This is a genomic window from Gemmatimonadota bacterium, from assembly GCA_041390125.1.
Taxonomy (GTDB): domain Bacteria; phylum Gemmatimonadota; class Gemmatimonadetes; order Longimicrobiales; family Gaopeijiaceae; genus JAGQIF01.
This window is the reverse complement of the sequence record JAWKQN010000004.1, coordinates 288,357-383,682: the sequence shown is the minus strand read 5'-3', so window position 1 is coordinate 383,682 and position 95,326 is coordinate 288,357. Positions and strand designations below refer to the sequence as shown.

Sequence of the window (95,326 nt, the reverse complement as noted above, 5' to 3'; positions counted from 1 at the left end):
GGGGCAGCCCACCATCGGCGTGGGCGCGGACCAGTTCGGCAACTATGTCTCCGGTGGCGCGGCGGCGTTCTTCAGCGACATGCTCGGCAACCGCCGCATGGGGATCGCCTTCCAGGCCAACGGCACCTTCAAGGACCTCGGCGGCCAGTTCACCTACCAGGACCTGGGGAACCGCTGGAACTGGGGCACGTTCGGGGGGCGCATCCCCTACCAGTACATCGGCGCCAGCTTCGGCTTCACGCCGGATGGCTTCCAGCAGGTGCAGCTGCAGCGCTACCGCATCTTCCAGGACGCCGTCAACGGCGTGATCGCCTACCCCTTCACCACCACACGGCGGGTGGAAGGCTCGGTGGGCTTCAACCGCTACTCGTGGGACCTGGAGTTGGAGACGCAGGTCTACGACGCGTTCGGCAATCTCATCGACATCACGCGCGAGACGCGCAACGATCTCGTGCCCGACCCGCTCAACCTGTTCCAGGGATACCTGGCCCTGGTGAACGACTACTCGTTCTTCGGCTTCACCTCCCCCGTGCGCGGAGGGCGGTCCCGGCTCCAGGTCGGAGGGACCACCGGCACGGTGGACTACGCGACGGTGATCGCCGACTACCGTCGCTACTTCAATCCGATGCGCAACCTGACGCTCGGGTTCCGCGGATACCACCTCGGCAACTACGGCCGCTCGCTCGAGAACAGCGAGCTGCAGCCGATTCCCCTGGGCTTCGAGACGTTCATCCGCGGCTACGCGCCCGAGAGCTACGATGTGGCCCGCGAGTGCACGGCGAGCGCCGATTCGAACTGCATCGAATTCGACCGGACGCTCGGGCACCGCATCGCGGTGGTCAACGCCGAGATCCGGGTGCCGTTCCTGGGCACGGAGCAGTTCGGGCTGCTCAACTTCCCGTACCTGCCCACCGAGCTGGTGGCGTTCGCCGACGGCGGCGTGGCGTGGGACGGCCAGCACCCCGCCGACCTGCGCTGGGATCCGACCACGTCCGACCGGGTGCCGGTCTTCTCGGCAGGCTTCTCCGCCCGGACGAACATCCTGGGCTTCCTGGTGCTGGAGAGCTACTACGCGTACCCCTTCCAGCGGCCCGACAAGGGGTGGCACTGGGGCTTCTCGGTCGCACCGGGCTGGTAGGCGGGCGCACCCGCCGGCTTGCCGCCGGTCGGGTGCCGCAGACGAGACGCACGAGGGGGGCGGACCGGGTCGGTCCGCCCCCCTCGGTCCATCCGCAGACCGGCAGGTGTCGGTCGCCCCACCCGCACGGTGCGGTCTGGGATCGGACGGCCGGACCCGCAGCCCCGCGCCGACGGACCCGGCTGCTAGAACACCGAGATCTTCAGATACCGTCCGGGATTCTCGCGCAGGTCGGTCAGCAGTGCCTCGAGCGCGGTGGAGGCCCGATTGAGGTTCTCGTAGAGCGCATCCTCGGTGGTCAGCCGGCCGAGCGTGCCTTCCCCACGGGCCATGCGTCCCAGCACCGTGTCGAGCGACGTGCTGGCGCTCTCGAGCACCTGGGCCGTGGCGTTCAGACGGCGCATGGCGCTGTCCGCCTGGACCAACGTGGAGCGCAGCTCCGGGGTCGCGCCCTCGACGCCCTGGGCCGCGTCGTTCAGGGTGGCGGTGAGGCGCGCGATCTCGTCCCCCTGCGTGCGGGCCACCTGCGAGAGCGTTCCGAGCAGCTGCTCCAGCTCACGCGCGCTCGCCTCCACGGAGGAGACCGTTTCGTCCGACAGCGCCTCCCGCAGCTGGGACAGCACCTCCTGCGCCTCCCCTCCCAGCTCCTCCGCGGTCTGCATCAGGTTGCCGCCGCTGGACGTTCCGGGCAGGACGGCCCCGTCCTCCAGCCGTGCATCCGACGTGCCCCGTACCACCTCGACCGTGAGGCCGCCCAGCAGGCCGGTGCTGCTCAACTGCGTGCGGGAGTCCGCGGGGATGTCCCACTCGCCTTCGATCTCCAGCGTGATGGCAACGGCGTCGTCCTGGATCTCGAAGGCGTGCACCCGTCCGATGTTCACGCCGCGCATCTGGACGGGGTCGCCCCGGCGGATCCCTCCGGCATCCTCCACCAGCGTGGTCACCATGTAGCGGCCCCGGAACGAAGCCGGATCCGTCATGAGGAACAGCACCAGCATGAAGGAGATGAGCCCGATGAGCACGAACACGCCTACCCTGAGCTCGTGCGCGCCCGCGGCCGGCGGGACCGCCGACCTCAGCTCGGCGTCCGAAGGTCCACTCGCATTCTGGTCTGTGGCCACGCTCACTCCGCGGATTCGCAGTTCAACTGACTTCGAGGGCGTCGAGCGCTCGCTCGGCCGCGCTCCGATCGATGAAGGCCTGCACCACCGGGTCGGGAGAGGCCCGGAACTCGGCCGGCGTCCCCAGGAAGCGGACCCGGCGCCCTTCGAGCATCGCCACCCGTCCGCACATGTCGAGCCCGCCTTCGATGTCGTGGGTGACGATCACCGACGTCACGCGCAGGTTCTGCGAGAGCTGGGTGATCAGTCGTTCGACGGCGGCGGTGTTGATGGGATCGAGGCCGGTGGTGGGCTCGTCCCACAGCAGGATCTCGGGTCGCCCCACGATGGCCCGCGCGATGCCCACGCGCTTGCGCATCCCGCCCGACAGCTCGGAGGGCAGCTTCGCCATCACCTCGGCAGGTTCGAGGTTGACGAGGTCGAGGGCGTCCCAACAGCGCCGTTGCTGCTCGCCGCGCGGGAGCTCCTTCAGCTGCTCCTCGGGAATGCCCATCAACACGTTCTCGTACACGTTGACCGAGTCGAACAGCGCGGCGTTCTGGAACACGTAGCCGACCTTGCGTCGCACCCAGCCGAGCGCGCCGGTATCGCCGAAATAGATGGAGCGCCCGTCGATGCGGACGTCCCCCCGGTCGGGCACGATCAGACCGATGGTGGTCTTGAGCAGCACGCTCTTGCCCGTGCCCGACGGACCGAAGATGCCGAACATCTCCCCCGTCTCGACCGTCAGGCTGACGCCGTCCAGCACGGGGATGTCGAAGGACTTGTGGATGGCCCGGTACTCGATCATCGCGCCCCCTCCCCACCCCGATGCGTCATTGGAGGAACAGCGGGGGGAACAGGGCGTCGAGGATCAGCACGGTCAGCGTCATGAACATCACGGACGCCGTGGTGACACGGCCCACGCCGGAAGCGCCCCCTCCGGTCCGCAGCCCCATGTGCACCGCGATCAGCGGGATGGCGAAGCCGAACGTGACCGCCTTCATGAACGAGTAGAACAGGTCCCACGAGTGCCAGAACAGGCGGGCGCCGTACAGGAAGCCGTCATAGCTCAGTCCCGCCGTCAGATCGGCGGCCACCATCCCCGAGGCGATCCCCACCACGTCGGCGATCCCCACCAGCGCCGGCACCACGATCAGGCCGGCGATCAGGCGGGGGGCCGCCAGGATGGCGACGGGGTCCCGCCCGAGGGAGTGGAGGGCATCGATCTGCTCCGTGACCACCATGGTGCCCAGCTCGGCCGTGATGCGGGCACCCACGCGCCCGACCAGCACGATGGCCGTCAAGACCGGTCCCAGCTCGAGCACGACGCTCGCGGCCACGACGGACCCGAGCACGTACAGCGGGATGGATCCAGTGAACTGGTAGCCGCCCTGCTGGCTGGTCACGATGCCGGACAGCACCGCGGTCACGAGAACGATGGGGATGCTCTGCACCCCCATCACGTAGATCTGCCGCACGACAGAGCGCAGGGACACCTTGAGCGTGACCACGCACCGCACGATGGCCACGAGCAGGAGCGCCAGCTGGCCCGCGTGCTCCGCCACCTGTTGCGACGTGCGCCCGAACGCCTCGAGCGGCCGGGAGAACGTGCGCTGGAGGAGCGGCTCGGCGCGTGTGCTCACGTGGGTGGGTGACCTGGGAAAGCGGTGCCGTGACGGCGAACGGACGGACGGGGCGAGCCCATGGAGCGGGCTCCGGGGCCCCTGGCCCGACGCCCGGACTCAGGTTCAACAATCGACGCGACGCCTGGTGAAATCAACCCGGGGCGGCTTGATTGATCTGTCCTGCGGGAGCCGCTACCCTCCCGTCTCGTCGCCACGTCATCCCCCTCGCACACCCGGATCATGGCCAGGAACCACCTGCTTTCGCTCGCGGCCGGGCTGCTCGCTCTCGCCGCTCCCACAGTCGCCCACGGTCAGACCGCGGACTACGACGCCGAGATCCGCGGCCTGATGGCCAATCCCGCCGTGCGGCGGGCGCTCGACCACGTCGAGGCCACGGACGCCCGCACCATGGAAGACCTCGTCACCCTGACCGAGATCCCCGCCCCGCCCTTCATGGAGGAGGAGCGTGGACGCGCATTCCTCGGCATGCTGCGCGAGATCGGCGTGGACACCAGCTGGGTGGACGAGGTGGGCAACGTCATCGGCGTGCGCCGCGGGAGCGGTTCGGGGCGGACGATCGTCTTCGCCGGGCACCTGGACACCGTCTTCCCCGAGGGCACGGACGTCCGGGTCCAGGTCAAGGGAGATACCCTGGCCGCGCCGGGCATCGCCGACGACACCCGCGGCCTGGCCACCCTGCTGGCGGTGCTCCGCGCGATGAACGAGTCCAACCTGCGCACCGACGCGGACATCTGGTTCGTGGGCAACGTGGGGGAGGAGGGGCTGGGCGACCTGCGCGGCGTCAAGCATCTCTTCCGGCCGGGCATCCCGCACGCCGACGCCTTCATCTCCGTGGACGGGACCGGCGCGCAGGGCATCACGCACGAAGGGCTGGGCTCCCACCGCTACCGGATCACCTTCAAGGGGCCGGGCGGCCACTCCTGGGGAGCCTTCGGTCTGGCCAACCCGGCCCACGCGCTCGGCCGTGCCATCCGTCACTTCCAGGACGGCGCGGATCCCTACACCCGTAATGCGCCCCGACGGACGAGCTACAACGTCGGCGTCCTGGGCGGAGGCACCTCGGTGAACTCGGTCCCCTTCGAGGCGTGGATGGAGGTGGACATGCGCTCCGAGGGGCAGGAGACGCTGGCGCACGTGGACTCCATCCTCCAGGCCGCCGTCCAGCGGGCGCTGCGCGAGGAGAACGAGCTGCTCCGGCGCGGTGAGCCGCTCACCGTGGACGTGGAGATGGTGGGGGATCGGCCGTCGGGCACGGTCGCCGCGGACCATCCGTTCGTGCAGCGGGCCATCGCCGTGACGCGCGCCATGGGGCTGGAGCCGCGCCTGGGCATGTCGTCCACCGACTCCAACGTGCCCATCTCGCTCGGGATCCCCGCCATCACCATCGGCGGCGGCGGCAACGGCCAGAACGCCCACTCCCTCCACGAGTTCTTCATCAACGAGGACGGGGCCTTGGGCGTCCAGCGGGCGCTCCTCATCCTGGTGGCGCAGGCCGGCATCGCCAATGTGTCCTAGGCGTCCCCGACGCCCCCGGGCGGTGGCCCTGGGGGCGTCGCCCCGGTCGCGGGGGAAGCACGCTCCGGGGACGGAGCGCCCGGTCCGTGCCGGGCACCCCTAACCGGGGTCCGCTGGCGGGCCGCGTCGCGATCGTGACGGGGGCCTCCAGCGGGATCGGCCGCGCCACGGCGCTGCGGCTGGCCGCGGCAGGCGCGCGTGTGGTGGCGGCCGCGCGCCGCAGCGACCGCCTGGAGGCCCTGCAGGCGCGCGCGCCGAACGAGGACGCCATCCTGGTCATGCCCACGGACGTCACGTCCCGCCGGGCGATGGAGGCGCTGGCCGCGGTGACCGTCGACCGGTTCGGCACCATCGACATCCTGGTCAACAATGCGGGTGTGATGCACCTGTCGGAGGTGCGCGCCCTGGACGTGGCCGATTGGGAATGGATGATCGACGTGAACGTGAAGGGCGTGCTCTACGGCGTCGCGGCCGTGCTCCCCCACATGCTCTCCGAGGGGCGTGGCCACATCGTCAACGTGGGCTCCCTGGCGGGCCGCCGTCCCTTCCCCGGCGGAACCGTCTATGCCGCCACCAAGCACGCGGTCCGGGCGCTGTCCCGTGGCCTCCAGCTGGAGCTCTCCGCGGCCACGAAGATCCGCGTGACTGACCTCGAGCCCGGCGTGGTCCGGACCGAGCTGGCGGAGCACATCCGCGATCCCGAGATCCGCGAGGCCTTCCTGGCCCGTTGGCGCACCCGCCGCCCTCTCGAGCCGGCGGACGTGGCCGAGGCCGTCCTCTTCGCGGTCTCGGCCCCCGACCGGGTCAACGTCTCCGAGATCCTGGTCCGCCCCACCGATCAGGATACCTAGGCGGCCGACGCCTACCTGGGTCGTCCCGGAAAAGCAGAGCGGGTCGGGGCCACCGGCCCCGACCCGCTTCCTGACTCCCCACCCCGCGCGGGTCAGCGCAGCGTGGTCTCCTCCGCCGACGGGTAGTAGATCCCGTTGAAGAGCAAGGGGAAGGTTCCGTGCGTCTGCCCCCGGAAGGCGATCTCCGGACCGAAGACGAAGAGCGTGCCGCGGCCGACGTCCGCCTCGATGATCGCGGCGCCGCCGTCCAGGTGTTCCTGGCCCCAGGCCCAGCCGCTCCGGAGCGGCTGCGGACCATAGCGGCCGACCACCTTCACGTTCTGCGCGCTGCCGACGCGGTACACCGGACTACGGTTGAACATCACGTCGATCTGTTCGGCGAGCCCGCGCGTCACCGGCGAGGACCGGTCGAGCTGGACCTCCAGGATCGAGCCCGGGATGAAGTACTCGTCCTCCGGCAGGTGCTCGTCGGTACCGGGTTGCACCAGGTGGTCTCCCACCGGCAGACCCAACTGCGCGGCCAGCGCACCGGACGAGCCGATCGTGATGATGGTGCCCCCCCGCTCCAGGAAGTCGCGGAGGGCAGGGAGCGTCCGCTCCTCGCTCAAGGCCCCGAGACGATCGCGATACTCCGCCGGAATGGAGGCGGGGTCGGGGCCGCCCCGACCCCCGAAGCCACGGTCGCCGATGGCCCCGTCGGGGAAGATCAGCACGTCGAAGCTGCGATCCAGACGTCCCGCATCCAGCTCCTGCGGGTAGACCACCCGGAAGGGGAACTCGAACCGCTCGAGCACGAAGCGCGTCCACCCCGAGGGCATGGATCCGCCGTACTGGTCCCACAGTCCCACACGCACCCGGCTCAACTCCAGGGCCGCGCCGGCGGGACGCTCGGCGACGCCGGTGAAATCGACCCCGAGCTCGCGCGCCGCCGTCTCGACGATCTGGCGGACGCCGCCGCCCGTGGGAATGAAGAAGGCGCCGCGCTGGTGGTTGGGTCCGGTGGACTCCATCCAGTAGACGCGCTTGTTCTGCGCCTTCAGGCGGTTCACGACCACGAAGGCGTCCTTCATCTCGTGACTGAGCACCCAGCCGGCGCGCGGATCGCCGCTGATGGTGCCTGCGGGCGGCGTGAGCAACTCGGCATCGACGACCTCGAACGGCCCGTCGAACCCGTCCAGGATCCGGTCGTAGCCCACGTCCATCGTGTAGGCGAGCGTCCAGCCCGTCAGGTCGTAGGGAGGCACGGGCGGCCCACCCGGATAGGCGAAGTCGTTGGGGTGGTCCTGAGGCTCGAACATGTCGATGACGTGCGCCCGGAAGGCCTGGTCGGCGCGCACCACGTAGGACCCGGCCGGATAGCGCTTGCCGTTCACCGTGAAGTCGGCCGTGGCCCGCTGCACCTCGACGCCGTTCTTGAGCAGCGTGTTGAGGAACTTCACCGCGGTGGGCAGGTCCGCCTGATCCGCGGGCAGGATGTAGCCACGCGGATCCCGGTCCTCGGGACGGCGCAGCATGCGCTGGTAGTCGTCGGCGTCACCGCGCGGCCGTCCCCCGGAGAGCTCCGATTCCGCCCGGGCGATCCACTTGGGCCGCACCGTCCACGTGTCCGTGCTCCCCTTCTCGATGGCGTTGTTGCCCATCTTCCAGAAGTTGAACAGCAACTGGTCCTTGTTGCGGGACGCATAGTCCAGCACCGCGCGGTTGGCCGTGAGCGAGTACTCGATGGACTGGCGGAAATGCCACGTCTGCGTCGGCTCGACCGGAAGCGGCAGGTCCCCATGGGAGAGCTGACGATCCGGGAGGAACGGGATCTGGATCGGCGTCGGATGGCCGACGGTCTCGGTCAGGAGTCCGACCATGTTCTTGAAGTAGGGCGTCGTGCGCAGCCCGCCGTTCCACCACGTGGAGTAGCTGGCACCGGAGCGCATCGTGGTTCCACCCTTCCCTTCGAGCACCATGCGACCGTGCAGCGCGGCGCCAACGGCGTCGAGCGTGGTCAGCACGATGGGATCGAAGTGGTAGTTCGGCGGATCCCGGAAGGGCGGCGCGAACATGATCGTCCCCACGGGACCGGTCTGGTGGTGGTTGTAGACGATCTGCGGATACCACTCCCGGTACATCGCCCGGTTCATGTTGGTGGTCTCCGCCAGGTTCGACATGAAGAAGTCGCGGTTGTTGTCGTGACCGGCGTACTTCTCGTACAGCACCGGGATGTTGCCGGTGCTGCGCTGCATGGGATCGCTCTCCCGGTTGTACCAGTTGGACACCAGCTCCATGCCGTCCGGGTTCGCATGCACGGCCAGGATGACGATGTCGTCCAGGAAGCGCTGCGTCTCGGCGTCGTCCCTGGAGACGAGCTGATACACCGTCTCGATGAGCTGCTGGGCACCGAGCACCTCGGTCGCGTGGAGGCCGCCGTCGATCCAGACGATCGCCTTCCCCTCCGCCGCCAACTGGCGGGCCTCGTCCTCGGAGACGCCCTCGGCCCGCGCCAGGCGCTGGGCGATGGTGCGGTAGCGGTCGAGGTTCCGATGGTTCTCCGGCGACGTGATGATCGCCATCAGCTGCGGCCGGCCCTCCTCGGTCTCACCGATGGTATCGAGCACCATGCGATTCGACTCGCGGGCCAGCGTCTGCCAGTACTCGACCAACTGGGTGTAGTTGGTGAGGAAGTAGTCGGAGCCGATGGCCTGCCCGAAGGCCTGCTCGGGGCTCGTGACCCGCTGCTGCGCCGCAGCGGTCCGGGGGGCGAGCGAGGTCAGCAGGGCGGCCAGGACGACCGCACGGCGACCCGCGCGCGAAGCGCGAAGGGACATCTCGATCCTGGGTCTGGAGTGGGCACCACGGGCCCGGCGCGATCCATTCGTGGCGTGGCGACGCCGGCCGGAGCGCTCGAAGGCCCGCAGGCAAGCTCAGACCCGGCGACCCCGCATGTCAACCCGACGGAGCGTCACGCCGGCCACCCACCCACGCGCGCTGGGGGCGCCCCGCCCCCTACTCCACCCGCCCCAGCCGCTCGGCGCTGCGCCGCCAGCGACCCACCTTGGCCACGGATCGGCCCTCGTGCTGCACCACGTCGGCCGTATAGTCGTAGGACCCCTGCATGAGGGCCGATCCGACGCCGTACGAGTCCACGGGCACCCCGGCCGATTCGAAGCGCCGGATGCGCTCCGCGGTGAAGCCACCCGAGGCCACGATGCGGACCCGGCCGAAGCCCTCCGCATCCAGCGCATCTCGCACCTTGGCCACCAGCCGCGCATTGACGCCGCGCGGGTCGAAGTCCCCCATCTCGTCCAGGAGCGAGCGGTCGACCATGGACCGGGCCGTGTCCAGACGGACGGCATGGAGCCGTTCTCCCAGGGCACGGGCGACCGCCAGCGAGGTCCTTACGCAGTCGTTGTCGAAGTCCGCCAGCGCGACGATCTGGACGTGTTCGGGGACGTGCTCGGCCAGCGCCTGCGAGGCCCGCACCGTATCGCCGCCGTACGCGGCGATCAGCGCGTGCGGGACCGTCCCGATGCCCTCCGAGCCCCACCAGGAGGCCTGCGCGTCGGTCGAGACGCCGATGGCGCCCGCGATGTGGGCCGCCCAGCCGTCGCCGGTCTGGACCATCCAGTGGTCGTGGCGGGCGGGAAAGAACATGACGGGCTTGGGCCAGGCCGCCTCCACCACCTCCCGCGTGTTGGTGGCGATCTTCGTGCGCCGCGACAACACCCCCACGTAGAGCGTCTCCAGATGCGCGAAGGCCGCGTACGGACCCGTGATCTCCAGCACGGGCTCCCAGGGCTCGGCCGTGTCGCCGTCCCAGAGCGCCAGGACCTCGAGGTCGGAGAAGGCGTACCCCTCCGTGAGGCACAGCTTGAGGATGGCGATGGCCTCGTCCGTCCCTGCCACCCAGGCGTGGTGCTTCTGGAACACCTGGACCGTGACCGTGGGATCGGCCCCGTCGGCGCGCAGCACGTCGCGGGCCCGGACGAAGTATTTGTCGGAGTAGTAGCCGCTGCGCATCTTCTCGACCGGCAACTGGAAGATGCTCGGATCGAGGCGGCGGGCGAGACGGAGCGGCGGGGGCGGCCCTCCGGGTCGGTACGGATTGTAGTCGGTCTCGCGGTCGGGCATCGGGCTCCTCGTGGGGTTCGGGAGCATTCTCGCCTGCCGCCGCCGTGTGGAAAAGGGCACGCCGGTGGCTGGCGGGCTGGCGCCTTCGCCGCCATCTTCGGCTCGGTGCCGGGAGACCGGCCCCGGCCGCGCGGCGCAGGAGGCGCCGGCCGGCGTCCACCTCGACCGGGCCGATGACCAGGCTTCTCTGGGTTGTTGGGATCTCCCTCGCCATCTCCTTCCTCTGCTCCATCCTGGAAGCGGTGCTGCTGTCCATCACGCACCCCTACGTCCAGGTGCTCAAGGAGCGGAGTCCCCGGGCCGGTGCCTACCTCGAGGCGCTGCGCACCGAGATCGAGGAGCCCATCGCGGCCATCCTCACCCTCAACACCATCGCCCACACGGTGGGGGCAGCCCTGGCCGGGGCCATCGTGCAGGAGGTCTACGGCGACGAGTGGCTGACGCTCTTCTCGGCCGCCCTCACGCTCGCCGTCCTCATCCTGTCCGAGATCATCCCCAAGACGGTCGGGGCGTCCTTCTGGAAGGGCCTGGCGGTCCCGTCCGCCTTCGTCCTGCGCGGGCTCGTGTGGATCATGAAGCCCGTGGTCTGGTCGCTCTCGCTCGTCCAGTCGTTGCTCAAGCCGCGGACCGCGCATCCGACCATCAGCCGCGCCGAGATCGAGGTGCTCGCCGAGATCGGCCGCCGCGAGGGCACGCTCGACGAAGCGGAGTGGCAGGTCATGACCAACGTCATGAACCTCGACGAGATCTCGGCCGGACAGGTGATGACGCCGCGGACGGACATCGTGGCCATCCCCGTGGACGCGAGCGTGCAGGAGGCCAAGGACCTCATGCTGGACGAGGGGCACCTGCGCCTGCCCGTATACGAGAACAGCCTGGACCGGGTGGTGGGGCTGCTGCTGGCCCGTGACCTGTGGGAGGCCGACCGCGAGGGCGAGACGTCCATCCGCGGCATCATGCGTCCGGTGCAGTTCGCTCCCGCGTCCAAGCCCGTCGAGGAGCTGATCCCGGAGATGCGCCTCAAGCGCACCAAGATGATGATCGTGCTCGACGAGTTCGGGGGGACCGCCGGCCTGGTGACCCTGGAGGATCTCATCGAAGAGATCGTCGGCGAGATCCAGGACGAGCACGAAGTGGACGAGCCCGTCGATTTCGTCGAGGCGGACGACGGTTCCGTGCGCATCTGGGGCGGCGCGCTCCTGGAGGCCGTCGACGAGCGGCTGGGGCTTTCGCTGGAGGACCCGTTGAACGACACTTTGGCCGGTCATCTCTTCGGCCGGCTGGGCCGCGTGCCCCGGCTGGGAGATCAGATCGAGGTCCAGGGGGGGCGGTTCCGGGTGGTGGAGATGGTGGGGCGGCGCATCGAGACCGTGCTGTTCGAGCGCTCCCCGTGACGTCACCTGCAGCGAAGGACGGAGAAGGCCGGCCAGCATGCCCCAGCACCGCTACCTGATCGTCGGGGGCGGCATCACCGCCGATGCCGCGGCCCGCGGCATCCGCTCGGTGGATCCCGAAGGCAGCATCGGAATCCTCTCGCAGGAATCCGATCCCCCGTACGATCGGCCTCCGCTCTCGAAGGGCTTGTGGAAGGGATGGCCCGTCGAGCGCGTGCTCCGCGGCACCCGCGAGTTGCCCAACGTCCAGCTCCACCTGGGGCGCCGGGCCCAGCGCATCGACCGGGAGCCCCGGACCGTGCTCGATGAGCGCGGGACCATCTACAGCTACGACAAGCTGCTGATCGCCACCGGGTTGCAGCCCCGCACGCTCCCGGACGCCGTGCCCCAGGTCATCCACTTCCGGACCCTGGAGGACTATCGGCGCCTGCGCGCGGCCACGGCGGCCAGCTCCCGGGTGATCGTGATCGGCGGGGGCTACATCGCCACCGAGCTGGCTGCGGTGCTCTGCGAAGCGGGCAAGCAGGTCACGGTGCTGTTTCCCGAGGAGCGGGTGCTCGAACCGATCACCACACCCGGGATCGGGGAGGAGTTGGCCGCGCTGTACCGGACGCGCGGCGTGGACCTGCGGCCGGGGACCAAGGTCCTCGCCGTGCGGCGAAGCGGTCCCCGCTTCCTGGTCGCGGTGTCCGGCGCCTCCTCGGAGACCTTGCGCGCCGACGTGGTGGTGGCCGGAATCGGTGCGACGCCGAACGTGCTGCTCGCGCAGGGCGCACGTCTGGAGGTCGAGGACGGCATCGTGGTGGACGCCTCCTTCCGCACCTCCGACGCGAACGTCTTCGCCGCGGGGGACGTGGCCGCGTTCTGGAGTCCGATCCTGGGTCGCACGCTGCGCGTGGAGCACGAAGACCACGCCAACCAGTCCGGATTCCTGGCGGGTCAGGCGATGGCGGGCCTGTCCGTCAGCTACGAGCACATCCCCTTCCACTACTCCGATCTCTTCGATCAGCACTACGACGTGGTGGGGGAGGTCGGGCCCGGGATGGAGACGTTCGAGGAGTGGACCGACCCGTACCGGCGCGGGATCGTCTACTACCTGCGGGGCGGCCGCGTGCGCGGCCTGACGCTCTGGAACCTTCCGGGACGGATCGACGAGGCGCGGGCGCTCATCCGCGGGAACCGGCCTCATATCCACCTGGATCCGACGGCTCGGATCCGGGTCGGCTGAGGCCGCGCTCGACCCCTTCCAGGCCCCGCAGGTACAGGGTGCGGGAGGGGAACGCGAAGGAGATGTTCTCGCGCTCGAAGATCTGGTGCATGCGCAGGTTGATGGCCTGCTGCAGATCCATGTAGACGTTGTACTCGGGCGCCAGCACGTAGTAGACCGTCTCGAACTCGATGGCCGAGTCGCCGAACGAGCGCAGATGCGCGCGGTCGAAGCGCGCCTGCTCCAGTCCCTCCACCGTTTCCCGCAGCCACACCGGGATCTGCTCCAGCTTGGCCCGCGGCGTTCCGTATTCGACGCCCAGGACGAACACGATGCGCCGTTCGCGGAGCCGGCCGTAGTTCCGGATCGAGCTTCCCAGCAGCTTGGCGTTCCCGAAGACGAGCTGCTCGCCCGAGAGCGACCGGACCCGCGTGGTCTTCACCCCCACGTGTTCCACGGTGCCGTTCATGCCGTCGACCGCGATGAAATCGCCGACCACGAACGGCTTGTCGAGCACGATGGCGAGCGACGCGAAGAGGTCGCCCAGGACGTTCTGCACCGCCAGCGCGATCGCGATTCCGCCGATGCCCAGCCCGGTGATCAGCGCAGTGACGTCGAAGCCCAGGTTGTCGAACACCAGGAGGACGACGATCACCCAGACGGCCGTGCGCACCACGAAGCTGAGCGCGCCGAGCGCGGTGGCCGACGTGGGATCGACGGCCAGTTGTGCCCGCCGATACCGGTCCAGCAGGTGGTTCACGACGCCCGTGGCCCAGAGCCCGAACTGGAAGAACAGGCCCACCACGAGCAGGCCGTGGACGAACGACGAGATGGCGGGTGGCAGGTCCACCACCCGGGCGCCGGCCCAGACCGCGACGAGGAAGACGAACAGCCTGCGCGTGCTCTTGAGCAGATGCAGGATGAGATCGTCGACGTCCGTGGTGGTCAGGGCCGCGATCTTTTCGAAGCGGCGGATGAGCACGCGGAGCACGAACGCGAGCGCCAGAGCGGTCCCCACCCCGGTACCGAGCCCGATCAACCACGCCATGGGCGGGATGGAGGTGAGCTCCGACCAGAGGGAGGGACCGGCGGCGGCCGCCGCCCGGACGGAGTCCGAAGCCGAGAGCGTGTCCTGCAAGAAAGCCAGCGCGAGCGGAGGGATCGACGTCAAGGTTCTTCGAGGGGGGTCGCCGCAGCCGGTTCGGCGGGCGCAGCGGCCGCGAGCGCCTTGCGCTCCTCCAACCAGAAGGAGATCGCGAGGAGGACCGCGCCGCACGAGATGCCCATGTCGGCCACGTTGAAGATGGGGAAGTCGGCGAATCCGAGATTGGCCGGACCGATGAAGTCCACCACACCGCGCTCCCAGCGGACCCGATCGTAGAGGTTCCCGAGCGCACCGCCGATGACGAGCGCCAACGAGACCAGGCGCAGCCAATCCCCCCGCTCCGCCTTCACATAGAGGCTGGTCAGGAGGACCAGGGCCAGCAGCGTGATGGGGATGAAGACCAGGCGGGGGTCGTCACCGATCTCCAACCCGAAGGCCGCCCCCCGATTGAAGGCCAGCGTGAAGGGCAGGAACCCCGGAATGACCTGGATCTGGCGTCCGGACGCCAAGGCCTCCAGGGCCCAGCGCTTGGTCACCCAGTCGACGACGAGCAGGGCCGGCACGATCGCGAGGAACGTGTAGACCTTCTGCTTCACGGGCGGGACTCCCAGGAGGGCACCTCGGGTGCCGGTCGCACGGCGGGGCCCAGCCGGGCCCTCGTCGGATGGGGGGACAGTACCGCGAAGCGGCACGCAGGATCCCCCGGGCGGGCCGGCGACGGGCGGTCGCGCGGCTCGGGCCGTTCGAACCCGCTGGCGCGACGATTGCCCTCTCCCGATGACCCGGGAGCGGTCGTCCGGCCGCTCCCGTCGGGGTCTACCGCAACAGGTGGAGTATGCAGCAGCACTACGCGCGGCCCACGCTGACGATCGTCGGTTCCTTCCGGGACGTCACGCAGGTCGGGTTCTACGGCGCCGGAGATGGGTGCACCATCGTCGGGCCGGGGATCTCCGCGACTGGCAACAACTTCCAGTCGACCTGCGGCACGACCTCGTCACGGTCGTAGCCCAGGGGACGTGACGGCCGCGTCGGAAGGGGTGGGGTCGCCCCTTCCGGCGCGGTTCGCCCCGGTGGTGGGGCGCCCTGCCCCAGGCGCCGGCGCGCTCCCCGCTTCGGCGCGCGGGATCGGGCCCACGGGTGGCTTCGCCTCTGTGGGGCTCCGGAGAGCCACCCGGACCGGATCGTGCCCCGGCAGCGCGCGACGCCTACCGCGCCCGCATCCGGTTGTTGCGCGCGTTGTGCTCGACTTCGGCGAGCCCCAACGCTTCGAGCAGGGGCGGCACATACATGCCGAACCGCCCGCGATAGTTCTTCTTGAGCCCGTACCAGCCCCCGATCGGGTTGTCCGGGGAGCGGCCCCAGTGTTCGACCGTGCCCTCGCTCGTCGCAGCCTTCTCATCTTTTGCGCCGAGCGGCATCCAGTCCCCATGCTCGATGAGCATCTGGTGTAGATCCTCGATGGCGCGCGCATCGTAGTGCAGGACGGTCGAGCCGACCTTGCACACGATCACGTCGACCCCATCGATCGCTTCGACCCACATCTGATACTCGGAGGTACCGGGGGGCGTCTTGAGCTGCCAGGGGTCGTCCTTCGTTCGTCTTCGGATGGCGGTCATGGAAGGCCTCAGGTCCGTGCGGCGGTGGATTCCCTGGCGAGGTCAGCGACGAACTGCTCGAACGCCTGGTCGAACGGCGGGATCATTCGGGAGAAGAGGGGGAACAGGGGTCCTCCGATCTTCTCGCACATCGACAGGCGCGTGCCTGCCGCCGTTTTCTCGAGCGTGAAGACACGACGGCCCAGGGCGTCGCCCCAGACGAGCCGCCGAGGTGGCAGGAATTCCTGCACCCTCAACGTGAACGTCCGCTTCGGGGCAAGGGTCGACACGAGCTCCAATCGACCCTCCGGAGCGATCTCGCCGGACAGAGACACCACGGTGGAGTTCCAGCGGGCGAAGTCGCCGGCGTCGGTGAGCACCGACCACACCCGCTCGGGCGGAGCCGCGATGTCGGCGTCGATGGAGGTCTCGCGGCTGAACAGCTTCCGGGTCGTTTTGGCCTTGCCCATCGTTCACTCCTCCGCCCCGTGCCGGGTCACCGCGACCGGGTCGCACGCGTCCATTGCCGTCCCACGGCGGCGAGTCCGCGCGCGGTTCACGGCTCCACCTCCCTAGGGTTTGCGAACGCCTTCACGATCGCGTCCCATCCGGCCGTGAACCGAGCCTGGGCGCGTTCCCACTCCTCCCGGGCCAGTTCGCCAGGGGTGTGCGTGACGCGCACGCGGGTGCGGCCCGCAGCGATGGGGGTGAACTCGATGGTGACGCGGCTGCGTCGATCTCGCGGTCCGCCGGGCTGCCACGTGTGGACGATGCGCTCCGGAGGCTCCCAGACCTCGACGAGGCCCCAGTCGAACTCACGCCCGTCGGTGGCTCGTTCGAAGATCCGGCCTCCGGCGCAAGGCTCGAACACCATACGACTCGCTGGGTCTCCACTCAGCCGGTGGCTCGCAGGCCACCAGAGGTGGATGTGGCGGTGCCAGGCCCCGAACGCCTTCTCCCGAGCGAGGGACACCTCCACGCCGCGCACCACGGTCTCCCCGGTCATCCCGCCTCGAGGGACTCGGCGACGACTCGAAAGCGGGCGAGTGCGTCCGACCAGAAGGAGTCCGCGTAGTCACGGATGGCCTCGAAGCCGTCACTCCGTAGCGCGTAGAGGTGGTGACGCCCTCGGACGGAACATCGGACCAGGCCCGCGTCCTGGAGCCTGGCCAGGTGCTGGGACACGGCCGGCCTGCTGACGGGTAGCTCGGCGGCCAGATCGGTCACGGACGTGGGGCCGGATCGCAGCAGGTCGAGAATGCGGCGGCGGGTGGGTTCGCCCACTGCATCCAGCGCGGGGGAGGCGTTGAGGGCCATCGTGCGGCGACTCCGGTTCCTGACGCGTAAGTCTCTGCTTACGCATCAAGGTAGCTGCCGGTCGGCGCGAACTCAAGGTGCCCCGTCGAGGGAGGGACCGGCATACCGATCATCAGAACGACGAAGCCCCCGCGACCGCTGAGGTCACGAGGGCGTCCGTGCAGTGGAGGCGGCGGGAGTCTCGGCCTACGGCCGAGGGAGCGCGGGTAGCCGTCATGCTCCTTCGGACCGCGGCGTTGGCCGCTTGGACCGAACCCGCTGCGGCCCGCTGCGCGGTCCGCGCGGGTCCGCCTCCCGCGGGCCCCGAAACCAGAAGAGCCCCCGCAGCCGTTCGGGCTGCGAGAGCTCTTCTGCAGTGGAGGCGGCGGGAGTCGAACCCGCGTCCGCGAAAGGATCCTCCAGAGCCACTACGTGCGTAGCTCGCTGTTCAGTTCGCGCCGGGGAGGGTCAGCGAACCACCCTCTCCCGGGCTAGCCCCCCTGTGTCTTCAGCGTGCGCCGGAAGGCGGAACGCACGCAGCAGCCCGAATTGTCGACGTCTCAGGAACCGCCTCGGGCGGGCCGCTCAAGAGACGGACTGCAGCTAACCGAAGTTAGGCAGCCAGCGCCAGTTCAGAGTTGGCAACTAAAAGTTTCCCAGGTGTTTTACGAGGCCTCCCGGGCACCTCGGCACGCGACTCGAGACTCTCCAGACACGTCGAAGCCGTGACGCCCCCGAAAGTCCGACCGGCTCTGAACCTTCCGGCCGTCGTGTTTCCTGGTACCCGCAGGCAGGATGCGGGATCCGTGCCGGGGGGTCGCCGGTCCGGCTCCACCGAGCCGATCCCGCCGGTCGCAGGCATGCGAAGGGGGGCGCGCCCCGGCCCCCTGCCCCGTCCGCGTCAGGCGGTCGCCAGCGACGCCTCCACGTACTCCCGCAGCAGCGCCTGCACGTCGTCCAGGGTGGCGGCCTCGAAGAGCCGGACCCGGAGCGCACGCCCCTCCGGCAGGCCCTTCGTGTACCAGGCCAGGTGCTTGCGGAACTCCAGGAGGGCCCGCTCCCGGTCGCCCCCGAAGTCCAGCGCGTGGCGGGCATGGGCCAGGCAGATGCGGAAGCGCTCCCCCACGTCCGGAGCGGCGGGCACAGGACGCCCGTCCAGCGCGGCGCGCGCCTCCCGGAAGATCCAGGGGGCGCCATGCGACCCGCGGGCGATCATGATGCCATGGCAGCCGGTCTCGTCACGCATCCGGGCGGCATCGTCGCCGGTGCGGATGTCGCCGTTCCCGATGACCGGGATGGTCAGGGCCTCGGTGACGGAACGGATCTCGTCCCAACGGGCGTGCCCGGAGTACATGTCGGCGCGCGTGCGGGGGTGGAGCGTCAGCATGCGCGCACCCGCAGCTTCGCAGCGCACGGCGATCCCCACGGGATCGCGGGTGGCTTCGTCGAACCCGCTGCGGATCTTGACGGTCGTCGGCAGCGCGGTGGCCGCCACGACCGCACGCACGATGTCCTCGACGAGGTCCAGGTCGCGCAAGCACCCGGAGCCTCCATTGCGTCGCACCACCTTCTTGACCGGACATCCGAAGTTGATGTCGATGAAGTCCGGGCCGAACGTCTCCGCGACGTGCGCGGCCGCTCGCCCCATCATCTCCGGATCGGAGCCGAAGATCTGGACGCCGATCGGATGCTCCTCGACGTCGAAGCGGAGGTAGCGGGCGCTACGCTCGCTCTCCCGCACGATCCCGTCCGCCGAGACGAACTCGCTCACCACCACGTCCGCGCCGAAGGACCGGCATAGACGGCGGAAGGGGGACTCGCTCACGCCGGCCTGGGGGGCCAGGAAGAGCGGCGAGCGCATCCCGCGCAGGAGATCGATGAAGTCGTCGGCCATGGCAGGAACGTAGATCGGCAGTCGAACCGGTTGAAGGGCGCCCGCGGAACCCTTTACACCTCGGAGCCCTCCGGGTAACCTTCGCGCTTCCCCTGGAACCCCGGGCCCCTCGATCACCGAGGATGGCTGGACATGAGGCTACGCGATCTCTTCACGGCGGACTCCGTCGCACTCGACCTCAAGGCCGAGGCCAAGGACGACGCGCTCGAAGAGCTGATCCATCTTCTGCGCCTCGACGACAAGTCGGAGGCCACTCTCCTCAAGACCCTGCGCCGTCGGGAGAAGCTCGGCTCCACCGGGATCGGCAAGGGCATCGCCATCCCGCACTGCCGTTCCCTGGTGGTGAGCCGGCTCCGGCTCGCCTACGGACGCAAGCCGAGCGGCCTGGACTTCAAGGCCATCGACGGACAGCCGGTGCAGCACTTCTTCCTGATCGTGGCGCCGCCGCTCGAGGTGTCCAACCAGTATCTGCCGGTGCTGGGGAAGATCGCGCAGTTCGCGAAGGATCCGCAGGTGCCGGAGCTGCTGCTCAAGGCGCAAGGCGCGGACGACTTCCTCGAGCTGCTGGCGTCCCGGGCCCCCTGACGACGGGGCGAGTCGGAACGCGGCTCGCTACTTCGCCACCAGCATCCGCTTGATCTGCGTGCGCCCGTTCACCGTGAGCTGCACGAAATAGACACCGGATGCCACCTGTGCTCCGTTGCGGTCCCTCCCGTCCCAGTACGCCTCGTAGCGACCGGGCACCCCGTATTCGAGGTTGTCCACGGGCAAGCCTTCACCCCCACCCACACCGAGCGCGGTGGGGGCGGCGATGAACTGCTGCAGCATGTTGTAGATGCGGATCGTGACCCGAACCGGCCGCCCGTCCTGGAACAGTCCTTCACTGAGCACGAAGGGGATCCGTGTCTCAGGATTGAAGGGGTTGGGGTAGTTCTGTTCCAACTCGAACTGAGGCGTCGGTCGCCCCTGTTCCCCCGTCTGCTGGGCGGAAGCGGCCGATGCCGTCACGGCCAGAAGGAAGGCCACGATCGCGAGGGCGAAGAGTCGCCCGAGCGGAGCCTTCACGTCTGCCTCGAAGTCTGTAGCCGTCGGACCGATAAGCCTCCAGGAATCCAGCCGCTCACGCGGGACGTGCTGCAGCATACGGGGGCGCTGCGCGGGCGGTCAAGATGCCGGAGGGGCGAGGTCGGCCCGGGTCGATACCGTGCGTCCGGCCTGGTCACGTCGTGTCACCCCCTCTCGGTCGAGGTAACCCAGGATCGGGAGAAGGTGCCGGCGGGACAGCGGCAACGCCCCCTTGAAGTCCTGGGGCCCCAACCCCTCCCTGCCTCCAAGCTCCTCGACCACCCGGTCTGAAGCCTCCCGGAGCGCGCTCGACCACACGAACAACTCCGACTCCACCCGGGTCAGCACGCCCTCCCGTTCCAGGTGGCGCACCAGCGGCCAGGGATCGGGCTCCTCCACGGCGGCGGCCACGGCTTCCACGGTGGGGGCCTCCAACCCGGCGCTCCGGTATCCAGCCGCCATCCGGTCGAGTCGACGGCGCTCATCGGGTCCGGGATCCACCCGGTGCCCGACCGGCCGGAGCAGGCCCTCCGCCAGCTCCAGGACGCCTCCCTGGATCCGGGCGTCCAGGGCCATCTCCGCGACCGGCCCGCCGCCCGCCGCCTGTCGGGCCGCCTCGGGCGCCACGCCCGGGGCCAGGGGATCGGCTGTCAGCGCCTCGCGCACCCACCGCTCCAGGCCCCGGGCCGCCGTCTCCACCACGGACGCCGCCCAGGCGTTGCGTCCGCGCAGGCAGGCCCCCACCTCTCCCAACGCGGATCGGCAGGCCTCGGGAGGACATCCCGTCAGGACCGGCAGCTCCGACACGATGGCGCCCTCGGGCCCGGCCCGCTCCAGGACCACCGCCACGCGGTCGGCCACCGGACCCGAGGACAGGGTGGTGAGGGCCGTCTCGGGGAGGGGACGCTTCCGCGACCGCCGCGGGGGGTGAGGCTCCAGCACCTGGGCCCCACCCACCGTGCGGACCGGGTTCAGGCTGCGCAGGACGATGCGGTCGCCGGCCCGGGCCGGGAGGGGCTGAGCCGAGCGCAGTTCGGCGAAGCCGGCCGCGCCATCCTCGATGCGGTCGGCGCCGAGCGGAAGCACGCGCGCGAACGCTTCGGCGGTGCCCAGGTGGACGCGCACCCGCTCCCCCCGGCTCCATCCGCCCCCGCCGGGGAGGCTCTCCGCCCACACCGTGAGACGACGGTCCGCCGTCCATTCGGTCAGGTCCGTCAGGACCGCCCCCCGCTGCACGGCCTCGGCGTCGGCCCCCGTCACCGCCAGGGCGGTGCGCTCCCCCGCGCGCGCCTCCTCCACGGGCCGGCCGTGCACCTGGAGGCCGCGCACGCGGACCTCGGCCGCACCCGGGCGGACGTGCAGGCGATCGCCCACGCGGACGCGCCCGCTCCACAGGGTCCCGGTCACGACGGTGCCGGTGCCTCGGATGGTGAAGCAGCGGTCGACCGGAAGACGGACGAGGTCGTCGACGGCACGGGCGCGGGTGGCCTGGAGCCGCTCCCGCACCGCGAGCCGGAGCACGTCCAGCCCCGACCCGCTCCGGGCGGACGTGGGGACCTGAGGGGCGCCCGAATACGGTGTCCCCTCGAGCAGGGCGGTCACCTCTTCCTGCACCAGATCCAACCACTCCTCGTCGACGAGATCGACCTTGGTCAGGGCCACCACGAGCGCCTCCACACCGAGGAGCCGGAGCACCGCCAGGTGCTCGGTCGTCTGCGGCATGATGCCCTCGTCGGCCGCCACCACGAGCAGGCCGAGGTCGATCCCGCTGGCGCCGGCCACCATGGTGCGCACGAAGCCTTCGTGGCCGGGAACGTCCACCACGCCCGCGGCCAGGCCGTCGCCCAGGTCCATCTCGGCGAAGCCGAGCTCGATCGTGATGCCGCGCGCCTTCTCCTCGGCGAGCCGGTCGGTGTCCACCCCGGTCAGCGCGTGCACCAGCGTGGTCTTCCCGTGGTCGATGTGACCCGCCGTGCCGACCGTTCCGACGTGGCGGGTCATCCCAGCAGCCCCAGCAGGAGGTCCAGGGAACGCAGCGGTCGCCCCTCGGCCACGTGGTAGGTGATGAAGTCGCCCAGGAGGCGCAGGTGGGGCACGAGGTGGTCGGTCCCCACCTCACCCGCCGCACCGCCGTCCAGGAACGCCGCGAGCTCCGCTCGCGCACCCGGCCCCACGCGGGGCCCCGGCGCGGCGCTCCCGCAGGACGCGCACAGCACGCCGCCCCGGCCGAAGTCGAACCGCCCCACCTCGGCGTCGTCCAGCGGCCGGGCACACCGGACACAGGCGTCGAGGGCGGGCTCGTATCCGAGGGCGCCCACCGTCTGCCACAGCGCCGACAGGAGGATGCCCGGAACGGCGTCCGCGGGCACCCGCTCCAGTCGGTCCAGCGCCTCCTCCACGGTCCGGAGCAGGTCCATCTGCGGGCTCTCGGGTGCGGCCCGGAGCAGCAGCTCCGCCAGGACGGACGCGCCGGCGAACCGGGTGGCGGGCGCCACCAGGCCCAGACGTGCACGCTCCAGCGTGAAACCGTGGAGGGTCTGGAGGTCACGCCCGTCCCGGTACCGCAGCGCCAGCTCACCGGTCCCGAACGGCTCGAGCACCGCGCCCCCCTTCCCCCCGCTCTTCCGGGCCCCACGCGCCACGACCGCCACCATCCCCCAGCGCTCGGTCAGGAGGCGCACGATCTGGCTGGTCTCTCCGTAGGGCGTCGCGCGCAGCACGAGGGCGCGCGAGAGGACGGCGCTCACGTGTCCCGACCGGGCGGCTCCCCGAGCGCCCTGCGTAGCACGGCGCGGCGGTCGTGGTAGGCGCGCACGGCGGCCGGGTCGGGCGAAGCCTCCCGCGCGAACGCCGCGTCCAGTCGCGCGATCTCGAGGATCAGCTCCTCCCGGGTCGGGCCTGCACCCGCCGGCACGGGGCCCTGCCCGCCCCGGGCCCGCAGGGCCGCCCACAGCCCGACCAGCCCCAGGCCCAGACCGAGGCCCACCATCATGCCGGCCAGCGGGAGCGGCTCCTCCCCACCCCCCGGAAGCACGCGGACGGCGGGCACGGCGACGTCCTCCCCCACGAAGCGGCGGAAGGTGGTGCCCGGCTCCAGCTCCGCCGGCGGGGCCCCCTCCAGGCCGAGCACCGTGAGGTCCGGCGCCGGCTCGCGGATGAGCAGGTCCAGGTGGGCGGTCGGTGCGGCCACCGGCAGCGTGAAGGCCATGTCCGGCACGACGTACCGGAAGAGGTAGACCCGCGTCCCGGGCGGCACCGCCGCCGTGAGCTCGGCCCGCCCTTCCACGAAGCGGGCCGCGTCGGGGGGAAGGTCCGAGTCGCCGACCTGGTGGTCCGTGCTGCCGGGCGGAAAGGGCAGCGACCAGACGGGCTCCCCCGGCGTGGCGCTCACCCACGTGCGCGAGGAGTCGTTGCGGATCTCCACGAGGTCGGTGACCCGCCATCCTGAATCGGACGGCTCCAGCACGACGTTGCGGGCCTCGATGGCCAGCGGCGCCCCGCCGCTCGGCGCCGCGGCCGTGTCATAGACCTCGATGACGTAGAGGCTGTCCAGGTCGGCGGCGGTGGTGAGGGTCCCGCCGAAGTAGAGGATGCCCTGGTGGCGCACGGACCCGAAGAAGACCTCACGGAGACGCTGGGGGTCGGGCACGTACGGGAAGCGAAAGCGGAAGGCGCCGTCCGCGTCGCTCGTCAGGCGAGCCACCTCGCCGGCCGAATCGACCGCGACCCGGTGGAGCAGCACGTCCGCGCCCGCGACCGGCGCCCCGTCGACGCGCACCACGCGGCCCTCGAGGACCGGGAGGTCGGCCGGTACCTGGGCCCCGGCAGCGGTCGGCCCCACGACGAGGGCGGCCAGCAGCAGGCTACGGACGGGGGAAGGCCACACCGACGATGGGACCGGTCAGGGCCGGAAACGCCCGAAGTCCTCCGGGTCCAGGCGCCGGAGGTAGGCCTGGAGCTCGTCGGCATCCATGGGGCTGGGACGGGGCCCGGGAGAGCCGCCCGCGGGACCCGCAGCCTCGCCCTCTTCTTCCTCCTCCCCCGCACCGAGCACCTCGATGGTGCGATCCTCCAGCAGGGTGTCCTCGGCGAAGATGTGGGCGTCCGTCCGCAACGCGACGGCGATGGAGTCGGACGGTCGCGCGTCGATGGTGACGATGTCGGTCGCACGCCGCACGATGAGCTCGGCGTAGTACGTGTTCTCGTGCACGCGCGCGATGACCACCTTGGAGACGGTGCCCCCCATGCCCTTGAGGGCCGAGACGAGGAGGTCGTGCGTGAGGGGGCGCGGCGGGGTCAGGCCGGCGAGCTGCGTGGCGATCGCGTTCGCTTCGTTCGGGCCGATCCAGATCGGGAGCACGCGGCTGCCGCCGCGCTCCTGGAGGATCACCACCGGCTGGTTGGCGACCCGGTCCATCCCGAGACTGTGCACCCGAACCTCGACCAGCACCCGAAGACTCCCAGTGGCGGGTCCGCCGAACGCGTCGGCCTTCGACTTCGGGCTAGTACTCCGCACCCGGCCGGGGGTTCGGTCCCGGCCGGGTGCGATCCGGTCACAGCTTCAGGGCGGTCCGAAGGGCGTCCACGCGGTCCAGACGCTCCCAGGTGAACGTGCTCACGGTGCGGCCATCGGCGAGCGCCACGGACTGCGACTCCCGTCCGAAGTGCCCGTAGGCCGCCGTCGCCTTGAAGACGGGATTCCGCAGCCCCAGGGCCTCGATGATCCCCGCCGGGCTGAAGTCGAACACCTCACGCAGCGCGTCGACCATCTGGTCGTCCGGCACGACACCGGTACCGAAGGTGTCGACGAAGATGGACACCGGCTCCACGACACCGATCGCGTACGCGAGCTGGATCTCGCACCGCGCAGCAGCGCCGGCCGCAACGAGGTTGTGGGCCGCCCACCGCGCAGCATACGCGCCAGAACGGTCGACCTTCGTCGGATCCTTGCCGCTGAAGGCACCGCCTCCGTGGCGGCCCATGCCGCCGTACGTGTCGACGATGATCTTGCGGCCGGTCAACCCCGCGTCTCCGTGCGGTCCGCCGATCTCGAACTTCCCTGTGGGATTGATGTGGAGGACGCACGACCCGGGATCGTACAGCTCCTCCGGCAGCACGGGACGGATCACGTGCTCCACCAGGGCCGCCTTCAGCTCGGCCTGGGTCACCTCCGGCCCGTGCTGGGCGGAGACCACCACCGTGTGTACCCGCTGGGGCTTGCCGCCCTCGTACTCGATGGTCACCTGCGACTTGCCGTCCGGCCGCAGCCAGGGAAGCTGCCCGTTCTTGCGGACCTCGGCCAGGCGGTGGGTCAGCCGATGGGCGAACATGATCGGCGCGGGCATGCCCTCGGGCGTCTCGTTGGAGGCGTAGCCGAACATCATGCCCTGATCCCCCGCCCCACCCGTGTCGACACCCATGGAGATGTCGGGCGATTGCCGGTCGATGCTGGTCAGCACCGAGCACGTGCGCCCGTCGATGCCGTAGTCGGCATTGTCGTAGCCGATCCCGAGCAGCGTCGCACGGACGATCTCGGGAACGTCGACGTAGGTGGACGTGGTGATCTCGCCCGCGATCATGGCGACACCCGTGGTCACCAGGGTCTCGCACGCGACGCGCGCCTTCGAGTCGTCCGTGAGGATCGCGTCCAGGATCGCGTCGGAGATCTGGTCGGCGATCTTGTCGGGATGACCTTCCGTCACCGACTCGGACGTGTACAGTCGAGAACCCACGCGGGTCGTCTCCTTGTCTAGCTCGTGGAAAGGGCACAGCGGGTGGGACGCACCAACCTATCCAGCCCCCCCGGGAGCGCCAAGCGCAGGGGACGTCCCCCCGCGGTCTACGAGAACATCGAGAGGTCGACCGCCGGTCCGATGCTCCGGACCAGCTCCTCCACGACCCCCCGGCTGTCCGTGGCGGCCAGCGCGCGACGCGCCGACCGCGTGGCCTCGCCCACGTCGATGGCGCGGATCGCGGAGCGCAGCTCCGGGACCGCCGGCCAGGCCACCGACAACGCCGTGAATCCCAGCCCCAGCAACAGGAATGCCCCGACCGGATTGCCCGCGAACTCGCCGCAGACCGTGACGTCACGCCCCCCGCGGCGTCCCACCCGCGCCACGTGGTGTAGCTGCCGCACCACGGCCGGGTGGAACGGGTCGTAGAGCTGTTGGAGGCGGGCGTTGGTACGGTCCACGGCGAGCGTGTACTGGACCAGATCGTTGGTCCCCACCGAGAGGAACTCGGCGTGGCGGGCCAGGGCGGCGGCGTGCAGGGCGGCCGCCGGGGTCTCGATGAGCGCGCCGAGGGGACAGGGTCCGACCGGGACGCCGCGCGCCTCGAGCGCCTGGCGCTCCTCGTCGAAGAGACGTCGGACGGCCACCAGCTCGGCCGTCGTGTTCACCAGGGGTACCATGGCGCGCACGTCACCGAGCGCGGCGGCCCGCAGGATCGCACGGATCTGCGGGCGGAAGATGTCCGGCCGGTCCAGCACCACCCGGACGGAGCGCCACCCCAGGAAGGGGTTCTCCTCGGCCGGCATGCGGAGGAAGAGCGGAAACTTGTCCCCGCCCAGATCGAAGATGCGGAGCATCACCGACCGGCCTTCGAACGCCTCCACGACCTGGCGGTAGGCCTCGAACTGCTCTTCCTCGTCCGGCATGGCGCTGCGGCCCACCACCAGGAACTCCGTGCGGAACAGGCCCACGCCGTCCGCGCCCTGTCGTCGGGCGAGCACGGCCTCGCCCGGAAGATCGAGGTTGGCGCGCAGCGCGATGCGCGCTCCGTCGCGCGAGATCGTCTCCAGCCCGACATGGCTGGAGAGCTCGTGCTGCCAGGCCTGGAGTCGACCGCGGCGGTCGGCGAAGGCCCTCCGCTCGGGATCCGTGGGCGCCAGGACCACGCGCCCGGTGCGGCCGTCGATCAAGACCGGCGTCCCGGCCCGCGCCGCGGCCAGCACGCCGCGCGCTCCCACCACCGCCGGGATGCCCAGGGAGCGCGCCAGGATGGCCCAGTGGGAGGTCCGGGTCCCCTTCTCCGTCACGATGCCGACGACCTGGCGCGCATCCAGCCGCATGGTCAGGGACGGGGTGAGGTCGTCCGCGATGAGGATCGTGGGGCCGTCCAGCGGATCCGCGACGGCGGGCGCCGGCAGATCCAGCAGCAGATGCAGCAGGTGCACCTGGAGGTCCTGGAGGTCGTTCAACCGGTCGAGCACCATGGGATGCTCGGTGCGGTTCCACATGGCCAGCAGCTCGAGCGTCCGCAGGTCGAAGGCCCGGGCCGCGGAAAGCCGATTCTCCCGGACGTAGCGCACGGTGCCTTCGACCAGCAGCTCGTCCTGGAGCATGAGGAGCTGCGGCTCGAAGATGCGGGCCTCCACCGGTCCCAGCCGTTCCTCCGTGCTCTTCCGCAACGCCTCCAGGCGAACCCGCATCTCGTCGAGGGCGCGGTGGAATCGCGCCACCTCGGCCTCGAGCTGGTCCGGCGCGACCGTGTGGTGCGGGACGTCCGGCACCCGCCAGACCAGGGTGCGGGCGCACCCTTCGGCGATGCCTTCGGATGCCGGGGAGCCCTGGAGGGTGACGGTCACTCGTCCTCCCCGAGGTCGAACCCCCGTTCGACCAGGGCCACGAGCGCCTCGAGGGCCTCGGCGGCGTCGGGCCCGGCACCGCGGAAGCGCAGCTCGCTGCCCGCTTCGGCGGCCAGCATGAGGACGCCCATGATGCTCTTCGCGTTCACCTCCAGGTCGTCCTTGGCCACACGCAGGTCGGCCGCGTAGCGGCCGGCCAGGCTCACCAGCGCCGCCGCGGGTCGGGCGTGCAGGCCCAGCGGATTGACGATGCGGGTCCGGGCGGTCACGGGGGTCGTCATGTCAGCCATCCCAACGCAGACAACAGCAGGATCACCAGGGCGGCCAGGCGCGCGCCGGTGCGCGCCCCCCGCTCCCCGACGAGGACACCGAGCGCGAACATGGCCGCAACGGCCAGGGCGGGCAGCCAGAGCGTGACGGCGCCGCCCAGCGCCATGCCCAGGATCGCCCCACCCAGGGCGCCACAGGCTCCGGCGGTCGGGATCACGAGGCGCTCGGACCATCGACCCAGGTCCGCCTCCCGCAACCGGGCGCCCACGTCCCGGCCGGCCTGCCAGCCCACCCGCGCGCCCCAGAGCCGCAGGGCCAGATGACCTGCATTGTAGACGAGGAGGAAGCCTCCGGCGACCGCCCACCAGGGCGCCCCGGCCAGGGCGGCGGCACAGGCGAACAGCAGCGTGCAGGGCAGCCAGCGGGCCCATACGAGTCGGTCGCCCAGCGCGCCCAGGGGACCGCGCAGGGCGGTCTTGAAGCGGTCGATGGTCTCCGGGGAGGCGCCCTCCGCCTCCAGCCGCGCGACGGCGGAGAGGGCGAGCGGGGTGAGGTAGGGGTGCGCGTTGAAGGGGGCGGCATGGCGGGCCACCGCGCGCTCGAGGGCCTCCGGATCGGCGCCCCGGGCGCGTCGCAGGAAGGGCAGCAGAGCCCAGGCGAAGCCGGCGCCGATCTGGGTGCGGGTATTCCAGGAGGCCTGGACCAGGAGCGAGCGCAGCACGAGCCCGCGGGGCGGAGCGCCGGCCCGGCTCATCCGACGGCCACCGTGACGGCAAGCCCCAGCAGGGCGCCGACCAGCAGCGCGCCCATCGACCGGCGCGCCGCGCCCAGGTTGTGGAAGAACGCCCCCACCGAGAAGCTGGCGGCCGCCAGCAGCACGAGGTCGGTGTGCGGGGCGTCGAGCAGCCAGCCACCGGCCAACGTCTCGCCCAGGAAGACGGCGACCCCCAGGCCCACCCCGCCGACCACCGCCCCCCGCAGCGCGTCACGCGCCAGCCCACCCAGGTGGAAGCGACCGAGCGCGGCCGGCGTCAGGCGGCCGTCCGCGGGCTGCGGGACGGTGGCCGCCTGCCGGCGGTGCAGCCCGTCCACGGAGAACCCGCCGAGGTTCGCGACCACGAGCCCCAACAGCACGCCGAACGCCAGCCCGCCGGGGCCGGACGCCTCGGCCAGGACGGCGGCTCCCACCACGGCCCCCAGCCCGCCCTCCGATACCCGGGTGCCGCCGATCTGGAAGAACGGGAGCTGCAGGAGCTCCAGGACGAGGCCGATCATGACGCCGCCCTCGGGATCGCCGACGATCCACCCGGACAGCGTAGCCGCCACCAAGGGACGCGAGATCATGAACTGGCCCAGCGACGCACTGTCCAGCGCCACCAGGACGCACAGGAGCAGTAGCATCACCGGTTCCACGCGGCCGCTCCCTTCTTGAGGATCTGGTCGGCCTTGATGCGCGTCCCGCCGGGCACGTCCTGGGCGTAGACGTCGGCCTCGTGTTCGGCGAGCCAGGCCAGGTCGTCGAGGTCGGTCTCGCTCAGGTGCAGGTACGGCAGCACCGATCTGCGACCCGGGGCGGCGTGTTGGCCGCCCAGGTTGACCGGGCGGCCTCCCCACGCGTCCCGCTCCGCGGCCGCACGCGCGGTGGCCAGGTCGCGCACGAGCACGATGGCGGGAACATCCTCTCCGTCCCATTCCGCGACGAGCGCGGCGGCAGCCTGCACCGAGGCAAAGCGCAGCTCCGCACCCGCGGGCAGCGCCAGCTCGTAGAGCTCCTGTTCCCAGCGGCTGTGCACGAGCTCGTCGTCGACGACGGCGTAGTGCGCCGCGCCGAGCAGGCCTCCCCAGCCCACGACCACCTGCCCGTGGACCAGGCGCTCGTCAACCCGGATCAGCGCGATCGACATCGGGGGATGGTTGCAGGACGGCCAGCACGCCTTCGCGGCCGCGATCCACCAGGCGCGCAACCAACACGTCCAGCGGCAAGGTGCGGTTGAACACGAAGTCGAGCAGCATGGGCAGATTGGCACCGCAGACGACGGCCCAGCGCGTGTCGGGCTCGACCGCGCGGCGCGCGACCACGGAGCAGCTCGAGCTGCGCAGGTCGGTGAAGATGAGGGTGGGCCCGGCACCGGCGGCCTCGCGCAGGCGCTCGGCGAGGACCGTGGGCGCCACCTGCTCGTTGCTCAAGGGCACGAGGGCGTCCCGGACACCCGTGATCTGGGACACCGCATCGACGAGCGCGGCCGCGACGGCTCCGTGGGCGAACACGACGCCCTGCACGGCCGGGCCGGGCTCACTCATAGTCCTCCTCGAGGTACTCGCGCACGGGAGCCATGGCCGCGCGGAGGCGCCGGTCGAACGCCTGGGCCGAATCCACCCCCGAGTAGCGCAGCAGGTGGTCCATGGCCACGACCTCGGAGATCACGGTGACGTTCTTTCCCGGATTCAGAGGGATCGTGATCTCGGGAAGCGTGACGCCGAGGATGGTGCGGGAGCTCCGCTGCAGACCCGTGCGATCGTAGGTGGTCTCGGCGTTCCACAACGCCAGGTTCACGACGACCTCGATGCGCTTCTGCTGGCGGATGGCGCGGATCCCGAAGAGCGCCTGCACGTCGATGATGCCGACGCCGCGGATCTCCATGTGGTGGCCCTGGCGATCGTGCGCACGACCGATGAGCACCGTGCGTCCCCGACGAGCGGCGATGACCATGTCGTCGGCGACCAGGCGATGCCCACGCTCCACGAGATCGAGCACGCATTCGGACTTGCCGACGCCGGAGTCCCCGGTGAACAGCAAGCCCACGCCGTAGACGTCGGCGAGCGATCCGTGCAGGGCCTCGGACGGGGCCAGGCCACCCTCCACCCAGGGCGCCACGATCCGGAACACCTCCCGCGTCGGGAGCGGAGAGCGGAACAGGGGCACCCCCTGGGCCGTGGCCGCCTCCACGAACCAGTCCGCCACCTCCAGGCCTTTGCTGACGAAGGCCGCCGGCATGCCGTGCCCGAAGAGATCCCGGATGCGGGCTTCGGCGACGTCTGCCGAAAGCGTGGCCAGGTACTTCATCTCGGTCTCGCCGAACACCTGCACGCGATCGGCCGGGAAGCGCTCGAAGAACCCCGCCAACGCGAGGCCGGGACCCGAGACGTCCGGATCGCGGATGGGTCGGTCGAGTGCGACCCCCGGGTTGAGGGGCGTCAGATCGAGGACCTCCGAGCGCGCCCGGACGAGCTCCTCGACGGTCAGCGAAGGGGTCACACGCTCCCGTCCCCGGACCCGACGCGCCGCTCCTTGAGCGCCGCCCTCCGGCGTCGGAGGCGACGATTGAGGCGCTCGCACAGGCGATCGACCGCCTCCAGGAACTGGTCGCCCTCCCCCGTGGCCACCAGGGGCTCGGAACCGTCCAGCGAGAGGATGCCCTCGACCTTGCGCACGTGGCGCTCCTCCGAGAACACCACCTCGGCGGCGCTCAGGCGGGCGTCGTAGCGGACCATCTTCTGGATCCGCTGCTCGGCCCGCCGTTTGGCGGCCTCCGGGACCTCACATCTCCGGCTGCTGATCCGAACCTGCATCATTCCCCCATTCTATGGATGGTCCACCGCGGCGGCCATCTGCAGGGCGCGTTCCATCTCCTGCGCCGTCCGATCCCACGTGAAGCGGGCCGCGAACTCCAGGGCCGCCTGCCCACGGCGGGCCCGTTCAGGGCCGTCCTGGAGCGCCTTGGTGAGCGCCGCACCCAGCGCGGGCAGGTCGCCGTGCGGGACCCTCCACCCGGTGCGGCCGTCCAGGACCGACTCCCGGAGACCCGGCGAGTCGCTGACCACGCTCGGGGTGGCACAGGCCGCCGCTTCCAGGTTGGTCAGCCCCCACCCTTCCTTGGGGGACGTGAAGACGTGCACCCAGGCCCTCTGCAGCAGCTCGACCTTCCGCGGCTCGGAGACAAACCCGAGAAACTCGACGGCGTTCCCGAGCCCGAGCCCCTCTGCGTACGCCCGCAGCGCGGGCTCGTGGTCACCCGTACCGGCGACCAGCAGCCGCGCGTCCGGGATCGTCGCGCGGACCTGGACCAGGGCATCCAGGGTCAGCTCGATCCGTTTGTAGCGCTTGACCCGGCCCAGGCACAGGAGCGTGGGATCGGGGAAGCGATCCTGCGCAGGCCCCGGTCGATACAGGTCGTGGTCGAGCCCGTTGGGGATGACCGCGATCCGGGTGGCGCTCACGCCGCGCGCCACCAGGTCCGCACGCGTGCTCTCCGACACCGCCACCACGGGGACGTTCGCATACACGCGCGGGACGGGACGCTCCAGGAGCCAGGTGGTCGCAGCCAGAGGGAAGCCCGCTTCGGCGAACGCGGTCTCGCCGAACAGATGGTGCACGAGCAGCAGCACCGGCACCTCCGACCACAGCGGCGCGAAGAGCGGGATCTTGTTGAGGTCCTCGACGACGACGTCCGGACGTCGCTCGCGGATCAGCGCGCGGGCGCGCCCGCGCGCGCACAGCGCGTGGGTGTACCGGCCTCCGCAGCGGTGCACGTCGATGCCGTCCAGTCGCACATCCGACGGGGCCCCGTCCCAGCCCGAGCACACCAGGTCCACCTGGTGGCCCCGCTCGACGAGACGGCCGAAGGTCTCGTGCAGGTGCAGCTCGGCTCCGCCCGCCTGGGGATTGTCGCGATCGAGCCAGTTGAGGACGAGGATCCTCAAGGCGCGCGTAGGCTGCCCTCGGGCGCGAGCCTGCGGAGCGCTTCGAGCACGCCGTTCACGAACGGGGGGGAGTCGGGGCCGCCGTATCGCTCGGCCAGAAGCACCGCCTCGTGGATGGCGGCGTTCCCGGGCACGTCTTCCATGGCCAGCAGCTCCGTGGCCCCGACGCGCAGGATGGCCCGGTCGAGGGCGGCGAGCCGTTCCAGCCGCCAGTTCTTGAGCGCGCCCCGCAGGCGCTCGTCGATGGAGTCCGCCGAGGTGCCGTACGCTTCCACCAGGGCGCGCAGGTACGGCACGCGGGGAGGCGCGATGTGCCGCCGGCGCATCATGTCGGCCAGCGCCTCACGCGGCGTCCCCGCGCCCGTCATCTCCCACTGGTACAGCACCTGGACCGCCCAGGCGCGCGCGCGGCTGCGGTCCAGATGACTGCGGGCGCGACCGGCGCGGTTCACGCGTCACGCTCCAGGGCAGCATAGACGCCGATCATCTCGAGCGCCGAGACGGCTGCGTCCCACCCCTTGTTGCCCGCTTTGCTTCCCGCCCGCTCCAGCGCCTGCTCCAGCGTGTCCGTGGTCAACACGCCGAACGTGATGGGCACGGGCGCGGTCCGCGCCATCTCACCGATCCCCCGGGCCGCTTCCCCCGCCACGTAGTCGAAGTGCGGCGTGGCACCGCGGATCACGCACCCCAGGGTCACGACCGCATCATACCCGCCGCGCTCCAGCACCCGCGCCACCGCTCCAGGGAGCTCCCAGGCACCGGGCACCCGCACCACGTCCACCGCATCGTCGGCGGTGCCGTGTCGCCGCAGCGCGTCCAGCGCACCGGACAGCAGCGCATCGGTGATGAGGCTGTTGAAGCGGGACACCACCACGGCCACGCGGCGGCCGGTGCCGTCCAGTCGTCCTTCGAACTCCACGGGAACGCTTCCGGGTCAGAGGAGGTGGCCGAGCTTGGCGCGCTTGGCCTCGAGATAGCGCCGGTTGTGATCATCCGGCGAGATGTGCAGCGGCTCCCTGCCGGCGACCGTGAGGCCGTAGCCCTCCAGCCCCACGATCTTCTTGGGATTGTTGGTCAGGATCCGGATGGAGCTGAGCCCGAGATCCAGCAGGATCTGGGCCCCGATCCCGTAGTCGCGCAGGTCGGGCGCGAAGCCGAGCTCCTCGTTGGCCTCCACGGTGTCGCGGCCGCGGTCCTGCAGGTGATAGGCCCGGAGCTTGTTCCCGAGGCCGATCCCCCGCCCCTCCTGCCGCAGGTAGACGATGGCCCCCTGCCCTTCCGCGGCGATGCGCGCCATCGCCGCGTCCAGCTGTGCACCGCAGTCGCAGCGCAGCGAACCGAACACGTCTCCGGTCAGGCACTCGGAGTGCATCCGCACCAGGACGTCCGGCCTGCCCTCCACGTCCCCGCGCACGAGCGCCACGTGCTCGCGCTCGTCGATGACGTTGGCGTATCCGATGATCCGGAAGGAGCCGTGCGGGGTGGGCAGCTCCGCCTCGGCGATCCGGCGCACGAGGCGCTCCTTGCCGAGACGGTACGAGACCAGCTGCGCGACCGTGATGAACGGGAGGTCGTATTCCTGCGCGATGGTCTCGAGTTGGGGCCGCCGGGCCATGGTGCCGTCGGCGTTGAGGATCTCGCAGATCACCCCCACCGGTCGCAGCCCGGCCAGCCGGGCCAGGTCCACGGCGGCCTCCGTCTGCCCCACCCGACGCAGCACCCCACCCGGCTGGGCCCGCAGGGGAAAGACGTGGCCCGGCCGGCGCAGGTCGTCCGGACGGGTCGACGGCTCCGCGAGCAGGCGGATGGTGGTCGCCCGATCGTGCGCGCTGATGCCGGTGGTGACGCCGAAGCGCTGATGGGCGTCGACCGAGACGGTGAACGCCGTGCGCTGGGGATCGGAGTTGTTGTCGGTCATCAACGGGAGGGAAAGCTCGTCCGCCCGTTCCCGTGTGAGGGCCACGCAGATCAGGCCCCGCCCGTGTTGGGTCATGAAGTTGACCGTCTCGGGCGTGATCGACTCGGCCGCGGCGACCAGGTCGCCTTCGTTCTCGCGACTCTCATCGTCGGCGACGATGATCATGCGGCCTTCCGCGAAGGCGGCGACGGCCTCCTCCACGGAGCTGAAGCGGGTCACGTGCGTTCCTCCTCCGGATCGCCCGCGGGCCGGGCCGGGTCGGGTTCCGCCGCGGCCCCGGTGTGCGGGGCGAGCATCCTACCCACGTACTTCGCGATCAGGTCCCCCTCCACGTTGACGCGCGCCCCGGGCTCGAGGCGGCCCAGATTGGTGTGCTGCGCCGTGAAGGGGATGATGGCGATCTCGACCTCGTCGGGAGGCAGGAGCCGCTGCACCGTCAGGCTCACGCCGTTGATGGCGATCGAGCCCTGCGAGACCGTCTGGCGCCAGATCGCCGCGGGGATCCGGAAGCGCAGGACGCGCGAAGCCTCCCCCCCGCCCACCTCCTGCAGGGTGCCCACGCCGTCCACGTGGCCCTGCACCAGGTGACCGTCCATGCGATCGCCCAGGCGGGCCGCCCGCTCGAGGTTCACGCCGCTGCCTTCCCGGTACCCGCCCAGGATCGTCCGCGCGAGCGTAGCCTCGACGGCCGTCACGGTGAATCCGTCTTCGGAGAGCGTCTCCACGGTCAGGCAGGCGCCGTCGACGGCCACGGAGTCCCCGAGCGCGAGCGAGGCGACGAGGCCGGGCGCCCGCAGTGACATCCGCCGGCCCTCCCGGCCTCGCGGCTCCAGCCGCGTCACCTCGCCGACGGCCTCCACGATCCCGGTGAACATCAGCGCTCCGGTTCCAGGGTGAGCAGCAGGTCGCGCCCGAGCGTGCGGGGCTCCTCCACGGGGCGCCACCCGGAAGGGGTGAGGGCCTCCCCGAAGGCAGGCGTGCCGAGCGGGCCCAGGAAGCGGGGCGCGAGGAAGAGATGGAGGCGGTCCACGCGCCCCTCGGCCAGCAGCGACGTGCCCAGGCGCCCCCCACCCTCGAAGAAGACGGAGGTCAGCCCGAGCCGTGCACAGGTATCCAGCACGGCGCCCAGCTGCAGCGCCCCGGACGCACCGCGTGGGACGCGGTGCACCGACACACCCCGTTCCGTGAGCCGCGCCTCCGCCTCGGGCGCCGCGTCCGCCGCGGCGAAGACGTGCAATGGGAGCGTGGCGACGTCCGCGAGCAGCCGTGCCGTCGCGGGCACGCGCAGCGCCGAGTCCAGGACGACGCGAGCCGGCGGAACGCGCGGGTGGACCGGGCCCTCGCGCACGGTGAGGAGCGGGTCGTCGGCGAGGACCGTCCCGATCCCGACGGCCACGGCGTCGTAGCCGGCGCGCAGCCGGTGGGCCTCCGCCCGGGCTTCGGGACCGGTGACCCGTGACGGAGCACCCGACCGCTCGGAGAGACGGCCGTCCAGACCCATGGCGAGCTTGAGCGCGACGAAAGGCCCCCCGGCCTCTCGCGCGTGGAAGAACAGGGGGTTCTCCTGCCGTCCCCGGTCGGGGCCGAACACCGGTCCCACGACGTCCACCCCGGCCTCCGCGAGCCGGTGGGCGCCACCCGCGGCCACGCGGTCGGGGTCGGCCACGCCGTAGACGACGCGGGCCACGCCGGCGTCGATCAGGGCGTCCGTGCACGGGGGCGTCTTCCCATGGTGGGCGCAGGGCTCCAGGCTCACGTACGCCGTGCTGCCCCGTGCCGACGCACCGGCCCGCCCCAACGCGACGCGCTCGGCATGCGGCCCCCCGTACTGCTCATGCCAGCCCTCGCCGACGACCGCCCCGTCGCGGACCAGCACACACCCCACCATCGGATTCGGGTGCACGCGGCCCCATCCCCGCCGCGCCAGGCCGAACGCCCGCTCGAGGTGGAGCCGGTCGACGGGATGGACCGCGTTCACAGGTCAGAACACGAGGCGGACGGTCAGGCCTCCGAAGAGCCGGTCGCTGCCCGGATCGAGGGGAGCGCCCGCCAGTCCGGGATCCGACGCTCCGCCCATCCACCCTGCCTCGCCGGCCACCTGGACGACCAGGAAGTTGAGGCTCGCCCCCACGAAGAGGACATCGCGCGCCGGCTCGACGGTCCCCGACACGGGGGCGCCACCGGGTGCGTCCACGTCCAGATCGAGTCGCGTCCAGTCGCGTCCGGCGCCCGCGACCAGCCCGAGGCCGAACAGGTCCTTGCCGACGCTCACCCGGGCCGAGCGTGTGGAGGCCTCGACCGTTGCGATCGGTGCGGCGCCCGTGCCCAGGTCGAGCCGTCCCGCACGCTGCCAGGCCAGGTCGACGGACACGCCCGGGGCGGTGAAGGATTCACGCAGGAGCCCGATCCGGAGCCCGCCCCCGTACCCCCATGCCCCTTCGGCCACGGCGTCGGAGCCCAGGGCCAGGCGATCCAGGTGGGCGAACCCGTCGACGCTCAACACGCCTCCCACGCTGGGCACGGGGCGGAAGCCGTCGAACAGGCCCGCGGACAAGCCGGTGCGCAGACCCCAGCCCCACTGCTCGTGCGGCTGCTCCGGACCCGGGCCCAAGGTCTCCACCCGGGCCCCGAGCAGACGCGCCGAGAGGGCCACCCGCGGCCCCCCCTCCGCGAGTCGGCGGCCGAGGGTGTTGGGAGGCACCGGCGCGAGCGACCCACCGCTGCTCAGGAGCGCGCTCCCCAGACCGAGGCCCAGGGCCCCGGCCGCGGCCGCCCGACAGGCCTCGACCGCCGCGGGAGCCCCCGCCGCGCAGGCCTGGGCCAGCGCCCCGGCCGACGACTGCGCCCCGAGCGGAGCGGTCGCCCCGGCCCCCAGGAGGCAGGCGAGCGCCGCCTCCGCCCACCGGCGCGGAGCGCGCGTGCTCACGACCGCAGGTCCACGCCGTGGCCGGCCACGACGGATCCGCAGAGCCAGGCCTGCTCGCCCGCCGCGCGGACGCGCTCGACGAGGCCGTCGACGTCCTCCGGCCGAACGACCACGATCATGCCCACGCCCATGTTGAAGACCCGGTACATCTCCGCGGTCTCCACGCCCCCCGCCTCCTGCAGCCAGCCGAACACCGCGGGGACGTCCCAGCTGCGCGTATCCACGCGGGCGCCGAGCCCTGCCGGCAGGACCCGGGGCAGGTTGCCCGGGATGCCTCCCCCCGTGATGTGGGCCAGCCCCCGCACGATGCCGGCCTCGATCTCGGGCAGCAGCGCGGAGCGGTAGCTGCGGTGCACCGAGAGCAGCACGTCGACCACCGCAGCGCCCGTACCGGGAAGCTCGTCGCCGAGCGCGAGCCCGGCCCGTTCGAACACGATGTGCCGGGCCAGCGTGTAGCCGTTGGTGTGCAGCCCGGACGATCCCAGCGCGACGAGCGCGTCCCCTTCACGGATCGCGGAGCCATCGACGAGGTGGTCCCGCTCGACCAGCCCTACGATGAAACCGGCCAGGTCGTATTCGCCCGCGGCGTAGAAGTCGGGCATCTGCGCCGTCTCCCCGCCGAGCAGGGCACAGCCGTTGTCGATGCAGGCTTCCGCCACGCCCCGCACCACGTCCTGGACCACGGCACCGTCCAGCACCCCGGTGGCCAGGTAGTCCAGGAAGAAGAGCGGACGGGCCCCCTGGACCAGGATGTCGTTGACGCAGTGGTTCACCAGATCGCGACCGATGGTGTCGTGTCGGCCACTCTGGAACGCCACCTTGAGCTTGGTACCGACGCCGTCGGCGCTCGAGACGAGGACCGGCCGCCGGGCGCCGTCCGGGACGGCATAGAGACCGCCGAAGCTGCCCAGCTCGGACAGCGTGTTGGTGTCGCGCGTGCGCGCGATCAGCTCGCGCAGCCCCTCCTTGGCGCGCTCGGCCGCGTCGAGATCGACGCCGGTGGCCCGGTAGTCGACACCGCCGGTCTCAGAGCGCATCGGCGATCTCGAACTCGACGGCCGTCAGGCGACGGAACAGGCGGGCTCGCTCGGCCACTTCGTCCCGACTCAGCGTGCGGAAGCGCCGCACGGAGAAGTCGGCCACGGCGAACGATCCGGTCACCGAGCCGTAGACCATCGCGCGGCGCCAGGCGCCATCGTCCCAGTGCGGCGTGGAGTCCAGGTAGCCCAGGAAGCCACCGGCGAACGAGTCCCCCGCCCCCGTGGGGTCGCGCACGTCCTCGAGCGGGTAGCCGGGCACGAAGAAGATCTCGTTCTCGTGGAACAGCATGGCGCCGTGCTCCCCCTTCTTCACCACCACGGCGCGCGGACCGCGCTCCTGGATCCAGCGCACGGCCTTCACCAGGTTGGGTTCGTCCGCGAGCTGCCGGGTCTCCTCGTCGTTGACCATCAACAGGTCCACCCGCCCCAACAGGGCTTCGAGCTCGGCGCGGGCTCCGTTGATCCAGAAGTTCATGGTGTCGCAGGCCACCAGGTCCGGCCGCTCCACCTGATCGAGCACGCTCGCCTGCAACGACGGGTGGATGTTGCCGAGGAAGACGGTCCGCGCGTTCCGGAAGGCGTCGGGGATACGGGGCTGGAAGTCGGCGAACACGCCGAGGCGCGTGTCCAGCGTCTCGCGCGAGTTCAGGTCGTAGCTGTACTTCCCGGCCCAGCGGAACGACTCGCCTTCCGCCGTCTCCACCCCGGACAGATCCACCCCGCGGTCGGTCAGGAAGGACAGGTCGGCACGCGGGTAGTCGGGCCCGACCACGCCCACCACGTGGACATCGGTGAACAGCGAAGCCGCCGCGGAGAAGAACACCGCGGAGCCGCCGATCACCTCGTCGGCCTTGCCGAACGGCGTGATCACCGAATCCAACGCGACACTACCAACGACCAGGACCGACACGAAACGACCTCGCTTCTTTCGGGGGATCAGGAGGGTGAAGGAGCCTCGTCCTCGCGCTCCATGCGCTCGGGCGCGGTGAGGCCGAGGATCCACAGCCCGTTGCGCAGCACGATCTGCACCGCCCGGGTGAGGACGAGCCGCGCGCCCCGCAGGGCGGCGTCGTCCACCAGGACGGCCAGGCCGGGATTCCGCGACGGGTTCCCGGAATGATACCAGGAGTTCACGGTGCCGGCGGTGCGCTCCAGGTAGTCGCACAGGACGTGGGGCGCACGCTGCTCCGCGGCCCGCGCCACGACCTCGGGAAATTCGCCGAGCTGACGCACCAGGTCGCGCTCCGCGGGCTCGCGCAGCCGCTTCAATTCCGCATCCCCGTGCACGGTGGTGGCATCCACGCCAGCCTTGGCGAAGACGGAGCACATGCGGGCGTGCGCGTACTGGATCTTGAACAGAGGGTTCTTCTCGGAGCGGTCGAGCGCCGTGTCGAGGTCGAACACCAGGTGCGCATCGGGCTTGCGCATCTGGAAGAAGTACCGGGTCACGTCCGCCCCGACCTCGTCGATGAGCGCGCGCAGGGTCGTGTAGGAGCCGGCGCGCTTGGACAGCTTCACCTCTTCGCCCTCGCGCTCCACGGTCACCATCTGGTGGAGCACGTACTCCGGATAGTTCTCCGGCAGGCCGAGCGCCTGCAGCCCCGCACGGACGCGCGCCACCGTACCGTGATGATCCGAGCCCTGCACGTTGACGGCGTGCTTGAAGCCGCGCTCCCATTTGGTGACGTGGTAGGCGACATCCGGCAGGAAGTACGTGGGCGACCCGTCGCTCTTGATCATGACGCGGTCCTTCTGGTCACCGAACTCGGTGGTCCGTAGCCAGACCGCACCGCCGTCCTCGTAGACCAGGCCCGTCTCGCGCAGACGCCGCACGGTCTCCTTGACCCGTCCGTCCGTGTAGAGCGACGACTCCAGGTAGTACTCGTCGAACAGGACGCCGAACTGCTGCAGGTCTTCGTCCTGCTCCTTGCGGATCATGTCCACCGCGTAGCGCCGCATCGCGTCGAGGGCTTCGGTGGAGGCGATCCCCTCGTAGAGGTCACCCACCTGCGCGTGGAAGGCCTGCGCGATGTCCATCACGTAGTGGCCGTGATAGCCGTCTTCGCGCACCGGCTCCGGACGGCCCAGCACCTGGTGGTAGCGCGCCCAGACGGACTGGGCGAGGCGTTCGATCTGCAGCCCCGCGTCGTTGTAGTAGAACTCGCGCTGGACCTTCCAGCCGGTCCATTCGAGGAGCGACGCGATGGCGTCGCCCAGCGCGGCCTGGCGGCCGTGACCCAGGTGGAGCGGCCCGGTGGGATTGGCCGAGACGAACTCGACCATCACCCGCTCGCCCCGGCCCACGTCCCCGCGGCCGAAGCGTTTGTCGCCTTCCAGGATCCCGCGCAGCTCGTCGGCGATCTCGCCCGAGCCGAAGCGGAAATTGAGGAACCCGGGGCCGGCGATGTCCACGGACTCGATGGTGTCCGGCGGAAGGTCGAGCCGGTCGATCAGCTCCTGCGCGATGGCGCGGGGCGGGCGGCCCAGACGGCCGGACAGCGTGAGGGCGACGTTCGTGGCGAGATCCCCGTGGGTGGGATCGCGGGGGCGCTCGAAGCGGATCTCGTGGTCTCCGACCCCGAGGTCGGCGAGCGCCCGCTCGAGGGCGGCGCGAAGGAGGTCCTGGGCCATGCCTCAGCCGTCGCTCTTCCCGGACGAGTCGGCCTTGGGCTTCCCGGGCGAGTCGGCCTTGGATGCATCGGCCTTGGGCGCATCGGTCTTCGCGGCGCCGCCCCCCTCCTTCTCCGCCTTCTTCTTGTAGTCGCTGTCCCGGTAGTCGGTGATGTAGAAGCCGGAGCCCTTGAACAGCAGCCCCGCTCCGGCCGAGAGCTGCCGCGTGGCCGGCTGGCCGCACACGGGGCAGTCGGCTCCGGGCTGGTCGTTCATGCGTTGGAAGACCTCGAACTCGTGGCCGTCCGGGCAGCGGTATTCGTAGGTGGGCATGGGCGTCTGCAAGCGGTCCGTGGGCAAACATGAAAAGCTAACCGGGTGCCCCCGGAGCGACCAGCACGAAGCCTGCCGCGATCGGGTGTGCCCCACCCCCCCCGGTCCGAGCCCGCCCGGCGTGCCGTGCGACCCGCGCCTCCGCGGTCAGCCGCCCTGGGGATGCGTGTCGTACGTGCCCCAGACGCCTCGCAAGGTGTCGCTCACCTCCCCCAGGGTGGCGCCCGCCCGCACCGCCGGGACGATCCGGTCCAGGATGGGGTCCGACCCCGCGGCCGCCTGCCGTACCGCGTCCAGGGCGGCCGTGACGGCCCCGCCGTCGCGCTCGGCCCGGTGACGGGCCAGACGGGTGCGCTGCCCGGCCTCGAGGGCCGAGTAGTCGGGTTGGGGCTCGGGGTGGGCCGGCCCCCCTTCGGTGAAGCGGTTGACGCCCACCACCACCTTTTCGCCCGACTCCACCGCCAGCTGATGGGCGTACGCAGCCCGGTGGATCTCCTCCTGCATGAACTCGAGGGCGTGCGCGGCGCCCCCCATCTCGTCGATGCGGGTCAGGTAGGCGCGCGCCGACTCCTCCAGCCGGTCGGTGAGCGACTCCACGAACCAGCTTCCGGCGAGCGGATCGACGGTCCGGGGCGCACCCGACTCGAAGGCCACGATCTGCTGCGTGCGCAGCGCCAGGCGCGCCGACTCCTCCGTGGGCAGCGCGAGCGCCTCGTCGAACCCGTTCGTGTGCAGGGACTGCGTCCCTCCGAGCACGGCGGCCAGCGCCTGCAGGGTCACGCGCACCACGTTGTTGAGGGGCTGTTGCGCCGTGAGCGTGGAGCCCCCGGTCTGCGTGTGGAAGCGCAGACGGCAGGCCGCGTCCGACGCCCCGTAGCGCTCGCGCAGGAGACGGGCCCAGAGCCGACGCGCGGCGCGGAACTTGGCCACCTCCTCGAAGAGGTCGTTGTGCGCCGCGAAGAAGAAGGAGAGGCGCGGCGCGAACGTCTCCAGGTCCAGCCCGGCGCTGCGCGCGCGCTCCACGTACTCGAGCGCGTTCGCCAGCGTGAAGGCGATCTCCTGGGGCGCGGTGGAGCCGGCCTCACGGATGTGGTAGCCGGAGATGGAGATCGGATTCCAGCGCGGGACCTCGCGCGCGGCGAACGACAGCACGTCGGCCACGAGCCGCAGGCTGGGCTCCACCGGATACACGTAGGTGCCGCGGGCCACGTACTCCTTGAGGATGTCGTTCTGGACCGTGCCGGACAGCCGCTCCCGCGGGATCCCGCGCTCGTCCGCGACGGCGACGTACAGGGCCAGCAGGATGGGGGCGGTGGCGTTGATGGTCATCGACGTCGAGACCTGCCCCAGGTCGATCCCGTCGAACAGCGTGCGCATGTCCGCGATGGAGTCGATCGCGACCCCCACGCGTCCCACCTCGCCCGTGGCCATCGCGTGGTCGGAGTCGTAGCCCATCTGGGTGGGCAGATCGAACGCGACCGAGAGCCCCGTGGTGCCCTGTGCCAGCAGGTAGCGATAGCGCTGGTTGGTCTCCTCGGCCGTGCCGAAGCCGGCGTACTGGCGCATCGTCCACAGCCGACCCCGGTACATCGTGGGGTGCACACCGCGCGTGAACGGGAACGACCCGGGGTGCTCGTCCGCGGGACCGGTCCCCGCGTCGGGGCCGTACACCAGGTGGACGTCCAGACCCGAATCGGTGTGGGCCGGACCCTGCTCGTCCTTCATGCCGCCTCCACGGGAGCCATCTCGATCAGCACCTGGTCCTTCTCCACGGTCTGACCCGCGGAGACCCGGATCCGGGCCACCACGCCGGGCGCCTCCGCCTTCAGCTCGTTCTCCATCTTCATGGCTTCCACGATCACCAGACCGCTTCCCTTCTCCACGGTCTGACCCTCCTGGACGTCGACCCGCACGACCAGACCGGGCATCGGGGCGCGCACCGGGCGGGGACCGGCCGCGCGGCCCGCCGCCCCGGCCACCTGCCGGGCCCGCAGGGCGCGCTCGTCCGCGACGTCCGCGCGCACAGGCTCGCCGTCCACCCGGAGCCGCCACCCTCCCTCCGCATCGCGCTCGCCCCGGACCGCCGCCGTACGGCCGTCCACCGAGAGCAGGCCACCGGGTTGGCCGTCGCGCTCCACCCACTCCACGTGCACGGGCCGGCCGTCCACCTGGACCGTGGAGTCGTCCAGATCCACGTCGAAGTCCTGGCCGTCGATCTGCACCCGGTATCTCATGGCTCGCTCGGGTCGGGGGGAGAGGCGCGGGGCACGGCCGGAAGATCCCCTTCCGCGCCCTCGCGGTCCAGCGTCACCACGGTCTCCACGTGTGCCGTCTGCGGGAACAGGTCCAGCACCCGGACCCGCGACGCGCGGTAGCGCCCGAGTCGGGCGAGGTCGCGGGCCAGCGTCGCCGGATCGCAGCTCACGTAGATCAACCGGGGCGGACCGGACCGCTCCAGCAGGTCGGCCACGGCCGGGTCCAGACCGGCCCGCGGTGGGTCGACCACCACCAGGTCTGCGGGAAGCGCCTCGCGCAGCCGCGCCTCCACGCGACCCTCCAGCACCGCCAGGCCGGCCCGGCGGGCAGCGGCGGCTCCGACCGGGTCCGCCTCGATGGCCTGCACCCGCGCCCCCAGGGCGGCCAGAGCCCGACCGAAGAGGCCGGCGCCTGCGTAGGCGTCGATCACCCGGGCGCCCGGGAGCGCGCCGCCGGCGGCCCCGACCACCCATTGCTCCAGGACCTCGGCGCCGGACGGGTTGACCTGTGTGAACGCCCCGGGACCGAGCGGCGAGACGGCCTCGTCCGCCTCGGCCACGTCCGGATCCCCGGCCAGCAGACGGGCGGCTCCACGCTCGGGCCGACTCCACAGCGCCCGCACCGCCGGGGCGTCCGCCAGCAGGGCGTCCGGTTCGCCGCGGCCGCGCCCCCCCTCCACGGTGAGCACGACACCTCCCTCCACCCGCCGCACCGCGAGTCGGAGCGCCGCCCCTCCGGGAAGCCGGCAGGCCCCCGGACCCCAGGCGCCCCGGATCTGCGTCCACGCGCGCTCCACCACCGGATCCAGGATCAGGCAGCCGGAGGGGATGTCGACGACGCGCCCGGGCCGGTCGACGGCGTGGAAGCCCGCCACCACGCGGCCGCCCGCCAGGCGACGGAGGTGGAACTGGGCGCGGACGCGGTAGCCGAACGGCTGCGGCGCGGGCTGGGCCGCTTCGACCGGCACCGCCCGTCCACCGATCCGGGACAGGGCGTCCTCCACGATCGCCCGCTTGGCGCCGAGCTGCGCGTCGGCCTCGAGATGCTGGAGGGCGCACCCCCCGCAGCGGGCGTAGTGGACACACGGCGGCGGGGCTCGATCAGGTCCGGGATGCACGACCCGGATCGGGATCGCCTTGGCCCACTTCTTCTTGACCTCGGTCACTTCGACCTCGATCTCATCTCCCGGCGCGCTGCGGGCCACGAAGACCACCCGGCCGTCGGCCAGGCGCCCCACCCCGGCCCCTCCGGCCGCGATCCGATCGATCCGGACCCGCTCGCTCAGGCGCCGCCGCTCCCCCCGGGCAACCCCGCGCGGCGCCACGCCGAGAAGCCGTGCGCCGACCCGTTGGCACTGGCCAGGCGGGGACGCTCCCGGCGCCGTCGCTGCTCCTCCAGCAGGGCGGCAGCGACCGCGGCCAGCGTGCGATCCACGTGCTCCCCCGACCCCTCCAGCAGCTCGGGGTGCTCGTCGAGGTAGCGGATCGACAGCGCGCCGGCCTGGAAGTCCGCTTCCGCGGCGATCCGACGCAGGAGCGGCGTGCAGGTCTCCACCCCGTCGATGGCGAGCTCGCCGAGGGCCCGGCGCAGGCGGGCGATGGCGGCCTCCCGCGTCGGGGCGTGCACGACCAGCTTGGCCAGCAGCGGGTCGTAGTGGAGCCCGACCTCCGTGCCCACCTCCACGCCGGCGTCCCAGCGCACCCCCGCGCCCCCGGGGACCGACAGCGCCTCCACCCGCCCGGTCGACGGCAGGAAGCCGGATGAGACGTCCTCGCTCGTGATCCGGCATTCGATCGCGTGCCCGGAGAGGGTGACGTCCTCCTGGCTCCAGGGGAGGGCTTCGCCTCCGGCCACCCGCAGCTGCCACTCCACCAGGTCGATCCCGGTGACGAGCTCCGTGACGGGATGCTCCACCTGGATCCGGGTGTTCATCTCCAGGAAGAAGAACTCCCCCTGCTCGAACAGGAACTCGACCGTGCCGGCGCCGACGTAGTCGACGGCCTCGGCCGCGCGCACGGCCGCCTCGCCCATGGCGGCGCGCTGCTCCGGGGTGAGGACCGCCGAGGGAGCCTCCTCCACCAGCTTCTGATGCCGCCGCTGGATGGAGCACTCCCGCTCGCCCAGGTGCAGGACCCGGCCGGTGCGGTCCCCCAGCACCTGGATCTCGATGTGACGGGGCCGGTCCAGGAAGCGCTCGACGTAGACCGCACCGTCGCCGAACGCGCCCTGCGCCTCCCGGGAGGCGGCCTCGAGCGCCCGGGCGAGCTCCTCCGGCTCACGCACGACGCGCATCCCCTTCCCCCCACCCCCCGCCGAGGCCTTGAGCAGGACGGGGTAGCCGATGTCTGCCGCCACCCGGCGCGCCTCGTCCGCGTCCCGCAGCGGATCGACGGCACCCGGCACGATGGGGACGCCCGCGTCCGCCATCCGCCGACGCGCTTCGGTCTTGTCGCCCATCGCCGCGATGGTGTCGGGGTCCGGACCCACGAAGACGAGCCCCGCGTCCTGGACGGCCCGTGCGAAGGCGGCCCGCTCCGCCAGGAAGCCGTAGCCGGGATGGATGGCCTCCGCCCCGGCGCCCCGGGCCGCCTCGATGAGGCGGTCGGCGCGCAGGTAGCTCTCGGAGGCGGCAGCGGGGCCGATGTGGACGGCCCGATCGGCCAGGCGGACGTGGGGCGCGGCGCGATCCGCGTCCGAATAGACCGCGACGGATCCGATGCCCAGCTCCCGGCAGGCCCGGATGACGCGGACGGCGATCTCGCCGCGGTTGGCGATCAGGACCGACTTCAGCACGGGCGGCTCCTTCCCGGAAACGGACGACGCCGCCGGCCCCGAGGGGGGCGGCGGCGCCTCAAGGTAGGACCACGGCAGGCGGCGTTGAAGTGCCCGCGGCGCCCCGGCCGGGCGCGCGGTCCCTACCGTCCTGTCCGGCCCTCGACCGTGGTGCGCTCCCCGTCCCGGACGATCTCCAGCTCGACGGGCTCGTCGTCCTCGTACGAGCCCAGCACGCGCAGCACGTCGCGGGGCTCGTCCACGGCGCGCGCGCCGATCGCCAGGATCACGTCGCCCGCGCGCAGGCCCAGCGAGGAATCGTCCTCCACGTCCAGGACCAGCACGCCTTCCTCCGTCCCGAAGTAGCGACCCAGCTCGGGGGTGAGCGCGTGGAGCTCGAGGCCCGCCGCCCCGCCGAACCAGAACGCCCCCGGGCCCCCCCCGAACACCCGCATCCGCGGCTCGTCCTCGAAGGAGAACGACCTGAGACCCTGCCCGAGGTCACGAGCCCGATCCATCAGCGGCAGCATGCGTTGCGAGATCAGTGCGTCGTCGTTCTCCTCGACCACCACGGTCGCGGAGCGCTCGTCCCCGTCCCGCAGGAACCCGACCTCCACCCGGTCACCGGGATCCCAATCCCGGGCCAGCTCCATGAGGCGCTGGACCGGGACGGAGCCCTCGCCGCGCACGCGCCATCCCCGGCGCCCCTCGCGGGGCTCGTCCAGCGGGCTTCCGTTGATGGACAGGATCACGTCTCCCTCCCGCAGACCGGCCTCCTCCGCCGGGCTCCCTTCCGCCACGGTCGTGATCTCCGCGCCCCGCCCGTCCGCATCGGCGCGGAGGCCCACGCCCATCCGGGCGCGGGGCGCGCCCAGGCTCAGCACCCGCACGCCGGGTCCTTCCCAGCGCGGCCCATCCTCGCAGGCGCACTCGCGGTCGGGCGGGGGCGGCGCCTGCTGGGCCGCCCCGGGCGTCGTCACGGCACCCGCCATCCCCGCCAGCACGAATCCCAGCGCACCCGCTCCCGCCGTCTTCCTGGCCATCCCCGTCCTCCTGGTGTGAATCGTCCCCACGGCCATGGGATGCGGCGCGACGGCCGACCGTTGCCGGTCGGCGCGGGGGGATCGCCAGACGTGGGAGGGATGCCGCGGTGACCGGCCGGAGGTGCAGCGATCGCTGCCACGGCCGACGACAGCACCAGGGGGCGGATCTGAGCGCATCCGGCTCCGCGCCGTGACGGCGCGGGGTGGGCGCTGCCTACAGCGGGATGTTGCCGTGCTTGCGGGGGGGATTGGAATCCCGCTTGCCCTGCAGCATGTCCAGCCCCGAGATCAGGCGGCGCCGCGTGTCCCGCGGATCGATCACGTCGTCCACGTAGCCACGGGCCGCGGCCACGTACGGGTGCGCCAGGCGCTCGCGGTATTCCTCCATCCGCGCCGTGGTCGCGGCCTCGGGGTCGTCCGCCTCGGCGATCTCCTTCCGGAACAGGATCTCCACCGCACCCTTCGGACCCATGACGGCGATCTCGGCCGTGGGCCAGGCGAGGTTGAGGTCGCCCCGGATGTGCTTGGAGTTCATGACGTCGTAGGCGCCGCCGTAGGCCTTCCGGGTGATGATGGTCATCTTGGGCACGGTGGCTTCGGCGAACGCGTAGAGCAGCTTGGCGCCGTGGCGGATGATGCCACCGTGCTCCTGGGCCACGCCCGGCAGGAAGCCCGGGACGTCCTCGAAGACGACCAACGGGATGTTGAACGCGTCGCAGAAGCGCACGAAGCGCGCACCCTTCTGCGACGAGTCGATATCCAGGACCCCGGCCAGCACCTGGGGCTGGTTGGCGACGACGCCCACGGCGTGCCCCCCGAGGTGGGCAAAGCCGGTGATGAGATTCGCCGCGAACAAGCCGTGGACCTCGTAGAACTCCGCGTCGTCCACGATCTCGCGGATCACCTCGTGCATGTCGTACGGGCGATTGGGCGAGTCGGGCACGATCTCCAGCAGGCGGTCCGAGCGACGGTTGGACGGATCGGACGTCTCGCGCCGTGGCGGCGCCTCCAGGTTGTTCTGGGGCACGAAACGGAAGAGGTCGCGCACGGCGGCCAGCGACTCGGCCTCCGAGTCGTGCACGAAATGGCAGACGCCGGAGCGGCTCGCGTGCACGTCGGCACCCCCGAGGCTCTCCATGTCCACGTCCTCGTGCGTCACGGTCTTCACCACGTTGGGACCGGTGACGAACATGTAGCTGATGCCGCGGACCATGTAGACGAAGTCGGTGATGGCCGGCGAATACACCGCGCCACCCGCACAGGGACCCAGGATCACCGAGACCTGCGGCACGACGCCCGACGCGAGCGTGTTGCGCAGGAAGATGTCGGCGTAGCCCCCGAGCGAGACGACGCCTTCCTGGATGCGCGCCCCCCCGGAGTCGTTCAGCCCGACGATCGGGGCACCGTTCTTCAGCGCCAGGTCCTGCAGCTTGACGATCTTCTCCGCGTGCGCTTCCGACAGCGAACCACCGAGGACCGTGAAGTCCTGCGAGAAGACGTAGATCAGTCGGCCGTGCACGGTGCCGTAGCCCGTGACCACACCGTCCCCGAGGAACTGCTGGCCGTCGAGCCCGAACTCGCGCGATCGGTGCGTCACGAAGCGATCCAGCTCGACGAACGAGTCCGGATCCAGCAGCAGGTCGATGCGCTCGCGAGCCGTCAGCTTGCCGCGCTTGTGCTGGGCCTCGATGCGGGCGGCTCCCCCGCCCTCCAACGCCTTCCTCCCCAGCGCATCGAGGCGCGCCAGCCGTTCTTCGAGCGTCATGCCTTCGTCAGTTGTTGGGCCGGTCGAGCAGACGGGGTCGTCCGTCCTCCAGCAGGTAGAGCTGGTGGCGCCGGACGATCTGCCCACCTTCGATGGAGATGACGCCCGTGGCGCCCGGGAAGTCGCGGATCCCTTCGAGCTGGGCTTCGAGGTCCGCGGGTGTGCGCGCACCACGATCGATGGCCTCGAGGATCAACGAAGCCGCGTCGTAGCCGTAGGCCGGGATGGGACTGCGCAGCGTCTTGCGCACGACCGACTCGTAGCGCTCGACGAAGCGGCGGTGCTCGGCGGATTCCCCGTCCGGATCCCGGGGGGACGCCACCACGACGCCGTCGAGATGGCGGACATCCACACGATCGAGCACGTCGGGGCTGGCCCACGATCCCGTGCCCAGCACGCGCACCCCGAGTGAATCCAGCGAGAAGAACGATACCTGGGGCGCGATCAGCTCGACGTCGGACTCGGGTACCGGCAGCACCACGGCCTCGGCCCCGAAGTCCGCGACGCCCATGAGCTGTTCGCGGAAGAACGTGGTGCCGGGCTCGTACGTGAATTCGCGCACCTCGCGGCCCGGAGCGGCGCTGCCTTCGCGGTAGGCCTGCGCGAAGCTCTGCGCGTCCGCCGTGGCGGCGGGGGTGCGCGGATAGACGACCGCGACCCGACGGAAGCCCTGCTCGACCGCATAGTCCGCGAGCGCCCGGGCCGCGCCCGGCTCGGTGGCCCCGAGCGAATACACGCCCTGGTCACCGGGCACGCGCTCCGCGGTGGGCGAGATCAGCGCCAACTCGGAGGCGCGGGTGCGCGCGGCGGCGACGAGCTGGTCGTCCAGGAGGGGGCCGATGACGCCCACCGCGCCCGCGGCCTCCAACTCCCGCAACGATCGTTCGGTGCGGGCGGGGTCGCCCCCGTCGTCGCGGATCTCCAGACGGACCGGCCGCCGCGTGTCCCGGGCGCGCGTCTCGAACGCCACGCGCACGCCTTCCTCGATGGCCGACGCGTACTCGCGCATCACCGGTGAGCCGGTGCTGGGAAGCAACGCGCCCACGGCCACGCCGTCGCCGAGGACGGCTTCCGCGTTGCCGGACACGATCGATTCGGCGATCCGGCGATCCTCCGCCGTCAACGACTCCTGCAGGAGCGCCCGGGCGATCTGCGCCGCGCGCGCCACCTCGTCCCGGAAATAGAGCCCGACGGCGGCCTCCAGCTCCACCAGGTCGCCCATCGGGCCCGGCCCCACCTGCTCGGCGAGCACCAGCAGCGTGTCGGTGGGGATGCGGCGCACCGCCGTACGCGCGAGGTCCACCCCGGTCCTCCCGCTCGCCTGCGCCTCGGCCGCGGCCAGGTCCAGGAGCGCACGGACGGCGGCGGTCGGTTCGCTCGCGTCCAGGAAGGCCTCCGCGGCGAACCGGGCCGCGGTGAGCCGGCGCTCGTCTCCTTCCGGCAGGACGGCCACGAACCGTCGGGCGTCCGCCGCCGCGTCGGCGGGCGCGCCGGCGCGGCGCTCCGCCTGGGCCCGGATCCACAGGGCCTGCGCCGTCCCCGGCACGCTGGCGAATTCATCCACGATCCGCGTGGCGAGCGCGCGAGCCTGGGCATCGTCTCCGCGCTCCAGCGCGGCCCTGGCTTCACCGAGCAGGCGCGCCGCCGTCGCCTCCGCGCCGGCGCTCGGCGCTGCACCCCGCTCGATGGCGGGGTCGGTGGGTACGGCCGGCCCGGGATCGACCGCACCGCCCTGCTGCACGGGGAGGCACCCGGCGACGCCCAGGAGTGTCACCAGAGCACCATGCGCGAACCGCCCAGCCGCCCGAAGGCGACCGGGCGATCCACTGGCACGGCCCAACGGTCCGCGCACGACCCGGCCCGGCTCGGCTACTCCGCGGACGCCGATTCGCCGGCCTCCTCGGCGCCGCTCTCGGCAGCGACCGGCGTGAGACGCCGTCCGGGCTTGCGCTCGGGCAGCGTCGTGACCGTCAGCACGATCCGGCGATTGGTGGCGTCGGACTCGAGGACCTTCACGTCCACCTTCTCACCGGGCGCATAGTACTCGTCCAGACGCTCGGGGTCGTCCACGCCGGTGTGCGTGGGCGGCACGAAGGCCTCGATGTCGTCTCCCATGTCGACGACCACGCCGCCTTCCTGGTTGCGGACCACGGTGGCCTCCTGCTCCACGCCGGGCGCGAAGCGCTCGACGATCTGAGGCCACGGGTCGTCCAGCAGTTGCTTGATCCCGAGCGAGATCCGCTTGCCCTCGGCGTCCACGTCGAGGACCATGACCTTCATCTCCTGGCCCTTCTCCACGACCTCCGACGGATGCTCGACCCGCTTGGTCCAGCTCATGTCGGAGACGTGCACGAGACCGTCGATCCCGGGCTCGATCTCCACGAACGCGCCGAAGGACGTGAGGTTGCGGACCACGCCGTCCAGCACCGTTCCGGTGGGATACTTGACCGGCAGGGCCAGCCAGGGGTCCTCCTCGATCTGCTTCATGCCGAGCGAGATCTTCTCGTCGGCCGGGTCGACCTTCAGGACCACGGCTTCGATCTCGTCCCCGATGTTCACGAGCTTGCTGGGATGCCGGACGTTGCGCGTCCAGGACATCTCGGAGATGTGCACCAGACCCTCGACGCCCTTCTCCAGCTCGATGAAGGCGCCGTAGTTCGTGATGGAGACCACCCGGCCGCGCACGCGGGAGCCGACCGGATACTTGCGGTCGATCTCGGTCCACGGATACGGGAGCAGCTGCTTGAGGCCGAGCGAGATGCGCTCGCGGTCCCAGTCGATGTCGAGGACCTTGATGTCCAGCTCCTGACCGATCTTGACCACCTCGGAGGGATGCCCGACCCGGCCCCACGACATGTCGGTGATGTGGAGCAGTCCGTCCAGACCGCCCAGGTCGATGAAGGCACCGAAGTCCGTGATGTTCTTGACCACGCCCGCCCGGACCTGACCGACCAGCAGCTCCTTGACCAGCTTCTTGCGCTTGGACTCGCGCTCGGTCTCCAGCAGCACGCGGCGCGAGACCACGATGTTCCGGCGACGCTTGTTGAGCTTGATGATCTTGAAGTCGTACGAGTCGCCGAGCAGATCCTCGATGTTCGGAACGCGACGCAGCGCGATCTGCGAACCCGGGAGGAAGGCGTCGACGCCCATGAGGTCCACCGTCACGCCGCCCTTGATCTTGCGGCTGAGGGTGCCCTTCACCGGACGATCCTGCTCGTAGGCCTCCTTGATGCGCTCCCAGACGCGGAGGAAGTCCGCCTTCTTCTTGGAGAGCACCACCACGCCCTGCTCGTCCTCGAGGCTCTCGAGGAGCACCTCGATCTCGGCGCCCGGCACCAGGGTGGCGGGATCCTTGAACTCGTCGAGGGGAACGGTGCCTTCGCTCTTGAAGCCGAACTCGAGGATGACGTTCGTCTCGTTGACGCGAAGGACCTTCGCCCGGACGATCTCGCCCTCCTTGACGTCCTGGAGGGTGTCCTCGTAGTCGGAGAGCAGCTTCGCGAAGTCGTCTCTCGAGATGGAGAGATCGTCGTCGCCGTAGGGATCGTCGAGCAGGTGGGGGTCGGCGTTGCCGACGAACATCGTGTTGGCCATGGACCTTCCGGGAGCCGCGGGACGGCTCTGTGTGTCCGGGCGCGCGGAGGGAACCCGGGATGGGGTCGTGGGTGCGACCGCGCCGCCATCCGACGGACACGCGCACAGGAACCTCGGGGCCCCGTCCCTCACGGAGCCCGGTTCCTGGACAGATCGGTAAGCTAGATCTGGCCCCTCAGGGCGTCAACCGACGGACGAGGGCCAGGACGGCCTCCACCTGGGCCGCGAAATCGAGCGCGGACGTGTCGATGCGGTGGGCGTCTGGGGCGGCCCGGAGCGGGCTCAGCTCCCGGTGCGCGTCCGCGAAATCCCGGTCCCGGATCAGGGAGGCTTCCACCTGCACCGCGTGGGCGTCGCCCGGCTCCGAACCCCGCTCGCGAAGGCGCCGGCGGGCGCGCTCCTCGAGGTCGGCCGTGAAGAACACCTTCACGTCCGCCTGGGGGAAGACGACCGTCCCCATGTCGCGCCCGTCCGCGACCAACCCCCCGCCCGCGGCCGCGTCGCGCTGGAGCCGGAGCAGCACCGAGCGGACGGCCGGCAGCCCCGCGACCGCCGAGACGTGGGCGGTGACGAGCGGGCTGCGCAGGTCTGCATCGGGGATGGGCTCGGAGCCCTGCAGGACCTCCACACCGGACGGGCCCGGTCGGGCCGCGACGCCCAGCCCCTCCAGCTCGGCCGCCGTGCGGCGCTCCCAGGTGGACAGCTCCCAGCCGGATCGGAGCAACGCCCAGGTGAGCGCGCGGTAGAGCGCTCCCGAGTCCAGGTGACGGAAGCCGAGCCGCCGGGCGACCTCCCGCGCCGTGGTGGACTTCCCCGACCCGGCCGGTCCGTCGATGGTGACGACGGGACGTCGACTGCCCGCGGAGGCGCCCCACCCGTCCCGGCGCAGCCGCTCCAGGGTCGTGAAGAAGGCCGGGTAGCTGACGGCCGCCACGGCGGGATCGTCGATCTCGAGCGCCGCGCCCGGGAGGGCGCCCAGGACGCCGAACGCCATCGCGATCCGGTGGTCGTGCCGGGTCTCCACCCGTCCGGCCAGCGGCCCGGTGCCGCCGCTCACCTCGAAGCCGTCGGGGAGCTCACGGGCCTCGGCGCCCACCGCCCTCAGGTTGTCGACCACGGCCCGGATCCGGTCGCTCTCCTTCACCCGGAGCTCCTGGGCCCCACGCACGCGCGTCACACCCCGGGCGCGGGCGCCCAGCACCGCCACCAGGGGGAGCTCGTCGATCACGGCCGGGACCTCGTCGGCGCCGACCTCCGTGGCCTCGAGCTCGGACGGCCACACCAGCAGGTCCCCGCGGGTCTCCCCGTCCAGATCGGCCGCGGCGGCCACCTCGACCCGCGCCCCCATGCGGGCCAACACGGCCAGCAGGCCGGTCCGCGTGGGGTTGAGCCCGACGTTGCGGATCCGGAGCGGCGGCCCCGCCGGGCGCAGGACCCCCCAGGCGAGCCAGAAGGCGGCCGCCGAGAAATCCCCCGGAACGTGCCAGGTACGGGCCACGAGCCGGTCCGGAGGGTCGCGCAGCTCGACGCGCCAGGCGCCCTCGTGCCAGTGCTCGATCAGGGGAACCCCCGCCGCACCCAGCATGCGCTCGGTGTGATCGCGGGAGCGCCGGGGCTCCGCGGCGAGGACCCAGGCACCCCCCACCATCCCGGCCAGGAGCAGCGCGCTCTTGACCTGGGCGCTCGCCACCGCCGAGCGGTGATCGATGGGCGCGAGGGCGCCGCCGTGGATGCGGAGCGGGAGACGCCCCGGGCCCTCCAGGGACTCGCATCGGGCCCCCATGAGTCCCAGCGGCGCGGTGACGCGCTCCATGGGACGGCTCCGCAGCGACACGTCCCCGTCCAGGACGGAGGCGAAGGGGCAGCCGGCCAACACCCCCGCCAGGAGCCGGGCCGTGGTTCCCGAGTTGCCGCAGTCGAGCGGACCCGCGGGCGGCGTGAGCCCGTGCAGACCCACGCCCGATACCCGGCTCTCGTCGGGGTCGAGCTCCGAGATGGAGACGCCGAGCGCGCGCAGGGCGGCCGCGGTGGAGCGCGTATCCTCGGAGACGAGCGCCCCCAGGATCCGGCTCTCGCCCTCCGCAAGGGCGGACAGGATCAACGCCCTGTGCGTGATGGACTTGTCGCCTGGTACCTCCAGCTCGATCACAGGTCGGGTTCCCGTCCGGAGCGCGCATCCCCCGCCCCCGAGGCGGCAGGGATCTCCTCCTCCGGGAAGGGCACCTCCACGACGAGGCCGTCATGGGCGACCGTCACGGGGCGGAACACCTTGGCGGCCTCGGCCTCCAGGGCCCCCGGCGCGTCCGCGTACCGGGCCGAGATGTGCGTGAGGATCAGCCGCCGCACGCCGGCCGCGCGGGCCACCTCGGCCGCCTCCCGGGCCGTGGAGTGCCCCGTCTCCCGGGCGCGATCGGACTCGGCGTCTGCGAAGGTGGCCTCGTGCACGAGCAGATCTGCGGCCCGGGCTGCCTCGGTGATGGCCCGGCAGGGGCGGCTGTCTCCCGAGAAGACCACCTTCCGCCCGGGACGGGTCGGACCTACCACCTCGTCGGGGGTCACCGTCCTCCCGTCCAGGTCGACCGTCTCCCCCCGGTGCAGCCGCCCGAACAGAGGCCCGGGCGGCACGCCCAGCTCGCGGGCCCGCTCCACGTCGAAGCGGCCGAGCCGCGGCTCCTCCTCCAGGGCCCATGCGAACGCAGGGGTACCGTGCTCGGCCGCGACGGCCCGGAGGCGGAAGCCGTCGCGTTCCACGACGTCGCCGGCGGTCAGCTCCGTCACGTGCACGGGAAAGGCGACCCGCTCCACGCCCAGACGCACCGCGTCCTCCAGCACCCCGCGCGACCGGGGCGGCCCATACAGACCGATGGCATCCGTCCGGCCCTGCAGCGCCATGGTGCGCAGCAGGCCCGTGAGCCCCAGCAGGTGGTCCGCGTGGACGTGGGTGAAGAAGATGTCGGTCACGGCGAAGCCGGTCCCGTAGCGCATCATCTGACGCTGGGTCCCCTCGCCACAGTCGAACAGCATCAGCGACGCTTCGCGCTGAACCGCGAAGGCGCTCACGCCGCGCCCGACGGTCGGTCGGGCCGCGGCCGTTCCCAGGAAGGTGATTCGGATCACGGAGGCTGGCTCAGGCTGCCACAAGAAAACCGGCGGGAGGGACGAGGGTCAAGGCGGCGGACGTCGTGTCCGCGCGCCGACCGGGCCCGGTCGACCCCTGTCGGCTCCCTCCGGCCCGTCCTATCGTCCCGGAACGCCCCGACCCGGAGGACCCATGACCGATCGTCGCCAGTTCCTCGGTGCCATCCGCTATCCCGCCGCCGCGCTCGCGCTCGGAGGCGCCCTGCCCACACCGGTGTTCGCGCGCTCCGCGGCGGAGATCGTCGGCGACCTGGCGGCCACTCCGGGCACTCCGGACGAGATCGCCGCCAACGAGGACTTCTGGGTCGAGGTGCAGCGCGCGTTCTCCGTGGACCGCACGCTGGTCAACTTCAACAACGGCGGCGTCAGCCCCTCACCGGTCTGGGTGCAGGACGCCATGAAGCGGCACCTGGACTACTCCAACCTCGCACCCGCCTACACGATGTGGCGCGTGCTCGAGCCGCAACGGGAAGGCGTCCGTCAACGGTTCGCCCGGGAGTGGGGGGTCGATCCCGAAGAGGTCGCGTTCACGCGCAATGCGTCGGAGAGCCTGCAGACCGTCCAGCTCGGCATCGACCTGCAACGCGGCGATGAGGTCCTCACGTCCACGCAGGACTACGGTCGGATGATCACGACCTTCCAGCAGCGCGAGCGCCGGGAAGGCATCGTGATGAAGCAGATCCAGCTGCCGGTGCCCGCCGAGGACACCGCGGAGGTGGTGCGGCGCTTCGAGGCGGGCATCACGCCGAAGACACGCATGATCCTGATGTGCCATATGATCAACCTCACCGGGCAGATCCTGCCGGTCCGCGAGGTAGCGGCGATGGCCCGTCGGCACGGGATCCCGGTCGTGGTGGACGGCGCACACGCGCTCGCCCATTTCGACTTCAAGATCTCCGACCTCGAGTGCGACAACTACAGCACGAGCCTGCACAAGTGGCTGTTCGCCCCACACGGGACCGGAATGCTGTGGGTGCGTCGGGACAAGATCGCCGACCTGTGGCCGCTGATGGCGGCTCCGGAGGGGATGGACGCCAACATCCGCAAGTTCGAGGAGATCGGCACCCATCCGGCGGCGAACTACCTCGCCATCGGGGAGGCCCTCACGTTCCACCAGGGCATCGGCGCCGCGCGCAAGGACGCACGCCTGCGCTACCTGCGTGACCGCTGGGCGGACGCCCTGCTGCAGCACGACCGCATCCGCCTGCACACCAGCCGCCAGCCCGGTCGCTCGTGCGGCATCGCCAACGTACAGGTCGAGGGCGTGGACACGGTGGCGCTGACGGAGTGGTTGTGGTCCGAGCACCGCATCCTGGTCGTCGCCATCAAGCACCCCGAGTTCGAGGGCCTGCGGGTGTCGCCGTCGGTGTACTCCTCGCTGGAGGAGGTCGACCGCTTCACGGACGCGATCGTCACCGTGCTCCAGCGAGGCCTGCCGGCGTGAGGCGTGCGCGGGCCGTCGGCGCGGCGACGGTCCTGGCGATCCTGACCCTGCTGCCGGCGGCGGGGCCGCGCCACACGGACCTGGAGAGCAGCCAGCCCGCGGCCGACCAGCGTCTGGCCGAGGCGCCGGGCGAGATCCGCCTGCGGTTCACCACGCTGGTGCAGCGCGCGCTGTCGAGCGTGGAGCTGCGGGCTCCCGACGGCGGGCTCGTCCCGCTCGGCGCGCTCGACTACGCACCCGCCAGCGGCGACCGCGAGCTCGTGGCCCGCATCGCGGCCCCGCTGGGCGCGGGGCTCCACCAGGTGACGTGGCGTACCGCGGGTCCTGATTCCCATCCCGTCTCCGGGAGCTTCGCGTTCACGGTCGAGCGTGGCGCCACCTCGGTCGGGGACCAGGCGGCGGATACGCTCCCGGCCGCGCCGCCGCCCGTGGCCCCGCAGGCCGGACCCGCTCCGCCCCCACTCGCGCCGCACGATCCGCTCGGGCTCGCCGGGCGCTGGCTGTTCCTGCTGTCCACGACGCTGCTCATCGGCGTCGTGACGTTCCGGTGGTCGGTGGTCGCGCCGGCCGCGCGCCGCGGCGAGACCGCGCTGGCCGACGCGGCCCGGACCGGCCTGCGGCGTCTGGGGTGGATCGGCGTGCTGCTGGCGGGCACGGGCGCGGTGGTGCGCGTCTTCACCCAGGCCGGCGCGACCGGGACGGGCGCGCTCCCACTCCTCTTCCAGACCCCGTGGGGATGGGGATGGTGGCTGCACCTGGGCGCAGCGCTGCTCTTCGCCTTCGGATTGCTTCGCGCGGCGCGCTCCACGACCGGACGGGCGGGCTGGGTCGTAGCCACGGTCGCCGCCGCGCTCGCGACCCTGGCACCTCCGCTCTCCGGACACGCGTGGGCGGTGGACGGAGCGAGGCGGGTCCCGTTGCTGGTTGCCGATACGCTGCACGTCGCCGCCGCGGGCGCCTGGATCGGTGCGCTGGCGGGCCTGGTGTTCGTGGCGCTGCCGCTGTTGCGCCGCGCGCGCGACGCCGACGGTCGCGTCCCCGCCCTTCCCTCGTGGATCGCGTCCTTCTCCCGCGTCAGCCTGATGGCGGTCCTGGTGCTGCTGGCCACGGGAGCCGTCAACGCCTGGGACCGCGTCGGGGCGTTCGGGGCGCTCACGGGCACCGGCTACGGCCGCACGCTCCTCCTCAAGCTGGGGCTGCTGGCCGGGGCGGCCGCGCTCGGGTTCTACAACTGGCGGGTGGTGCGCCCCGCCCTGCAGGAGCAGCCGCGCGTGGGCTTGCTGCGCATCCCCGCCACCCTGGAACTCCTCCTGGGCCTCGGTGTCCTGCTGGTCACCGCCGCCCTGATCGCCACCCACCTCCCCTGAGCCTGGACCTCGTCATGACGCGCGTCCGCATTCCCGTGCCCGACCTCTCCTGCGGTCACTGTGTCCACTCGGTGCGCTCGGCGCTCGAGCCCCTGGTCGGCGTGTCGGACGTGGACGTATCGCTCGAGCGCAAGGACGCAACGGCCACGGTCGCGGACGGGACGGACCCCGCCGCCCTGACCGCCGCCGTGCGCGACGCGGGCTACACCCCGGGCGCGGTGGAGACGGTCTGATGCTGGCCCCTGCGGGCCTCGTCCTGGCCGGTGTGCTGGCCCTGTGCGGACCCGCGCCGGCTCCGGCCGCGGCGCCCGCCGATACCGTCCCGTACGCCACGCTCTACGACGCCGGCACCCCCTTCGGAGTGTTCCTGAAGAAGGCCGACCAGCGCGTCGAGACCTGGCAGGGCAACTTCGCGCGCGCGGTGGTGGCGCCCGAGCTGCAGGCCCGCGCGCGCGCCGCCGGAGCGTATCGGTTGCTGGTGATCGCGGAGGACTGGTGCGGCGATTCGGCCAACACCATCCCGTACCTGGCCCGCCTGGTGGATCAGGTCCCGGACCTGGAGATGCGGATCGTCGACTCCAATGCCGGCCGGCCCGTCATGGAGGCGCACCGCACGCCGGACGGACGAGCGGCCACCCCGACGGTCGTGGTCCTGGACGCGGAGGGCGCGCAGGTCGGCTGCTGGGTGGAACGGCCCGCACGCCTGCAGACCTGGTTCCTGGAGAACGAGGCGCGCCTGGAGCGGGACGTGCTCTACGAGCGCAAGTATGCCTGGTACGACGAGGACGCGGGCGCCAGCACCGTCTCCGACATCGTCGCGCTGTTGGAAGCGGCTCGCGCCGGCCGGCCGCGCTGCCCCGGAGGCTGATCCGCCCCGCGCGGACCGTTTGGCGCTCCGGGTTCGACCGACGTCGTAGCCACAGTCGCGGCGGGCACGGGGGCAATGCTTCTCCCCTCTTGGCCTCTCAGCGAGGCGGCGCGCGATCGAAGTGCCGGGGGTGGGAGTCGAACCCACACGGGCCGAAGCCCCGGGGAGTTTAAGTCCCCTGCGTCTGCCGTTTCGCCACCCCGGCGCGCTCGGTCGCCATCACGCGGACCGGCCTGAGGCCGTCCCGGGGCACGGAACTTGTCTGCGCCCCGGTGGTTTCACATCGCCCGCTCCGTCCGCCCCCGGATCCATGCCCACCTCGATCGGACACGTCGTCGGCGGATACACCGCCGTCGAGCTTGTCGGCGCCCGACCCGGCTCCACGCCCCGCAGCCGCCTGCTGTGGATCCTGGGCCTGTCCATCGTGGCCGCCAACGCGCCCGACCTGGACTTCCTGCCCGGTCTGATCCTGGGCCGCGCCACGGCCTTCCATCGCGGGCCCACCCACTCGCTGCTCGCCACCCTGGTGGTCCCGCTGCTCCTCGCCGGCCTCACGCGCCGCTGGACGGGATCGTTCTGGACGGTCTTCCTGGCCACCTGGGCGGCCTATTCGTCCCACGTCGTGCTGGACCTGCTCATTCCCGATCCGCTGGGTGAAGGAGGCATCGGGCTGCTCTGGCCGTTCTCGCGACGGCCGTTCTCGTTCGAGCTGGCCCTGCTCGAGCCCTTCGACGGTCTGCGGCGCTTCGATGCGGTGGGGCTGAACGTCAGCTTCACCCGCACCCTCCTCAGCTGGACCGGCGTCCGCGTGTTCCTGGTCGATGCGGTCCTGGTCTCTCCCCTTCTCCTGCTGGTGCCGCTGGCCCGGGCGCTGCGGTCCCGGGCGGGGCGCCGCCGCACGCTGGCCGCCGCCGAGTGAATGCGAGGGTCCGCCGACGGTCGCGGACCGTGCGGCCCCATGCGGTCGCGCGCTACCGGCGGGTGAAGGTGACCGAGAGCGCGTCCACGCGGTAGGTCCGTTGGCCAGGGGCTCCGACGGCCACGCCGATCGACACCCAGGCCGTTTCCTGCTCCTCGCCGGTGTCCAGCAGGAGGCTCTGCGTGAGCGGGGTCCAGGTCACGCCGGTGCCGCCGCTGGCATCGCCGAGGGGGCCGTCCACCGCCACGGTCCCGGTGGCCGACGGGGCGTCCAGCGTCGCGCCCACCACCGCGCTCCAGGGCGTGACGCCCGGCGCGTCCTCGCTGCCCACCTGGAACCCGATGTCGACCCGGTACTCCTCCTCGGCGGCGACGGCGAACGCGCGCTCGATCCAGACCCGGCCATTCCCCGTGGCGTCGTCGACGGTGAAGCGAAGGGACGCCTGCCCGTCCACGGCGGAACCGGCATCCGACTGGATGCTCCAATCCACACCGGGCGTGAGTCCTCCGAGCGCGGCGGCACTCCAGCCTTCGAGGCTGCCTTCGAAGGACCAGCGCTCGTCGATCTCGGGAACGATGGTGATCTCACCGGGATCGCACACGCCGGCCCAGCACACCGCTCCGAGCGCGCCGATCAGTCCCACCCGCCTCACCAGCATCCGATTCCTCCGGGGTTCCGCCATCATCCCTGCAATATAGCCGGTGGGTCGGGTCGCCCCCACGGCGTCAGGGATTGAGGCGCGTGAGGGTCCAGACGCCCCCGCGCCCGCGCTCGTAGCGGAAGCGATCGTGCAGGCGGAAGGCGCCGTCCTGCCAGAACTCGATCCAGACGGGGGTGAGGCCGAACCCCGACCAGTGCGGGGGCCGGCTCACCGCCCGGCCCTCCCATTCCTGCTCCAGCGTCCGCACGCGTCGCTCCAGCGTGGCGCGCTGGTCGAGCGGCTGGCTCTGCTCGGAGGCCCACGCGCCGAGCTGGCTTCCCCGAGGCCGGCTCGCGAAGTAGGCATCGGCGACCTCGGGTTCGACGGGCTCGACCGGCCCGGTGATGCGGACCTGCCGGCCCAGCGGCTCCCACCAGAACGTCAGCGCTGCCCGGGGATGGACCCGGAGCGAGCGGCCTTTCGCCGAGTCCAGGTTGGTGTAGAAGACGAAGCGGCCCTCCTCCAGCCCCTTGAGGAGGACGATCCGTCCCTGGGGAAAGCCGTCCTCGCCCAACGTCGACAGGCACATCGCGTTGGCCTGCGCCACGGCCGGGGCGGCCTCCGCGTCGGCGAACCAGGCGCGGAACTGCTCGATGGGATCGTCGCTCAGGTCTTCGCGTTCCAGGCCCACCACACGCCTCCTCGTTCGGGGTGGGGAGCAAAGATGGGGTCCTGTCCCCGCCGGGCAAGCCCGCGCTCGACCGCCCGCCGGGTTGCGCCCCCATAATCGACCACATACCATTTCATGGTCGGTTTGCATGCCGCCATATGGGGAACAACACCCCGCCAACAGCGCACTGGAGTCGTCTTGAACGATATAACGCTGTCCACGGCGGAGGCGGCCGACCTCCTCGGTGTGCACCCTTCGACCGCCAAGCGCTGGCTCGACGACTTCGGTCGGGGCGTCGAGCGCACGGACGGCGGACACCGCCGGATCCCGTTGACCGACCTGCTGGTCCTGGCCGAGACCCGGGGCGGCTCCACGGTGCTGACGCCCTTCCGGCCCTTCGAAGCACACGCCTGGGCCGCCATCCGGGACGAGGAGGAGGGCACGGCCTCGTCGTTCGCACCCCTGGCGCTGGGTTGGCTGCTCTACTCCGATCCCCGTCGCATCGGCCTTCTCTTCGAGGTCCTGGCGCGGCGCGAGCGGCTCTCGCTCGAGGCGCTGGTGGACGGGCCGCTCACCACGTTCATGCACGCCATCGGTGACGCGTGGCGGGACGGTCGCATCCGGATCGCGGACGAGCATCTCGTCACGCAGATGATGGCGGACACGCTCGTACGCCTGGGTGCGGATTGGTCGCGAGCGGTGGCGACCCGCGCGGACGCGCCGGTGGCCATCGTCGCTTGCGCGGAGGGCAACCAGCACGAGCTGGGCGCGCTCGCCGTGCGGGCTTCACTGGAGCGGCATGGGTGGCGGGCCTGGTATCTCGGTGCGAATGTTCCGATGGCGGAAGTGATCTCCGCACAGCGCAGTCAGGATGCTTCGGTGGTATGTCTGTCGTTCGGCGCCTCGCAGGACGCCCCCGACGTGCACCGTTGCCTGGAGATCGCCGAACGCTACCTGGACGGTCCAGCGCCGTTCACGCTCGTCCTCGGCGGCCCGGAGCGGGCCGTCGCCGGCGCCACCCCCCGCACGCGTCGTTTCGGAGGTCTCCAGTCGTTCGAGTCCACGCAGAGCTTCGCCACCTGGCTGAAGTCGCACCCCGAGACGCCACGATGACCGCAGCCGCAACCACGCACACGTTCGGTCCGCGCGCACTCCGCCTCAGCCTCGCGCCGCTGGCCCTCTTCACGCTCATCGCGCTCGCCGGCTACGGGATCTTCGGCCTCGCGCCCGAGCGCATCCCCTCGTCCAGCCCGTTGCTGGTCCGCTTCTACCAGGTCTCCTTCCAGCTCCTCGCGCAGGCCCACATCGTGGTCGCATTGGCCACGCTCGTGGTCATGCTGGTCCGGGTCGCCCGCACCCGTTGGGTACCGGCCTTCCTGGTGGTGGGGCTGCTCGCCTTCACCAGCGAATGGATGGGCACCGGATACGGCATCCCGTTCGGGGCCTACAGCTACACCGGCCTGCTGGGCTATCGCATCGGCGGGCGGGTGCCCTGGAGCATCCCCGCAAGCTGGTTCCTGATGGCGCTGCCCTGCTACCTCATCGCCACGCACGTGCTGGGGCGCTCCCGGCGCACGCTGCGCCTGCTGGCGGCGGCCACGCTCCTCACGCTGTGGGATCTGGCGCTCGACCCCGCCATGAGCCACCTGACGCCGTACTGGACCTGGGCCGACAGCGGCTCCTACTACGGCATGCCGTGGGTGAACGTGTTCGGCTGGATGCTCACGGGGTTGGTGCTGATGGTCGCGCTGGAGGTCCTGCGCGCCCACGAATGGGGGGGTCCCCTGCCCCTCCCCTGGCTGGCCGGGCTGTACGGTCTGGTGCTCCTCATGCCGCTCGGGATGCTCGCGCTGGCCGGTGTCTGGGGCGCGGTGTTGGTGACCTGCGTCGCGTTGGGCGCCTTCGTGCTGGTGCTGCTCACGCTCCGGGCGCCGGTGGCGGCACCCCGGCCCCAGGTGGCATCGTGAGCCCCGGCGGCCCGGACCTGCGGGTGGAGCGCGTGCGCGAACACCTGACCCGCGCGGCCGACGTCATCCGCACGGCGGGCCTGCCTGTCCCGTCGCTGCGCGGCAGCCTGCATCGACCCGTCACCGTCACGCTGGCGGCCGGAGGACGCCCCCTCCCGGAGTCGACCTGGATGGGCGCGCTCGCGCTCGAGATGGTCCACGAGGCGTCGCTCCTCCACGACGACGTGCTCGACGGCGCCGAGATCCGCCGTGGCCGTCCCACCCTCGTCGCCGAGCGCGGTGTGGCCGCCGCGTTGGTCGAGGGCGACCATCTGCTGACCGGCGCCTACGTCGTGGCGCAACACAGTGGACGGCCTTCCTTCGTCTCGCGCTTCGCCGAGGCGGTCTTCGCCACCGTGGACGGAGAGCGCAGCCAGGGGCGCCGCGCCGGTGAGGCGCTCGGTGTCGAGGCCTACCGCGCGATCGTGGCCCGCAAGACCGGTGCGCTCTTCGGCTGCGCCGCGTTCCTGGGCGCGTGCGGGTCCGACGACGATGCCGACCCCGAATGGGTGCGCTTCGGCTGCGACCTCGGCGTGCTGTACCAGCGTGTCGACGACCTGCTGGACTACGTGCCGGCTGCGGCGACCGGCAAGGCCGCGTTCCAGGATCGCAGGCAACAGAAGTGGACCTGGCCTCTGGCGCACGCCTCCGCGGAGTCGTGGGCGGCGGCCGACGGCCCCTGCCACCGCGCTCTGTCCGCCTGCGTCGCGGAGTTGCGCGACGAAGCCGAGGCCCTCGTGGATCGTGGCGCCCGGCTGGGCGCCGACGTGGACGGTGTGGTCACGCTCACGGAGCGGTGGCTCGCGCCCGTGCTCGCCGCGGTCCCCACGGGCGGCCGGTGGCCCTCCGCCGCGGTCACGGCCGGGCGGGCCCGGGTGGAGGAGCGCGTGCGGACGCTCGACAGCGCGGACGCCCGGGCCGCCAGCTTCCGCCTGCATTCGCGCTCATTCTCCTTCGCGGCGCGTCTCTTCCCGCCCGAGCCGCGGCGGCGGGTGGCCGGGGTCTACGGGTTCTGCCGGTTCACGGACGACCTCGTCGACCGCGCCGATCCCCTGCATCCGCAGCGCACGTTGGAGGATCTGGACGCGTGGCTGGGGATGGCATCGGACGCCTACCACGGCCGGGCCAGTGGCTGTGTGCTCGTGGATTCGGTCATGCGCGACATGGTGGAGCACGACGTGCCCTTCCACTACGTGCGGGAGCTGGTCGCGGGGATGCGCATGGATCTCGAGGGCCGCACCTACGAGACCATGACGGAGCTTCGCCTCTACACGTACCGCGTCGCCTCCGTCGTGGGCGGCTGGCTCACGGAGCTGTTCGGCACCCACGACCCCTGGGTGCTGGAGCGTGCGGCCGCGCTCGGGCATGCCATGCAGCTCACCAACATCCTCAGGGACGTGGGCGAGGACCTCCGGGCGGGACGCCTGTACCTGCCCGCCAGCCAGCTGGGCCGGCACGGTCTGACGCGAGCGGACCTGGAGGGCATGTCCGACGGCGAGCGCCCGATCGACGCCCGCTATCGGGTGCTCGTGCAGGAGATGATGGCGATCGCCGAGGCGGACTACGACGCCGCGTTCGAGGCCATCCCGCACCTGCCGGTGTTCTTCCAGCGCCCGGTGGCCGTGGCGGCGCGCGTCTACATGGGAATCCACGAAGGCATCCGCCGCAACGGCTACGACAACCTGCGCCGCCGCGCCTACACGCGTGTCACGGACAAGCTGCGCCTGGCGGGCGTGGGGCTCTGGGAGCTGGGTCGGGCCCGGCGCAACGCCAGCGCCCTTCCGCCGCTGCGCTCCGGGAGAGGAGAACCGTGGATCCCCCCCACGGTCGACCGCGAAGCGGTCGCGTGATCCGGACGGCCGCCGTGCTGCTCCTCCTCTGCGCCCTCCCGGCGCCTGCGCGTTCGCAGCGCCCGGACGAGGCACCCGCGCCGGAGACGGCCGAAGCGCGTGCCCGCATGGATCGCAAGCTGGACGCACTCGACGAAGCCCTGGCCGCAACGCCGCACGACCCCGCTCTGCACTGGGAGCGTCTGCGCACCCTGTACGTCCTCGCCGTCGCGGAGGAGGCCCGCCTCCGGGACGCGCGCGCGACCCTGGTCTGGCTGCGGGGTAGCGCCGAGCCCGGCAGCGACGCCGCCCATCGCCTGGACGCCTACGAGGGCGCGCTGGAGGTGGTGCGGGGCAAGCATGCGTTCTGGCCCCACGACAAGGTCGGCCACGTCCGCGCCGGTCTGCGCACCCTGGATACGGCGGTGGCGGAGGCGCCCGACGACATCGAGGTGCGCAACCTGCGGCTTCTCTCCACGTTCTACCTGCCGTTCTTCTTCGGGCGCGACGACACCGCCCGCGCCGATCTGCAGGCACTGAGCACGCTGCTCCCCGCGCACCCGCGCGCCCTGCCCCCGGAGGCTTTCGGTGCCGTGGTCGAGTTCGTGCTCGAACACGGGCAGCTCGACGACCACACCGCCCACACGCTGCGCGTGCTCCACGCGGAGACCCTCGAGCGCCGGTCCACCCCGGGCGACGGCGGGCAATGATCGCCCGCTCCAACCGGGCGGCCTGGTGGGCGCTCCGCCACCTCATCCTCCCGGTCCTCTTCCGCGGCCTGCACGCCGTACGATTCCTGGGCGAGCCGCACGTCCCGCGCGGGCGACCGCTCCTCGTGCTCGCCAACCACGTGAGCTGGTGGGACGGCTTCCTGGTGGAGCGGCTCGTCCGGCGTCTCCGTCCGCAGGCCCCGCTCTACACGGTCATGCTGGAGCGGGAGCTGGCGCGCGCGCCATTCCTGCGCCTCACGGGAGGGCTGGGCCTGGTACCCGGCTCGATGGCGGGCACGCGCGCGTTGCTGCGCGCCCTGGAACGCGAGCGCGCCCGCAGGAACGACCTGGTGGTGCAGTTCTTTCCGCAAGGCAGCATCTATCCCTCGCGCCGGCGCCCCCTCGGCTTCCAGGACGGCTTCCAGCTGGTGGCCCGCGCCCTGGGGGACGCCGTCCTGCTGCCGGTGGGGATCCACCTGGAGCCGTTCAACCATCCCCGGTCCACGGCGCTGGTCACGGCCGGGGAGCCCTGGGACGCGGGAGTGGACCTGCCGAGCGCGGTCGACGTGGAGAGGCGCGTGACACACCTGTTGGATGACGTCCTGGCCGCGGTGGACCGGGACGGAGAACGATGGCACGGAGGACGGGCGTGAAAGCGGCGGTGATCGGCGGCGGGTTCGGTGGTCTGGCGCTGGCCATCCGACTCCAGGCAGCGGGCGTGGACGTGAAGCTGTACGAGAAGCGCGCCCGCGTCGGCGGGCGCGCCTATCAGCTGCGCGAGCGCGGCTACGTGTTCGACATGGGGCCCAGCCTGGTCACCGCGCCGTACATCCTCGACTCGGTCTTCCGGGCCGCCGGGCGACGCCTCGCCGACGAGGTGGACCTCATGCCGCTCGACCCGTACTACCGCGTGTTCTTCCACGATCGCTCCTCCATCGACTACGTGGGCGATCCCGACCGGATGAAGGCCCAGATGCGGACCTTCCACGAAGGGGACGCGGATCGCTTCGATGCCTTCATGGAGGCCATCGCGCCCATCCACGACGCAGTGATCGGAGACCGGCTGGGCGGCCTTCCCTTCGATTCCCCGGGAAAGCTGCTGCGGTTCGTCCCGCGCATGATGGGGCTGGGCGGCCACCGCACGGTCGCCGGCTTCGTGAATCGCTTCTTCGCAGACCCACGCCACCGGTTCCTCTACTCCTTCCACCCGCTCTTCGTGGGGGGCAATCCGTTCGCCACCCCCGCCATCTATCTGATGATCCCCTACCTGGAACGGGAGGGTGGCGTCTGGTTCGCGCGCGGCGGGATGTACGCCCTGGTGGAGGCCATGGAGCGCGTCTTTCGTGACCTCGGAGGCGACGTGGCCACGTCCACGGAGGTGTCCGCGATCCTCGTGGAAGACGGTCGGGCCCGCGGCGTTCGCACCGCCGCGGGCGAGGAGCGCTTCGATCTCGTGGTGAGCAATGCCGACGTGGCGCATACCTACCGGACGCTGTTGTCGGACGCGCCGCGCAAGCGCTGGTCCACGCGACGGGTGGAGCGCCTCGAATACACGATGAGCTGCGTCGTCCTGTACCTGGGGGTGCGCAAGACCTATCCGGAGCTGGCGCACCACACGCTCATCCTGTCCGAACGATATCAGGGGCTGCTGGACGACATCTTCAAGAAGCGCATCCTCGCGGACGACTTCAGCATGTACCTGCACGTTCCCACGCGGACCGATCCCACCATGGCACCCCCGGGATGCGAGAGCATGTACGTGCTGGTGCCGGTGCCGCACCTGGGAGGTGCCGTGGACTGGACGCGCGAAGCGGAGCCGTTCACGCAGCGGATCCTCGACTTCCTGGAGGCGTGGGGCCTGGCGGGCCTGCGCGACCACCTCGACGTGCTGCGCACCTTCACGCCGCTCGACTTCGCATCGGAGCTGAACGCCTGGCAGGGCAACGCGTTCGGGATCGTGCCCCGTTTCACGCAGACGGCGTGGTTCCGCCCGCACAACCGCAGCGAGGACGTGCAGGGCCTCTACCTGGTGGGCGCCTCGACGCATCCCGGGGCAGGCGTGCCCGGCGTGCTGCTGTCCGCCGAGGCCACGTACGCCAGCATCCGCGAAGACGTCGGCCTGCCGGCTCCGTGGGACGAAGCGCGCCGGGGACAGGTCGCGTTGCTGGATACGTGAGGACGGACGGAGCGCGCGGCGCCGGCCCGGGGCTGCGGGGCCGCCCATGTCGGCGGGACGCCGTTGCTCGAACGGTCGATCCCGCAGCGCCCCATCGCACGGGGCGCGATCCCGACCGTCAGCCCTGCATCTCTCCGAGTTGGAAGCGCAGCGCGTCTTCCAGCGCAGGCCGCAGGAAGCGGTAGCCTGATTCCTGGGCGCGCGTCGGGAGCACCCGCTGGCCCTGCAGCAGGAGCTCGTCCCCCATCTCGCCGAACAAGGCCTTGACCGCCGTGCGGGGCACCGGCAGCAGCGTGGGGCGATTGAGCACCTGGCCCAGGATCGTCGTGAAGGTGGCGTTGGTGACCGGCTGCGGCGCCGTGGCGTTGACCACGCCCCGCAGGGTGGGCTGGTGCATCGCGTGGTACAACAGGCCGACCGCGTCGTCGAGGTCGATCCAGCTCAGGTACTGCCGCCCGCTTCCGAGCCGCCCCCCCACGCCGGCCTTGAACGGGAGGATCATGGTGCCGAGCGCCCCTCCCGCGGGGCTGAGCACCATGCCGAAGCGGAGCAGCACCACGCGCGCCGATCGTCCCCGCAGCGGCGCCCACGCCGCCTCCCAGCGCTGGGTCACCTCGGACAGGAAGCCACGGCCCGGCCGGGCGTCCTCGGAGAGCGGCTCGTCCCCGCGGTCCCCGTAGAAGCCCACGGCCGACGCCCCGAGCACCACCTTGGGCGGTTGCCGCAACATCGAGACGGCGCGCGCGATGGTCGCCGTGCCAGCCTCGCGGCTGCGCAGGATCGCGCGCTTGCGATCGGAGCTCCACCGACCTCCCGCGATCGACTCGCCCGCCAGGTGCACCAGCACGTCGATCCCTTCGAGCGCGTCCAGGTCCACGAAGTCCCGGTCCGGGTTCCACAACACCTCGCCCGAGCGGGCTTCGCGGCGTACCAGCGGCAGCACGGTGTGACCGGCGCAGGTGAGGAAGGTCCGCAGCGCCGAGCCGACCAGCCCGGACGCGCCCGTGATCGCGACGCGCAGCGGTGGCCCGGGATACCGCTCGATGAGCCCCAGGTCGTCCTGCAGGCGGCGGTGACGGAAGCGGAACATCCGGTCCAGCTCCCGCCGCCCTGCGGCCACCCCACCCACGAACTTCAGGATGGGCCCGGCCGGGAGGTCCCAGTCGACCTCGTCCACGTAGCGCGTGCGGCCGTCGATCGGCTCGAACAGGTGTCGATGCGACCAGTGTGCGAACGGGCCGTCGATCTGCTCATCCTGGAACATCCGATCCTGCTCGAACGCCGTATGCCGGACCCGCCAATTCACGGAGACGGGGCCGCGCGAGACCTTGAGCAGCACTTCGCCACCGTCGGAGATGCCGCCGGACCGCTCGAGCACGGAGACGTCCGCCCACGGGGGCGTGAGCCGTTCGAACGCGCCCGGACGGAGGTGCCATCCGAAGACGGTGCCCACGGGGTGCGACAGCTGACTCTCGAGCCGGTAGCGGTTCACGCGCCTCCTCCTCCGAAGCGAAGCAGATAGTCGTCGACCTCCACCTTGCGACGGGTCGACGCGGATGTCATCGAACGGATGGTCCCGAAGATCGGCCGCTCCGGCCACCCCCGGTCATAGCGGCCGAAGGTCCAGAAGATCCCGGACCAGGAGTTCGGATCGCGGCCGTCGATGGCCCACCGGTTGTTCAACTCGATCAGCCACGTCAGTGCGGTACGGGGGTCGGGGCTCCACTCGAGCACCTTCTTGCCCCACAACATGCGCAGGTAGTTGTGGATGCGCCCCTCCGCCCGCAGCTGGCGTTGGGCCGCGTTCCACAGTGGGTCGTGCGTCTCGGCCGCCTCGAACGCCTCGAGGGAGTACACATGCGGCCGAGGATCGGCGGCATGGGTCTCCAACGTGCCGCGCGCCCACTCCGGGAGCGACTCCCATCGATCGTACCCCGGGAGGTGGGCGCAGGTGTTGAAGCCGAGCTCGCGCCAGGTGACGAGCTCGTCCAGGAAGCCTTCGGCCGCCTCCGACATGCCCCACCAACCCTGCCGGGCACCGCTGCGGCGGTCGGAGAGCCGGAGCGGCGTCCATCCTTCCCGCTCCGCCACGGCGGCGAAGACCTCGTGGGCCGAGAGATGCCCCCAGTGCAGCCACGGAGAGAGGCCGCTGGATCCACCGCGGTCCGGGTGTCGACGATCCTCCGGGTAGCGGTCGAGCTCGCCCGCGAGGAACACGGCGAGGCGCGCGCGGGCGGCGCCGGTGCCTCCTCTCGACGGTATCGCGCCCACGCGCGCATCGATGGGCAGGCGGTCGACGGCCGCAGGCGTGCGCAGCAACTCCGCCGTGGCGGACGCCCAGCGTTCGGGCAGCTCCAGCGGGACGGGGAGTCGGGGCAGATCGGCCAGGTCCGGCACGGCCTCGGGTCGGTCCGCGAGGTGCTCCGGGAGGACGGTCTGCAGGTGCCGACGCAATGCGAAGGCGGTGGCGAACGCCTGTGGGGCCGCACGCAGCGGCAGCAGGCCGTTGGAGTCCACCGCTTCGAGACGGACGTCCAGCGCGTCGCCGGCCCGCTCGAGCATGCGCGGCAGGAAGAACGCCGGATAGTCGTCGGTGACGACCAGCGCAGCGTCACGCGCCAGCCACTCCAGGAGGCCGCGCCCCGCACCCGGTTCGGGTTCGATCCACGGGACGTAGGTGACGGGCGTGCCCGCCAGGGAGGCGGCGTGCTCCGCCATGCCTTCCACGACGAACCGGTGGTGTCGCACCGCGGCCCAGCGGTAGCCCGCGCGCAGCGGCTCGAAGATCACGAGCGGGAGGGCGCGCGCCCGCGCGACGTCCAGGGCGCGGTCGAGCGCGAAGTTCCAGCCCAACCGCCGCTGGGCCACCATCCAGTAGAGGACGTAGCGCGCCCCATCGCGGAGGGGGTGGGCGTTGAGTGCGCGCACACGCCGGGACGGAACCGTGGAGCGGTGTCGGGATCGATGCATCGCAGGTCGTCGGAGGCGGGAGCCCAGGGGCCCTTCCAGTACGCCCTACAGCGGAAGGAGTGCCCGCCCGACCGCCGAGGCCGCCACCTGCAGCGTGAAGTTGTCGAACCCATGGGGGCTGGCGGCCTCGACACCGACGGCGACGACACCGATCGCGACCGCGGGAGGCGCCACGACCGCCCAGGGCAGCCCGACCAGGGCGGTGCCCCACACCAGGACCGCGAGGACGCTCGCGCCGAAGACCGCCGCGGACCCTTCCACCGTCCGGTCGGCGGGCACACCGAACGCGCCCGGCACACGATATCGGTGCCTGCCCCAGCGCGCGCCGATCGGTTCGGCCACTGCGTCGGCCCACCCACAGACCAGGTAGCCCACGGCCGCCCACGGCCCGAACCCCAGCTCGGCGACGATGCCGCCGAGACCGGTGGCCACCATCGGGACCCAGACGAACCGACCCCGATGCGGTCGATCCTTGTCGCGGGCAAGCGCGTCGAACAGCGGGGAGCGATCCTCGCGCAGCACGGCCGCGGTCACGGCACCCACGACGACCAGGGCCAGGCCCACGACACCCGCCACGCCGACCGCGACACGGACGGCGGCCACGACGCTGAACACGAGGAAGTGGAAGGTCTTGCGGGTATAGGCCGTGGCGATGCCGCGCCGGCGCTGCGCGACCACGAGCCCGACGACGAGCGGCAGGACCAGGACGCCGGTCGACATCCCGAGCGCCACCGCGCGCGCCTGCGCCGTCAGCACCCCGGACCCGCGCGGACCCGCCCGTCAGGGCGTGAGCGCGCCGCGCTCGCTCAGGATGTTGGAGACGACGTCGCGCAGCTGCGTGCGCAGATCGTCGCTCTTCTGCACCACGCCCGACGTGCGCAGCTCCAGCTCGGCCCGCTCCGCCGGCGTCAGCGTCTTGGCGGTCAACACCACCACGGGCAGGCCCAGATACTCGGGATCCGAGCGCAGCTCGTTCAGGAACGTCATGCCGTCCATCACGGGCATCATCAGATCGAGCAGCACCAGGTCCGGGTGGTAGCCCGACAGCACGTTGAGCGCTTCGCGCCCATTGGTCACGGACTGCACCTCCAGCTCCGTCGTGCTCAGGTAGCGCTCCACCTGGTCGCGGGTGGCGGCATCGTCGTCCACGAGCAGGATGCGCCGGCCGTTGCGCGGCAAGCTGCGCCAGAGCGTGCGCAGGAAGGCGTCGCGCTCCACGGGCTTGGTCAACAGATCCACCGCTCCGAGCGTGCGGCCGCCGCCCTCTCCGGCCACGATGCTCACGACGACCACGGGCACATCCTGCAGGTCGGGATCCGCCTTCACCTGGCGGATGAACTCCCACCCGCTCATGCCCGGCATCATCAGGTCCACGGTGATCAGGTCGGGCTTGCGTTCCCGCGCGCGAGCCAGGCCCGCTTCACCGCTCGCGGCCATGACCACGTCCAGGCCGAACTCCTTCAGGTGATGCACGATCAGGAGCGAGGAGTCGGGCTCGTCGTCCACCACCAGCGCGAGCTGGCGGCCGCGGCCGCGCAGGCGGGGGTCGAGGTCGAGCTCTTCCAATCCCCGCCCCGGTGGGGTCAGCAGCGGCTCGCGGCCGGGGCGTGGCATCGTCTCGGGAATGGCGATGCGGAACTGCGAGCCTTCGCCCACCGTGCTGGACACCGTGAGCTGATATCCCAGCAGCTGGCAGATCGACCGGCTGATGGTCAGCCCCAGACCCGTGCCGCCGTAGCGACGCGTGGTCCCCGCCTCCGCCTGCTGGAAGGCTTCGAAGATGGCGTCGAGGCGGTCGGTCGGGATGCCGATCCCGGTGTCGACGACCGCGATGCTGGTCACCTGACGGGTCGCCCCCGATGCCTCGACGTGCACGCGTACCTCGCCCGTCTCGGTGAACTTGAGCGCATTCCCGACGAGGTTGATGATCACCTGCTTCAGGCGCCGCGGGTCCGTGCGCAGCGGACGCAGGTCGTCGGGCACGTCCGCCTTCAGCTGCACCGCGCGTCCGCGCACCTGGCCCTCGAGCTGATGGAGCGTCTCGCGCACCAACGTCCGGACGTCCACCGGAGCCAGCTCCACCTCCATGCGCCCGGACTCGACCTTGGCCAGATCGAGCACGTCGTTGATGAGGGTGAGCAGGTGCTTGCCGTTGTCGTGGATGCGGCGCGTGAACTCCAGGTCCTGATCGCTGAGCCCCCCGCTCCGGTTCTTGAGCAGGACGTTGGCGAACCCGATGACGGAGTTCAGCGGCGTGCGCAGCTCGTGGCTCATGCTCGCGAGGAAGTGGCTCTTGGCGCGGTTCGCGGCCTCGGCCTCCTCCTTGGCGACGCGCAGCGCCTCCTCCGCGCGGCGCCGCGGGGTGACGTCCTTCCCGAACACCACCACGCCCCGGGGACCGAGGTCGCCCAGGATGGGATTGAAGAACAGCTCGAAGTGCCGCTCCTGGCCGTCGATCTCCTCCGTGCGCACTTGCGAGAAGCGGGCGCCGGCCAGGGCGCGCTGATACAGCTCGCGGTACCACTCCACCTCGTCGATCCGGAGCACCGCTTCCAGGGGCGCGCCCACCCGCGGCTCCCGTCCGGTGCGCGCCTCGACCATGAGGGAGAAGGCCGCGTTGAACGTGATGAGGCGGAGCTGCGGATCCACGGACCAGATGGCGTCGCCCGTGTTCTCCACCAGCGCCGTGAGGTTGGCCTTCGAGGCCTCGAGCGCGCGCTCCGCCTGCCGCTGCTCGGTCACGTCGCGGAAGATGCTGCGCGTCGCCACCGGCTTCCCGTCCTCGAAGCGGCAGTTCATGTTGCCGGAGCAGATGATGATGCGTCCGTCGGCGGCGACGAACTCGACCTCCACGTGCGTGGCGGACTCGCCCCCGAGCACGCGCTGGAACTGACGCCGGAACCGGCTCAGCGAGTTCGGGTGCACGATGGAGAAGATGTCCAGCTTGGCGATCTCGCCGTCGGTGTATCCGAGCGCCTGCTTCCAGGCCCGGTTCGCGTAGAGGATGCGGCCGTCCGGCGCGGCGCTCTGCAGCAGGTCGGAGGCGTTGTCCAGGAAGTCCTGGAGCTGGTGGCGGCTCTCCTTGAGGACGCGCTCGGCGACGAAGGCCTCGCCACCCAGGCGGAGGCGGGCATACAGGCTGAGCAGAAGGCCCACGAGGACGGCGAGGTAGCTGCCGACCTTGAGGACGTGGGCCATGTCGTACAGGCCGTCGAAGGGCCGGGTCGAGAAGGCCATGTAGGCGACGTGCGAGACGACGCCCATCCACAGCCCCATGACGAGCCAGTGCTGGAAGCGCTCGCTGCGCCATCCCTCGCGGCGCAGGAAGCCGACCAGCGCCAGGGCCAGGAAGAGCGCGGGGACGAGCTCGAAGGGGCGGTCCACGCCGAGCGTGGGACGGACGGCCGTGGGCAGCCCGCCCCGGAGCGCGAGCGCGCCCAGCGACACGGCCGACAGCGTTCCCGCCAGATAGATCCAGCGATCGCGCAGGGCCGCGCCCTGCGGACGCACGCGCATCCCGGCGGCCAGGGCACCCATCAGGAAGAGGCCCAGGTGGAGCTGCGCCGCCAGCCAGGTCCAGGAGTCCCGCTCCGAGAAGGCCTCGCCCGAGTGCAGGGGGGCCAGGGGGCCGGTCACCGTGGCGTGCACGACCGTCAGGATGCCCGCTCCGAGGAAGCCGACGGCGAGGTGGAGGAAGAGGCGCTCCGGACGGGCGTAGTAGCGCACCAGCGCCAGGCCGCCCACGGCGATCCCGAACACGCCGGCCACCGCCTCCAGCAGCGTGTGCAGCGAGGCGTTGCCCAGCCAGGTCGTGGTCCGCCCCAGGACGGCCAGGAACAGGAACGCCAGCAGCATCACCCAATAGGTGACGATGCGGGCGCGGGTGCGGTCCACGCCCGGGACCGGCACCGAGAACAGCGCCGCCGGACCCGCCTCGGAGGGCGAGGTCCACGGCGCGCCCCGGCGGGCCCGGGCCTCCGCGTTCAGGAGGTCGGTTGGCGCCACCTTTCGATGGCCTCGATCAGGGCGTCTTCGTCGACGATCGGCTTGGTGAGGTAGTCGTTGAATCCCAGGCCGAGGAACCGCTCCCGGTCTCCCGCCATGGCGTGGGCCGTCAGGGCCACGACCGGCAGGCCGTCCAGGCGCATATCCTGGCGCAGCAGGGCGAGGACCTCGGTGCCGTCCATCTCCGGAAGGGAGATGTCGAGCAGCACGACGTCCGGCGGGTCGGCGGAGATGCCCTCCAGGGCATCCTTTCCATTCTCGTACTCGGAGATGTCGTATCGGTCTCCGAGCAGCGCCTGGATGAGCAGGCGGTTGTCGGGATTGTCCTCCACGACGGCAATTCGTGGCTTCACGCGGCGATCCTTTTCCGGTGCGGCCGAGGGATCCGGCCCGCCCGTGAGCTCGCGTCGGGCACGGCCGTACTCCTCGTCCATGGCATCCGCCAATGCGGCCAGGCCGGGGAGATCGCCGGTTTTCAAGGCGTTCTCCGCCTCCTCGGCCAGCCCGGCCAGGCGCACGGCGCCCAGGTTCAGGGCGGTCGAGCGGAGCGAATGGGCCGCTCGCACGCCTTCGTCACGGCCCGCAGCGGAAGAACCGTGCCGGATCGCCGCAACACGTCCCGGCGTCTGGGTCACGAACAGGTCGACGAGCTGGGTCACGAGGGTCGGACCACCCCATTCCTCCAGCCGGGCGAAGCGCTCCCGGTCGATGGCAGGGTCCGTCACGGCCGACCCGCCGCGAGGGCGTCCCGGAGCGCGGCGATCCCGGCGGGCGCGCCCTGGGCGTGTCCATAGACGGCGGAGCCCGCCACCAGGACGTCCGCTCCGGCCTCGACGGCCTCGGGCGCCGTCCGGGCGTCGATCCCACCGTCCACCTGCAGGCAGGCGCCCTCCCGGCCCGCCTCGCGGAGCAGAGCCCGGGCCTCGCGGATCTTGGGGAGCATGGTGCGGATGAAGCGCTGGCCCCCGAAGCCCGGGTTGACGGTCATCACCAGGAGGAGGTCCAGGTCTCCGACCACGTCCCCGATCGACGACAGCGGCGTGGCGGGATTCAGCGCCACGCCGGCCGGACACCCGAGCCGCTCGATCTCCTCCAGCGTGCGGTGCAGGTGGGGACAGGTCTCCCGGTGCACCGTGATGCGGTCGGCACCCGCGTCCGCGAACGCCGCCAGGTAGCGCTCCGGCGCCTCGATCATCAGATGCACGTCCACCGGCAGCGCCGTGGCCCGCCGCACGGCCGCAGTGATCAGCGGACCGATGGTGAGGTTGGGTACGAAGTGGCCGTCCATGACGTCCACGTGGATCCAGTCGGCACCCGCGCGCTCGACCTCCTGCACCTGCTCGGCCAGCCGGCCGAAGTCCGCCGACAGGATGGAGGGCGCGATGCGGATCATGCTGCGCCCCGGGTCAGGATCCGCACACCGTCCGGTCCGGCCACGTGCACCTCCGTCGTCATCCCCACGAACAGCCCGCTCTCGACCACACCTGCCCGCCGTTGCAGCAGCTGCTCGAGCTCCGCCGGGTCGGCGATCCCCCGGGCGAAGCGGCAGTCGAGGATCAGGTTGCCGTTGTCGGTGCGGTAGGGCGTGCCGTCGCCCGACCGGCGAAGGACCGGATCGGCCCCCAACGCCCGCAGGAAGGGCTCGTGGGCACCCACCATGAACGGCACGACCTCCACCGGCAGCGGTGCCTTCTCCCCCAGGCGACCGACCCGCTTGCTGTCGTCCACCATGACGAGGAACGCGCGCGCCGCCTGCGCGATCATCTTCTCGCGCAGGAGTGCCCCCCCCAGGCCCTTGATGAGCTCGAGGTCCGGGTCGAACTCGTCGGCCCCGTCGATGGCGAGGTCGAGCTCCGGGCACGCCTCGAGGGACACGAGCGGGATGCCGGCCCGCCGCGCCCGCTCCGCGGTGCGCTCCGAGGTGGGGACCCCCGCGATGTCCTGGAGAGCCCCCGTCGTGATCGCCTCGCCGAGCGCGTCGAGCAGCTGGTCGGCCGTCGAGCCGGTGCCCAGCCCGAGCCGCATCCCCGACCGTACGCGGGTCAGCGCGCTGGCGGCGGCCTGCCGTTTGAGCGCCTCGGCGGCGCCCGCCGCCCCCCCGCTCAGGCGACCGCCTGTCCGACGAGCGCCTTGAGCTCGTCGGGCATGATGCCGACGCTGCGCCCGAGCTCCTCTCCGTCCTTGAACACGATCACCGTCGGGATGCTCCGGATGCCGTAGCGTTGCGCCACGTCCGGAGCGCGGTCGGTGTCCACCTTGGCCACCACCAGCCTGCCCTGCTCCGCTCCCGCGATCTGGTCGATCATCGGAGCCAGCATCCGGCAGGGCTGGCACCAATCGGCGTAGAAATCCACCAGCACCGGCGCGCCCGACTCCAGCACCGTGCGCTGGAAGTCCTCCTCCTCGACCTTGATGGGCCGGTCGAGGAGGAGGGGGCGCTCGCAGCTGCCGCACTTCGGGCGCGACCCGGCCCGCGCCACCTCCACCCGGTTCAGGGTGAGGCAGAAGGGACACCGGACCGTGGTCGTGCCGTTCGTCTTCTCGGTCATTCCGTCCTGATCCTGCGTGCTAGAACGCAACCTGGAGGCGCGTCAGGATCAGTCGTCCGATCTCCGGCGCGCCCACGAACTCGCGATGCATGTTGTCGAAGAGGTTGGTGGCCGTCACCCCCACCGTCGCGTCCGGCAGCCAGGGAAGCTGATAGCTCACGTTGGCGTCGACCACGGTGTAGGCGTCCAGGTTCCCCTTGTACACGCCCGAGTTCACCGGGAATCCGGCGGTGTAGCGCGCACGGCTCTCGACCGTGATCCCGCGCCGCACGTCCGAGAAGCGCGCCCCCAGACTCCCCTTGTGCTTGGGGGCATTCAAAGCGATGTCGGACACACCGTTGCAGTCGACGGTCCCGTCCTCGTTGGCGTCGAAGCAGTCCTTGCTCACCAGCGAGAATCCACCGGTCACGCTGAAGCGATCCGTGACCAGGAACTGACCGGCGAAGTCCGCGCCCCAGAAGGACACGTCCCCGAAGTTGCGGTAGGTGAGCAGGATATCCGGGCCCGGTGCCTGATCGGGCGCCACCGTACCCAGGGGGATTTGTGCCGCGGCGGTGGTCATCTCCGCGATCACGGCCGCAAGGTTCTCCGCACCGATGGCCGGTCCCAGCACCGGCGCCAGCAGACTCTGGAGATAGGCGGCCGTGCCCTGGGGGTCGAAGAAGACGGTCGGCGTCTCGACCCGGAGGGGGCCGACGAAGTCCTGAACCTGACTGCGGTAGAGATCGACCGAAGCCAGGAACCGCTCGCCCAAGATGCCCTTGTAGCCCACCTCCAGCGTGTTGGTGATGGTGGGCTTGATGGCCTCGATCGGCGTCGGAGTGCTGGAGGGTAGGAAGGGCTGTCCTCCTTCCGTGTTCAACACCATCAGCCGGGTGAGGTCCGCCGCGAGCGGGTTGCCCGAGCGCAGGGCTGCCTCGATGGCGCCGGCGAACGGCGTCAGCGTCGCCGGCAGTCCCGCCACGAGTTGGGGGACGACCAGGCCGTCCCAGAGGACCCCGGCGTTGGCCGGAAGCTGTCCGGCCGCGAACGGGGAGTACATGCAGAGACCCTCGAAGCCGCCCGTGCACAAGTTGTCGAACGTGAAGCCGGTCTCGGGTACGCCCAGAGTCCGCAGGTCGTAGCTGATGGTCGATGTGATCGGGATCCGGCGCGCCAGCAGGTCGAGGAACAGGTTGTTCGTCGTGGGCGTCGAGAACGCGCGGTTGAACGTGAAGCGGAGGTTCTGGTTGTCGTTGGGATGGAAGACCAGCGCCGCGCGCGGAGAGAACACCAGGTCCTCGAGGCGGTTGTGGTTGTCGATGCGCAGGGCGGCCACGACATCGAATTGGTCCGACAGCGCGGTGGTGGAGTGGACATATCCCCCGATCTCGTCGATCGAGTCGTCGTCCTCGTTGCGACCGGTGATCGTTCCGTCCGTCTCGGGACGCGTCCACTGCCCGTCGACGCCGAAGATCAGCTCCTGCCGTTCCCCGACGTCCAGGCTGTACTGCAGCTGCGTGGCGTAGAACTTCGACTCGTCGACGATGCGGTCGCCGGTGCGAAGGAGGTAGGTATCACCCGCGTTGCTGGAGTTGAGGAAGAACTGCGCGAACAGACCGCCCTTGTTCACCCGCGTCTGGAAGTACGAGTACGTCCAGTCCTTGGCCTGTCCCGCGCCCTGACCCGTCAGCTCGATCGTGGACACCGCCGTGTTGAGACCGGCATTGAAGATGATCTCCCCGTCGTCCCAGGGCCGCAGGTCCAAGCGCGCCTCCCCGCCCCAGCGCTTCTGCTCGAAATCCCGCGCACCGATGAGCGGATTGGAGGGGTCGTCGAGCGCAGCCTCCACCTCGGCCGGATCACGGTAGACCCAGTCGTCCCCCTGCGAATACTGCCCCGAGATCTTGAAGCCGACCCGGTCGGAGAGGGCCACGCCGGTCCGGAACTGCCCCTGGAACACGGAGCGCTCCCCCCCGGCGATGGCGGCGCGCGTGCCCGGATCGTCGATGGGCGACGTGGTGATCATATGCAGCACGCCGCTGGCGCTGTTGGGGCCGTAGAGCGCGGCGCCCGGACCCAGCACCACCTCCATGCGCTGGAGGTCGAGGTTGTTGATCGGGATGAAGTTCCAGGCGTTCACCCGGAGGGAGGGCACGCTGGCGTAGCGGTTGTCCGTCATCACCAGCAACGCGCCGGAGAAGACGTTGTTGAACCCGCGGGTGACGACGTTGGCCTGGGACAGCCCGGACTGGGCCACGTCCACCCCCGGCAGCGCCTTCACGTGCTCGACCGGCGACAGGGCCGCGCGCTCCTCGATGGCCTCGGCGCCCACGATCGTCACCGATGCCGGGGACTCCAACGCCTTCTCCTGGCGGCGGGAGGCGGTCACGACGATCGGGTTGAGGACGAAGGCGTTCGAGCGAAGCTCGATGGTCAGGTCGGTGGTCTCACCCGCCGCGATGCTCACCCCGTCGACGCGAGCGGACTCGTACCCGATGCGTGAGGCTACGATCGAGTACGTCCCGCTCACCAGGGACAAGCGGAACTGCCCGTTCGCGTTGCCCAGGACGCCGGCGGCCTGGGCATCGCCGGTTCCCAGCACCTCGATTGCCACGTCCTGCACGGGTGTGCCCGTCTCGGCGTCCACGACCCGGCCGTTCAACGTGCCCTGCTGGGCGGCCGCGGGGGAGGTCATGAGGCCGGTCAGCAACAGCGCGACCGGCGCGAATCTCGCCAGCTTCGTACGCATCGGGCTCCTCTGGGAGAAGGGTGCGGGCCAGGGCGCCTCCGGCCCTTCGGTACGGCCTGGGCGCCTCCGATCCTCGAGGACCGGCCCGACGAATTCGACCGGAAGGTAGAGGGATCGGTCACACCCCAGCAACGGGAAACACGCGGGTGGCGGCCCATCCCGCCGACCCCCAGGTTGGCTCCGTTCCTCACACGGGAGAGTGGTCGATGGACCCTGAGGTCGCCGCGGAGCCGGTGCGGGCTGCCGCCCGACGCCTGCGCGGGCGCGTCCACCGCACCCCTGTCCACACCTGCCGCACGCTCGATGATGCGGCCGGCACGCCACTGGCGCTGAAGTGCGAGAGCCTGCAGAAGACCGGCTCCTACAAGGTGCGCGGGGCGCTCAACCGCGCGCTGACGCTTCCGCCGGAGACGCTGGCGCGCGGACTGGTGACCGTGTCCGCCGGGAACCACGCCCAGGCGGTGGCCTGGGCCGCCGCGCGGTCCGGCACCCGGGCGACGGTGGTGATGCCCGCATCGGCGCCCCGGGCCAAGGTGGAGGGCGCCCGGGGCTACGGTGCACAGGTCGTGCTCGTCCCGGACGCGGTCGCGGCGTTCGCCGAAGCCGAGCGCCTCGCCCGGGAGGAGGGCTACTACCTGCTCCACCCGTTCGACGACCCCCACGTCATCGCCGGGCAGGGCACGGTCGGGATGGAGATCCTGGAGCAGGTGCCGGGCACGCGGCGGGTGGTGGTGCCGATCGGCGGCGGCGGCCTGATCGCGGGGATCGCCACCTGGTTCGCCGCCCTGCGGCCGGAAGCCGAGATCTGGGGGGTGGAGCCGGTGGGCGCCGCCGCGATGCGCGCGAGCCTCGACCGCGGCCAGCCGGTGCGGCTGGAGCGCGTCGCGTCCATCGCCGATGGTCTGGCGGCGCCCATGGCCGGGCAGCTGACCTACCCGATCGTGCGGGCCCACGTCCGGGAGGTCGTGACCGTGGAGGACACCGAGATCGGGGCGGCGATGCGCTGGATCCTCGAGCGCGCCAAGCTGGTGGTCGAGCCGGCGGGAGCGGCCGCGCTCGCGGCCGTGCTGTCGGGTCGGATCCCGGTGGGCGCGGACGACGCCCCCACGGTGGTCGTGCTGTCGGGCGGCAACGTGGACCCCGACCGTATCCCCGCCCTGTTGGCCGGCGGCTGATGTGTCGCCTCACGGCCTACGTGGGCGCGCCCGCCCCGGTTGCCCCGCTGGTGTACGGCGGCAACCATCCGCTGCTGCGGCAGAGCTGGGCCCCGCAGGAGCTCCTGAGCGGCTCCGTGAACGCGGACGGCTGGGGTGTGGTCTGGATGGAGCAGGGCCGGCTCCTGCGCCTGTCGGCCGGCACACCGCTCTGGCAGGCGCACGACCTGGAGCCCGTGCTCCAGACGCGGGCGGCGCCGGCCGCCCTGGCTGCGCTACGCAACATCACGGACGGCGTGCCACTCGGGCCCGACGGGACGCCGCCCCTGCTGCGCGCGGGGCACGCGTTCGTCCTGAACGGCTTCCTGGGGGGCTACCGCCAACGCCTGCGGCGCCTCCTCGCCCCCCTGAGCGACGAGACGCTGTCGCTGCTCCAGGGGACGACCGACACCGAGCTCCTGTTCCTCAACGTCCTCGAGCGCGTGCGTCGGGGCGCTTCTCCGCCGGACGCCCTCGCGGACGTGGTGGATACGTCGATCGCCGCGACCGCGGCCGACGGCGAAGAGGCCCAGATCGTGTGCGCATGGCTGACGCCGACCGGCGTTCTGCATGGCGCCCGCGCCTCCTCCACGGACGCGTGCAACTCGCTGTACGCGCTGGAGGGCGGCACACTCGCCCCGGAGGGCGTCCTGATCGCCTCCGAGCGCCTGGACACCGACCCCGGGTGGGCCCCCGTGCCGTCCGGGTCCGTCTTCACGCTGGACGCACAGGGGCTGCGCGCACGTCCGCTTTGAAGGCGCGACCGGATCCTGCGCCGACCGCCGGCGGCCGCACCCCGCCCCGCACGGTCGAGCGGACTCAGCCCGCCTGCGCGCCCACCGACGCCGTCGGCGAGGAGAGGTCGCGGCCTTCTGCGGTGAAGCGCTCGTAGTAGTCGAGCGCCGTCCGGAATGCCGCCCCACCGATGAACGCGGCGCCCAGCCGCTCCGCGCCCTCCAGAGCACACTCGAAGGCCCAGGCCGCCATCGCCCGCACGATGTCGTCCTTGAGCCCCTCGCGCGCGGCCGCGCCCAGGTCCGCCTCGTCCGGGAACGGGAGCGCGTCGCGTACCCGCGCGACGGAGCGGGGGTCGTACAGCAGGCCCGCCGCCACCACCAACGGCGCCGCCACCCACTCCAGGGGGACCGCGTCGATCGAGCGCAGCTCCAGGTATCCGCGGGGCCTGACCTCCGGGAAGAGCGTGCTGAGATGGCGCTCCCACGCAGCCGTCGGGCGACCGGCCTCCGTCCAGGCGGTCGCTTCCAGGAACGGATCGGCCGCCCGTGCGAACGCCAGATACTCGCGGACCGGATCGTGACCCGGACCCACGCATCCCGTGCGGCTCGGATCGAGCATCCTCCACTGCGCGGCGCGCCAGCTGCGCCACCCGGTCTCCTGCCCCTCCGCGCGCGCGGAGTTGGCGAACAGGGCCGTCAGCAACGGTGCGATGCGATTCGCCGCCTGCCAACGTCCGAAGGGGTCACGACCGAGGTCGAGGTTCACCTGCAACGCACAGCTCTGCCGCATCATCCGGGCTCCTGCCGGACCGAAGCGAGCGAGGTGTCGATCCATGGCGCGGTAGCGCGGATCGTCCAACTGCAGGCGCGTGTGGGACAGGGGCGTGCGCGGATCGAAGCCCACCGCTTCGAGCGCGATCCCCCAGCGTTCTCCGACCGTGGCCAATGCGTCGGTCGCGGCTCGGAGGCAGTCGACAGCGCGGTCGACCGTCGGAGCCGTCGGCGTGCTGATCTCGATCTGCCCCCCAGGCTCGAACGTGACCCGGCATCCGCACGGCGCGTGGTGGATGCCCAGCGGATCCACGGTCCAATTGAAGGTCAACCCGACCTGGGCCAGGAGCCTCTTCGTTCCGTCCTCGCCCTCGAGCGGTACGACGCGCCCGGTCTCCCGCTCCACGGGAAGCAGCTCGAGTTCGAGGCCCATCCGGTCGGGTAGCGCGACCCCCGCGTCGGTGCGGAACAGACGCCGGGCGATGTCCGCCCTCAACGCGTGGCGGTCGGTCTCCACGTCAATCCGCCGGCGCGGCCAGCGCCAGGCCGAACCGACCGTGCGCATCGGTGGTCCACTGGACCAGGTCCAACCCCGCGCGGGCGAACAGCGCGGTGATACCCGCCCGGTCGTACTTGCACGAGATCTCGGTGCGGAGCCGCTCCCCCGCCTCGAAGCGTACGTCCTGTCCGGCGATCCGCACGGTGTGGGCCTCCTGGGCCACCAGATGCATCTCCACGCGCTCGTGCGCCTCGTCGTAGAGCGCGAGGTGCGCGAAGCGCGCCGCGTCGAAGTCTCCGTCGAAGCGCCGGTTCAGGACGTGGAGGACGTTGAGGTTGAACGCGGCCGTGACGCCCTGGGCGTCGTCGTACGCCGCTTCGAGCTCGGCGACCGTCTTCCCGGGTCCGGGCTTGAGGTCCACGCCCAGCAGCAGGTGATCCTCGGCGCCCAACGTCGCGCGCACCCGCGCCAACAGGCGCGCCGCCTGATCGGCGTGGAAGTTGCCGATCGTGCTGCCGAGGAAGGCCACCAGGCTCGCCCCTTCGCGGGCGGGCTCCAACGGGAGCGGCGCCGTGATGTCGGCGACGAGCGGCTCCACCCGAAGGTCGGGCCAACGCCTGCGCAACCGCTCGGCCGTCCGCTCCAGGAAGTCGCCGCTGACGTCCACCGGGACGTAGCAGGCCGGTGAGCCGCGCTCGCGTGCCTGGCGCACGAGCACGTCCAGGAGCAGCTCGGTCTTCTCGGCGCTCCCCGCACCCAGCTCCACCAGCCGCACCGGGCGCAGCAGCGGGAGTCGCTCGGGTGCCCACGTCTCGAGCAGCGCGCGCTCCGTGCGGGTGGGGTAGTACTCCGGCAGCTCCGTGATGCGTTCGAACAACTCCGATCCGCGCTCGTCGTAGAAGTACTTGGACGACACCCGCTTCGGGGTCGCCGACAGTCCTTCCAGCAGCGCCACGCGCTCAGCCGACATCGCGTGCGCACCGGAAACCGGCGAAGATCTGCCGGCGGATCGGGTAATCCCAGTTGCGGAACGTGCCCCGGATGGCACCGGGCCGCGTGGCCCAGGAACCGCCGCGCAGCACCTTGTACTCGTCTCCGAAGAACACCTCGGAGTACTCGCGATATGGAAAGGCACGAAAGCCCGGGTAGGCTTCGAAGTCGCTCGCGGTCCACTCCCAGACATCGCCGATCATCTGTTCGCAGCCCGACGGCGCTGCGCCTTCCGGAAAGGCACCGACAGGCGCGGTGTCGAACGCCAGCGCATCCAGGTTGGTCCGCAACCCATCCGGGGGATCGTCTCCCCAGGGGAAGCGCCGCGCCCGGCCGGCGGAGCCGTCCCAGGTCGCGGCCGCCTCCCACTCGTGTTCGGTGGGCAGGCGCCGGTCCACGAAGCGCGCGTAGGCCGCGGCCTCGTGGTGGGAGACATGACAGACGGGATGATCCGCCCGGAGGGGCCCCAGACGGTCGAAGCGCCGCTCCCCCCACGTGTCGCCGTCCCGGACCCAGAACCGAGGCGCCTCGAGCCCCTCCTGCTCGCGCCAGGCCCACCCCGCCGACGACCACAGCGACGCGTCGTGATAGCCACCCGCATCCACGAAGCGCGCGAACGCCCGATTGCTGACGGGCGCCACGTCCATCTCGAAGGGCTGGAGCTCGACCGTGTGACAGGGTCGCTCGTTGTCGTAGGCCGCGGAGCGGTCGTCGGTACCGATGTCGACGCGTCCTCCCTCGATGCGCACCATCGCGCCCTCCAGCTCACGCGCGCGCTCGAGCGCGTCCGGGAAGGCCCGCACCCGCGGTGGCATCCATTCCCTTCCCTGCTTGAGCTTCAGGGTCTGCAGGATGGTCTCGTTGTGCTGGTACTCGTGCTGCAACACCAACCGGTAGACGTATCCCTCCGCCAACAACTCCGGATCGCCCTGCGCGTCCGCGCGCCGCAACCGCTCCTCGACCCGCCGCCGAACCTCGCCCAGGTACGTCTGCAGCTCGGCGGCGGTGGGAAGCGCCAGCCGATCGCGCGAGGCACGGGGGTTCTCGAAGGGGTTGTAGATGCCGCGTAGCCCCTCGCCGTCCCCGGTGGCGGAGCCGCCGCCCAGCTTCTCGTGCAGCCAGACCTCCTCGAAGTGCCCGATATGCCCCAGATCCCACAGGATCGGACTCATCAGCGGATCGTGCTGACGCCGGAGGTCCTCCGGCTCGAGCGTGGACACCAGCAACCACGTGCGGGCGCGGGCCTCGCTCAGGAGGTCCACGATCTCGCCCGCCGCCAGCGGACGTCCTTCCTGCAGCTGGGGCATTCCTGCGGCCTTCCTCGCGTCGACGGCTTCGGCGGTGCCGTCGCGGCCCGCTCCCCGATCCTACTAAACTACCGGATGGCCTCGTCGGTTCCGGCGCTACGCGCCGAGCATGTAACACACGCGTTCGGTCCGGTCCGCGCGCTGGATGACGTCTCGCTCACCGTGGAGCGAGGAGAGTGCGTCGCGCTGGTCGGGGAGAGCGGCTCGGGGAAGACCACGCTCCTCACCTGTTTCAACCGCCTCTTGCGGCCGGACCGGGGGCGCGTGTGGTCCAACGGCGAGGACGTCTCGACGCTGGATCCGCACCGGCTCCGCCGCTCCATCGGCTACGTCCCGCAGGAAGGGGGGCTGCTGCCGCACTGGTCGGTGCTCCGCAACGCGGCCACGGTTCCCTGGCTCCTCGGCCGGCCCGACGCCGAGGCGGCCGCACGCGACGCGCTGGATCTGGTCGGGCTGCCCGCGTCCGGATTCGGCGAGCGCTTCCCGGGTGAGCTCTCCGGCGGTCAGCGCCAACGGGCGGCGTTCGCGCGCGCCCTGGCCGCCCGTCCCGACGTGCTGCTCCTGGACGAGCCGTTCGGCGCGCTCGACGCCATCACCCGCGCCGAGCAACAGGAGGCCTTCGGCGCACTGCGCCGCCGGCTCCAGGTGGCCGCGCTGCTGGTCACGCACGACCTGCGTGAGGCATTCCTGCTGGCCGATCGCATCGCGGTGTTCCGCGCCGGCCGGATCGAGCAGGAGGCGTCGGCCCCGGTTCTCGCGGCGCAGCCGGCCACGCCGTACGTGGCCACGCTCCTGCACAGCGCGGGGCTCGACGCGTGAGCCGCCTGGCCGCGACGGCGCTCACCGGCCTTCTCGCCGCGGCCTCGGTCCCTCCACCGGTCGCGAGCGCGCAGCAGACGCCCGCTTCCGTCACCGTGGCCTCGAAGCCCTTCGCGGAGTCCTTCGTGCTGGCCGAGGTGTTCGCCCAGCTCCTGGAGGCCCGGGGCTTCGCCGTCGCGCGCCGGCCCGGCCTCGGGGCCACGGAGATCGCGTACGCCGCCGTCACGCGCGGGGACGCCGACGTCTACCCCGAGTACACGGGGACCGGGCTGCTCGCCGTGCTGGGCGAGCCGCCGGGAGGCGATCCCGCGCGCGTGTACGGCCGCGTGGCCTCCGAATCGCTGCGGCGCCACGGCGTGCACTGGCTGCCCCCGCTGGGCTTCGAGAACACGTACGCCATCGCCGTACGGCCCGAGACCGCCGACTCCCTGGGTCTGCGCACGCTCTCCGATCTCGCGCGACACGCGCCGGACCTGGTGGGGGGGTTCTCCCCGGACTTCCTGGGACGGCCGGACGGGTTGCCGGGGCTCCGCACGGCCTACGACCTGCGCTTCGCCGCCGAGCGCTCCCTCCTCCAGGCGGTGAAGTACCGCGCCCTGGTGGAGCGCGGGGTGGACGTGATCGACGGCTACTCCACCGATGGCCTGATCGACCGCTACGGCCTCGTGGTGCTCGAGGACGATCGCGCCTTCTTCCCTCCCTACGAAGCCAGCGCGGTGGTGAGCAACCGCCTCTGGAGCGGACAACCGGGTGCGGTGGCGGAGCTGACGCGGCTCAGCGGGCGGCTGGACGTGGAACGGATGCGGGCGGCGAATCGCCGGGTGGAGGTGGACGGGGAGAGCCCCGCCCAGGCCGCGGCCTGGCTGCTGGACGAGATCGGCGTGCTGGACGCCCGCGAGGAGGCCTCGGCCTCCGCCCCGCCCCGCACCTCCTGGCTCGCCTGGGTGGGGGGTCAGCGGGACGACATCGTCGAGAACACGCTGCGCCATCTCTTCCTGGTGGGCACGTCGCTCCTGGCAGCGCTCGCGTTCGCCCTCCCGCTGGGCCTCGCGCTCGAGCGCGCGCCGGGCCTGGCCGAGACGGTGATCCGGGCCACGGGCACGCTGCAGACCCTTCCCAGCATCGCGCTGCTCGCGTTCATGATCCCGCTGCTCGGCATCGGCGTCCTGCCCGCGATCGTCGCCCTCTTCCTCTACTCCATCTTTCCCATCGTCCGGAACACGTACACCGGCGTGACCGGCGCCAGCCCCACGGCCGTCGCCGCCGCGCGGGCCGTGGGCATGACGCCGTACCAGACGCTGCGGCACGTCCGCCTCCCACTGGCCGCCCCGGTGATCATGGCCGGGGTCCGCACGGCGGCGGTCATCAACGTGGGCACGGCCACGCTGGCGGCCTTCATCGGCGCCGGTGGCCTCGGAGATCCGATCGTCGCCGGCCTCGCGCTGTCCGACACGCGGCTCATCCTGTCCGGCGCGGTCCCGGCCGCGCTCCTGGCCCTGGTCGTGGACGGCGCGCTCGCCGTGCTGGAGCGGGTGGTCACCCCACCGGGGGTGCGGCGGCGCGCCGCCGCATCCCCTCCAGCCGGACCATCGCGATGATGCCGAGCAGCGGACCGATGGCCAGCGCCGAGAAGGCCGGGCCCCACCCGAAGCGCTGAGCCGCCCACGGAGTGGCCTGGATCGTCACCATCGTGAGCAGGAAGCCCAGCGAGGTCTGGAGCGTCAGCGCGGTGCCCGCAGCGTGCCGCGGCGCCACCTCGGTGACGAGCGCCGAGAACTGCGCCGAATCGGCCACGACCGTCAGGCCCCACACCAGCGTGAGCGGCACCAGCACCCACAGGGGCGCGCGTTCGAGCCAGCCGACGCTGAGGGCGCACAAGGCGCTCGCGGCCATCGCGCCCGCGGCCACACGTTCGCGGCCCCAGCGGTCGGCCCCGAGCCCGGCCACGATGGAGCCCACCGCCCCGGCCGCGAGCGTCGCGAAGGCCAGCACGCTGGGAAGGCCGGCGTTGGAGATCCCGCGGCCGGTCAGGGCGTCGGCGAAGAAGAGCGCGATCGCGGTCCACATGGCGTACAGCTCCCACATGTGCCCGAGGTATCCGGCCGTGGCGAGGCGCACGCCCCGGTCGCGCGCCACCGCTCCGACGAGGCGCCAGGAGAACGGGCGGCGTTCGAAGGCATACGGTCCGTCGCGGTACAGCATGAGGACCATCAGGCCTGCCAGGGCAGACCCTCCCGAGGCCGCCAGCACCACCCCCTGCCACCCGAAGCGCTCCAGGCCCACCCCGAGGAACGGGAGCGCCTTCCCGAGCGTCAGCGCGCCCACGACGGTGCCGATGGCAAGACCCCGCGCGGACCGGAACCACGTCGCGGCCATTTTCATGGCGGGTGGGTAGACACCGGCCAGGAACACACCGGTGGCGACGCGGCTGGCGGCCGCGGATTCGAAGGAGGGGGCGATCACCAGCAGGGCATTGGCGACCGCCGCGAGCAGCGCGGAGCCCGCGAAGTAGAGCCGGGCCGGCATCACGTCGGCGAGGTTCAGCACTGCGGCGAGTGCCGTGCCCGTGACGAACCCGAGCTGTACGAGGGCCGTGAGCCAGCTCACGGCGCCCGGATCCAACGCGAGGGCCACCCCCAGCTCCCGGGACAGGGCGCTGGCGGTGAACCAGACCCCCATCCCCAGCAGCTCCGCAACGGCCAGCAGCAGCAGGGCCGCGGCCGCGCGACCCCGCACCTCGCTCACCCGGCCCTCCGCGGGGCGGCGGAGCGGAGGGAGCGGCGGATCAGCGGACGATGTCCGCCTGGGAGCGCGGCTTCATCTGCCAGGCACCCGTGCCGGTCGGCACCAGCACACCCGTCAGCCGGGCGGGCACGGAATCGGGCAACAACCAGGGCAGGTTGAACGTGATGGCCTCGTCGAAGACGACCTCCAGCACGCCCGAGCCATCGTTGACGCGGACGATCCGGTCGCCGGTCTGCACCGTCACGGTATCGACCACCACCGCATCCCGCACCTGCACGTGGTTGGCGTCGCGCGTTCCGCCGACCGCGTTGGCGGCGGAAGCCGTCGAGACCACGGTGGGTTGGGGCGTCCCCGTGGTCGCAAGGATCTGCGTCGTGACGCCGTCCAGCACCGGCTGGCCCATGAAGGTGCCCGTCCGTCCGGTCAGCCGCACGCTGTCCCCCTGCTGGATGCCGGCCCGGAAGACGTTGATGGTGCGGATGGCGTTCGGGCCGTCACTGAGATGCACGGTGCTGTCCCCGAAGACCGTGCGCGAATTCAGCGCGAACCCTTCGATGGTGACCTTCTTTCCCGCGGGTAGGGTGCGCGCCTCCGCGATGGACACCTTGGCGAGCGACAGGCCCACGCCCTTCGTGGGGGTGGCGCCCGGCCGCACGTCGACGCGGGCCGTGTCGGCGTCGAGCACGAACAGCGTGTCGCCCAGCACCGTCGAGTCGACGTCGATCCAGTAGGATCCGACGGGCAGGTCCACGAACTGGTACTGTCCCTGTGCGTTGCTGATCTGTGTGGCCACCGGCTCGCGCGATCCGCGCACGGAGAGCTGTACGGGGATGTCGGGGACGGAGGGATCCGTCGCGTCCTCGCGCCGGTTGGCGTTCGCGTCGAAGTAGACCCGCCCCTGGACGGTCCCCGTGGCCTGCACCTCCAGGATGTCGCCGGTCTCCGGCGTCTGGCAGGCGAAGGCCGCGACCGCGACGCCGAGCGCCGCCAGCCGCATCCCGAACCAACGTGCGCGCGTCATCGCGAGCCTCCGATGCGAAGTCCGATGCGGAAGAAGCGACCCGGATCGTGGCGGACCAGCAGGGTGCCGAAATCAGGGTTCGCGAGCAGGGGGATCACGGTCTCGGTTCCCGCGCGCACCAGCGACGCATCGGGATCGACCAGATGCAACGCGGTGTCGCGCAGGCCGGACTCCGACTCGATGAGGTTCAGCGCGTCGAACGTCAGCTCGGCCGCGCGCCCTCCGAGCTGGAACACGGTCACGCGCAGGCGCAGGTCGAGTCCTTGCTGCGAGGGTCCGCGACAGGCGTTGCGCGCGAAGGGCTGCCCGGACGGCGCGGCTTCGCAGGTGTACTCCGAGAGCAGGGCCGCCGCATCGGGACCTCCACCGAAGGCGGGGTCGTTGCGGTCGGCACCGTCCCCGTTCGGATCGACGCCGGGGCGGAAGCCCGGGGTGAACGGATCCCCGGAGCGGAAGCGGTAGGTCGCCGCCACCGTGGCGCCCGCCAGGACGGGCAGTCGCAGACCCAGACCGGCCACGAAGCGATGCGGCACGTCGAAGTCGGAGCGACCCTCCGCCCAGGGATCGCCTCCGGACATCAGGCCCGGATCCAGGGTGGCGTCCACGGATCCCAGACGGGCGCCCACCAGGTTGTCCTCGGTCTGGGAATACGTGTACGACGCGAAGAAGTCCGTACGGGGGGAGTGCCGGTCGATCGCGACCGTGCCTGCCGAGTACAGGGACCACCCGTCCGTGTTCAGGGCCAGCGCGCGCTCCACGCCCGGGAAGCGACGGTTGAGCGTCAGGCGCGAGCGGACCAGCGCACCCGACTTCCCCAACGTCCCGTAGATCGGACGTCCGAGCTGGTCCGTGGTGCCGGACGGCAGCGCCAGGTTCAGGTCCGCCCACCGCTGCAGGTGCTCCGTGCGGCGGAAGACACCGGCGAGATGGACGGCCGTCCCGGCGCCCAGCGTGCGGCTGAGCCCGACGCTCCCCCGGGCGGTGCGCGGCATCTCCAACGAGGGTCCGAGCAGGGCCACGCGGGGGGTGGTGAAGACATTCGAGCCCGACGGTGCGTCCGGCCACGTGTCCAGCCCGTTGAAGGCCTGACGCACGCTCACGCGACCATCGCCGACGAGCAGCTGGTGCACGTCGTAGGGATCGAGCGGCGCGAAGGAGAGGCCGGCGGCGCCGCGGAGCACGGTGGTGCCTTGGGCCCCCACGTCCCATTCGAAGCCGAAGCGCGTCCCCAGTCCCGACAGCCGGGACACCGAATCGCTGCCCATCGCGGTCAAGGAGTCCCAGACCAGGCTGGTGTTCCAGGTGGATTCGGGCAGGTACTCGGTCGTGGACTGCAGACCGAGCGTCACGGCCAGCCCGGGGGCGACCGTCCAGCGGTCCTGGATGTAGCCGACCAGGCGCAGCATGGTGAACTCGGACGTGGCGGCATCGCCGTCCGCCCCGAACCAGGCCCCTTCTCCGGACAGGATGCCGTCCGTGCCGCCGAAGACGAAGCGACCGGCGGCGTCCGTGGTCCCCGTGTAGGTGTAGCGCGGAACGACCAGACGACCGCCGCCCTTGATCTGATGGGCGCCCCGGTCATAGTGCAGCGTAGGCGCCAGGGTGACGGCGGTACGCACCACCTCGGAGGGAAGCGCCGGATCCGTTCCGATGGGAAGGCCGACGGTGGCGAGCGTCGTGGCGGGGAAGTCGGCGCCGCCCAGGCCGGGCGAGCCCAGGCCGGTGCGGGTGCTGGTCTCCAGCGAGAGGCGCGCCTCCAATGCGAGGTTGCGGCCCACGCCGGCGTAGACGCCGGCGCCGACGCTGGCGTCCTGCCCTTCCGTCGCCCCGGGCGCCCCCGGCGCGAACGGCGTGCCGATGCCGGCCCCGTCCGGGCCCAGGAGCGACGCCGCGTTGGCGCGGATGTGGAAGCGGTTCCCGCCCCGGAGCGTCCAGTCCAGCCGACCGAAGGCGGTGACGGCCTCGAACGGCTCCAGGTAGGGCTGGCCCAGCTCGGCCGGCGCTCCGGCGAACGGGGTACCCAGAACGGCCGGTCGGGGCGTCTCCAGGCTCCAGCCTTCCACGCCCACGACCAGATGGGTGGTGTCCGGCACGATCGGGAGGCTGACCACACCCCCGCCGCGGATGCTGCGGCTCGAAGGCACGTCCCCCTCGAAGGCGCTGGAGGTCCACAGCGGGCCGCCGGTGTAGTCGCCGAAGGCCTCGGCCTCGCCGCGATCCCCGCCTGCGCGCGTCAGGCCGGACACGATCGTGCCCCCCCAGTCCACCCACTCCACATCCGGGTCGCCGGAGATGATCTCCGCACCGGTGAACGCCGAGCGCGGGAGCATCAAGGCTGCCAGCGGATCGCCCGACCCACCGGGAAGCCGCGCTCCCTCCACCGGAACGCCGTCCACGTAGAAGCGCGTGAAGCGTGTGGGCAGCCCCTCGCCCTGGAGATCGTCCGAGAACCGCGAGGAGAAGCGCGTGAGGTCGGCGAGCGTGCGGCCGTGGTCGGGCAGGTCGTTCAGCTCGAAGCGGGAGAGCCAGCGGCCCGTACCCGGGCGGATCCAGCCGGCCGCTCCGCCGGCGAACGCCACCGTGTCCACCCGGGTCACGGGGGGCGCCTCCGGCTCGAGCAGCACGGTGAAGCGCGAGGGGCTTCCGGGTCGGACCGGAACCCCGCGGACCAGGCGTGGCCGGTAGCCGATGGCCTCCGCGCGCACATCGTAGTCCCCCGGCGGGAGGGCGCTGATGAGCACGTCGCCACCGCGCGACGAAACCGTTCGATACTGGGCTCCCGAGGACTGGGCGATCAGGGTCACCTCGGCGTCGAAGATCGGATCTCCGAGCGCGTCGATGATCCGTCCCTCGACTGCGCCGCCGGAGATGCTCTGGGCGGCGAGAGGGGCTCCCCCCGTCCCGAACACGAACAGCACGCCGAGGAGACGCCAGGCTCGCTTGGACCGCATGGACGCTCGCTTCCCGCTGAGTGGAGGTCGTGGTGGCGGGCCCAATACCCGGCCCCCATGGAAAGGATCGTCGCGATTCAAGGATCGTACCGCGGGCCCGCGACGGACGCCGCGGCCGGGATGTCCCCGCCGCGGCTGGACGACGGGTGTCGCGCGGACGCCGCGCGCTGCCTACACTGGCCCCCGGAGAACGCCGTCGTCACGGGACATCCGGAGGGGCACGGCCATTGCCGCTACCCTCCCCGCTCCGCAGGCCGCCGCCTCCGCGTTCCGCCCCCACGACATCCGAATCTCCGATCCGTGAGCCCCCCCCACCGCTCCGATTCGCGCAAAGAGCCGTCGCTGGCGATCCAGTCGACCCTGCTCACGGGCGCACGGGTGGCCGGGTACCTGTTCGCGTTCTTCATCCCGATCGTCCTGGTCCGGATTTTCTCGCAGACGCAGTTCGGGCTCTACAAGCAGGCCCTGCTGGTGGCCGAGACGGCCCAGCCCATCCTCAACCTGGGCCTGAACGCCTCGCTGTTCTACTTCCTGCCCCGGAATCGCCGGCAGGGCCACCATTTCCTGTTGCAGGCCCTGGTCCTGCTCTGGGCGCTGGGGTTCGTGGGGGGGCTGGCGATCCTGGCGGGCGCAGATCCCATCGCCCGGTTCATGACGGGCCCGGAGGGGGCACCGCAGCTCGCCGCGCTCCTGCCGTTCGCGGCGGCCTACCTCATGTTCGGCCTGCCCGGCGACGCCCTGCTCTATCTGCCCATCATCGACCGCCGGCCGGTGCTGGCCGCCGCGGTGGCCATGGGCAACGAAGCGCTGAAGTTCGGCGTGGCAGCCGCGTGCGCGTCCACCTTCCGCACGGTCTCGTCGGTCCTGATGGGGCTCGCCGCGCTCGCGGCGCTGCGCGCGCTCGTGCTCATGGTCTACGTGCGGTACCGGGGCCGGGAGGAGGGGGGGCGGGTCAACCGCGCCGACCTGAAGCGCCAGCTCGCCTACGCCCTGCCGTACGCCGTGGCGGTGCTGTTCGAGATCGCGCTCCAGAAGGCACACCACTACTTCGTGTCCGCCCAGGCCACCCCCGCGGAGTTCGCCATCTACGCGGCGGGCGTGGTCCAGATCCCCCTGGCGGCGTTGCTCAGCACCTCCGTCGCCGAGGTGCTCCTGGTCCGGGCCAGCACCATCTACCAGAGCGGTGACCTGGCCGAACTCCACCGGCTCTGGCTGCGCTCGCTCGCCCGTCTCTGTGTCTTCATCGTGCCCATCTGGGTGGGGTCGGAGGTCTTCGCCCGCGACATCATCTCCCTGCTCTTCCAGGAGAGCTATGTCGCGGCGACGCCGGTCTTCCGGATCTTCCTCATCCGCTCCCTGCTGACGGTGGTGATCGACCACGGCATCCTGCGCGCCGTGGGAGACACACGGTTCCTGCTGGTGACCAACGTGTTGGGGCTGCTGGTCTCGCTCGGGATCATGGCCCTCACCCCGCCGGACCAGATCCTGATGGGCGCGGTCACCGCCTATGTGGTGGGCTTCGCCCTG

87 protein-coding genes, 1 tRNA gene and 1 other RNA gene (1 of these 89 running past the window's edge) are annotated in these 95,326 nt (G+C 71.6%); 23 read left to right on the top strand and 66 right to left on the bottom strand.

Annotated features, from left to right (window positions below):
• The coding region (locus R3E98_04985) for a peptidase S9 (GenBank protein ID MEZ4422739.1) at positions 1-1,138 on the top strand (1,138 nt) is incomplete at its 5' end.
• 185 nt (positions 1,139-1,323) lie between these two features.
• On the opposite strand, the gene R3E98_04980 is transcribed toward R3E98_04985, so the two are convergent.
• Genes R3E98_04980 through R3E98_04970 form a run of 3 tightly spaced genes read right to left on the bottom strand, consistent with a single transcriptional unit; the run spans position 1,324 to position 3,884 of the window.
• Positions 1,324-2,259, bottom strand: coding sequence for an MlaD family protein (locus R3E98_04980; protein ID MEZ4422738.1), 936 nt, complete (start codon positions 2,257-2,259; stop codon positions 1,324-1,326).
• Positions 2,260-2,281: 22 nt separating this feature from the next.
• Entirely contained in the window at positions 2,282-3,049 is a 768-nt protein-coding gene (locus R3E98_04975; GenBank protein MEZ4422737.1) for an ATP-binding cassette domain-containing protein, read from the bottom strand.
• Between the two features lie 25 nt (positions 3,050-3,074).
• Entirely contained in the window at positions 3,075-3,884 is an 810-nt protein-coding gene (locus R3E98_04970; protein ID MEZ4422736.1) for an ABC transporter permease, read from the bottom strand.
• A gap of 222 nt (positions 3,885-4,106) precedes the next feature.
• On the opposite strand from R3E98_04970, the gene R3E98_04965 reads away from it, so the two are divergent.
• Both R3E98_04965 and R3E98_04960 read left to right on the top strand, forming a co-directional pair.
• On the top strand, positions 4,107-5,402 hold the full coding sequence (locus R3E98_04965; GenBank protein MEZ4422735.1) for a M20/M25/M40 family metallo-hydrolase: 1,296 nt from the start codon (positions 4,107-4,109) through the stop codon (positions 5,400-5,402).
• Positions 5,403-5,488: 86 nt separating this feature from the next.
• A complete protein-coding gene (locus tag R3E98_04960; protein MEZ4422734.1) occupies positions 5,489-6,253 on the top strand; it encodes an SDR family oxidoreductase in 765 nt (254 codons plus the stop codon).
• A 92-nt stretch (positions 6,254-6,345) separates the two neighbouring features.
• Here the strand turns inward: R3E98_04960 and R3E98_04955 are convergent, their stop codons facing one another.
• Together R3E98_04955 and R3E98_04950 are read right to left on the bottom strand one after the other, a co-directional pair.
• Entirely contained in the window at positions 6,346-9,069 is a 2,724-nt protein-coding gene (locus R3E98_04955; GenBank protein ID MEZ4422733.1) for a M14 family metallopeptidase, read from the bottom strand.
• 178 nt (positions 9,070-9,247) lie between these two features.
• A complete protein-coding gene (locus tag R3E98_04950) occupies positions 9,248-10,372 on the bottom strand; it encodes a quinolinate phosphoribosyl transferase (GenBank protein ID MEZ4422732.1) in 1,125 nt (374 codons plus the stop codon).
• A 173-nt stretch (positions 10,373-10,545) separates the two neighbouring features.
• Between R3E98_04950 and R3E98_04945 the strand changes: the two genes are divergently transcribed.
• On the top strand, positions 10,546-11,766 hold the full coding sequence (locus tag R3E98_04945) for a hemolysin family protein (protein ID MEZ4422731.1): 1,221 nt from the start codon (positions 10,546-10,548) through the stop codon (positions 11,764-11,766).
• Positions 11,767-11,803: 37 nt separating this feature from the next.
• A complete protein-coding gene (locus R3E98_04940) occupies positions 11,804-12,994 on the top strand; it encodes an FAD-dependent oxidoreductase (protein MEZ4422730.1) in 1,191 nt (396 codons plus the stop codon).
• On the opposite strand, the gene R3E98_04935 is transcribed toward R3E98_04940, so the two are convergent.
• Positions 12,933-14,144, bottom strand: coding sequence for a mechanosensitive ion channel family protein (locus R3E98_04935; GenBank protein ID MEZ4422729.1), 1,212 nt, complete (start codon positions 14,142-14,144; stop codon positions 12,933-12,935). The genes R3E98_04940 and R3E98_04935 overlap by 62 nt on opposite strands.
• On the bottom strand, positions 14,141-14,674 hold the full coding sequence (lspA, locus tag R3E98_04930) for a signal peptidase II (GenBank protein ID MEZ4422728.1): 534 nt from the start codon (positions 14,672-14,674) through the stop codon (positions 14,141-14,143). The genes R3E98_04935 and lspA overlap by 4 nt, the downstream gene beginning before the upstream one ends.
• Positions 14,675-14,913: 239 nt before the next feature.
• Here lspA and R3E98_04925 point away from each other — a divergent pair, with 239 nt between their 5' ends.
• Complete coding sequence (locus R3E98_04925) at positions 14,914-15,084, top strand: lasso RiPP family leader peptide-containing protein (protein MEZ4422727.1); 171 nt, start codon at positions 14,914-14,916, stop codon at positions 15,082-15,084.
• Positions 15,085-15,283: 199 nt separating this feature from the next.
• Here R3E98_04925 and R3E98_04920 read toward each other — a convergent pair whose 3' ends face one another.
• The 6 genes from R3E98_04920 to dusB all read right to left on the bottom strand — a co-directional run bounded on the left by R3E98_04920 (position 15,284) and on the right by dusB (position 18,863).
• Positions 15,284-15,694: a hypothetical protein gene (locus tag R3E98_04920; protein MEZ4422726.1), complete on the bottom strand. Its 411-nt coding sequence runs from the start codon at positions 15,692-15,694 to the stop codon at positions 15,284-15,286.
• A gap of 8 nt (positions 15,695-15,702) precedes the next feature.
• A complete protein-coding gene (locus R3E98_04915) occupies positions 15,703-16,143 on the bottom strand; it encodes an SRPBCC domain-containing protein (protein ID MEZ4422725.1) in 441 nt (146 codons plus the stop codon).
• Positions 16,144-16,229: 86 nt separating this feature from the next.
• Positions 16,230-16,679 (bottom strand): SRPBCC domain-containing protein, encoded by a 450-nt coding sequence (locus tag R3E98_04910; protein ID MEZ4422724.1) that lies wholly within the window; start codon positions 16,677-16,679, stop codon positions 16,230-16,232.
• Positions 16,676-16,990, bottom strand: coding sequence for a metalloregulator ArsR/SmtB family transcription factor (locus tag R3E98_04905; GenBank protein ID MEZ4422723.1), 315 nt, complete (start codon positions 16,988-16,990; stop codon positions 16,676-16,678). The genes R3E98_04910 and R3E98_04905 overlap by 4 nt, the downstream gene beginning before the upstream one ends.
• 353 nt (positions 16,991-17,343) lie before the next feature.
• Positions 17,344-17,705, bottom strand: a transfer-messenger RNA (tmRNA) gene (gene ssrA / locus R3E98_04900).
• Between the two features lie 165 nt (positions 17,706-17,870).
• Positions 17,871-18,863 (bottom strand): tRNA dihydrouridine synthase DusB, encoded by a 993-nt coding sequence (gene dusB, locus R3E98_04895; GenBank protein ID MEZ4422722.1) that lies wholly within the window; start codon positions 18,861-18,863, stop codon positions 17,871-17,873.
• A gap of 132 nt (positions 18,864-18,995) precedes the next feature.
• Here dusB and R3E98_04890 point away from each other — a divergent pair, with 132 nt between their 5' ends.
• On the top strand, positions 18,996-19,448 hold the full coding sequence (locus R3E98_04890) for a PTS sugar transporter subunit IIA (GenBank protein ID MEZ4422721.1): 453 nt from the start codon (positions 18,996-18,998) through the stop codon (positions 19,446-19,448).
• Positions 19,449-19,475: 27 nt separating this feature from the next.
• On the opposite strand, the gene R3E98_04885 is transcribed toward R3E98_04890, so the two are convergent.
• From R3E98_04885 to rnz, 35 genes are all read right to left on the bottom strand, one after another.
• Positions 19,476-19,928, bottom strand: a complete 453-nt coding sequence (locus R3E98_04885; protein MEZ4422720.1) for a hypothetical protein — start codon at positions 19,926-19,928, stop codon at positions 19,476-19,478.
• Positions 19,929-20,027: 99 nt separating this feature from the next.
• A complete protein-coding gene (gene selB / locus R3E98_04880; protein ID MEZ4422719.1) occupies positions 20,028-21,929 on the bottom strand; it encodes a selenocysteine-specific translation elongation factor in 1,902 nt (633 codons plus the stop codon).
• Positions 21,926-22,675 carry a DNA repair protein RecO gene (gene recO / locus R3E98_04875; GenBank protein MEZ4422718.1) on the bottom strand — a complete coding sequence of 250 codons (750 nt, stop codon included), beginning with the start codon at positions 22,673-22,675 and terminating at the stop codon, positions 21,926-21,928. The genes selB and recO overlap by 4 nt, the downstream gene beginning before the upstream one ends.
• Positions 22,672-23,814 (bottom strand): carboxypeptidase-like regulatory domain-containing protein, encoded by a 1,143-nt coding sequence (locus R3E98_04870; GenBank protein MEZ4422717.1) that lies wholly within the window; start codon positions 23,812-23,814, stop codon positions 22,672-22,674. Before R3E98_04870 ends, recO begins: the two co-directional genes overlap by 4 nt.
• Before the next feature lie 15 nt (positions 23,815-23,829).
• Positions 23,830-24,360, bottom strand: a complete 531-nt coding sequence (locus tag R3E98_04865) for a bifunctional nuclease family protein (protein MEZ4422716.1) — start codon at positions 24,358-24,360, stop codon at positions 23,830-23,832.
• Between the two features lie 121 nt (positions 24,361-24,481).
• On the bottom strand, positions 24,482-25,660 hold the full coding sequence (gene metK, locus R3E98_04860) for a methionine adenosyltransferase (GenBank protein MEZ4422715.1): 1,179 nt from the start codon (positions 25,658-25,660) through the stop codon (positions 24,482-24,484).
• Between the two features lie 107 nt (positions 25,661-25,767).
• On the bottom strand, positions 25,768-27,516 hold the full coding sequence (ptsP, locus tag R3E98_04855) for a phosphoenolpyruvate--protein phosphotransferase (protein ID MEZ4422714.1): 1,749 nt from the start codon (positions 27,514-27,516) through the stop codon (positions 25,768-25,770).
• Complete coding sequence (locus R3E98_04850) at positions 27,513-27,797, bottom strand: HPr family phosphocarrier protein (GenBank protein ID MEZ4422713.1); 285 nt, start codon at positions 27,795-27,797, stop codon at positions 27,513-27,515. Before R3E98_04850 ends, ptsP begins: the two co-directional genes overlap by 4 nt.
• A complete protein-coding gene (locus tag R3E98_04845; protein MEZ4422712.1) occupies positions 27,794-28,540 on the bottom strand; it encodes a PTS system mannose/fructose/sorbose family transporter subunit IID in 747 nt (248 codons plus the stop codon). Before R3E98_04845 ends, R3E98_04850 begins: the two co-directional genes overlap by 4 nt.
• Positions 28,537-29,187 carry a PTS sugar transporter subunit IIC gene (locus R3E98_04840; protein ID MEZ4422711.1) on the bottom strand — a complete coding sequence of 217 codons (651 nt, stop codon included), beginning with the start codon at positions 29,185-29,187 and terminating at the stop codon, positions 28,537-28,539. Before R3E98_04840 ends, R3E98_04845 begins: the two co-directional genes overlap by 4 nt.
• On the bottom strand, positions 29,187-29,690 hold the full coding sequence (locus R3E98_04835; GenBank protein MEZ4422710.1) for a PTS sugar transporter subunit IIB: 504 nt from the start codon (positions 29,688-29,690) through the stop codon (positions 29,187-29,189). Before R3E98_04835 ends, R3E98_04840 begins: the two co-directional genes overlap by 1 nt.
• Entirely contained in the window at positions 29,665-30,087 is a 423-nt protein-coding gene (locus R3E98_04830; GenBank protein ID MEZ4422709.1) for a hypothetical protein, read from the bottom strand. Before R3E98_04830 ends, R3E98_04835 begins: the two co-directional genes overlap by 26 nt.
• Complete coding sequence (hprK, locus tag R3E98_04825) at positions 30,080-31,042, bottom strand: HPr(Ser) kinase/phosphatase (GenBank protein ID MEZ4422708.1); 963 nt, start codon at positions 31,040-31,042, stop codon at positions 30,080-30,082. The genes R3E98_04830 and hprK overlap by 8 nt, the downstream gene beginning before the upstream one ends.
• Positions 31,039-31,356, bottom strand: a complete 318-nt coding sequence (gene raiA, locus R3E98_04820) for a ribosome-associated translation inhibitor RaiA (protein MEZ4422707.1) — start codon at positions 31,354-31,356, stop codon at positions 31,039-31,041. Before raiA ends, hprK begins: the two co-directional genes overlap by 4 nt.
• 12 nt (positions 31,357-31,368) lie before the next feature.
• Positions 31,369-32,487, bottom strand: coding sequence for a glycosyltransferase family 4 protein (locus R3E98_04815; GenBank protein ID MEZ4422706.1), 1,119 nt, complete (start codon positions 32,485-32,487; stop codon positions 31,369-31,371).
• Positions 32,484-32,939 carry a transcription antitermination factor NusB gene (nusB, locus tag R3E98_04810; GenBank protein MEZ4422705.1) on the bottom strand — a complete coding sequence of 152 codons (456 nt, stop codon included), beginning with the start codon at positions 32,937-32,939 and terminating at the stop codon, positions 32,484-32,486. The genes R3E98_04815 and nusB overlap by 4 nt, the downstream gene beginning before the upstream one ends.
• Positions 32,936-33,406: a 6,7-dimethyl-8-ribityllumazine synthase gene (gene ribE / locus R3E98_04805; GenBank protein ID MEZ4422704.1), complete on the bottom strand. Its 471-nt coding sequence runs from the start codon at positions 33,404-33,406 to the stop codon at positions 32,936-32,938. Before ribE ends, nusB begins: the two co-directional genes overlap by 4 nt.
• Before the next feature lie 15 nt (positions 33,407-33,421).
• Positions 33,422-34,624 (bottom strand): bifunctional 3,4-dihydroxy-2-butanone-4-phosphate synthase/GTP cyclohydrolase II, encoded by a 1,203-nt coding sequence (locus R3E98_04800; GenBank protein MEZ4422703.1) that lies wholly within the window; start codon positions 34,622-34,624, stop codon positions 33,422-33,424.
• Positions 34,621-35,280, bottom strand: a complete 660-nt coding sequence (locus tag R3E98_04795; protein MEZ4422702.1) for a riboflavin synthase — start codon at positions 35,278-35,280, stop codon at positions 34,621-34,623. The genes R3E98_04800 and R3E98_04795 overlap by 4 nt, the downstream gene beginning before the upstream one ends.
• Positions 35,280-36,383, bottom strand: a complete 1,104-nt coding sequence (gene ribD / locus R3E98_04790; GenBank protein ID MEZ4422701.1) for a bifunctional diaminohydroxyphosphoribosylaminopyrimidine deaminase/5-amino-6-(5-phosphoribosylamino)uracil reductase RibD — start codon at positions 36,381-36,383, stop codon at positions 35,280-35,282. The genes R3E98_04795 and ribD overlap by 1 nt, the downstream gene beginning before the upstream one ends.
• A gap of 3 nt (positions 36,384-36,386) precedes the next feature.
• Entirely contained in the window at positions 36,387-37,331 is a 945-nt protein-coding gene (locus tag R3E98_04785) for a hypothetical protein (GenBank protein ID MEZ4422700.1), read from the bottom strand.
• Entirely contained in the window at positions 37,328-38,368 is a 1,041-nt protein-coding gene (gene purM, locus R3E98_04780; GenBank protein MEZ4422699.1) for a phosphoribosylformylglycinamidine cyclo-ligase, read from the bottom strand. The genes R3E98_04785 and purM overlap by 4 nt, the downstream gene beginning before the upstream one ends.
• A complete protein-coding gene (locus tag R3E98_04775; GenBank protein ID MEZ4422698.1) occupies positions 38,358-39,281 on the bottom strand; it encodes a PfkB family carbohydrate kinase in 924 nt (307 codons plus the stop codon). The genes purM and R3E98_04775 overlap by 11 nt, the downstream gene beginning before the upstream one ends.
• 26 nt (positions 39,282-39,307) lie before the next feature.
• A complete protein-coding gene (gene argS / locus R3E98_04770; protein ID MEZ4422697.1) occupies positions 39,308-41,002 on the bottom strand; it encodes an arginine--tRNA ligase in 1,695 nt (564 codons plus the stop codon).
• Between the two features lie 3 nt (positions 41,003-41,005).
• Positions 41,006-41,314: an FmdB family zinc ribbon protein gene (locus R3E98_04765; GenBank protein MEZ4422696.1), complete on the bottom strand. Its 309-nt coding sequence runs from the start codon at positions 41,312-41,314 to the stop codon at positions 41,006-41,008.
• A gap of 147 nt (positions 41,315-41,461) precedes the next feature.
• Positions 41,462-43,039, bottom strand: a complete 1,578-nt coding sequence (locus R3E98_04760) for a methylmalonyl-CoA mutase family protein (protein ID MEZ4422695.1) — start codon at positions 43,037-43,039, stop codon at positions 41,462-41,464.
• Entirely contained in the window at positions 43,036-43,548 is a 513-nt protein-coding gene (locus R3E98_04755) for a biotin/lipoyl-containing protein (GenBank protein MEZ4422694.1), read from the bottom strand. Before R3E98_04755 ends, R3E98_04760 begins: the two co-directional genes overlap by 4 nt.
• Positions 43,545-44,894, bottom strand: a complete 1,350-nt coding sequence (locus R3E98_04750; GenBank protein MEZ4422693.1) for a TRAM domain-containing protein — start codon at positions 44,892-44,894, stop codon at positions 43,545-43,547. Before R3E98_04750 ends, R3E98_04755 begins: the two co-directional genes overlap by 4 nt.
• Positions 44,852-46,363, bottom strand: a complete 1,512-nt coding sequence (locus R3E98_04745) for an acetyl-CoA carboxylase biotin carboxylase subunit (GenBank protein ID MEZ4422692.1) — start codon at positions 46,361-46,363, stop codon at positions 44,852-44,854. The genes R3E98_04750 and R3E98_04745 overlap by 43 nt, the downstream gene beginning before the upstream one ends.
• Positions 46,364-46,485: 122 nt before the next feature.
• Positions 46,486-47,385, bottom strand: a complete 900-nt coding sequence (locus tag R3E98_04740) for a PDZ domain-containing protein (GenBank protein MEZ4422691.1) — start codon at positions 47,383-47,385, stop codon at positions 46,486-46,488.
• Between the two features lie 214 nt (positions 47,386-47,599).
• Positions 47,600-49,150: an acyl-CoA carboxylase subunit beta gene (locus tag R3E98_04735; protein MEZ4422690.1), complete on the bottom strand. Its 1,551-nt coding sequence runs from the start codon at positions 49,148-49,150 to the stop codon at positions 47,600-47,602.
• 7 nt (positions 49,151-49,157) lie between these two features.
• Positions 49,158-50,924 carry a penicillin-binding protein activator gene (locus tag R3E98_04730; protein MEZ4422689.1) on the bottom strand — a complete coding sequence of 589 codons (1,767 nt, stop codon included), beginning with the start codon at positions 50,922-50,924 and terminating at the stop codon, positions 49,158-49,160.
• A 95-nt stretch (positions 50,925-51,019) separates the two neighbouring features.
• Entirely contained in the window at positions 51,020-52,744 is a 1,725-nt protein-coding gene (locus R3E98_04725) for a 30S ribosomal protein S1 (GenBank protein ID MEZ4422688.1), read from the bottom strand.
• Between the two features lie 175 nt (positions 52,745-52,919).
• Positions 52,920-54,893, bottom strand: a complete 1,974-nt coding sequence (aroA, locus tag R3E98_04720) for a 3-phosphoshikimate 1-carboxyvinyltransferase (GenBank protein ID MEZ4422687.1) — start codon at positions 54,891-54,893, stop codon at positions 52,920-52,922.
• Positions 54,890-55,861, bottom strand: a complete 972-nt coding sequence (gene rnz, locus R3E98_04715; GenBank protein MEZ4422686.1) for a ribonuclease Z — start codon at positions 55,859-55,861, stop codon at positions 54,890-54,892. Before rnz ends, aroA begins: the two co-directional genes overlap by 4 nt.
• 154 nt (positions 55,862-56,015) lie before the next feature.
• Here rnz and R3E98_04710 point away from each other — a divergent pair, with 154 nt between their 5' ends.
• From R3E98_04710 to R3E98_04695, 4 genes are read left to right on the top strand one after another with little or no spacing between them, the layout of a single operon-like run.
• Positions 56,016-57,326: an aminotransferase class V-fold PLP-dependent enzyme gene (locus tag R3E98_04710; GenBank protein ID MEZ4422685.1), complete on the top strand. Its 1,311-nt coding sequence runs from the start codon at positions 56,016-56,018 to the stop codon at positions 57,324-57,326.
• Entirely contained in the window at positions 57,323-58,693 is a 1,371-nt protein-coding gene (locus tag R3E98_04705) for a CopD family protein (protein ID MEZ4422684.1), read from the top strand. Before R3E98_04710 ends, R3E98_04705 begins: the two co-directional genes overlap by 4 nt.
• Positions 58,694-58,707: 14 nt before the next feature.
• Entirely contained in the window at positions 58,708-58,926 is a 219-nt protein-coding gene (locus R3E98_04700; protein MEZ4422683.1) for a heavy-metal-associated domain-containing protein, read from the top strand.
• Entirely contained in the window at positions 58,926-59,561 is a 636-nt protein-coding gene (locus R3E98_04695) for a thioredoxin family protein (protein ID MEZ4422682.1), read from the top strand. Before R3E98_04700 ends, R3E98_04695 begins: the two co-directional genes overlap by 1 nt.
• A gap of 122 nt (positions 59,562-59,683) precedes the next feature.
• On the opposite strand, the gene R3E98_04690 is transcribed toward R3E98_04695, so the two are convergent.
• Positions 59,684-59,766 (bottom strand) — tRNA-Leu (locus R3E98_04690).
• A 105-nt stretch (positions 59,767-59,871) separates the two neighbouring features.
• Between R3E98_04690 and R3E98_04685 the strand changes: the two genes are divergently transcribed.
• Positions 59,872-60,480 (top strand): metal-dependent hydrolase, encoded by a 609-nt coding sequence (locus R3E98_04685; protein MEZ4422681.1) that lies wholly within the window; start codon positions 59,872-59,874, stop codon positions 60,478-60,480.
• Positions 60,481-60,532: 52 nt separating this feature from the next.
• Here R3E98_04685 and R3E98_04680 read toward each other — a convergent pair whose 3' ends face one another.
• Positions 60,533-61,138, bottom strand: coding sequence for a hypothetical protein (locus R3E98_04680; protein MEZ4422680.1), 606 nt, complete (start codon positions 61,136-61,138; stop codon positions 60,533-60,535).
• Positions 61,139-61,205: 67 nt separating this feature from the next.
• Positions 61,206-61,811 carry a pyridoxamine 5'-phosphate oxidase gene (gene pdxH / locus R3E98_04675; protein ID MEZ4422679.1) on the bottom strand — a complete coding sequence of 202 codons (606 nt, stop codon included), beginning with the start codon at positions 61,809-61,811 and terminating at the stop codon, positions 61,206-61,208.
• Positions 61,812-61,988: 177 nt separating this feature from the next.
• On the opposite strand from pdxH, the gene R3E98_04670 reads away from it, so the two are divergent.
• From R3E98_04670 to crtI, 6 genes are read left to right on the top strand one after another with little or no spacing between them, the layout of a single operon-like run.
• On the top strand, positions 61,989-62,903 hold the full coding sequence (locus R3E98_04670) for a cobalamin-dependent protein (protein ID MEZ4422678.1): 915 nt from the start codon (positions 61,989-61,991) through the stop codon (positions 62,901-62,903).
• The gene (locus R3E98_04665; protein MEZ4422677.1) at positions 62,900-63,757 is read left to right on the top strand and encodes a carotenoid biosynthesis protein; all 858 of its coding nucleotides are present in this window, start codon (positions 62,900-62,902) and stop codon (positions 63,755-63,757) included. Before R3E98_04670 ends, R3E98_04665 begins: the two co-directional genes overlap by 4 nt.
• Positions 63,754-65,646 carry a squalene/phytoene synthase family protein gene (locus R3E98_04660; protein ID MEZ4422676.1) on the top strand — a complete coding sequence of 631 codons (1,893 nt, stop codon included), beginning with the start codon at positions 63,754-63,756 and terminating at the stop codon, positions 65,644-65,646. Before R3E98_04665 ends, R3E98_04660 begins: the two co-directional genes overlap by 4 nt.
• The gene (locus R3E98_04655; GenBank protein MEZ4422675.1) at positions 65,643-66,335 is read left to right on the top strand and encodes a hypothetical protein; all 693 of its coding nucleotides are present in this window, start codon (positions 65,643-65,645) and stop codon (positions 66,333-66,335) included. Before R3E98_04660 ends, R3E98_04655 begins: the two co-directional genes overlap by 4 nt.
• The gene (locus tag R3E98_04650; GenBank protein MEZ4422674.1) at positions 66,332-66,988 is read left to right on the top strand and encodes a 1-acyl-sn-glycerol-3-phosphate acyltransferase; all 657 of its coding nucleotides are present in this window, start codon (positions 66,332-66,334) and stop codon (positions 66,986-66,988) included. The genes R3E98_04655 and R3E98_04650 overlap by 4 nt, the downstream gene beginning before the upstream one ends.
• A complete protein-coding gene (crtI, locus tag R3E98_04645) occupies positions 66,967-68,511 on the top strand; it encodes a phytoene desaturase family protein (GenBank protein ID MEZ4422673.1) in 1,545 nt (514 codons plus the stop codon). The genes R3E98_04650 and crtI overlap by 22 nt, the downstream gene beginning before the upstream one ends.
• Before the next feature lie 118 nt (positions 68,512-68,629).
• Here the strand turns inward: crtI and R3E98_04640 are convergent, their stop codons facing one another.
• Genes R3E98_04640 through R3E98_04600 form a run of 9 tightly spaced genes read right to left on the bottom strand, consistent with a single transcriptional unit; the run spans position 68,630 to position 80,766 of the window.
• A complete protein-coding gene (locus R3E98_04640; GenBank protein ID MEZ4422672.1) occupies positions 68,630-70,003 on the bottom strand; it encodes a TIGR01777 family oxidoreductase in 1,374 nt (457 codons plus the stop codon).
• Positions 70,000-71,481 carry a deoxyribodipyrimidine photolyase gene (locus tag R3E98_04635; protein ID MEZ4422671.1) on the bottom strand — a complete coding sequence of 494 codons (1,482 nt, stop codon included), beginning with the start codon at positions 71,479-71,481 and terminating at the stop codon, positions 70,000-70,002. The genes R3E98_04640 and R3E98_04635 overlap by 4 nt, the downstream gene beginning before the upstream one ends.
• A 45-nt stretch (positions 71,482-71,526) precedes the next feature.
• Entirely contained in the window at positions 71,527-72,237 is a 711-nt protein-coding gene (locus R3E98_04630; GenBank protein ID MEZ4422670.1) for a hypothetical protein, read from the bottom strand.
• Between the two features lie 24 nt (positions 72,238-72,261).
• Complete coding sequence (locus tag R3E98_04625; GenBank protein MEZ4422669.1) at positions 72,262-75,486, bottom strand: response regulator; 3,225 nt, start codon at positions 75,484-75,486, stop codon at positions 72,262-72,264.
• Positions 75,465-76,211: a response regulator gene (locus R3E98_04620; GenBank protein MEZ4422668.1), complete on the bottom strand. Its 747-nt coding sequence runs from the start codon at positions 76,209-76,211 to the stop codon at positions 75,465-75,467. Before R3E98_04620 ends, R3E98_04625 begins: the two co-directional genes overlap by 22 nt.
• On the bottom strand, positions 76,208-76,879 hold the full coding sequence (rpe, locus tag R3E98_04615) for a ribulose-phosphate 3-epimerase (protein MEZ4422667.1): 672 nt from the start codon (positions 76,877-76,879) through the stop codon (positions 76,208-76,210). The genes R3E98_04620 and rpe overlap by 4 nt, the downstream gene beginning before the upstream one ends.
• A complete protein-coding gene (rpiA, locus tag R3E98_04610) occupies positions 76,876-77,592 on the bottom strand; it encodes a ribose-5-phosphate isomerase RpiA (GenBank protein ID MEZ4422666.1) in 717 nt (238 codons plus the stop codon). The genes rpe and rpiA overlap by 4 nt, the downstream gene beginning before the upstream one ends.
• Positions 77,589-78,035, bottom strand: a complete 447-nt coding sequence (gene trxA / locus R3E98_04605) for a thioredoxin (protein MEZ4422665.1) — start codon at positions 78,033-78,035, stop codon at positions 77,589-77,591. Before trxA ends, rpiA begins: the two co-directional genes overlap by 4 nt.
• Before the next feature lie 19 nt (positions 78,036-78,054).
• On the bottom strand, positions 78,055-80,766 hold the full coding sequence (locus R3E98_04600) for a TonB-dependent receptor (protein MEZ4422664.1): 2,712 nt from the start codon (positions 80,764-80,766) through the stop codon (positions 78,055-78,057).
• Between the two features lie 206 nt (positions 80,767-80,972).
• On the opposite strand from R3E98_04600, the gene R3E98_04595 reads away from it, so the two are divergent.
• Both R3E98_04595 and R3E98_04590 read left to right on the top strand, forming a co-directional pair.
• Positions 80,973-81,941: a threonine/serine dehydratase gene (locus tag R3E98_04595; protein MEZ4422663.1), complete on the top strand. Its 969-nt coding sequence runs from the start codon at positions 80,973-80,975 to the stop codon at positions 81,939-81,941.
• A complete protein-coding gene (locus R3E98_04590) occupies positions 81,941-82,714 on the top strand; it encodes a hypothetical protein (protein MEZ4422662.1) in 774 nt (257 codons plus the stop codon). Before R3E98_04595 ends, R3E98_04590 begins: the two co-directional genes overlap by 1 nt.
• A gap of 64 nt (positions 82,715-82,778) precedes the next feature.
• Here the strand turns inward: R3E98_04590 and R3E98_04585 are convergent, their stop codons facing one another.
• The 3 genes from R3E98_04585 to egtB are packed head-to-tail and all read right to left on the bottom strand — an operon-like array spanning position 82,779 to position 86,263.
• Complete coding sequence (locus tag R3E98_04585) at positions 82,779-83,984, bottom strand: glutamate-cysteine ligase family protein (protein ID MEZ4422661.1); 1,206 nt, start codon at positions 83,982-83,984, stop codon at positions 82,779-82,781.
• A gap of 1 nt (position 83,985) precedes the next feature.
• Positions 83,986-84,936 carry an L-histidine N(alpha)-methyltransferase gene (gene egtD, locus R3E98_04580; GenBank protein ID MEZ4422660.1) on the bottom strand — a complete coding sequence of 317 codons (951 nt, stop codon included), beginning with the start codon at positions 84,934-84,936 and terminating at the stop codon, positions 83,986-83,988.
• Positions 84,926-86,263 carry an ergothioneine biosynthesis protein EgtB gene (gene egtB / locus R3E98_04575; protein ID MEZ4422659.1) on the bottom strand — a complete coding sequence of 446 codons (1,338 nt, stop codon included), beginning with the start codon at positions 86,261-86,263 and terminating at the stop codon, positions 84,926-84,928. The genes egtD and egtB overlap by 11 nt, the downstream gene beginning before the upstream one ends.
• Positions 86,264-86,338: 75 nt before the next feature.
• Between egtB and R3E98_04570 the strand changes: the two genes are divergently transcribed.
• Positions 86,339-87,082 (top strand): ATP-binding cassette domain-containing protein, encoded by a 744-nt coding sequence (locus tag R3E98_04570; protein ID MEZ4422658.1) that lies wholly within the window; start codon positions 86,339-86,341, stop codon positions 87,080-87,082.
• Positions 87,079-88,680: a glycine betaine ABC transporter substrate-binding protein gene (locus R3E98_04565; protein ID MEZ4422657.1), complete on the top strand. Its 1,602-nt coding sequence runs from the start codon at positions 87,079-87,081 to the stop codon at positions 88,678-88,680. Before R3E98_04570 ends, R3E98_04565 begins: the two co-directional genes overlap by 4 nt.
• On the opposite strand, the gene R3E98_04560 is transcribed toward R3E98_04565, so the two are convergent.
• From R3E98_04560 to R3E98_04550, 3 genes are read right to left on the bottom strand one after another with little or no spacing between them, the layout of a single operon-like run.
• Positions 88,619-89,827 carry an MFS transporter gene (locus R3E98_04560; GenBank protein MEZ4422656.1) on the bottom strand — a complete coding sequence of 403 codons (1,209 nt, stop codon included), beginning with the start codon at positions 89,825-89,827 and terminating at the stop codon, positions 88,619-88,621. The two genes, R3E98_04565 and R3E98_04560, sit on opposite strands and share 62 nt — an antisense overlap.
• Before the next feature lie 40 nt (positions 89,828-89,867).
• Positions 89,868-90,848, bottom strand: a complete 981-nt coding sequence (locus tag R3E98_04555) for an SdrD B-like domain-containing protein (protein ID MEZ4422655.1) — start codon at positions 90,846-90,848, stop codon at positions 89,868-89,870.
• Positions 90,845-93,799 carry a carboxypeptidase-like regulatory domain-containing protein gene (locus tag R3E98_04550; protein ID MEZ4422654.1) on the bottom strand — a complete coding sequence of 985 codons (2,955 nt, stop codon included), beginning with the start codon at positions 93,797-93,799 and terminating at the stop codon, positions 90,845-90,847. Before R3E98_04550 ends, R3E98_04555 begins: the two co-directional genes overlap by 4 nt.
• A 300-nt stretch (positions 93,800-94,099) precedes the next feature.
• On the opposite strand from R3E98_04550, the gene R3E98_04545 reads away from it, so the two are divergent.
• On the top strand, positions 94,100-95,326 hold the 5' portion of the coding sequence (locus R3E98_04545; GenBank protein MEZ4422653.1) for a lipopolysaccharide biosynthesis protein. Its footprint extends 282 nt past the window's final position; only the first 1,227 of its 1,509 coding nucleotides appear in the window; its start codon is at positions 94,100-94,102; its stop codon lies off the right edge, out of view.

Coding starts and splice junctions, on each gene's coding strand:
- R3E98_04975 (MEZ4422737.1), bottom strand. CDS start 3,049: ATGATCGAGTACCGGGCCATCCACAAGTCCTTCGACATCCCCGTGCTG.
- R3E98_04965 (MEZ4422735.1), top strand. CDS start 4,107: ATGGCCAGGAACCACCTGCTTTCGCTCGCGGCCGGGCTGCTCGCTCTC.
- R3E98_04955 (MEZ4422733.1), bottom strand. CDS start 9,069: ATGTCCCTTCGCGCTTCGCGCGCGGGTCGCCGTGCGGTCGTCCTGGCC.
- R3E98_04950 (MEZ4422732.1), bottom strand. CDS start 10,372: ATGCCCGACCGCGAGACCGACTACAATCCGTACCGACCCGGAGGGCCG.
- R3E98_04945 (MEZ4422731.1), top strand. CDS start 10,546: ATGACCAGGCTTCTCTGGGTTGTTGGGATCTCCCTCGCCATCTCCTTC.
- R3E98_04940 (MEZ4422730.1), top strand. CDS start 11,804: ATGCCCCAGCACCGCTACCTGATCGTCGGGGGCGGCATCACCGCCGAT.
- R3E98_04925 (MEZ4422727.1), top strand. CDS start 14,914: ATGCAGCAGCACTACGCGCGGCCCACGCTGACGATCGTCGGTTCCTTC.
- R3E98_04920 (MEZ4422726.1), bottom strand. CDS start 15,694: ATGACCGCCATCCGAAGACGAACGAAGGACGACCCCTGGCAGCTCAAG.
- R3E98_04915 (MEZ4422725.1), bottom strand. CDS start 16,143: ATGGGCAAGGCCAAAACGACCCGGAAGCTGTTCAGCCGCGAGACCTCC.
- R3E98_04910 (MEZ4422724.1), bottom strand. CDS start 16,679: ATGACCGGGGAGACCGTGGTGCGCGGCGTGGAGGTGTCCCTCGCTCGG.
- R3E98_04905 (MEZ4422723.1), bottom strand. CDS start 16,990: ATGGCCCTCAACGCCTCCCCCGCGCTGGATGCAGTGGGCGAACCCACC.
- dusB (MEZ4422722.1), bottom strand. CDS start 18,863: ATGGCCGACGACTTCATCGATCTCCTGCGCGGGATGCGCTCGCCGCTC.
- R3E98_04890 (MEZ4422721.1), top strand. CDS start 18,996: ATGAGGCTACGCGATCTCTTCACGGCGGACTCCGTCGCACTCGACCTC.
- selB (MEZ4422719.1), bottom strand. CDS start 21,929: ATGACCCGCCACGTCGGAACGGTCGGCACGGCGGGTCACATCGACCAC.
- R3E98_04850 (MEZ4422713.1), bottom strand. CDS start 27,797: ATGACGACCCCCGTGACCGCCCGGACCCGCATCGTCAATCCGCTGGGC.
- R3E98_04845 (MEZ4422712.1), bottom strand. CDS start 28,540: ATGAGCCGGGCCGGCGCTCCGCCCCGCGGGCTCGTGCTGCGCTCGCTC.
- R3E98_04840 (MEZ4422711.1), bottom strand. CDS start 29,187: ATGCTACTGCTCCTGTGCGTCCTGGTGGCGCTGGACAGTGCGTCGCTG.
- R3E98_04835 (MEZ4422710.1), bottom strand. CDS start 29,690: ATGTCGATCGCGCTGATCCGGGTTGACGAGCGCCTGGTCCACGGGCAG.
- R3E98_04830 (MEZ4422709.1), bottom strand. CDS start 30,087: ATGAGTGAGCCCGGCCCGGCCGTGCAGGGCGTCGTGTTCGCCCACGGA.
- raiA (MEZ4422707.1), bottom strand. CDS start 31,356: ATGCAGGTTCGGATCAGCAGCCGGAGATGTGAGGTCCCGGAGGCCGCC.
- R3E98_04795 (MEZ4422702.1), bottom strand. CDS start 35,280: ATGTTCACCGGGATCGTGGAGGCCGTCGGCGAGGTGACGCGGCTGGAG.
- purM (MEZ4422699.1), bottom strand. CDS start 38,368: ATGCGCTCTGAGACCGGCGGTGTCGACTACCGGGCCACCGGCGTCGAT.
- argS (MEZ4422697.1), bottom strand. CDS start 41,002: ATGGCCCAGGACCTCCTTCGCGCCGCCCTCGAGCGGGCGCTCGCCGAC.
- R3E98_04765 (MEZ4422696.1), bottom strand. CDS start 41,314: ATGCCCACCTACGAATACCGCTGCCCGGACGGCCACGAGTTCGAGGTC.
- R3E98_04760 (MEZ4422695.1), bottom strand. CDS start 43,039: ATGAAGGACGAGCAGGGTCCGGCCCACACCGATTCGGGTCTGGACGTC.
- R3E98_04755 (MEZ4422694.1), bottom strand. CDS start 43,548: ATGAGATACCGGGTGCAGATCGACGGCCAGGACTTCGACGTGGATCTG.
- R3E98_04740 (MEZ4422691.1), bottom strand. CDS start 47,385: ATGGCCAGGAAGACGGCGGGAGCGGGTGCGCTGGGATTCGTGCTGGCG.
- R3E98_04735 (MEZ4422690.1), bottom strand. CDS start 49,150: ATGACGCTCGAAGAACGGCTGGCGCGCCTCGATGCGCTGGGGAGGAAG.
- R3E98_04725 (MEZ4422688.1), bottom strand. CDS start 52,744: ATGGCCAACACGATGTTCGTCGGCAACGCCGACCCCCACCTGCTCGAC.
- R3E98_04710 (MEZ4422685.1), top strand. CDS start 56,016: ATGACCGATCGTCGCCAGTTCCTCGGTGCCATCCGCTATCCCGCCGCC.
- R3E98_04700 (MEZ4422683.1), top strand. CDS start 58,708: ATGACGCGCGTCCGCATTCCCGTGCCCGACCTCTCCTGCGGTCACTGT.
- R3E98_04695 (MEZ4422682.1), top strand. CDS start 58,926: ATGCTGGCCCCTGCGGGCCTCGTCCTGGCCGGTGTGCTGGCCCTGTGC.
- R3E98_04685 (MEZ4422681.1), top strand. CDS start 59,872: ATGCCCACCTCGATCGGACACGTCGTCGGCGGATACACCGCCGTCGAG.
- R3E98_04680 (MEZ4422680.1), bottom strand. CDS start 61,138: ATGCTGGTGAGGCGGGTGGGACTGATCGGCGCGCTCGGAGCGGTGTGC.
- R3E98_04665 (MEZ4422677.1), top strand. CDS start 62,900: ATGACCGCAGCCGCAACCACGCACACGTTCGGTCCGCGCGCACTCCGC.
- R3E98_04650 (MEZ4422674.1), top strand. CDS start 66,332: ATGATCGCCCGCTCCAACCGGGCGGCCTGGTGGGCGCTCCGCCACCTC.
- crtI (MEZ4422673.1), top strand. CDS start 66,967: ATGGCACGGAGGACGGGCGTGAAAGCGGCGGTGATCGGCGGCGGGTTC.
- R3E98_04635 (MEZ4422671.1), bottom strand. CDS start 71,481: ATGCATCGATCCCGACACCGCTCCACGGTTCCGTCCCGGCGTGTGCGC.
- rpe (MEZ4422667.1), bottom strand. CDS start 76,879: ATGATCCGCATCGCGCCCTCCATCCTGTCGGCGGACTTCGGCCGGCTG.
- trxA (MEZ4422665.1), bottom strand. CDS start 78,035: ATGACCGAGAAGACGAACGGCACGACCACGGTCCGGTGTCCCTTCTGC.
- R3E98_04600 (MEZ4422664.1), bottom strand. CDS start 80,766: ATGCGTACGAAGCTGGCGAGATTCGCGCCGGTCGCGCTGTTGCTGACC.
- R3E98_04595 (MEZ4422663.1), top strand. CDS start 80,973: ATGGACCCTGAGGTCGCCGCGGAGCCGGTGCGGGCTGCCGCCCGACGC.
- R3E98_04590 (MEZ4422662.1), top strand. CDS start 81,941: ATGTGTCGCCTCACGGCCTACGTGGGCGCGCCCGCCCCGGTTGCCCCG.
- egtD (MEZ4422660.1), bottom strand. CDS start 84,936: ATGTCGGCTGAGCGCGTGGCGCTGCTGGAAGGACTGTCGGCGACCCCG.
- egtB (MEZ4422659.1), bottom strand. CDS start 86,263: ATGCCCCAGCTGCAGGAAGGACGTCCGCTGGCGGCGGGCGAGATCGTG.
- R3E98_04570 (MEZ4422658.1), top strand. CDS start 86,339: ATGGCCTCGTCGGTTCCGGCGCTACGCGCCGAGCATGTAACACACGCG.
- R3E98_04555 (MEZ4422655.1), bottom strand. CDS start 90,848: ATGACGCGCGCACGTTGGTTCGGGATGCGGCTGGCGGCGCTCGGCGTC.
- R3E98_04550 (MEZ4422654.1), bottom strand. CDS start 93,799: ATGCGGTCCAAGCGAGCCTGGCGTCTCCTCGGCGTGCTGTTCGTGTTC.